Here is a 115,033-nt window from a genome sequence, read left to right as displayed (position 1 = left end):
GACGACATCGTCCTGATGCTCGCCCGCACCTCCGCGCTCGACGCCGCGAGGGTACGGACCTGGCAGCTGCCGAGGGACCCGGCGGCCGTGGCCGGGGCCCGCAGGATGGCGGGCGAACAGCTGGCCGCCTGGGGGCTGGCGGAGGCGGCGTTCCCCACCGAGCTGATCGTCAGCGAGCTGGTCACCAACGCCGTCCGGTACGGCGACGCCCCCATCGAGCTGCGGCTGATCCGCGACTCGACGCTCATCTGCGAGGTGTCCGACGGCAGCGGTACCGCCCCGCATCTGCGCCGGGCCCGTGTCTTCGACGAGGGCGGGCGCGGGCTGCTGCTCGTCGCCCAGGTCTCCGAGCGCTGGGGCAGCCGCCAGACACCCACCGGCAAGACGATCTGGGCCGAACAGCCCCTGCCCGACGAGACCTCCGCGCGCCCCTGACACGCCACGCGACGGCCGGAGGTGGGGAGGTGGGGCTGGACGAGACAGTGATGAGCTCCGCCGCGCCGCGGGTCTCACCTCAGCCTTGCGCAGCCATTGACAATGTTGTGCAAGCTTGCCGACCATGAGTTCACGCCGTTCGGGCTTCGCCGGTGAGCAACGGCGAGCGCCGGCGAACAGCGGTGAAGCCCACCGGGCACCATCGAGGAATCGGAGTGGCAGCGTGGCCCCCACCTTGACCGATGTCGCGAAGCGCGCGAACGTCGCGCTCTCCACGGCCTCCCGGGCGTTCAGCGACCCGCAGCGTCTGGGCCCGGAAACCTTGCGCAAGGTCTTGGAGGCCGCTCAGGAGCTGGGGTACGAACCGCCTCCGCCACGCCCGGCCGAGGCACCGGACGCCGCGACCATCGCCGTGGTCGTCCCCGACATCGCCAACCCCGTCTTCGGCACCTTCGTCAAGGCCGCCCAGGCCCAGGGCTGGCACCGCCGGCAGACGATCGTGCTCGCCGACACCGACTTCGACCCCGATCGCGAGCGGGAGATGATCGCGCAGCTCAGCGCCAGGTCGGCCGGTCTCGTCGTGTGTTCGCCCCGGCTGGACGCCGAGGACGTACTGGCGCTGTGCGGTGACACCCCCGTCGTCCTCGTCAACCGTGAGACGACCACGGCCGACTGCGTCCTCGCCGACGCGAGCGACGGTCTGCGGCAGGCCGCCGAGTACCTCGCCGCGCTGGGCCACCGCCATATCGCGTACGTCCAGGGCTCACAGCACTCCTGGTCCAACAGCCACCGCGTCGACGTCGCCCGGGCTCAGGCCGAACGGGCCGGTCTCAGGCTGGAGGTGCTCGGCTGGCAGTCCGAGACGGTGGCCGGGGGCACCGCCGCCGCCGCGGGCGTGATCGCGTCCGGCGCGAGTGCCGTCATCGCCCACAACGACCTCGTCGCGCTCGGCGTGATCGCCGGAGCGCGCCAGCTGGGCGTGAGCGTCCCGGACGACCTCAGCGTCGTGGGCATCGACGACATGCCGCTCGCGGCCACCGCCCACCCGTCACTGACCAGCATCGCGGTGCCCATGGCGCGCGCCGGGTCGCTCAGCCTGGAACTGCTCGCGCAGTCCGCCGCGGACGAACGCCACCAGCCACGCACGCTCCGGCTGCCCACCCAGCTCGTCGTGCGCGGGTCCACCGGCCAGGTGGCCGACCGCGCCCCCTCCGTCACGCGGGAGCACTCATGACACACCTGTCCGACGCGGGCGGCCTGACCGTCGTCGTCACCGATCCCCATCTCAGGCGGCTGCGCGAGCAGTTCGAGGCCGCCCTGCCGACCGCGACCACCGTCCGCTGGCCCGACCCGGCCGACGCCGGCGCCATGTCGCAGGCGCTCGGCGACGCCGACGTCCTCGTGTCGGGGGCCTGCCCGGCCGCGACCGCCGCCGCGGGCAAGCGGCTGCGGCTCGTGCACGCCCCGGGCGCGGGCACCGACGGCATCGACGTCGGCGCGCTCGCTCCGGGCACCCTCGTGGCCAACACGTTCCACCACGAGGACGCGATCGCCGAGTACACCGTCGCCGCCACCATCCTGCTCAGGCGGGGCTTCCTGCGTCAGGACGCGGCGCTGCGCCAGGGAGTCTGGGAGGCCCCGGCGTACCCCGGCCTCCTCGGCGAGGCCACCGTCGGGTTCGTCGGCTTCGGGCACATCGGCGCCCGCGCCTGGCAGCGCTTCCGGTCCTTCGGGGCGCGCGGTGTGGCCGTCACCCGGCGCGGCGGTGTCGACGCCGTGGCCGAGGGGCTGGCCTGGTCCGGAGCCATGGACGACCTGGGTGCCCTGCTGGAGGCCGCGGACGTGGTCGTCGTCTCCGTACCGCTCACCGAGGAGACCGCCTCACTGATCGGAGCCACGGAGCTGGCGCGGCTGCGGGAGTCGGCGGTCCTGGTCAACGTCGGACGGGGCCGGGTCGTCGACGAGGACGCGCTGTACGCCGCCCTGCGTGACGGCGTCATCGGGGGCGCCGCCCTCGACGTCTGGTACGACTACCCGGCCGACGGGCGTACGGGGCCGCCCAGCCGTCACCCCTTCCACGAGTTGCCCAACACCCTGATGACACCGCACTCGTCGGGGCTCGCCCGGCAGACCTTCGCCCGCCGCACGGAGGACATCACCGCCAACATCCGCCGGCTGGCGGCGGGACAGGGACTGAGCAACGTCGTGGCGGTGGCCCGGTGAACAGGACCGACACCATCGTCGCCGCCGACGTCCTCGTCACCAGCCCCGGACGCAACTTCGTCACCCTCAAGATCACCACCGCCGAGGGGCTGGTCGGCTGGGGCGACGCCACCCTCAACGGCCGCGAGCTGGCCGTCGCCTCCTACCTCCGCGACCACGTCGCCCCTCTGCTCGTCGGGCGTGATCCGGCCCGTGTCGAGGACACCTGGCAGTACCTGTACCGCGGTGCGTACTGGCGGCGCGGCCCGGTGACGATGACCGCCGTCGGCGCCGTCGACCTCGCCCTGTGGGACATCAAGGGCAAGACCACCGGCCAGCCCCTCTACCAGCTCCTCGGCGGCGCCGTCCGCGACCGCGTCCTGACGTACACGCACGCCACGGGCTGGGACCTCGCCCAACTCCTCGACTCCGTCGACGCCCAGCGCGAACGCGGCTTCCTCGCGGTCCGGGCACAGATGGGCGTACCGGGTCTGGACACGGTCTACGGCGTGACCCGGGAGGGCGCGGGCTACGAGCCGGCCGGTCGCGGCGCCGCTCCCGCCGAGGAGGTCTGGGACACGGCCGCCTATCTGCGCCACGCGCCCGGCGTCCTCGCGGCCGTCCGCGACCACGTGGGCCCGGACGCGCACCTCCTGCACGACTCCCACCACCGGCTCACCCCCAACGAGGCCGCCCGTCTCGGCCGCGCCGTGGAGGACGTCGACCTCTTCTGGCTGGAGGACGTCACACCGGCCGAGAACCAGGAGGTACTGCGCCACGTCCGCCGGCACACCACGACACCGCTCGCGATCGGGGAGGTGTTCAACACCGTCTGGGAGTGCCAGTCCCTCATCACCGAGCAGCTGATCGACTACGTACGCACCTGTGTCACACACGCCGGTGGCGTCAGCAATCTGCGGCGGATCGCCGCGCTCGCCGACGTCTGGCAGGTCAAGCTCGGCCCGCACGGGCCCTCCGACGTCTCCCCCGTGGCCCTGGCGGCCTCGACCCACGTCGGCCTCGCCACACCGAACTTCGCCATTCAGGAGTACATGGGCTACGAACCGCTGGTCCACGAGGTGTTCCGGCACGACTGGACCTACGCCGACGGGCATCTGCACCCCGGTGACTCCCCCGGCCTCGGCGTCGAGGTCGACGAGGCCCTGGCCGCGCGGTTCCCCTACGAAGCCGCCTACCTGCCCGTGGCCCGGCGCCGCGACGGCTCGATGACGGACTGGTGAGAGGGCGACCGTGACGCTTCCCCGCCTCAACGCCGCGACCGTTCCCGCGCGTTCGCTGCTGCACCGGCGCGCGGTCCCCGAGACCGGCATCGTGCATCTGGGCCTCGGCAACTTCCACCGCGCGCACCAGGCCGTCTACACCGCGGCCGCGCTGGACCACGCCGACGGTCCCTGGGGGATACTCGGCGTGGCGAGCCGCACGGCGACCGTGGCCGACGCGTTGCGCGCGCAGGACTTCCGGTACTGCGTGGTGGAGATCGCGCCCGAGGGCTCACGGGTCCTCGTGCCCGCCGTGCACACCGGCGCACTCGTCGCCGCCCACCGCCCCGAGGCCGTCGTCGACGCCATCGCCGCACCGGGCACCCGGATCGTCTCGCTCACCGTCACCGAGCACGGCTACACCTTCTCGCCGCGCACGGGACACCTCGACCTCGACCACGAGGACGTAAGGGCCGACCTGCGGGGCGACGGACCGCCGAGGACCGTGATCGGGCAGATCGCCCGCGGTCTGCAGCGGCGCCTGCGCCGGAACGCCACGCCCGTCACCGTTCTCAGCTGCGACAACCTCGCCGGCAACGGAACCCAGACCGCCCGCCTGGTACGCGAGTTCGCGGGGGCCCTGCCGGCCACCGAGGGCGACGAGCTGGCCGGCTGGCTGGACGACGCCGTGGCCTTCCCCAACACCATGGTCGACCGGATCGTCCCGGCCACCACGGACGCCTACCGCACGGCCGTCGCCGACCACCTCGGCGTGCGCGACGAGATACCCGTCCCCGCCGAACCGTTCACCATGTGGGTGCTGGAGGACCGCTTCACCGCCGGCCGGCCCGCCTGGGAGGACGGCGGGGCGCTGTTCACCGACGACGTCGAGCCGTACGAACTGCTCAAACTGCGTCTGCTGAACGGCACCCACTCGCTCATCGCCTACCTCGGCGCGCTGGACGGCCGGGCCATCATCCCCGACGCGATCGCCCGGCCCTTCGTCGCCGACGCGGCACGCCGCGTGCTGCACGACGAGTACCTGCCCAGTCTGACCGTGCCCGACGGCATCGACCTCGACGCGTACGTGGCCCAGCTGTTCGACCGCTGGGGCAACTCCGCGCTGGGCCACCGCACCCAACAGGTCGGCTCGGACGGTTCCGTCAAGCTCCGCCAGCGCGTACCGGAGCCCGCCCTCGGACACCTGCGCGCCGGGCGTGTGCCCCACCATCTGGCCCTCACCGTCGCCGCGTACCTGTGCTGCATGGCACCGCCGACCGGCTTCGACGCGGGGCCGCACGCCGCGGCCATGGCGGACCCGGCGCGGAGCGAACTGCGCGAGACCGCCCGACGCACCACGTCGGTACGGGACTTCGTGGCCGCCGTCATCGACAGCGGCCTGCTGGGAGACCGGCTCGCCGGACACCCCGCCTTCACCGAGCGCGTCGCCGAACTCATCGGCGTCCTCACCCGGCACGGCACGGCGTCGGCAGCCGCCGACGCGGCCGAGGCCGCGGACGCGGAGCGGTTGCCCGCAGCCTGAGACTCCCCCAGCCGACCCATCCCCTTCAAGGAGGCATGGCTGATGGACACTCCCACCGGATCCCTGACGAGTGACACCACCCCACCCGCTCCCGCCGGGCCCGATCCCGCCGACCCCCGCGCGATCCGCCGCGCGGCCTGGGCGGGCCTCGTCGGCACGGCTCTCGAACAGTACGACTTCGTCATCTACGGCACCGCGTCGGCCCTGGTCTTCGGCGACCTGTTCTTCCCCAACTCCTCACCGGCGGTAGCGCTGCTGGCCAGCTTCGCCGCCTACGCCGTGGGCTTCGCGGCCCGCCCGCTCGGCGGGCTGTTCTTCTCGCGCTTCGGCGACCGGCTCGGCCGCAAGTGGATCCTGATCACCACCCTGTTCCTGATGGGCGGGTCGACGTTCGCCATCGGACTGCTCCCGACGTACTCCCAAGTCGGCGTCTTCGCACCGGCGTTGCTCGTCCTGTGCCGCTTCTTCCAGGGTTTCGGAGCCGGCGCCGAGCAGTCCGGCGGAGCCACCCTCCTCACGGAGACGGCCGTGACCGGACGGCGCGGGCGGCTCGCCTCGCTGGTGATGACCGGCGCCGCGCTGGGCACCGTGCTGGGAGCCGTCGCCTGGATCCTCGCCCAGACCCTGTCCGAGGACCAGCTGATGAGCTGGGGCTGGCGGCTGGTCTTCGCCAGCAGCCTGCTGGTCACGGTCGCCGCCGCGGTCATCCGGCGCAAGCTCAGCGAGAGCCCCGTCTTCCAGGACCTCAAGCGCCGGCAGGAGAAGCCCAAGTCCCCGGTGACCGAGGTGTTCCGGCACGGCCGCAAGCCCATGCTGCTGGCGCTGTTCATGAACGTCGGCGTCAGCGCGCAGTCGTACACCTACCAGGTCTTCATGGCCTCGTACCTGGTCTCCACGGTCGGCGTCGACGCCTCCTTCGTGCCCAAGGTCCTGATGATCGGGGCCGCCTGCGGAGGTGTCGGCGCCATCGGGTTCGGCATTCTGTCGGACCGCGTCGGCCGCAAGCCGGTCTACACCGCGATCCTCACGGCCCTGGTGCTGCTTCCCGGCCCCTCCTTCATCGCCCTGAACACGGGGTCGCCGGTGGCCATCACCGTGACCATGGTCATCGGCTTCGTGCTGGCGGGCCAGGGCGCGGTCGGGGTCCAGATGAGCTACTTCCCCGAGATGTTCGGCAGCCGCTACCGCTACGCCGGCGTCACCCTGGGCCGGGAGTTCTCCTCCGTGCTCGGCGGCGGTGTGGCGCCGCTCATCTGCGCCTTTCTGCTCACGTCGTTCTCCGGCTCGTGGATCCCTGTCGCGGGCTACATGACCCTGATGATGATCGTCAGCCTGGCCGCGGCCCTGATGGCGCCGGAGACCCGCGACCGCGACCTGACATCACTCGCCGACGCCACGGCCCCGGCCCCCGCTCCGGCCGTGAACGGGACGAGCGGCTCAGTTGGGCTGCCGCACCGGGAGTAGCACCGCCGACGGGTGTGCGGGGTCGTGGAAGACCTGCTGGTCCGCGGCGCGGAGGGTGGTGGCGGTGGCCCTGGGTTCGCCGGTGCCGGGGTTGCGGGCGTAGCGGGGGAAGGCGCCGCTGGAGACCTGGACCCTGACGCGGTGCCCGCGTCGGAAGACGTGGGCCGTCGGCCACAGCCGTACGTCGGCGCGGGTGATCCGGTCCGCGCCGGTGAGGCTGATCAGGCCGTCGCAGAGGTTGGTCGAGCGCCCCTTCCCGTCCACGTCGCAGAGCCGGACGAAGACGTCGGCGTGGGGCAGGCTGGAGCGGAACCAGATCTCGGCCTCGACCTCTCCGACGACCTCGACGTCCTCCTCCAGTACGGCGGTGGAGTAGGTGAGCACGTCCGCACGGGCCTCCAGAGAGGCATTGTCCACACGGCCGCCGAGGCCGGGAGAGAAGCGGACTCCGCCGACGGCGGGCGTCGGGTCCACCGGGTCGTAGCGGTAGCCGTCGGGCGCCGACTCGGACGGTTCCCCGGGCGACAGGGCGGCAGCGGGATGGAGGTGGAAGCGCTGAGGGGCGTAACCGGCGGGCGGCCAGGACTCGAAGTCCCGCCATGTCTCCTCCCCCGTCACGAACAGGCGCACGGGTGGGCGCTCCGGGGGCTGTTCGCCCCGTGCGTGCGCGAGGCCGAACTCCAGGGTCTGGGTCGCGGCCTCCGCGAAGACGCCCATGGCGGTGTGGGTCCAGGGACCGACCGTCAGGCGCGCCGGGTGCCCCGCCGCGCGCAGCGCCCGGTAGTCACGCAGCTGGCCGGGCAGGAAGAGGTCGTACCAGCCGCCCACCGAGCTGACCGGCACGTTCACCTCCGCCACCCGGGCCCGGTGGTCGACCTCGGTCCAGTGCGCGTCGTCCCTGCCGTGGGCGAGGATGTCCTGGATGTACTGAGAGCGGCGGCCGATGGCGGCGACGTCGGCCTGGTTCAGCGGCAGGGTGAACTGGGCACGGTGTGTCCTCTTCGCCTCGAGTTGCTGACGCAGCTTCGCCGCGCGGCGTTCCTGGCCCGCCACCATGACGCCCCAGCCGAACGGGGTCTCCAGTTCGAACGCGTCCTCGCGGAGGAAGTCCAGCGTGAGCGCCGACTCGGTGACCACCGGGATCATGGCTTTGACCTGCGGGGGCAGCCGGTCGGCGACCGCCCACTGGACGTAGCCGAGGTAGCTGCCCCCGGTGAGGACGACCGTCTCTCCGCACCAGGGCTGCCGCACCAGCCATTCCAGCGTGGCCAGTCCGTCCTCGCGTTCGTGCCGGAGGGGGTCGAAGTCCCCGCCGGATCGGAAGGTGCCGCGGGTGCTCTGGACCACGACCTGGAAGCCGCGTTCGGCCAGGGGCCGGGCCGACAGCGCCACCATGGGGCCCCGGCGACCGTACGGTGTGCGGATGAGGGCGGTGGGCAGGGTGTCACCGCCCTTGCGGGGCGTCCACCGGTCGGCCAGCAGGACCGTTCCGTCGGGCATCGGAACCCGCAGGCCGCGCTGGACGACGACGTCCCTGGTGAGCGGGGGCCGCAGACGCAGAAGCCGCTGAACGAGGCGGCTGCCCGCTCCGGCCCGCTGGGCCGCGGGGGTGCGGCCGCCGTCCGCAGCCGCGGCAGAGGCCCGGTCATCGAGGTCGGTCATGGGTTCGCTCCGGGTGCGCGAGGGTCGGACGGGACTCGGTGGGCGTCGAGCCGACGGCGCGGCAATTCTCTACTAACTTCACCCGGTACGACAAGATATTGTGTAATGCCAGTGGGCTCCGCGCTTCCCGGCCCGAGCCCCCCCGGATACCCTGATACGTCTACGTCGGTGAGGGAAGTGAAGGCCCATGGTGGAAGGTGCGTCGCGTGGGCCCGGCCCGAAGGGCCTCGCCGACCGGGCCGCTGGGGGCGCCCGTCCGGTGGTCAGCCGGCGCCGTGAGGTCGGTGACGTCAGTGCCCGGTCACTGCTGATGACCATGCTCGGTGAGTACGTCCTGCCCGAGGGCGTCCCGGTGTGGACGTCGGCGCTGGTGGACGCGCTGGCGGTGTTCGGGGTCGAGGAGAAGTCGGCCCGCCAGGCGCTCGCCCGGACCGCGGCGGAGGGCTGGCTGGTCTCCGAGCGAGTGGGCCGCCGGGTGCGCTGGGTGCTCACCCCGCCGGGGCGGCGGCTGCTGACGGAGGGCGCGCAGCGCATCTACGACTTCGGCAGCGGCGATCGCGAATGGGACGGCACCTGGCTGGTGGTCCTGGTCTCGGTGCCGGAGGCCACACGGGATCTGCGCCACAAGGTGCGCACCCGGCTCACCTGGGCCGGCTTCGGCTCCCCGGAGCCCGGAGTGTGGATCACACCTCACGTCGACCGCGAGGCGGAGGCACTCGGCGTCCTCAAGGAACTCGGGCTCGCCGACGGCGCGATGTCCTTCACCGCCGCGTACGGCGCGGTGGGCAGTGAGACGGCCATGGTGGCCCGTGCCTGGGACCTCAGCGAGGTGGAGGAGCGCTACGAGGCGTTCATCGACGAGTTCACCGGGCTGCGCCCCGCCGACGCCGACGCCGCCCTGCACGCGCAGACCATGCTGGTGCACGAGTGGCGCCGCTTCCCGTTCCTCGACCCGCGCCTTCCGGCGAAGCTGCTGCCCGCGAACTGGAGTGGCGCCAAGGCCGCCGGCCTCTTCCACGGCAGGCACGCGGAGTGGTCCCAGGTGGCACTGCGGCGCTGGGCGCACCTGGTGGAAGGAGTCGAGTAGGAGGACCGGGGCGCGACTCAGTCCGAACTCGCGGACGACGAGGGCGTCTGTGCCCAGGAGCCGTCGCGGACCATGGCGCGCAGCACGTTGCGGCGGATCTTGCCGGTGGGCGTACGGGGCAGCTCGGGCAGCCCGATCACGCCGCGCGGGCGCTTGAAGGCGGCCAGGCCCTCCCGGCACCACGCCACGAGCGCGTCCGGATCGACCTCGCGACCGGGCCTCGGCACCACGCACGCGACGGGCTTGTCCAGGCCGTCCGCGTCCGGTGCGCCGACCACGGCGACCTCCGCCACGTCCGGGTGGGCGAGGAGACGCTCCTCGACCTCCGCCGGGGCGACCCAGATACCGCCCGCCTTGAGCAGGTCGTTGGTGCGGCCCATGCAGGTGTAGGTGCCGTCGGCGTTGCGGAGGTAGGTGTCGCCGGTGCGCACCCACTCGCCGAGGAAGACCTGGCGGGTCGTCTCGGCGCGGCACCAGTAGCCGGTGGCGGACGAGTCGCCGCGAACATAGAGCTCTCCGGGGGTGCCGTCGCCCTCCACCACGCGGCCCTCGGCATCGCGCAGCTCCACCCCGTACCCGGGGACGGGTTCGCCGGAGGAGCCCGGGTGGACGCGGCCCGGGCGGTTGGAGACGAAGATGTGCAGCATCTCGGTGGAGCCGATGCCGTCGAGCACCTCCACACCGAACCGTCGCAGCATCCCGTCGTACATCCGCGCGGGCAGCGCCTCCCCGGCCGAGACGCCCACGCGCACGGTCGCGAACGCGTCGTCGGGGATGTCGGCGCTCGCGAGCAGTTGCCCGAAGAAGCCGGGTACGCCGAACAGGACGGTGGCCCGGTCGCCTGCCGCCCGCTTGGCGAACAGCGCGGGGGACGGTCTGGCGGGTTCCAGCAGAGCCGTGGCGCCGCACGCCAGCGGGAAGAACATCGAGTTGCCGATGCCGTACGCGAAGAAGAGCTTGGCCACCGACAGGCAGCGGTCCTCGGGGCCGATGCCCAGCACCCGCCGGCCGTAGTTCTCGGCGACGACCTTGATGTCGAGGTGGCGGTGCATGGCCGCCTTGGGCGTGCCCGTGGTGCCCGAGGTGTACAGCCACAGGGCGGGCGAGTCCGGCCAGGTCGGGTAGGGACCGTCGGCCGTACCGCTGCCGGCGTGCAGCAGCCGCTGCCAGGTGTGGCCGCGGACGTGGTCCGGCAGTCCGGTGGAGTCGTCGCCGGTGAGGACGGCGTGCTCGACCTCCGGTGCCCGCGCCAGCGCCGCGCGGACGACCGGGGCGAACTCGGCGGAGCCCAGCACCACCCGGCAGCGGGAGTCGGCCACCAGCTTGCCCAGTTCACCGCCCGTGAGCATGGTCGAGACGGGGACGGCCACCGCGCCGAGGTGGAAGGCGGCGAGGATGCCGGTGAAGAGCTCGATGTCGTCGACCATGCACAGCAGGACCCGCTCCTCCGGCCGTACGCCGAGGGCCCGCAGTCCGGCCGCCACCCGGCGGACCTCGCCGGACAGTTCCTCGTAGGTCAGGGTCCGGGTCGGGGTGACGACGGCCGCGCGTCCGCCACCGCTTGCTCTCACATGCCGGTCGACCAGCCAGTCCGCCGCGTTGAACACCTCAGGCATCCGGCTCACCTCACACCAGTCGGACGTACTCGTAGTCGAACGGTTTGCCGTTGATGCCGTTGACCGGCGGGGCGACCCAGTGCGCGATCTTCCCGCGCTCGTACACAGGCCGCATCAGCGACCGGACGAACGCCAGGTCCTCGGCGGTGGGCAGCCAGTGGTGACGGGAGGCCTCCCAGGTCCGCTCGTCGACGATCGTGCCGTCGGGGGTGATGTGGTGGCCGGCGGCGAGGCCGACGCCGCGGTTGAAGCCGGGGTGCGGCAGCTTCAGCCGGAAGTCGACGCCGTGGTTCTCCAGGATCCGGTTCCAGCGCTTGAGGCCGTTCTCGCAGTCGGAGATGTACTCGTCGCGCAGATCCAGGTTGAGGGCGAGCAGCGTGGGGACCTCGTCCTGTCCCCAGGAGCCGTCCTCGCCCGGCTTGTCCAGGAAGGCACTGTCGTCGGTGAGCCGGTGGTCGTCCTTGCGGCGCTCCTCCTGCCAGCGGCCCTTGAGTCCGGCGGTGTAGTAGTTGCCCGCGTTGGTGGAGGTCTCGCTGCCGAACAGGTCCAGGGAGACCGTGTAGTGGAAGTTGATGTACTTCTGGATGATGTCGAGCGGGATGCCCCCGCAGGCGGCGATGTCCAGGGTGTCGTGCTCGCGGATCAGCTCGGCGCTGCGGGTCACGACCCGGTCGACACCCGTCGTGCCGACCATCATGTGGTGCGCCTCCTCCTTCAGCATGAAGGTGCAGGTCCGCGACAGCGGGTCGAAGGCGCTCTCCTTCAGCGAGCCGAGCTGGTACTTGCCGTCCCGGTCGGTGAAGTACGTGAACATGAAGAAGGCCAGCCAGTCGGCGGTCTCCTCGTTGAACGCGCCCAGGATGCGCGGCGAGTCGGGGCTGCCGGAGTTGCGGTGGAGCAGCGCCTCGGCCTCCTCGCGGCCCTCCCGCCCGAAGTAGGCGTGCAGCAGGTACACCATGGCCCACAGGTGCCGACCCTCCTCCACGTTGACCTGGAAGAGGTTGCGCAGGTCGTACAGGCTCGGCGCGGTCAGCCCCAGCAGGCGCTGCTGCTCGACCGAGGCCGGCTCGGTGTCGCCCTGGACGACGATCAGGCGTTGCAGCTCGGCGCGGTACTCGCCGGGCACCTGCTGCCAGACCGGCTGCCCCTTGTGCTCGCCGAAGGCGATCCGGCGGTCGGGGGTGGGCTCGGCGAGGAAGATGCCCCAGCGGTAGTCGGGCACGTTGACGTGGTCGAAGTGGGCCCAGCCGTCACGCCCGACGGACACGGCGGTGCGCAGGTAGACGCCCCGGTTCTCCAGCTCGGGGCCCATCTCGGACCACCAGTTGAGGAACTTGGGCTGCCAGCCCTCCAGCGCCCGCTGCAGACGGCGGTCGTCACCGAGGGCGACGTTGTTGGGGATCCTGGACTCGTAGTCGATCCTCGTGGGCATCGGGTCACACTCGCTTCCGGTCGTAGACCGCCTTCCGGCCGGTGCCGTAGCGGCGCAACGCGCCTTCCGGGCCGGACGCGTTGGGTCGGGTGAATATCCAGTTCTGCCAGGCGGTGAGCCGGCCGAAGATCTTGGTCTCCAGGGTCTCCGGGCCGACGAACCGGTGGTTGGCCTCCATTCCGGTCAGCGCGTCCGGGCTGAGCGCGGCCCTGCCCTCCAGGACGATGCGGATCTCGTCCTCCCAGTCGATGTCGTCGGGCGCGTCGGTGACGAGGCCGAGCTCGCGGGCCTGGGCGGGGGTCAGGGGCTGTCCGGTCTCGCGGCGCAGCCAGTCGAGGTGGTCGTCCTCCTGGTAGAAGCGGGACTGCAGGCGGGTGAGGCCGTTGCCCATGGGGAAGGGCCCGAAGTTCGCCTCGGAGAGGGTGAGTTGGGCGCGCTGGTCGCTGTCCGGGTCGTCGATCGGCGGGCCGTCCAGCATGTACTGCAGGTCGCAGGCCAGGGCGAGCTCCAGCAGCAGTCCCGCGAAGCAGCCGCCCGGTTCGATCAGCGCGACGAGACTGCGGCTGGTGACGTCGAGGCGCTTCAGGGTGCGCTTGTAGTAGTGCACGATCTCGGACGCGAGCCAGTCACCTTCGGCGGCGGCGCTCAGTACGACCCGCTCGTGAGCCAGGGCGAGGGAGGGGTCGCCCTCCGTGGTGAGCACCCAGGTGCCCAGCTCGGTCTCGTTGGCGCGCAGCCGCAGGATCAGGTCGTCGAGCTCCCGGGTGAGGGCCAGCAGCCAGCCGTCGGCACCCTGCGCGTGGAGCGCGGCGGCGTCGGCGGGGGCGTCCCCGTCGGGTCCTCGTACGGTGATACGGACCAGGCCGAGCGGGCGGTCGTACTCAGCGCGGACGTGGCGGTAGGCGATGCCGTCCTCGGTGACCTCGCGCTCCAGCGGGGTCAGCCGGATCCCCTCGGCGTCCGCCGGGCGTGTGCTGTTCCGGGCGGCTTCCAGGGCACGTTGCCCGACGATCGTCCGGAAGTCCCGGCGCGGTACGACCTCGTCGACGAGTCGCCAGTCCACCGCGGTCTTGCCCCTGACGCCGTCGCTGCGGGTGGCGAACAGGTCGGCCAGGTCCTTGCGCACCCGGCGCTTGTCGGTGACCCGGGTCAGCCCGCCGGTGCCGGGCAGCACGCCCAGCAGCGGGACCTCGGGCAGCGCCACCGACGAGGAGTTGTCGTCGATCAGCAGGATCCGGTCGCAGGCCAGCGCGAGCTCGTAACCGCCGCCCGCGCAGGAGCCGTTGACCGCGGCGATGAAGGTGAGCCCGGAGTGCTCGGAGGCGTCCTCCATGCCGTTGCGTGTCTCGTTGGTGAACTTGCAGAAGTTCACCTTCCACTCGTGCGAAGAGGCCGCCAGCATGCGGATGTTGGCGCCCGCGCAGAACACCTTCTCCTTGGCGCTGGTCACCACCACCGACCGCACCTCGGGGTACTCGAACCGCAGCCGCTGCAACGCGTCGTACAGCTCGATGTCGACGCCCAGGTCGTAGGAGTTGAGCTTCAGATCGTACCCGGGGACCAGGCCGCCCTGCTCGTCGACGTCCATCTCCAGCCACGCGACCGGCCCGTCGGTACGGAGCTTCCAGTGCCGGTACGCGTCCGGACTCCGGTCGAAGGACACCACCACCATGACGAGCGCCTCCTCGCGCTAGCGCAGGTTTCGACAGAAGAATCTTCTACATCAGTTCTCGAAGCCGTCAAGGTTATGTAGAACATCAATCGACGGGGCCGTGGGATCAGCTGGTCGGTTCAGCCGGGGCGATGTCGGGCGCGAGGCCCTGACCAGCCCTTTCACGGAAGCACTTCCGTCTGACAGAAGCCGCCTTGCGCGGCGGCCGCGGCCGCCGGAAGCCTGAGTCCAACCACGGCACGCGGGGCGAGGGCGCCCCGCCGACAGGGACGGGAACCCCATGCCTCACATGACCGCCTTCGCCAGGAACCAGTGGTACAGCTAGCGCACCTTTCTGACCTGCGCTTGTGTGGGGGCGATGAGGCTGTGACCTGCTAGGACGGGTTGCGGAGGCGATCGGAGGCAGTCAGAGGAAACCGCTCTGATTCGACCCCGGTTCGACCCGGGTCGCTCAGAGGCAGTCAGAGGCAACAGCCTCTGCAACTGGCCTCTGGGGGACCAGAGTTGGCCGGTGTGGATCACCAGTGGGCGACTCTGGCGGTGCTCTGGTTCGACCTCGGTCGAGCTGCGATGGGGATGCCTGCCTCCACTCGGGGCCAGGCATACGAAGGCCTCCAGGACGGCCATTCTGGAGACCTTTCTGGCGCCGATGGAGGTCGGTTCCGGACACCACCCGTGGTTTTAGCGGGCCTGGGTGGCGTCCACGTTTTTGCGAGACGACCCCACCATGCCAAACAGCACCCATCGCGCCCTCTCTCAACGAAACTCCACCGAATTCCGCGGCATTCTCGGCCCCGCCCGACTGCCGTCGGCCGCGACCGATCTCATTCTGCTCGGCGACCTCACCGGCCGCTACGCCACCGGCAGTTACACCAGGCTCGCCTCCGACGGCCGGACCGTGGCCCTGCGTCCAGACCGGCAGGGGGCGGCCGAGCACGGGCACCGGATCACCGCGGCCATCGCCTGCCACGTGGCCCGCGCCGGTGGCACCATCGACCAGCTGACCCAACTCCTGCTGCACCCCGAGCACGAAGGCGGCAGGCACGCGAGGAACATCGCCCTGCGCTCCGGGCAGACGCGCGCCCTGGACTACATCCGGCGGGTCTGGGCCAGCGCCACGGACGTGGTCAGCACCACCAGGGCGCTGGACTCCCGGCACGAGGCGTACGAGGTTCTCGCTGCGCTGCGCGACCGCATCGAGACCACGCCCTGGCGCGGGGAGCGGGGACGGACCGCGCTGCGGGTGCTGCGTGCGCATCTGACCTTCGCCGAGATCGCGGGCGGCCCGCTGCATCACGCCAGTGAGCGGCAGACCGCGGAGGAAGCCGGGATCTCCCGCACGGCGCTTCGGGCCGTGTACGAGACCGTCCTCAAGCCGCAGGGCTGGCTGCGTCGGCTGCGGGTCGGCCATGGCCGGGAGGGCTCGACCTGGTACCTCGACTACGGCAGCGCCCCCAGTCACGGCGCTCCTGCTTCGTTGTCTCGTTTCCGGACCACTCAGTTCCCCCCCGACCCGGCACTTGAGGAGTGGTCCACCCCTGAGACGGCCACGACGGCCGACATCGACTCCACCGTCCTCGCCCGACTGATGGGCCACGACGCCTTCGCCCACCACGGCCTCGGCAGCTCTGCCCTCATGCTCATCAGCGCCCTGCACCAACGCCCCCACCAGACGGTCGCCGAGCTCGTCGGTACCTCCTCGGTCTCCCGCGCCACCACCTACCGGACCCTGAAACGCCTCGCCGACCACGGCCTCGCCCAGCACACCGGGGAGACCTGGACCCTCGCGCCACGGGCCCTGGATGGATTCGGTAACACCCTCCCCGACGCCGATACCGGCCTCGCCGCAGCTCTGGCACAGGGCTGGGACAAGGTCGCCGAGCAACACGGCACCGCAGGCGTCGCGGCCCGGCGGAAGGCCCTGCACGCGGTCGAGCGTACGGCCTACCGGGAGGCGCTGGACCGGCTCGCGGAACACCGCACCAAGGCCGTGGTGATCGTCCGCGACGGCCGCCGAGTTCTGGTCCCCGCGCCGCGTCCCGACGAGATCCCGCCGACGTGGCACGCCCCGGACGGGCGCGTCCTCGACCCGGTCACAGGTCGTCCGGCTTCCGACTGGCGGGTCGCCACGGACGGCCGCCTGATCCTCATCACCCCAGCCGACCAGCGCAGCTACGACGAGCTGGCCGCTGCCCATGCCGAAGCCCTCAGCGAATGGAACTCCGCCGCATGAACCAACAACACCCTCCAACCAACCCTGTCCAGAGCCAGCCGGTGACCCCTAAGGCCTTGCGCAAGCAGTACGAGTCCGGTGCCACAGTCGACGAACTCGTCGCCGCCAGCGGCCTGTCGTACGGCACGGTCCTTAACCGGCTGCACGAAGCCGGAACCGTCATGCGCACCTCCTGGCAGACCCGCAGGATGCGCCAGAACCCGCAAGCCCGCCAGCGCCTCGCCGCCCGCCTTCGCACCCTGTACGAGGAGCACGGGGCCACCCTGGCCGAACTCGCCGCAACGGCGGGCGAGACAAGACGTGGTGCCCGGCGTCTGCTGATCGAGGCCGGCGGCAGCGTCCGCACCACGCAGCAGACGCTGCGGATGCGCGCGGCAGCGCGGGCCACCGAGCGGCAGAAGCTCGCGCTGTCCCTGCGCACGCGGTACGAGGCCGGCGCCACGGTCCCGGACCTCGCCCAGGAGTGCAACTACTCGATCGCCACCGTGTATCGGCTCCTGTACCAAGCGGGCACCCGCATGCGGCCCCAGCACAACCACGGCCCGGCCCGCGCCCCGAGGAAGCGGTCATGAGCGCCCCAGCACGAGTCCCCTGCTGGGCCCGGCAGATCACGGGACCGAGGGCGTGCCATCCCGGATCCAGCCCTGCAGCACGAGCCCCTCCTCCGTCCGCGCTCAGCCACCTCCGGGCGTGGGTCTCCTCGCCGACGCTCGCAAGTCAACGCACCTTTCCAGATTCAGGAGATCAAGCACACGTGAGTGAGAACACCCGTACCAAGACCCTGGCCGCGGCTGCGGCCAGCGCCTGGGACGCCTTCGTCATCGTCGTCGGCATGCTCAAGGGCGGCACCGGCAAGACCACCTCGGCCTGGTTCATCGCCCTCTACTACGCCGTCGTCCTCGACCTGCCAACGCTGCTGCTGGACGCGGACGCGACCAGTCAGTCCGCCTACGACTGGTTCAAGGTCGCCCAGGCCGAGGGCTTCGAGATCCCGGCCAACCTGGTCGTCGAGCGGTACCCGTTCGACGACATCGCCGAGTACATCCGTGAGAAGCGATCCGAGTTCGGCGCGATCGTGGTCGACGCCGGTGGCGGCAGCGCGAAGCTGTTCCACGAGGCTGTCACCGAGGCGAACCGGCTCATCGTGCCAGTCGCCCCCACCAAGATCGAGCGCCGCAAGCTCATGGCCACCTTCGACGAAGCCGAGCGCGCCGCCGCCCGCAACGAGCGCGACGTCACCGCCCACGTAGTCCTCGTGAAGGCCGACGACCGCACCAGCCTGCCCCGCAACGCAAAGGACAAGCTACTGGAGCCCGCCCAGGGCGAAGGCATCGGCCCGGACCGCGACGAGCCGTTCCCGCTCGCCGAGACCGTCATCCACTCCTGGGTGCACTACATGGAGGCTTTCGGCGAGATCCCCACCGAGCTGAGCGAGTACGCCGAACTGATGAAGGAGCTCACGGCATGAGCGAGCGTATGAAACCCCCCACCCGCCGCACCGGCCGCACCCTCGGCGGCGGGGCCAAGAAGTCGGCCCCGCCGCCCCCTCCCCCGACCGCCGAACTCACCCCCGAGCAGTACGCCGCCGAACACGCCGCCGCCCAGGGCGAAGGCCGTCCCACTGCCAGCGAGCCGCAGGTACAGCCCGCTCCTTCCGCCGTTCCCGCCGAGGCATCGGCACAGGGCCGGACCGAGGCGGTGCCCCAAGTGGCGCAGACCTCCGCCCAGCCGACTGCCGAGGCGCCGAGCGGCCCCGTGCCGGAGCCGGCTGCCAGTCAGCCGACTCACCCGGCCATCGACGTGCCCGAGGCGGGGACAGAGTCCGCTGGGATGCCGGTGGAGCGGCAAGTGCCGTCTGTAGTCCCAGCCCCCGGGCCTGCGGCACCAGCGGTCCAGGCCACGCAGCCGGCCGAACCTGTTGCGCAGCATGGTCCGCCTCCTGTCACGTCCGCGGCTGCTGGAGCGGCACCGGCCGCCGAAGTGGCCATTCGCCCGGCCGTTCCCCCGGTCGCACGCGGTACCGCGTTCCCGGTGAGGAGCGACGGCCCAGGCTCTCACCAGGAACAGCATGCTCGATCGCAGGACGCTCCCAGCGAGGGGACGCCGCATGCGCACGGTCCCGGCCGCCCCAAGGACGTTCCCGAGATCTCCGTCGTTCTCAACCAGCGCATCATCGCGCGCGAGAGCCTCGACTCGTCGGTTCCCGCTGCGCTGAAGCTGAAGAAGCGCATCAAGCGCTTCGCGCTGGACAATGAACTCGATCACCTGCCCATCGGCGACATCGTCTCGGTCGCGCTGGACGAGTGGCTGACCGCCCGCGGCTTCTGACGCGGCGTTCATATCTCAGGGTGTCCGCGAACGCTTCTCCCGTTCGCGGGCACCCGTTCCCCCGACTATTCCACTAGTCCACTAGGCGGCTAGCTAGTCGACTAGTGGGTCGGACTGGAGTACCCATGCCCGATCTCTCGCGCCACGCCCGTCAGCTGCGTCAACTGGCTGACGCTCTCGACGCACAATCCGACCTGAATGACGACCCGTTGGCGCCTCATCCGGACACGTTGGAGGTCATCAATGGCCGCCATACCAGTCGTGGGCAGATCAACTACGCCGTTCCCGACGCTCTCCAACTCCAGCGGCGCATCCGCCGGTACCACGCGGACCACGGTGTCCAGCACGGCGACATCGTCGCGATAGCCCTCGACGCATTCCTGCGTGCCAAGGGCTACCCTCCCGACCTCACCCCGCCCAAGGCCGAAGAACAGTGATCACGCCCCCGGCCCGCGATGCCCTGCGCTTTGGGCGAGGTCAGTGAAGCCCTCGAATTGTCCAGGTGCCCAGCCTCCGAGTCTCCTCCCGCATGCGCGCACCGGTCGCTGTCAGTGGTCCCTCCTATCCTGAGTTGACCTGGACCAGGCGTGAGGGACGGAGGATCGCTCCATGGGGTGGGACAACAACGCGTGGCCTCGGCCGCGCAGAGCCGGCCAGGCTACGGCGGGCACTCCGGTGTCCTTCTCGGAGCACTGATCGGATGCCGCAGCGCAGCGTCCAGCAGCGGGCTGGGTTCCGGGGCGAGGCATTCGTCGACAAGGCCGTCTCCGACGCCGGCCATGTATGGAACGACACCAAACGTGACTTCGCCATTGACGGTCAGATCGAGTTCGTGGACGCCGATCGGGAAGTCACCGGCGTTGCTGTCCTGGCCCAGGTGAAGGGGACAGAAGTCGGGTTTCGGGGCGCGACCGAGACCGAATTCAAGTTCACGTGCAAGGCCGACCACATCGCCTACTGGCTTCGACTGGGCCGTCCGGTCGTGCTCATCTGCGTGGACCTGCGTGTCCAGCAGGCGTGGTGGAAGCGCGTCGACACCTGGTTCGCCGACCCTGAACGCAAGGCACGGCGTGTCGTTCAGTTCGACAAGGCCGCCGACCGCTTCGGCCTCGATGCCTTCAGCCAGCTGTCGGCCCTGGGCGTGCCCGCCGGAGAGCCGCTGCCACGGCTTGAGGGAAGCGAACAGCTCATCTCGAACCTCCTCACGATTGAGGGCTTCGCACCGTTCATCTATGAGGCGTCCACGCCGTGCGGTGACCGCGCTGATGCCTGGGAGCGGATGCGCTCCAACGGCAACCAGTTCGAGAGCGGCTTCGTCCTGGCCGCCGGACGCATCTACTCACTGTGCCGCCTGGACGAGGGCCCGCTCGCCGTGCTGTGCGACGGACCAGTCACCTCCATCCCCACGCAGAACTGGGCGACCACCGAGGAACCCGACCTGCAACGGCGCTTCGTTTCCCTGCTGAACTTCACCCTGCGCTCCGCACACCATCCCGAGCTGGTCTGGCATCCCACGAAGAAGATCGTCTACATGCAGGCCCCGCCAGACCGATCCAGCCGGAAGATCAAAGGCCGCTACCGGGGCAGCCGCGGGCGCGCCTTCTTCACCCCGTACTTCGGCAAGGACGACACAACCAAGATCAGCTTCTGTCGTCACTACGCTGCCGGCCTGTACTTCCGCCGCTGGAGCGAACAGTGGTTCCTGGAGATCAACCCCACCTACCACTTCACCATCGACGGCCGACGCGACTCGCTGTACGACGCCGAGTACATCCAGAAGATCAAGCGGCTGGAACGCAACAACGCCGTCTACCAGCTCGTACGCGCCTGGGCCCACTCCCTGCAGGGCGACGACACCCTGTTCAGAAGCCGTGATGAGCGCATCCGATTCGGCCAGCTCCTCGAGCTCAACTGCGATGCCGCCATCGACGAAAGCGTCTGGATCCCGCAAGAACCAGCGCCGAAACTCAGCGTGAACGGACTTGCCGAGGGCCTGTGGGAACTGCCGCAATGAAAGCACCAGTGTTGCACGAGCCGGAGCTGGAGTTCCGCGCCGGAAACCGCCACATCGACCCCCGCTACGGCATCAGCGTGTTCGGCCCCGCCGACGCCGACTCCCCCACCGGACCACACCAGATCCCCATCGCCCTGGTCGGCCCCGCCCATGCGGTCGACGGCATCCGAAAATGGCTCCAGCGCTGCCAGAACCACATCGAGGCCAAGGACACCAAACCCGGCCAGGAGAACCTTCACCAGCCGTTCCCCGGCTTCAGCACCGACTCCCCGTTCGGCGCCGAACTCGTCTTCGACGATGCCCTCGTCCGTGAAATCCCCGAACGCCAACTGCGCCGCCTGGCCCGCGCCGACACAGCCTGCGCCACCAAGGACGCAGTCGCTCTCTACGCCGACGCCGCCCGGTCCCTAGCCGAGACCGGACGCTGCCGCGTCGTGATCTGCGCCCGCCCAGAGGAACTCCAGGACCGCGAAGAACACCCGCCGTCGGAGGAGACCACAGCCGAACGCGGAGAGGACCAGGACGAACGAGAAACCGGAGGCGACTTCCACGACCTGCTCAAGGCCACCGCTCTCACGCTGCCGGCACCCCTGCAGCTGATGCGCAAGGAAACCTGGACCGGGATCCCGGCCAGGGCCAACGGGCAAACCGTCCGCCCCCTGCAGGACGAGGCCACCCGGGCCTGGAACCTGCACACCGCCTTGTACTACAAGGCCGGCGGGACCCCGTGGCGCATGCAGCGCCACAGCTCCGACCTGGCCACCTGCTACGTCGGCGTCAGCTTCTACCGCAGCGCGAACGGAAACGAGCTGCACACCGCCGTCGCCCAGGTGTTCAACGAGCGCGGCGACGGCGTCGTCGTCCGCGGCGGCACCGCGCAGATCTCCAAGACCGACCACCAGCCCCACCTGACGCACTCCGACGCCCGGCAACTGCTGCTGGACGCGCTGACCGAGTACCGCACCACCCACGGTCACCAGCCAGCACGCATCGTCGTACACAAGACCTCGAAGTTCACCGCCGGTGAGATCGACGGCTTCCACGAGGCCGCCGACCTGCGCGACATCGACCACGTCGACCTGCTGTGGATCCAGCGACGCGGCGCCCCGCACCTGTACCGCACCGGCCAGCTCCCACCACTGCGCGGCACCAGCGTCCAACTGGACCCGCGTTCCCTGCTCCTGTACACCCGCGGCTCAGTACCGTACTTCCGGACCTACCCCGGCCTGTACGTCCCCCAGCCCCTGCTGATCCGGCCCGCAACACACAGCACAGATCTACTGACCGCCAGCAGCGACATCCTCGCCCTGACCAAGATGAACTGGAACAACGCCCAGCTCGACGAACGCGACCCCCTCACCCTGCGCACCGCGTACCGAGTCGGCTCCATCCTCAAACACGTCCCGGCCGAGGCCCGAATCGCCACCCGCTACGCCTACTACATGTAGAGCTGAGCGACAGCATCGCCCTCAACCACCTGATTCGTATAACGCCTCGGCAGTGGTCTCCTCCTCATCCTTCGCTGAGGTCCTCCGTCCCTCTCTGGCGATCCGGAGCTCGATGGTTCACGTGCCCTCTTGGCGAAAGGGTGTCGGGCGATATGTGTGCCATGTAAAGATCAGTGGTGCGTGCATGAGTCTGGTGAGACCTGGGGGCAAAATGGTGGACACGACCGCTCCGTTCGAGGCATCGGCGTCTGCGGTTGGCTACGTGTACCAGCTCCGCAAAGCCCTTCACTCCTGCGTCGACCAGCACGGCCGCGGGCTGGACTGGTGCATCGCCATCGAAGCCGGCGACGACGTCGAGGAAGTCGTCGAAGGCGGCAGGATCCTGTACCAACTCAAACACCGGGCCGCTGGTGTCACCATGTCGGACTACAGCACGGACCTGTGGAAGACACTGCGGATCTGGGCGCACGGGATCACCAACAGGCAGCTGGACCTGGACGAGACAGACCTGTTCCTCCTGACCACCGCCGACCTGACTGCTGATTCCGCCGGGTACCTCCTGCAGCCTGCCGCCTCTGGCGTCAGGGACGAGACCAAAGCGCTCGACGCGCTGGAGGCAGCTCGGAAAGCTTCCACCAGCAAGGAAAACAAGAAGGCCTACGAAGCCTTCGACCAGCTCTCAGCTGACGAGCGACGGGACATGCTCGCCCGAATACAGGTCATCGGCAATGCACCGGATGTCGACGAGGTGGAGCACCTGCTGTTGGAGCGAGTGGTCTCCGCTGTCGGGCATGCCTACGCCAAGCCATTCCTGCAGCGTCTGGAGGGCTGGTTCTATCAGCGCACGATCCGGCAGCTGCGCACGGATGAGATGGATGCGATCACGGGCAACGAGTTCGACCAGGTCTTCACCGATCTACGCAATCAGTTCCGGCCGGAGAACCTGCCCATCGACGAGGACATCGCCGTCCTGGAACCCGATCCGTCGGACTATGCGAACATGATCTTCGTCCGTCAGTTGGATCTGATCGACATCGGCAGGACCAGGGTCGGCATCGCGGTGCGCGACTACATCCGTGCCTTCACCCAGCGCTCCCGCTGGTCGGACGACAATCTGTTGCTGCCCGGAGAGATCAGCAAGTACGAGCGCAGGCTCATCGAGGAATGGCAGGACCTCTTCGCGGAGATGGAAGACGACCTGGGAGCCGCGGCGACGGAAGCGGAGAAGGTGGCGGCCGCCAAGGAGATCTACCGGTGGGCCACACGAGAGGCTCGACCACGCATCCGCATCGGATGCGACGAGCCGTTCGTCTCCAAGGGTTCCTTCCATATCCTCGCCGATGATCTGCAGGTGGGCTGGCACATCGATTTCATGACACGGCTCATGGCCGTACTGGAGCCGGCGGGAGCAACCCAGGAGTGAATACGTTCACTGAATTCAGCCGGGAAGAACGCGCCCTGTACAACCCGGCGTTCACCGCCCTGGTCACCTGCCGCGCCGTCCAGGGCCACGAGCTTCAATACAGCCGGCCATGCCCGATCGCGGTGGCCGTCCTGTCCGCCGTGATGGCCCTCCAGCCGGCCGTGCGCCGCACGCTGCCGAAAACCCTCAACAGCGGGCTGACCCGGTGGCTGGAGGAGAACAAGGGCGTGAAAGTGACCATGGCGCAGAACGCCACCGCGCTGGCCGCCGTGGTGCGCCCAGGCTTGCTCCTGGCCCTGCAGAGCGAGAGCCTGCACGTCGATGACGAAGGCCAGCTCACCCTGGTGCCGGGACGGCTGGCGAAAACGATCAACGGCGACACGGACGAGGTCCAGGCCATCCAGAAAGCGGCCCACATGCTGGGGCGCTGGCTCCCCAGCACGGGCAGCCTCAGTACCGTCATGACATTGCTAGGAGTCCGGCCGTGACGTTTCAGATCAGCGCTATCTCGATCTACAACGAAGACGGCCGTATCCGCACCGTCCCCTTCAAGACCGGCAAGCTCAACATCATCACCGGCGACTCGCGGCGCGGGAAGAGCGCTCTGCTCAACATCGTCGACTACTGCCTGGCCAGCAAGGACTACGTCATCAAGGGCGCGGCCCTGCGCAACTTCGTCCAGGTCTTCGCCGTCACTCTGGTCAAGGATCAGCAACAGCTGTTCGTCGCACGGCCCGCTCCGGCGGGCAAGGCTGCCACCGCGACCACGATGTGCATCGTCTCCCAAGCCCTTGACGCACCGCCGCCGCAGCGCCCCGAGCTGAACTTCTCCACGCCGCTCGACATCGCCAAGGATGTCCTGTCGGAGTTCGCCGGTATCGACAGGACGGTGCGGATTCCGGCCGTGCGCAGCGCTACCCCGATCCCGCCGTCGGTGCGCCATGCGCTCTTCTTCTGTCTGCAGAAGCAGAACGAGGTCGCCAACCCGGACCTGCTGTTCCACTCGCAGGGCGAGGAGTTCCTGCCAGCGACGATCCGGGCGATGATCCCCTACTTCCTCGGTGCCGTCGATCCCGAACAAGCGCTGCTGGAAAACCGGCTCCGTCTGCTGCGTCAGGAACTCGGGCAGATGGAGATGGCGGTGGCTGCTGCCCGCAGCCTGTCGCCAGCGTCCGGGCAGGCACTGGCCCTGGTGACCGAAGCAGTCGAGGCAGGGCTGCTGGAACCGCTGCCGCGGGAGGAGATGACGGCAGAGCGGGCGTCGGAGCATCTGCGCCGCGCTGTCGCCGAGACCGCCCCCACGCAGACGTCTGATGCCGGAGACGATCCGGTCGCCGCCCTCGTAGAGCAACGCCGGGAACTGCGCGAGCGGCATGGACGGGCCCGCGCTCGCATCGCCAATCTGAAGCGAGCCGCTCGGGAGAACAGTGAATTTCTCGACCAGGCGGCAGAGCAGCACGCCCGCCTGGCCACACTCAGCCTCTTCACCCCTGCCAACGCTGCGGACCAGGAGCCGCGTTGCCCGGTGTGTGACAGTCGTCAGCCGCAGTTGAGCCAGATCGCGGAGGTCATCAAACGCGACCTCGGCCGCCTCGACGCCGACATGACCGTCATCGGCAGCGACACCCCCGAGATCAACGCCCTGGTTGCAGCGGAGGAAGGGGCGCTCCAGGAGATCCGCAGCGCTCTGGGCCGCAATCAGGAGCAGCTCGATACGCTGGCTTCCGGCCAGCGCGCCGTGCAAGGCCAGGCGGACGCCGCGCGACGTGCCGTGCTCGTCCAGGGCCGCATCAGCCTCTTCCTGGAGACAGCCGGACGCCATGTACAAGGGCCCCAAGTCGTAGACCGGCGCGAAGAAATCCGCGCGAAGATCGCAGAGCTTGAGGAGACCATCGGAGCCGGAGCACGAGACGACCGGCTCAACAGCTTCGTCTCCCGGATCAATACGAAGATCAGAGACAAGGCTGTCGCCCTAGACCTCGAACACAAGGAGTCGCCCATCCGCCTGGACCCGCGGGGCCTGACCGTCGTCGCGGACACCTCGCGCGGGCCGGTCCGCCTGGCCGACATGGGCGGCGGAGAGAACTGGCTCGGCTACCACGTCGCCACCCTCCTCAGCATGCACGAGTGGTTCTCGGAACAGCGAAATCCCGTACCCCGCCTCCTTATCCTCGACCAACCGTCCCAGGTCTACTTCCCCGAAGACGCCCCAGACGGCACCGCCTTGGCCGGACCCGACAGAACCGCCCTGCTCAACCTCTACAAGACGATCCAGAACACGATCGAAGCCCTTGACGGCGACTTCCAGGTGATCGTTATGGAGCACGCAGACCTAGACGACGAACCCTTCCGCAGCTCGGTCGAAGCACGCTGGCGACGCAGCAACAGCCAGGCTCTCGTACCCCAAGACTGGATCACCGAAGAGATCGACGACGACTGACAGTTCCGCGCCCACTGCATGCCTTCTTCGATACCATCGCCCTCAAGCAATACGCCTCCGACTGCTACCCAGACTGCCGTCTGGTCAAGGTCCGATCAACTGTCCGCTGCTGTACTGGCGCAGCCGTCGGCGGGCTACCAATGCGCCCTGGTGACGGGCGTGGAAAGGCTCGCACCGCTGCCGGGAGCGGATTCGAAATTGGTCTACCCGGCCGCTTCCTTGCTCCGGTAGCCAGACAGGTAGCCGCCGCCCTCAGAGAAATTTCAGGCGCTGTCACATGGCTGGCGAATCACCTACATGCGGGGTCCTACGGGAGGGGTTGAGCAGAACCTGCTGAGTCGGCCCAGTCCTCGGGAACGGGGGGGGCTGGCAAAAGAGTTTTACAGACCAGTCCGACGCCGCTGGCATCCGGCTATAGCCGGATGTCGCGCGTCCAGGCTTTAGAGCCGCCGGGCGAACTGGTCTTGCATGCGGTGGCGTAGCACCGCCAGACCCAGGTGTTCTTCCAGCGTCGGATTTCGATCTCTGCGCCTTTACACCTCCCGCACTTGGGGGGCCTGGCGAAGGTTTCCGCGTGTTCGTGGGCGAGTAGCTTGCGGGCGAAGTAGCCGCCGCGCATCGTCAGCATAATCTCGCGTGTGTTGCTCTGTGAGAGTGCGTTGAGGCTGCCGAGCATGACGGTGTGCTCGTCGAGCACTGCGATTTTCTGGTGCATGACGTGGATGGGGACAACGGTCTGGGCAACGGTGCGCAGGTCTGCGATGAGCGCCTGACTGGTCTCTCTTCTTTGGAGTTGGTCGGTGTCGTCCCGGATGAACACCGTGATGCGTACGCCGCGGTCGGCCGCTGCTTTGAGTTCAGGGAGCAGGGAGCGGATCCGGTTGGCCACCCATGGTGCCCAGAGCCACAGGGATTGTTTTGCCTGTCGGATCTCGGTGGTGAAGGTGAGGTAGAAGTCGCGTTCGTCGTCGATGTCGGTCACTTCGACGTGCCGGCTGAGGACTTCGGCGAGGGCGATTCCGAACTCCCCGCGATGGGCCGGTGGCGTGTGCGGCGGGGTGATGAGGTGTTTGGCAGGCAGTACCCGGACACCGTGGGTGCCGACCAGGGCGTCGAGTTCCGCCAGGGCTGTTCCCGGCCGGGCCCCGCTGACACGTTGCCCGCTGGCGATGACGTAGAGGCGGGTTCTGACGCGGGTAACGGCGACGTTGAAAAGGCGCACGCCGTTGCGTCTCCACTCGTCTGCGCCGGGCTGGCGGTGGGCGAGAGCCATCCACAGTTCGCGGCTGTCCGCGTTGCCTTCCACGGTGTCGAAGATGACGACGTCGAACTCCCGGCCCTGGAACCTGTGTGCCGTTCCGACTTCGGCCAGCGGACGGCCACTGGAGCCTTCGACATCTCGTAGTGCTTCCAAGGTGGCTTCCGCCTGGACCCCGTAAGGGGTGACGATCCCTGCCTCCTCGCCCTGTTCGCGGTGCAGTTCCACCAGAGCCCGCGCGAGGAGAGAGCCGGCGGGCCACCAGCCTTTCCGGCTGCCGGTCAAGTGGGCTCGGGCCAGCTCGTGCAGGCCGTCGGTGTCGATCAGCACGATCTCGGGATCGCTGTCGGGCCGCTCCGTAAGCGTCTGGGAGCCGCCGCGCAGCATTCCCCTGTAGGCGAGACCGTTGGCCAGTTTCATCACGGCAGGGCCAAAGCGATGCTGTTCGGTCAAGGTGACGCAGGCCGGGTGTGCCTGGGCATCCGCGGGTTCGAAGATGCCGCAGTGCTGAAAGACGTCGGGGAGCAGCCAGCGTTTGATGTCGTCGCGTTCCTGCTCCTTGAGCCCGCTCGGGATGATCGGGCCGAGCTGCATGAAATCGCCGAGCAGGACGGCAGCCCTACTGGCTTTGCCGGTGGCCAGGAGCACCTCGGGCAGAGCGGCTGCGCCAGCCTCATCGACCAGGACCACGTCGTAAGGGCCTTCGAAGACGGCCCGGTTGGAACGGAACCGGGCCAGTGTGGTGGCGACCAGCCTTGCGCTCTTGATGATCTCGCCCTGGGCGTTGCGGGCCAGCCGCTCGTATTCCTCCTGGGTGTTCTGGTACTGCTGCTCCAGCTGCGGCTTACGGGCGCTGTCGGCGGCCACAAGTGGACGGAGGCGTTCGGCCCGGTCGTGCAGGGTGGGCCAGTTCTTCTTCGCGGCCTGTTCGGTCAGCGTCTGGGCCTGCTGCGCTGCGACAGCCGCCGCAGTGGCCTGGTTCTTTTCCCGCTCGGCCGAGGTATGCAGTCTGTGTGCCCGCTGTGTTGCCGCCCGTGCGGCCTCGGCCTCTCTGTCGAGGTGCAGGATCTGTTCCCGGCTGAGCGGGACGGAGTCGGACAGCGCCGTGATTTTGGCATCGAGTGCCGAGATCCGGGCGGCGGCGGTATGGTGCGCGTCCACGGACTGTTGACGCGCTGCCTCCGCCTGCTCTTCGGCGTCAGCCAGTTGCTCCTGGAGTGCGACCAGCTTCTCGCGCGCACGCCAGCGGGCCACCGACCCCTTCGCCTCCCACTGCTTCATCTGATTCCGCAGGGGGCGGCACTCCTCAGCGGCCAGCAACGCATCAGCTGCTCGGTGTTCTGCAGCCTGCCGGACCCTGGCCGACTCGTCGCAGAGCCGGTCCACCTCGCGCCATGCCTCGCGCGAGGGCTCTGCTGCGGCAGCCCGGTCCGACGCCGCCTTCGCCGCCCCCGCAGTTTCGGCCATGCCGCGAGCGGCCTGCGCGTACCGGTCGTCGGCCGCGTCGCTGCGGGCCAGTGCGGAGGCCAGGTCCTGACCGGGCGTGCGCAGCAGTTGCAGTGCAGCGAAGTATCCGGTCGCGTCGAATTCGGCGAGTGCAGCGTCCATGGCGGCAAGTTGACCGGCGCGGTCGCGGATTTCGACCAGCTCGGCCTCCACGGCGCTACGGCGCTGAGTCGTCTGCGCTAATCGGCTTTGGACCATGAGCGGCAGAGACACCGAAGGGTCTTCCGCCACCTCTTTTAGATGCGGCGGGCCCACACGGACGATCTCACCGGGACTGTGGCGCTTCTCCCGCACCACCCCGAGCAGGGCGTTATCCACAGCGATATTGGTCGCAGAGACCAGCAGCACCCGCTCGCCCCGCGCGATCAGGTCACCGATGGCGCGTTTGAGGACCGTGGTCTTACCGGTCCCCGGCGGCCCCCACACCAGATGAACCCCTTCACCTAGGCACGCCCGGTAGGCGTCTGCCTGGGCCGGGTGGAAACCAGGAGGGTCCGGCTCCGCTCCCAGAGCCCCGCCGATGCTGCGGGCCGCCAGGGCCGCGGCCAGCGGGTGTTCGCCCAGTTGGGCGATGCCGTCGCGCAGGGCCTCGATGAGGAAGGTGGGCGGCTGCTTCAGCATCCACAGGTGGGCGTCGGTGATGTCGGCAAACTCGGCCACACGCAAGGTAAGCAGGGACCCGTTCTGCACCGTCTCGGAGACGCTGAAGCCGTCCTTCTCGATGGCCCTGTCATCAGGCCCGGCCAGCCGCAGGCTGTCCAACTGGTCCGGCCCGATGTCAGTGCCGCGCAAGTCCACCGCGTACTGGCCGGGTTCACCGGTCCGGGCCGCCCGCCCGATCCGCTCCCAGCGCGCTGTTCTCCCTGCGCCTCCCTCCAAGGCGATCCATTCGCCGAGTGCCGCCGTGATCTCCTCACGCCACCCCACGTACAGCCCCCCAGCCCTGCCCCGCTTCGGACTGGCAGACCTACCCAGTCACACGATGCAACATACCGGGCTCGGTTGGTGACCAACGGGTGGCTCGGTGCTTGTCAGTACTCGGGCCGAGCATCAGGTGACCTATGTGACGTGAAGCCAGGAAGCGCAGACCTTAATTGTCCGTGAGTTCACAATCGCCCGCCGTGTACTCCACGACGAGTGGGCTTGCCACTACGCACCGGGAAGTGGTGTAGGTGCGAGGGATGAGCCCAGTGACTCGCGCATACCCGGTCATCACAGCGGAGGTGTCGATGCTGTCGTCCGCGTCATCCAGTGCGTGCAGCAGGTCATGCACGGCTTGGCCATGCAGGCGCGCTGCTGCCGGGCGTGAGTTCTGATCGGTCGGCGCCGTGTCACGGTGTCTGATGAGTGCGTCGACGACCTCCCCGGCCCTTGCTATGAAAGCGCTGCCCAAGCTGGAGGCCGAGTTCATCGAGTCCGGTGCGACACCTTCGACCGGCATCGCATTCCAGCCGCGCAGATGCTGAACCGACCCATGCATCAACAGGCGGCAGCGCTCGTCGATGCTCCCTTCAGTGGCTGGCTCCACGAACAGGACGAGATCCTGGTGTGTGTCGCTGAACGTCACGCAGCGCAGCGGCGCTTCGAACTGCACCCACTGGCCAGGTCGTAGCTGGGGCTCCGTGTACCAGTCCGCAAGGAGCGCAACGTGCTTGTGCACCTCACGTAGGTGCCGTAGTTGACTTTGCTCGCCATCCACAGCTGGCGTGTCCATGTCGACGCCGCCTAAAGGCGTGGTCAGGCGAAGCGCACCCATACGCGCGGCACGCCGCGGCTCAGGGACGAACTGCCGCAGTTTGCTGTCCGACAAGTAGACGATCTCGCGCAAGTGACGCCCCGTCCGGTGAGCTGGCGATGACAGGAGCCATCCTGCCAGCGCCCACTGACAGTGGCCGACGCCGCACGATGGCTCTGTATTCCTCCAGCTGACAGCGGCGTGTGCGAGCTGGCCCGATAATGAGCAGGCACGCACCTTACGCCGCGATGTCTGGGGGGACGTCATGGAAGATCGGCTAGAGACGGGTTCGGAACTGCATCGACTCAACGAGCAAGTTGAGGACATAGGTAGAGGCCAGACCCGTCATGAGGGGAGACTGGGAGACTTCGAGGATGAGCTTCTCGGTGTTCGAGCTGACGTCGTTAGGCTCGGCAGCGAGGTCTCGGAAGTGCGTCAGGAGATCGAAGGACTGGAGGATACGGTCTCCGACACTCGTCAGATGCTCGACACATTTATTGAACAGTACGGCCGTGACAGAGAAGTGGCGAAAGCTCAGGCCGAACTGTCCCGCTTGACGATCCAGTGGCATGCGGACTTCGGACAGCGCAAGCAGACCCGTGCCCTGGCGCGCGGGCTGGTTCATACCCTCACTGCCCATGCTGTCTACAGGACTGTGGTCAGCTCAGCTGCGGTGCGTGCCTGTACCGAAGAGCGGATGCTCCTCGAACCGACATACTGGCTGGCTCCGGCTGCGATGGCGGTCGCAGCGAAGTTCCGCGACGAAGGTGAGCGCGGCGAAAGTGCGCAGGCACATGCACGCATGCTGGATGCTGCCAAGGCCGACCTCTTCTTCTCGCTGACGTGCTCGCGCTTCGGAGACGAGACACAAGCGGCTGCATGGATGGACCTGTACCTTCAGTCACTCGACCCTGAGGAACTCGGCCAGGACTTCTTCGTCGTCCTGGATGCCATTGCGAGCAAGGAACTGGGCGATGAGGCGCTCGGCTATGCCCAGCGGGCGATGGCGGGATGGAACCGGAGCATCCTCCAGTTGTCCGGTGAGAAACACGCAATCGCTGACGTGTGTGGTGGTGAGCAGTGGAAGACTCGCCTGGAGAACTTGCGGCGGCGGATGGCCAAGAAGCAATACTCGGCGCTGCGTAGAACGAGCGGAAACCAGTGGGACGGACTTCGCCTTGGGTGGGAACTCGCGACCGTGCCCGACCAGACCCTGGCTTATCTCGTGCACATGTTTCCTGACGGACCCGACGGAGTCGACTGGCCCATCAAGGATGGCCGCTACGTGGATAGGGCCCTGGAACGCCTGATCAACCAGCTAGAACCCGACGAAGCTGACTTGCGGGCGAAGATGCGGCGACTGGAGCAAGTCATCGCGCATGACGGAGACCTTGAAGCCGTCGGACAGGCGCACGAGTCGCCCTTCAGCCCCGATGCCGATCCTGTGACGTTCATGACGCTCCTTGATCAGGCTGTCTTCGAACCGGATGAAGCCCGGCTCGGCCCGCCGGCTCGCCGCATGGCCCTTCGTGCCATTTGGTCAACCCTGGAAAACGCCGCCAACCGGATCGTCGCAGAGTCCCGGCAGCATCTTCCCCAGCGCATCACGCTGAGTATTGCGGACTGGTCCTGCACTGTTTCGACGGACCCGGAGCTGTTTCCAGATCCGGACCCGCTCCTTCGTGACCTTGCCGTGCACATTACGCGGCAGACTCAGGCCCAGTCAGAGGCGGTCGTGCGGAGATGGCCACGCGTCTGCGGCGCGCTAGCGATGGGAGGAGTCAGCGGGTTGTTGGTGGTGCCGTTTGTTGACGAAACGTGGCGAGGGTTTTTTACGCTCCTCGCCATCGGCATGGTCGCGTGGGTTGTATGGGAAATCTGCGGCGTTCCGTTCCGAAGGAAGCAGGTACACGAGCAGGGTGACCGGTTGCGCAACGACTCCGTCGCGACCTTGGCCAAGGCGCTCGCCCAAGGAAAGGACTTCTTCGAGGAATGGCATGAGGCCATGGAAGGACTGTCAGACCTCACCTCTTGGGGAGGGCATCCCAACTCGAACTGACCCCGGATCACACGACCCTACCGAGGGCACAGCAAAGGAACATGAGTGGACACCTCCAAGCTGATCGGCGGCCGTTACAGGCCGAAGGAACGGCTGGGCAGCGGCGCTATGAGTGAGGTATGGACAGCCGAAGACCTCAATCTGGGCAGGACTGTGGCTCTTAAGATCCTCGCGGGGCGACGTATGGCCCAGGCCGGAGCCCGCACAGAGTTTGCTCAGCCGACAGCGCGAGGGGTCAAACGCGAGGGCGTGGCCATGGCGAGGGCCATGCATGCAAACATCGCACACATCTATGACGCCGGTGAACACGACGGCGAGCTCTACATCGCTATGGAGTACGTCAAGGGACAATCACTTGCCGAACACCTGAAAACGGGGCCACCCCTACCCCTTGAACGAACCGTACGGTGGACGCGTCAGATCTGCGAAGGCCTCAGCGCAGCGCACACTGCGCAAGTGATCCACCAGGACATCAAGCCCGGCAACATCATGATCACGCTTCAGGGCGACGTGAAGATCGTGGACTTCGGACTGGCCCTTCTCGCTGACCTCACTCAGTCCCGCACCAGTGCCGGCACCCCGCTCTACATGGCACCAGAGCGGTGGGATGGAGAGCCCGGCAGCCGACGCAGCGACCTGTACTCCACAGGGTGCGTCCTGTACGAGATGCTGACAGGGCGTCCACCCTTCGGCACCTCTGATGACGACCCCATGACCGTGGGCAGGATGCATCAGGATGATGCGCCGGCACCTCCGAGTGCCCACCGTCCCGGCGTGCCCGCTCAGCTGGACTCCATCGTCCAGACACTGCTGGCCAAGGACCCGGCGCAGCGCCCGCAGAGCGCAGAAGCGGTTGCCCACGCTGTGAGTAAAACGCAGCGTGTGCTGGATATTGCAGCCGCGAACGACGAGATCAGACGAGCAGACCCGCCTGATACGCGCGACCGCGATGCTGGCTTCTCCGAGCGTATCCGCGATCTGGACCGCTACATCTTTGATCTGGAGCTCCGGTATGGAACGAGCGCACCGTTGGTGATCGAAGCACGCGGAGAGCACGCCGAACTCACAGGCCGGTCAGGCGATACCCGAGGAGCAGCCGCCCTGTACGACCGGCTCGGCCATGACTGTCAAAACTTCTTCGGACCTTACGACGTGCGGGCACTCAACGCGTTCGAGGGCGTCGCACGGTGGATTGCGAGATCGAGCGCACGCTACGAGCCCTAAAGATCGTGTACAGCCCGCTCAGGGGTCAGCGGTTTGTCTTCGTCACGCTCACCGGTCGGATGGCCAGGACAGTGCCGTCCTGGTGGATGCTGACTGGGCCACCCCAGTTGCTGTCCCAGCCGGTGCGGGGCAGTGACGACCTGCGGGTGTGTGTTTGCGTGCGCCACTGCGATACCTGAGGCCTCTGGGTGTCGCCTCTTCCCGCCAGGTACTCGAAGAGGTCTTTCTGGACGCCGGAGAAGGCCTCCACGTGAGTTCCGTTGAGACGGAAGATGTGGTCTGTTCCGGCGAACTCGTCACCAAGCAGAGTGTGGGCGATGTCCTGCACGCTGCCGGCGGAGGGGTGCTCAAATGTCTTGAAGAACTCGCTGCCCTGCCGCTTCGTGAGCAGTCGCGCGGTGGCGCGCCCTGATCCAGCGAATGCCATCAGGCCCGCAGCGTCAGTGTGGGCCAGAGTCTCCTGGAACCAGGCGAAGTGCTCTGCTCGGACCTGGCAGCCGGGCAGAGGGTCGAGTGTCTGGTCTTCCCCGGTGGGGCGCTCGATGCCGGGGAAGTGATTCTTCTGTTGCGGGGGTTGGTCCAGGTCCATGTCCGCGGCATCCGCTCCCGTTGGGAGATCGAGACGTGAACCATCGCCCGGCGCATGCAGGGCATGGACGGTGGCCGGCCCATCCAGAGGGAGCTCGGTGCTGAACAACAACCCAGGTGTCTGGTTCCACGCCCCGACGTGCAGGCCGTCGACGTGTGCCGCGCACGAGGCTAACTGGTCGTGCGAAACACCGGCTCCGCTGTGGTTGCCCTTGCACGCGATCGGGATGATCACAGACGGCAGGGACGGCTTCCATACTTCCGCCAGGAAGTGAGGCCGATAGCGGTAGCCGACACTTGCGCTCTTGTCGTCCTTCGTAACTCTTTCGGCGGCGGTAAGTGCCCAGCCGGCCCGCAGTGCTGTGTCGGAATGAACGACGGACACGCTGTAGCCGGGAAAACGGTTGCGCAGGATGTGCTCTGTCAGCACGAGAGCGAACGCCTGACCCAGTTCCTCGGACTGCAGTGTTTTGTAGTGCCTAGCGATCTGCCGCCCCTCCGAGGACAGCCACAGCAACGATCCCTTCCCTGCCTGCAGCGCCTGGATGTACTTCAGGCTGCCCCAGTGCTCAGCGAGTCCGCGTGCCGCACCGCGCCGAGTGAGCACCATGCCTCGCGCGAGACGGTGCAGCAGCCCGATGTACGGCAACCGAACTGAGCTCTGCAACTCGGCCTCAGGCAGGGCTTGAAGCCCTTGCTTGCGCCGTAGTAGGGGCGGCATTTCCTTGTGCGCCTTGCCTTCGTTCTCGGCCTCCTCGGCCTTCCGCTCATGTTCTTTTTGCTTTTTGCTGTCTTCGCTGTGAGCAGCAACATCGACGCTGCCGGCCAGGGCGCTCTTGGAGTCGGTGGCTACCGTGACCGGCTGTAACAGCCGCTTCAGTACCTCGGTTGCACTCGGCGTGCTCTCCATGGCGCCCCCTCCGCTGACACGGTTCCCATACACCAGGGTGTCCGGGGGGACCCTGGGCTGCCCATACGGCAACCGAACAATGGCCTGAATTATCCGACACCAGCATCTTTTATAGAGCCGAGTGCGTCACCGGTCGGGAACCCCTTCGTCTAGCACGGATGGCCGCGAAGCTGAACGCGGATACCGTGACGCTTTCGATCGCGAACGGAGGATGAGCGTAGGTTTCCCAGGTCTCGGAGAACTCGGCGTGCCGGGAGAGCACCTGCACGGTTTCGGATCGTGCTTGCTGCAAGCCCAGTGCCTAGCGGAGCTCGTTGAGGGCGTCCTCGATCAGGCGGAACCTCACGCGCTCTTGTTCAAGTCGCACGTTGGGGCCGAACTCGCCGTCCACGAGGCTGTCGTAGACATCGACCTCGTCCGGAGTGAGCGTGCCGAGAGGCTGGTGGGTGGGGGCGTCTTCCTTCACCCGCTGGCTGCGGTGCTCCAGGAGAATTCCCCGGTTCATCAGGATGGACTGCGTGTGCGGGAAGGTCCGACGCAGCCGGTCGAGGATGGTGAACCCGTGAGTGTCCAGGTCGCCCCAGTACACAAGGCGTATGCCGTGCAGCCAGTTCAGGGCGGACAGTTGGGTGACGGCGTAGCCGCCGCCGTGGATCACGATGCTGTGGGGCTGGTCGGGGAAGGCGAGGTAGGTGGTTTCGTTCTCGATGACGTACACGGTCGTGATGCCGGGCGGCGGCTCGGTGAACTCATCTGCGCGGACCGTGAGTTCGCTGAAGCCCCCAGCGACTCGCCGCCGAGCAGCCACTACAACCCGGGCCGCTACATCATGCTCAAGCCCGAGCAGACATCTTCGCGGTATCTGGGTACACGTATCGGCATGATCTCAGACGTAGAGTGGACGACCTTCTTCCCTGCGGCTCTGTTGCTTGCCGCTACGCCGGGGGCAAATCAGTTACTTTCCTTGCGTAATGGTTTGTGGTACGGATGGGTTTCTGCTGTCAGTGCCTCGTTGGGGCGCTTTATCGCGTTCGCGTTGATGGTGGGAGCGGTCGCGGCGGGTTTGGGGACGGTCCTCGCGGCCTCCGAGCTGGCCTTCAATGTGATCAAGTGGTGCGGTGTTGTCTACCTGGTGTGGTTGGGGCTGAGGACTGTGTTCATGGCGGTACGCCGCCAGCCGGAGCAGAGGGCTGCCGGGCGCCCGGCTGGCGACGGCGACGGACGCCAGCACGACGGCCCGTCAGCGTGGCATCTGGCGCGGCAGGAATTCGTGGTGGCGGCTTCGAACCCGAAGGCCCTCATTTTGTTCACCGTGTTTTTGCCGCAGTTCCTGACCCGCGACGCCGGGGGTGCAGCTATTCCTTTGCTGGCCCTCGGCGCCGCTTATATTGGTGTCGAGTTCTGTTGCGCTTTCGGTTATGCGGCGCTGGGAAGCCGTCTGAAGAGCATGGGGATCACCCGGCGGGCTCGGCGGCTACTGGATGCGCTGACGGGGCTGGCGATGCTGGGCCTGGCTGGCTGGCTGGCGACCGAGCAGCACTGAAACGGGTTCCGTCAGTGGTTGCCGAGCGGGAGGATCGGGATGCTTTCCCGGCGGCAGTAGGTGGCAGGGCGGCGGACGGCCTGGCGCAGGGAGCGCCAGTTGCCGATGGTGCGCAGCAGCCCGTCGTCGTGCGCGCTGTGCCAGAAGCGGTTCTCGTCCTGGTTGCCGAGGACGGGGCAGAACAGGGATACGGCCAAGGTGATGCGGTGACCGCGGGTGACGGGAGTGACCGCGTGATACACACGGCTTCCCCGGGTGAACATGGTGTCTCCGACGTGCTGGAACGGAGCAGTGTGCACGTCAGGGTGGGCCGATCCCTTGGCGGTGATCTCCTCGCGGCGGGCGTCGAACTGCCGAGGGTGGCCTTTGTAGTAGATGTAGTCACCGCCTTCGTGTTCCTCGTGATCGGTGAGTGTCATGGTGAACACGTAGTTCATGCCGTCGAGGTGCCACTTCGCGACGGTGGGAGCCTGTGAGGGGGCGGGCGGCCCGTAGTAGTTGATCTGCACTCCGGCGTCGCGTATGGGGTGGGGGATCAAGGGGACTCCGACCAGGCGTGAGGCGGCGTTGAGGAACGCGGGGTCGCGGACCATGGCGTGGACGAACGGGGAGATCGTCTCCACGCCGCGCAGTCGGTGGGAGACGACGTAGCCGCTCACCTGACCGAGACCTGTGCTCCCGACGGCCCCAACGTGATCACGGACGTGGCCACCACCCCGGCCACCACCCACGACAGCCAGGTCCTGCCCGGCATCCACACCCGCCTCTCCCGCCGCGGACTCCTGCCCGCCGAGCACCTGGTCGACGCTGGCTACACCTCCCTGCCTCACCTGGAACAAGCCACCCGTGAACACCAGGTCACCGTCTCCGGGCCACTGCGGAGCAACCCCACCCGCCAGCACCGCCGGAACGAGGGCTTTGCCCAGGACGACTTCCACATCGACTACGACCGCCAGCAGGTCACCTGCCCTCAGGGCCAGGTCAGCCAGGGCTGGCACGGCCCCTACCCGACTTCCTCACCTACCGCGGCCCCGCTGATCGTGGCCAGGTTCACCAAGAGCCAGTGCCGTCCCTGTCCCGTCCGTTCCCTCTGCACGACCACCGTCGACAGTGCCCGCACCGTGGGTTTTCCCCCACGAGAACTCCGCGACCTGCAACTCCGCGTCCGCACCGAGCAACAGACGCCCGAGTGGAAAACCCGCTACGCGGTCCGCTCCGGAGTGGAGGGCACCGTCAACGAGTTCGCCCACGGACACGGCATACGGCGCTGCCGCTACCGAGGACAGGGAAAGGCCCACATCCAGCACGTCCTGACGGCCATCGCTGTCAACATCGAGCGCCTCAGCGGACTGCCGCCAGCTGAGGAAGCCCCCACGCCCCGCCGACCGACTGCCTTCCAGAACTACCTCGACCAGCGCGGGATACCCCCGCCGAAGTCCTGGCGAACCCTGGGCAGCTGACCTCGGCAACTCCAAGATCCCGACAGAGTCAAGCTAAGGCGGCCCTTGATGGAGCCGAGCCCGATCCGCGAGGGCCATGGGGATGCGCTGGCAGTCAACCAACAGCACCGACCAGGCCAGCCCCTGCCGTTCCACACCGGCACCTGCGACTTCGGCTTCGCCGCATCCGAGAGCGCCGACTGCACCTCCGCATCCCGCGGTTCTTCGGTTACCTCCGCCTTCCGGCGGTGGCGCCGTCGTCCGGAGATGGGCCTCACCGCCGATGACCGGCGGTGAGACGTTCAAAGAGCGCGGGCGAACAGGTCCAGCAGAGCCGTCCAGTGGCGCTCCGTCGCCTCGGCGTCGTACATCGCCGTGTCGGCCTGGGTGAAGCCGTGGTGGGCGCCGACGTATACCTCGGTGCGGTGGCGGACGCCCGCGGCGGTGAGGGCCTTGTTCAGGCGGTCGATCTGCTCGGTGGGATTGGTCGAGTCCTGGTCGGCGTGGCCGAAATAGAGCTCGGCGGTGATGCGGTCGGCGAGCAGGTGGGGGCTGTCCGGCGCGTCGGTCGCGAGGTGTGCGCCGTGGTAGCCGGCCACCGCTGCGATCCGGTCCGGGTGGGTACCGGCGGTGCGCAGGGCCAGTCCGGCGCCCATGCAGTATCCGGTCACGCCGGCCGGGCCGTTGGTGGTCAGCGGGGAAGCGTGCAGCCAGTCGAGGTAGGCGTCGGCGTCGCGCATGGCCGCCTGAGGGGTGAGTGACTGCATGGCCGGGCGGATGCTCTGGATGATTTCGGGGCGCTCTGCCGGGTTGATGAACTCGGGCAGCTCCACCACGGGCGCCCGCCCCGCGCGGTACATGACATTGGGTACGAGGACCGTGTAGCCGGCCGAGGCCAGACGGTCCGCCATCTTCCTCAGGTGCGGACGCAGCCCGAAGGCGTCCATGTAGAACAGGACACCGGGGTGCGGAACATTGTCATCCGGGTGGGCCAGGTAGGCATCGGCGGTCCCGTTCGGGGTCGGGATGTCGACGGACGATCCGTGCACAGTGCTCATGTGGTGCCTTTCTCCGGTTGGGCGAGTTTGGTACGGGGGGATGCGCAGAGCGGGCGCCAGTGCGACTACTGGTCATGGGTCGGCGTCGCGGCAGACGTGTCCTGGCCCGAGCTCTCGCCGACCGCGGCGGCTGACGGACACGGCACCCACAGCGGCGCGGGACCAGGGCGTCTTACATCGCACTTGGGGGATGTCTCACCGAGTGGGGCAGCCGAGCCAGTAGCCGAAGCCCCGACGGGTGTGGATCAGCGCGGGTTGCTCCTGGTCCACCTTGTGCCTCAGGCGGGAGACGAGTTTTTCGATGGCCGGGTTCGCCCGGTACTCACCCCAGACATGCCGGCTGATCTGTTCCTTCGACAACACGCGCTCAGCGTTGGCCAGCAGGTGACCCAGCAGCCGGTACTCAGCGGGGGTGAGGTCGAGTTGCCTGGGCCCGCGCCGGGCCTGACACGTGGCGTCGTCGAGGACGAGGTCGCCGTAGCAAGGCATCCCTTCCGGCTGTGGGCTGCGGGCGCGCAGGAGGACCTGGGCCCTGGCCAGGACTTCGGCGATCCGGACAGGTTTGGTGACGTAGTCCTCCCCGACCCAGCCGAGTTCGGGTACGAGGCAGCGAAGGGAGTCGCAGGTGGTCAGGAAGAGCAACGGGGGGCGGTCGGCGGGCGCGGTGCGGCGGTTGCGCGCGAGGCTGGCCAGGTCCGGCAACGCGGCGTCCCAGAGCACCAGGTCGAAACTGTGCCGAGCGATCCCGGCCATCCCCTCGGTACCGGTGCCCGCTGTTCCGACTCGGTAGCCCGCCAACTCCAGGGCGGTGGCGAGAAGGTCTGTCACTCCGGGATCGTTGTCGACGACCAGGACGTGCCTCCCGTCACCACGAGGCGATGGCGTCTCCGCAGTGAGGATGTTCCTACTGATGGTGTTCCTGTACATGGCAAGACCATTCGGGTAGGGCTTACGTTTCACGGCTGAACGGCGGGCCAGGGGCTCGTCCCCTCGCCCGGCAACCTGGCGGAACCGACGACCCCGCGTCGCCGGAAGAGCCCGGGCGAGGAAGGTCGCAGCTTCACCGTCAGACGGCCGGCCTGATGTGGATGTCGGTCTCGGCGTGAGCGACGAAGTCGTCGACAAGGCGGTGGAACAGTGTGGCGAGCTGCGCGAGGTCCTCGGGCGACCAGTCCGCCAGAGCTGTCTGCATGCCCCGGCGGCGCACGTCCTGCATGCGTTCGACCGCCACCAGGCCGGTCTCCGTGAGCTGAACGCGCTGGGCCCGCCGGTCGTCCGGATCGGGGACGCGAGTCACGTAGCCGGCCCCCTCCAGCTGCCGCAGTTGCCGGGTGACGTGGGATGCCTCCACGGACAACCGGGCGGCCAGCACTCCGGGGCGCAGCGGGTCGCTCTCGGCGATGTGCCGCAGAATCGCCGCCGCAGCGCGGTCCAGAGACAGCCCGGCCTCGGTCATCAGGCGTTCGTGCTGCCGGGCCCGGCCGGCCAGATAGGCGATGCGGGTGAGCGCTCGCTCGATCTCGATCAGATCCGTCGAGGCGGGGCCTGCCGTGGGGCGGGGGGTGGGGGGCATGCGAATACCGTAGGGCTACTTGCCTAACTTAAGCAAGGGGAAAAGTTGCTTGACTTATGCAAAACACTCTGCTTGCCTCAGTCAAGCAAATCTCGCGACGGCGGCGGCACCATATGTCGCGCTGCCCATTCGCGCCCCCGGCCACCGGCCGGGGGCGCGCAGATCGGACCGCTTTTGGGCGGAAGCGGCCCTGCAGCGCCGAGCCCCAAGGAGACGAGGGACGGCGCGGTCCGGGCCCCGGCGGCTGGCCCTGCCCCTCCGTCTGCCGCCCGGTCCGAGGACACCGACACCTTCCACGCCACAAGCCCTACACAGGCAATACCTCCAGAAAGAGAGTCGCTCCATGGCCACGATGAAGTCCCTCCAGACCGGCGGGCAGAACAAGATCGACGTGGTGGACGTCGAGCGTCCCGTCCCGGGGCCCAGGGACGCCCTGCTCAGAATCCGTGCCTGCGGCATCTGCGGCACGGACACCACCTTCCTGCACATGGGCGGCATGCCCGCCCGCGGTCACGCCGGCGGAGAGATGATCTCCATCTCCCTCGGCCACGAACCAGCGGGCGAAATCGTCGAGGTCGGTGCCGAAGTGACCGGTCTTAAGGCCGGTGACCGCGTCGTCGTCAACCCGCAGGCCGCGCCCTCCGGCATCATCGGCTGCGGGGGGAAGCACGGGGGCATGGCCGAGTACCTGCTCATCGAGGACTGCGTCGTCGGCAGGAGCGTCGCTGTCTTCCCCGACACCGTGCCCTTCGACGTCGCCGCGCTGAACGAGCCCATGGCCGTCGCTCGCCACTGCGTCAACCGCTCCGAGGCCAAGCCGGGCGACAAGGTCGTCGTCTTCGGAGCCGGGCCCATCGGCCTGGGCGCCGCCATCTGGCTCAAGCTGCGTGGCGTCGAGCACGTGGTCGTCGCGGACGTGCTCCCCGAACGGCTTGAGACCGCGCTGGCCGTCGGCGCGGACGCCGTCATCAACTCCGCCACCGACGACGTCACCGCCAGGCTGACCGAGTTGCACGGGCATGCGGCCAACGCCCTCGGCCAGCCCCGCCCCGGCACCGACATCTACATCGACGCCGCCGGTGCCGCCGCCGTCTTCAGCACGGTCATCGACAACGCCAAGTGGGGCGCCAAGCTGGTCATGGTCGCCGTACAGAAGAAGGGCGCCGACATCGACCTGGGCGGCATGCTCCGCAGCGAGCTCACCCTCGTCGCGTCTCAGGGCTACCCCACCGAGATCTTCGAGGTCACCCCCGAAATCGTTGAGCACCACGAGCGGTTCGCCAAGCTCATCAGCCACCGCATCCCCTTCGCGGAGGCCGGCCGCGCCTTTGACCTCGCCCTGACCCCCGGAGCGGCCGAGAAGGTTGTCGTCACCTTCGACGACCGGCCGTAAACGCCCAGCAAAGGCCGGGGTTCGCGCCGCCCGAGCAAGTCCGGCGGCGCGGACCCCGGCGGCTCGCCACCCCGGGTGGGAGTGCTGCCCTGGCCGCCGTCGTCACGGCACGCGCCGTTCGACAGGATCCGGCCGCTCGACGCCGGTCCATCAGCGGCAAGTCGAACTGGACCCACCCCGGTCCCATCGCCAGAGAACCCATCCCATGACCAACAGACTGCGGCAGCACCTGCGCCGCCATCCTCTTATCGTCGACGGGGCACTCGCCGCCTCGGTCTTCGCTTGCTCGTTTCCCGGGGCCGTGGTCACGCTGCCGGGCCATGAGCTGGGGGTCCGGTGGTGGCCCGGTGTGCTGCTGGCGGGTGCCTCCTGCATCGCGCTGCTGTGGCGTCGCCGCTGTCCCCGTTCCACGGTCGTTCTGACCACGCTCTGCGCGATGGCCATGGCCGGTCTCGGCTATCTCCTCACCGTTCTGCTGCTGGGACCGCTCATGGTGGCGCTGCACTCGCTGGCCACCGGTACCGACCGGAAGACCGCCAACGCCTTCGCCTTCACCGGCATCGCACTGCTCGTGACCGATTCACTGGTCGCGGGCCCTGCCGACGAGCCGCTGGTCCTGAAGTCGATCGGTCCTGTCGCCTGGCTGCTGCTGCCCACGGCGCTCGGCACCTCGAGCCGGCTGCGTACGGCGTACCTCCAGGCCGTGCAGGCCCGCGCCGAGCACGCGGAACGCACCCGGGAACAGGAAGCGCGGCACCGCGTCACCGAGGAACGCATGCGCATCGCCCGGGACCTGCACGACGTCGTCGCCCACCATCTGGTCCTGGCGGGCATCCAGGCAGCCGCCGTGGCCCGATTTCTGCGCACCCAGCCCGACGACGCCGAGCGACTCGTCACCGAGCTCACCGGCACCACCTCATCCGCGCTGCGCGAACTCAGGACCACCGTCGGCCTGTTGCGCGCCGCCGACGACGCGGGCGGATCTGTTCAACCCACCCCCGGACTCTCGCAACTCGCCGACCTGACCGACTCGTTCAGGGCGACCGGCCTCGCGGTCACCATCACCACCGAGGGAGAGCCGCGACAGCTCTCCCCCGGTGCGGATCTCACGGCGTACCGCATCGTGCAGGAGGCGCTCACCAATGTCACCAAGCACGCCGCCACGCACTCGGCAGAGATCCGGCTCACCTACTCCCCCGACCGGCTGAGTATCACCATCACCAATGACGCAGGTACCGCGCCACCCTCTGCATCGGTCCCGCACAGCGGTTACGGGCTCATCGGCATGCGCGAGCGCGCCCTGTCCGCCGGCGGCCTCCTCCGCGCGGGCCACCGGCACCAGGGCGGCTTCGAAGTCGCCGCCGAACTGCCTGTGCGCGCCCACGTGCTCGACCCGGACGCGACGATGACTGGGGCGACATGACCGTCCACACAAGAAAGGCCTCCCTCCGTTGCCTCCCGGCCTGCTCGGCATCCGTCAGGGGAAGCAACAGAGGGGACCTGAATCCACTCAGCCGATCTTGAGCTGATCCGTGCCGTGCCCGATGTGCGCGCAGACGAGGCCGGCGGCCGACACCTCGGCGTACTCGGCGGTGTGGTAGCGGAAGACGCTACCGACGTCCGGGCCCTTCTTGGCCTCGACCGTCCAGCGCAGCTCGTGGAAGAAGAACCAGTCGTCGAAGTGCTTGGTGACGACCTCGATGCCGCGGACGGAGTAGTGGGCGTAGAAGTCCTGGAGATGAGTCCTCAGGTCGTCCTTGGTGTGCAGTTCGACCAGGGTTCCGGTTTGGGCCACGTAGTCGCGGACGCCTGTCTGGATCTCGGGGTGGGCCTTCTCGACGATCGTGTCGACGTCGCCCTTACGGTATGCGTCGAGCAGCGTCCCGTGCAGCTCCCCCACCGCGAACCGCGCGGCGAGCGCCCCGTTGGCCGGGTCACCCGGCATGCTGTCCTGCTGCGTCCGGCCCCAGAACAGCTCACCGGTGATGCCCTCGGAACCCATGGTCGGGAAGATCACGACGACTGGGCGCTCGCTCTCCGCACCGGTCTGCTTCTCGCGGCCTCGCCCGATGCCGCTGACGAAGGTGTACCAGGAGGTGTTGATCTCCGCGACGGGGCGGATCGCCACCACGGCGGCAAACCGGTGCATGCTGCGGTAGCTGTGCTCGATGGCCTCGTAGGTAGTGACGATGCGCTGGGTGGGGAGTTCGTGCCCCTCTTCCATTTGGGGCACGACGGTGTACGCGTAAGGGCCGCTCGGCGCCAGCGTCGCCAGGATGTCATCGACGACGTCGACGTACTCGGCATGGACGTGCTTCCACGCGGTTGACGCGCTCTGGATCTGCAGATCCGACGTGGTGAGCAGGTCCTCGACCTTGGCCCGGTCTTTCATGGGTTTCCTCCTTGTACCGCCAACACCGGCCCCCAACCAGGGGACCAGCACATGCAAGCGAGCCGGGCTGACTTATACCTGTCGGATCACCGACAAAAGGCAGACGTGACGCGGATCACGCGAGCGAGGTCCCACTGTAGCTTGCTTTAGTCAAGCAATAGCATTAACTTGCGTAAGTCAAGCAATCCATGTCCTTCCCGCGGAGGCCCTTCCATGTCCGACACCCTTGCCCGCCCTGCCGAGGCCGGGCCTTCCGCCCCGCCGAGGCCGAACGCCGTGGTGGCGGTTCTGGCCTTCTCAGGCATCGTGGTCTCGCTGATGCAGACGCTGGTCATCCCGATCGTCCCCGAACTGCCGAAGTACCTGAACACCTCGGCGTCGAACACCGCCTGGGCGGTCACCGCCACCCTGCTGGCCGCAGCCGTCGCCACCCCGGTCGTCGGCCGCCTCGGTGACATGTTCGGCAAGCGCCGCATGCTCCTGGCCAGCATCGTGCTGCTGATGTCCGGCTCGGTCGTCTGCGCCCTGAGCGACTCGCTCGTCCCGATGATCGTCGGCCGTACCCTGCAGGGACTGGCGGCGGCCGTCATCCCGCTCGGCATCAGCATCCTGCGTGACGTGCTGCCCGCCGAGCGGCTCGCCGGATCCACCGCCCTCATGAGCGCCTCGCTCGGCGTCGGCGGCGCGCTCGGCCTGCCCTCGGCCGCGTTCATCGCCGACAACTACGACTGGCACGTGTTGTTCTGGACCTCCGCCACCCTCGGGGCCGTCGCCCTCGTGCTCGTCCTGCTGGTCGTGCCCGAGTCGAAGGCCAGCACCGGCGGCAGCTTCGACCTGCTCGGCGCCGCCGGCCTGTCCGTCGCGCTGGTGTCCCTGCTGCTGGCCATCTCCAAGGGCGCCGACTGGGGGTGGACCAGCGGCACCACCCTCGGCCTGTTCGCCGCCGCCGTCGTGGTCTTCCTGCTGTGGGGATGGTACGAGCTGCGCACCGCCCAGCCGCTGGTGGACCTGCGTACCACCGCACGCCGTCAGGTGCTGTTCACCAACCTCGCCTCGGTCGCGCTCGGTTTCTCGATGTTCGCCATGTCGCTCGTCCTGCCGCAGGTCCTCCAGTTGCCCGAGCAGACCGGCTACGGCCTGGGCAGGTCCATGCTGGACGTCGGCCTGATCCTGGCACCGCAGGGCCTGGTGATGATGGCCATGTCCGCCGTGTCCGCGGGCATCACCAAGGCGAAGGGTCCCAGGATCACCCTGATGATCGGCGCGGTCATCGTGGCCGCCGGATACAGCCTGAGCATCGTGCTGATGTCCGAGGTCTGGCAGATCACGCTGGTCGCCTGCATCATCGGCGGCGGCGTCGGCTTCGCCTACGGCGCCATGCCCGCCCTAATCATGGGCGCCGTGCCCGCCTCCGAGACGGCCGCCGCCAACAGCCTCAACACCCTGATGCGCTCCATGGGTACGTCGTTCGCCAGCGCCCTCGCCGGCGTCATTCTGGCCCAGATGACCACCGACTTCGGCGGCTACCCCCTGCCCTCCGAGAACGGCTTCAAGACGGTCATGGCCATCGGCGCGGGGGCGGCCCTCCTCTCCTTCTTCCTCGCCTCCTTCCTCCCGCGTCACCGGGCCGCCGCCGTGCCGGCCGAGGTGACCGAGGGCCCGGCCGAACCGGCGGAGGCCTCCGGGGCTCGGTCCTAGCACACGCCAGCACCAGGCAAGTACGCGGCCCGAGCCCCGCCGCGTACAGCCGTACCGTCTGGAGCGGGGAGTGATCCGTCCGCACCGCCCATGCGCGATGAGCGAGCAGAGAGACGCGGGCCGTTTGGCAACTCGGCCTCGCCGCTCCGCTCGTATGTGACGCTTGTTTCGAGGTCTCCCTGAACTGGGGAGCTCCGCAGGTTTGGGTGAGTGCGACCTCGCGGTCGCCCGGCGGAACCGTCACCGGAACGCCCGAGATCGACCGGGGCGGTCACCGATGTCTCACAGGTCAACCCCCTTGTGATCGAGGGCAGCGACATCCGCACGGCCGGCCGGCCGTGTCAGGACCATTGCCTGGCCGTATCGGCCTCCGTTACTGTGACGCCGATTCACCGACCGATCGGTACAACCTCCAGGCCCGCATGGGACCGGGCCATTGCTCAGCATCCGGAGGGTCACATGAGTGCACTGATGAACACTTCCGGCGGCGGCGTACTCGCCGCGGACGATCAGGCACGCGTCGGATTCCCGGCGCGCGAGGTCGACCTGGTGGTGATCGGGGCGAGCGCGACTGGTGTCTACCAGCTCCGTCGTGCCCGCGAAGCGGGATTTTCCGTATCACTGCTCGAGACGGACACCGTAGTCGACGGAGCCTGGCGTTCGGGCCGCACATTCGACGAGGGACCACCTGAACAGCTCGACAACAGGTACCAGCTCGAGCAGATGGATCGCTTCGGCCTGCGCCGTCACCTCCGGTTCGGAGCCAGCGCCGGCTCCGTCGTCTATCACGAGTCGTCCGGGACCTGGCTGGTGACGACGGCCGAGTCAGTCGACTACCGAGCCCGTTTCGTCGTCGTCGCCCCGGACGTGGTCCCTTGGCATGCCGAGACGACTGCCGACGACACCGCTTCCGGCTGTGACGCGGTGGAGGCACCCGGGGGCAGCAAGGACGGTGAGGCAGGGCCGGTTCTCGAAAACCATCTGCGTACGCACACGCTGAAGCGCCTCGGAGTGCGCGGCCGTGAGGGTTTGGCACTGGCGGGCTACTGGGCCGACGGCCCGCGTACCTACCTCGGCGTCATGACCGCGGGATTTCCGAACTTCTTCTTCCCCGGCGGTCCGCACAGCACCCGCGGCCACCGTCCGCGCCGCGCGGCCGACCAGGTGGATTTCGTGACCGGCGCTCTCGTGCACGCGCGCGAGCACGGGTGCGAGGTCATCGAGGTGGGACTCTCCGCGGAGGAGGAGTGGACGAACCTGATGAACCGCACCGCCACCCCGCTGTTCCTCGGTCACCATGTGTTCGAGGCCACGGCTACCGGCGAGCCGGCGCCGGCCCTGAGCGCCCGGTCACGCCAGAGAAGCCCGATCGGCGCGATCCTGGACGACGAGTACGCGGGGTTCGTCTTCTCCAAGGCCGAGAGCGCGGTGTGACCGAAAGGATCACGTTCGTTTGGCGGGCCGTTCACTCACACGGCCCGGCAAACAGTGGACGGACATGTCCACTCGGGAGGCTCCGGCGGACGCAGGCACCAAGGCGTCGGCTGGATGCCGACGTCTTTCGGCAGAACACCGACCGCGGTGAGCCGCTCCAGGCAGGGGAAAGCGAGATCGCCGAACCAAGGCCTCCTGCTGCGGCATCCGTTGCCCGTGCACGGGTCGACGAGCACCGTGAGCCCGTCGACCGGGGCAGTCAACTGTCCGCTGTTCCTCCTCAATTCCGGTCCTCGGGACGCGAGCGAACCCCCGAAGGCGGCGTCCCGAGCACGCCGCAGCTCGCGCGGACGCGCTGCCTGGGCAAGGAACAAGGTCAGTACGCGATCGCCACGTGGAGGGCCGAGTCGCGATCACCCGCCATCTCGATGGCCTCGACGATGCGGTCGAGTTCGTAGGTATGGGTGATGATCGAGGCGAGGTCGAACGTGCCTCTCTCCATGATCTTCATGACATCGACGACATCCGCCGGCCGATAGCCGCCCGGCCCGATGATCTCCTGCTCCCCGTAGGCGAGCCGCACCAGATTCACGGCCACGGGCTTCGGGTGAACGGCCACAGCACCGATCCTGGTGCCGGGCTTCGCCATGGACTGGATCGTGCCGAGCAGTTCGTCGGCTCCTGCCGCCTCGACGTAGATGTCGACATCGGGGAAGGTGCCGAGCAGCGTGGTCACCTCGCCGAAGACCTCTGCCGCTCGCTTCTGCACGTCCTGCTGGCCGGAGTTGCAGATCTCGAAGCCGAGACCCGCCGCCTTCTCCAGCCGGAGGTCGGACAGGTCGACCACCATCACCTGCACGACTCCCAAGCTCTTCAGCGCCACCGCGGCACCGATGCCGATCGTGCCGGCTCCGAAGACGACGGCCTTGTCACCCTGCTGCGGACGGCAGCGGCGCACGGCGCGGTGCGCGACCGTGAACGGCTCGATCAGCCCGGCAACAGGCGTGGGGATGCGGTCGTCCACCTTGAAGACCTGTTCGCCCACGCGGCAGTTGGGCACATGGATGTACTCCGAGAATCCACCGATGCAACCGGCCCGGCGGGGATCACCCTTGACCAGCAGGGGGTACGGATAGACCCGGTCACCGACCGCCAGCCCGGTCACCTCCGACCCCACCTCGGCGACCTCGGAGACCACCTCGTGCCCGAACTGCTCACCCCGCAGGATCTGATGAGCTCCGGGCCCGTGCCGGTAGACCGACACGTCCGATCCGCAGATACCCGCGTGCAGGTTGCGCAACAGGACGTCCTGGGGACCGCAGGCGGGCGTCTCAAGCTCGGTGACGATCACGTCGAACGGTCCGTTGTATATGGCGGACTTCATGGTGGGTCCTCTCCCCTAGTACGTGAAGACCGGGTGCTCCCGGCGTGGGCGCCGAGGAGGCGGCTGCCTCGTAGGGACACACCGCTCGCGGAAAGCTACAGCGACGCACGCACGGCACAACCGTGGTTTCCCACTGTGCGGACGATTTCCTCGGCGGGCTTCTCCCAGGTGAGGCCCGGAACGGGACAGGGGTCGCTCAGCCGCCCCGCAACGTGCCCGCCAGTCCTCCGTCGACCAGAACGTCCGTGCCCGAGATGAACGACGCGCGGTCCGAGGCCAGGAACTCCACCGCATCCGCGATCTCCAGCATGGTGCCCTCCCGCGCCAGCGGCGTCCTGGCATAGAGCTCGTGTTTGACAGGACTGTTCGAGAACTCCACCGCGCCCATGGGCGTGGCGATGAGTCCGGGGGACAGGGAAACGATGCGTGCGCTTTTCTGCCCCCACGCCCACGCCTCGCGTCGGCACAGGGACAGCAGTCCGTACTTGGAGAGGGAGTAGGCCGTCGCACCGGTGCGGTCCTCCGGTTCAAGCTCCGCCGCGAGGCGCTCAGCGGTCCGGGCGTCCTCCGGCTCGCGCAGCAGGGCTTCGACAGACGGGCTCGGGGAGTAGGTGTGGGCGGCGAGGGATGCGATCAGGATCGCTGCCGAGCCGGGCGTCGCGATCGGCAGCAGTGCGCGCGTGACGAGCGCGGGGCCGGTGAGATTGACCCGGATGATCCGCTCGAAGTCGGCGGCGTGCGGCGACAGCCCCGCCACATGCGCGAGGATTCTGAAACCGCCCCGTCCGCCCACTTCCCGTGCCAGTGCCTCTACGGTGTCCGGCCGCGTGATGTCGCAGTACGCGGCGTCGGCGTCCCCTCCCTCCTCGCGCAGCAGACGTGCGACGGCGTCCGCCCTCGCACGGTCGACATCGACGACCAGCACACGGTGGCGCTGTCCGAGACGGCGCGCCACCGCTGTGCCCAGGCCTCCCGCGCCGATGACCACGGCGAGCTGCCAGTCCGGCCGCCTGCTGGTGCCCAGGTCATGCACAAGAGGTCTCCCGTGTCTTCCGTGCCGAAGCGAGCAGGCCGGTCGCGGGCCAAGCGGCCCTTCCACGCACGCACATCGTGGCCGCGCTCACGGGTGCGCCTCCCCCACTGCCGACGGCACGCCCGGTGAGTCCTGTGCGCGGGCCCCGGCACCGCCTTTCCCGATCAGCAGAGCCAGCACGAGTCCGACAGCACTGGAACCACCGACCAGGAGGAACACACTCAGGTACGCGCCTTCGGTCGCGAACTGCGTACCGGGAGCCACCGAAAGGCTCAGCAGGAGGGTGGCGACCGACGAACCGACGCCTGAGAAGGCGGTCCGGGCGACGGCGTGCACGCCGGTGGCTTCGCTGGTGTTCTCCGCCGGCACGCCCTCGACGACCAGGTTGGGAATCGAGGTAAGCATGAACACGAGCGCGATGTTCAGCACGGCGATCGCAAAGATCATCTGCGGCACGGTGCCGTGGAACAGTGTGAGGGCCACCGCGGACAGGACCCCGAAGACCGTTCCGACGAGCAGCGAGCGACGGCCGCCGAAACGGTGCGAGAGACGTCCGCTGACGGGAGAGAGCAGAAAGCCGAGGCTCGTGGCACAGAAGGTCGCGATGCCCGCGGCCGTGGCGCTCATGCCCAGGCCGACCGGGGCGCTGACGGGCGCCTGCATCAACAGCTGGATCGCCAGACCGGTCGCGCCGAACACCCCTGCGGAGAGAAGGGCGTTCGCGAGCAGAGCCAGACCCTGCTTGCGGTCCAGGAAGAAACGCACATTGATCAGGGGACTGACGGTGCGCAGCTCCCACCAGGTCCAGACGGCGAACAGCGTCAGTCCCGTGACGATCGAACCCACGGTCCGTGCGTCCGCCCAGGACCATCGTGGAGCGTTGGTGATGCCGAGCAGGACGAGGGCGATCGCCGGGGCGAACAGGACGGCCCCGGGCCAGTCCACTCGCGCCGTGCGGTCGGTGAAGGCCGATCGAGGCAGCGCGAGGGCGCAGACGGCTGCGATGAGGGCGACAACCGCGGCGAAGACGAAGATGTAGTGCCAGCTGAGTGTGTCGATGATGACTCCGGAGACGACCGTGCCGGCGGCCCCGGCCAGCATCGCCGCGCTCGCGACCATCGACACCCCGATGGCGATACGGTCCTTCGGCAGGGTCTCCCGGATGATCCCGTAGCACAGCGGAAGGATGCCCCCCGCTACACCTTGGATCGCGCGCCCGGTGATCACACCGGTGAGAGAACTGGCCGAGACACTCACGATCGATCCGACCGCCGAGAACAGCAGCAGGACGATCAGCAGCGTGCGGCGGCCGTGGATGTCACCGAGGCGACCGCACACCGCTCCGGACGTCGCCGCGACCAGGGCGAACGCCGTGAGTGTCCAACTGGTCTCGACTGCAGTGGCGTTGAAGGTCGTCATCATCTTCGGCAGGGCATTGAACATCATCGTCGATTCGAACGCGCTGACGATGTCGGCGAGGATCAGTACCGCGATGATGAGCGGGACGGGCCGTTGCGGGCGAACCGTCCTGACAAGCTCGTTGGGCGACGACATCACAGTCCTCTCACTCGGCTGTACCGGCCTGAAGGGCCGGCCGGGCGCGGCACGCCCTCAGCTGCGCCTCTGCCACAAGCCGCGCTCGGCGCCAGGTGTCTTCCTCGTAGGCCCCGGCCTGCGACCCGGTGCCCAGTGGCGCCCAGTGTGGGCGTCGTCTTCTACCCCCGGACCCGTGAAGACCGCTGAGCGGAACGCGATCTGAGAGGACCACGTCCGGCCAGGGCTGCCGCGAACCATCGTTGTCCCGATCTCTGGTCGGCTCAGTTCCGGGGCATTGCCCGTGGCCAGTCTCGTGACGTACGGTCCCATCAGATAGCTAATTGAACCTATCTAAATTGATCATCTGTAAGTGCGCGGCGATCCACGGTCGCCCAGACCCACGCACTGCCCGGTCGACCGGGTGAGCCGCGGTCACGGCCGTGTCTCCCGTACGCGGTGTCACGCGATGCCTCCCTCCGGGAGGCGAGGGAAGGACGTAGCACATGCAGCAGCCCCATGGCCCTGAGAGGTGAGCGGCGCGGACGGCCGGCCCACCGCTGCGGGGCGGACTTCCGCCGACCTGCGCCGACTGGGCTTGGAGACGATGTTCTCCGTCGTGTCCTCCTCTTCCCCGCCCGACGGAGTCGACCTGCGCGACGGCGCGCTCGGCGAGAACCTCGTGGAGCTCGGACTGGTCAGCGTCTGGGCCGGGTTGTGGGCGCGCGAGGGGCTCGGGCGACGCGAACGCAGTCTGGTCACCCTGGGCGTCCTCATCGCCCTGGGCACCGAGGACGAGCTCGCCAGTCACGTCCGGATCGCGCAGCGCAACGGGCTGACGGAGAGCGAGATCGCCGAGGTCATCTACCACGCCTCGGGCTACGCCGGTTTCCCCCGTGCGATGGCCGCGCGCAAGGCTGCGCGGGCGGCTCTCGACCGGCTGCCGGAACAGCGGGACGCGAAGGAGACGCGATGAGTCTGGCCGGAAGGAACGCGGTCGTCACGGGAGGTGGTCGCGGTCTGGGCCGCGCGATCGCGGCCGTACTCGCCGCGCAAGGTGCGGCGGTGGCCGTGTGGGACCTGAACGCCGCCGGCGCGCAGGAGACCGTCGCCGCGATCCAGGAGGCGGGCGGCAGGGCGGTAGCCGTCATCGGTGACGCGGCCGATACGCAGGTCGTGGCGGACTCGGCGGCACATACGCATGCCGAACTCGGCCCGGTCACCGTCCTGGTCAACAACGCCGGCATCACCAACTACGCACCGTTCACCGATCTGTCCAAGGGCTCCTGGGACCGGATGCTCCAGGTGAACCTGACAGGCCCGTTCCTGGTGACGAGGGCCTTCGTGCCGGACATGCTCGAAGCGGGCTGGGGACGCATCGTGAACATCTCCTCCTCGTCCGCGCAGACCGGCGCTCCGGCCATGGCCCACTACGCCGCGTCGAAGGGCGGGGTCATCGGCTTCACCAAGGCGCTCGCGATCGAGTACGCCGACAAGGGAATCACGGTGAACAACGTCCCGCCGGGAGTCGTCGACACACCGCTGCTGCGCGAGCAGTTCGATCCGGACGAGCTCGCTCCGAACATGCCGATGAAGCGCGCCGGTCGGCCCGAGGACATCGCTCACGCGGTCGCGTACCTGGCCTCGGACGAGGCGTCGTACGTGACCGGACAAACGCTCAGTGTCAACGGCGGCCGCTACCTGGTGTGAGCGAGTCCGCGAACAACGACCGAAGTGCTGGAGGAAGGGCGTCCACCATGACCGGCTTCGCATCAGGCACCGCAGCTCCCGAGGACCTGCCCGGGTTCCCGGCGCCCAGGTCCAGCGCGTGTCCCTTCGCACCGCCGCCCGGCCTGCTCGCCCTGCATGACACGGGCAAGCCAGTGATCCGGGTACGCACCTGGGACGGCAGCACTCCCTGGCTGGTCCTCAGTCACGCCGCCCAGCGCAGCCTCCTCACCGACCCGAGGCTGAGCGCCGGGATCGGCAAGGAGGGCTACCCGCACACCACGGAGGCGATGAAGGCGCACGCCGCCGAGATGCAGCCGTCGATCAACAACACCGACGGCGCCGAGCATGCGCGCTGGCGGCGGACGCTGACCAGCGGCTTCACCCGCCACCGCATGGAGAAACTGCGCCCAGCCATTCAGCAGATCACCGACGACCTCATCGACAGGATGCTGGCAGGCCCGAACCCCACTGAACTCAACGAGACGCTGTCTCTCCCGCTCCCGTCGCTGATGATCTGCGAACTGCTCGGAGTGCCCTACGGGGACCACGAGTTCTTCCAGGAGCACGCCAGTGTCACCAACGCGGTGAACAAGTCGCCCGAGGAGGCCGCCGCCACGACGGCCGCCCTCCGCCGGTACATCGCGGACCTCATCGAGAAGAAGATGGACGACCCCGCCGAGGACGTCCTGTCCGACCTGGGCGCCCGGATCAGGGAAGGCGACCTCTCCATGGAGGAGGCCGCGCCGCTCGGGCACATCCTGCTCGTCGCCGGCCACGACACCAGCGCCAACATGATCACGCTGGGTACCGCCCTCCTGCTGGAGAACCCCGACCAGCTCGCGACCCTCAGGGAACGCAGTGACGACGCGAAATACGTCGCGAACGCCGTCGAGGAACTGCTGCGCTACCTGACCCTTCCGCACCTGCTGGCCCGGCGGGCCGTGGTCGAGGACTTCGAGTTCGAAGGCGAGACGATCCGCGCCGGCGAGGGGGTCATCGCGAGCCTGCCCGCGGCCAACTGGGACGAGGAGGCCTTCCCTGAACCCGGCAGGCTCGACCTCGCCCGCCGGGCATCACACCACCTGGCCTTCGGCTGGGGCCCGCACCAGTGCGTCGGCCAGCAGTTGGCCCGTGTCGAGTTGCAGGTGGTCTTCAGCACCTTGTTCCGGCGGATCCCGACCCTCCGGCTGACCGCCCCTCTGGAGGACCTGCGCTTCAAGGAGGACTCCCAGGCCTACGGCCTCTACGAGTTGCCCGTCGCCTGGTGATGGCCTCCACGTTCCGAGAACCATGTGAGAGAGAGGGAGCAGAGGCATGTCCGACGGAGGCTTTCGTGTGACGCGGCTGTACCACCCGAGTCACCACGTGACCGATCTTGAGGAGAGCGAGGCCTGGTTTCAGCGGGTGTTCGGCCGTCCCAGCAGGCCGATGGCGGAGATGACCCGCAACGCCCCGGCGAGCGAGGGGTATCCGACGGACTACTCGACGTTCACGCCGATCAGCGACGTCCTCTTCGACATGATCGACCCCAAGCGCTATGTGCTGAACGGCGTGCAGCGGTACGCCACGGTCGACAAGCCGCACCTGAAGGGCTTCGGCTGGTATGTCGAGGGGATCGCCGACGCCTATCGCGCACTGCGTCGGGCCGACATCGCCATGGTGGGCCAGCTCGACGAACCCGCCGAGGGTGACGACCCGCCCACGGCTCCCGGCTCACCGATGCCGATCTTCTTCACGGTGCCGGAGAGCGCGGGCCTGCGCTACGAGTTCCTGCCGCAGATCCCCTTCCCGCTCGACCACCGCCTGGCTCCGGGCTGGGAGGTTCCGCCTGTGTCCGACGACGATCCGCTCGGCATCGAGCGCTGCTCGCACCACACCGTCCTGACCGATCGGCCCGAGCGGGGCCTGCGTGTGCTCGTCGAGGCCCTGGGCGGCACCGTCATCCACGAGGGCCGTGACGAGGTGCTCGGCGCGAGCGCCACCTATGTCCGGCTCGCCGACGCGGTGTTCGAGTACGCGGTCCCCGACGCGGGCACCCCCGCCCACGCCGACTGGACCGCCGGCACGCCCAACGACACCTACCACTCGATCACCTGGAAGGTCGCCGACCTCGACCGGGTCGCCGGGCATCTGGAGGCACAGGGCGTGAAGGTGCGCACGCGGACCGACGAGGTCCTCGTGACGGACCCGGAGACCAGCCTGGGCGTCCCCTGGGGCTTCACCACGGCGCTGACGCCCGGGGACACCAGGGGTGCGCGGTGACGCTCGGCGCCACGGACCGCGCTACGGACGGCATTGACGTCGAAGTGCTGGTCGTGGGCGCGGGCGTGACCGGAATCCACCAGCTGTACCGGGCCAGGCAAGCGGGCTTCGCGTCCCTGCTGCTGGAGGCCGGCCAGGGCGTCGGCGGGGTGTGGTACTGGAACCGGTACCCGGGTGCGCGGCTCGACTCGGAGAGCTACACCTACGGCTACCTGTTCTCCAAGGAACTCTTCGAAGGCTGGGAGTGGCAGGAACGCTTCGCCGGACAGCCCGAGAACGAACGCTACTTCAACTACGCGGTCGACCGGCTCGGCCTGCGCGACCACATCCGGTTCGGGGCACGCGTGACCTCGGCGGTGTACGACGAGGACACGGCCACCTGGCTGGTACGCGCCTCGGACGGCACCCGGGTACGCGCCCGCTTCGTGGTCGCGGCCACGGGCGTACTGTCCGTACCGGTCTTCCCGAGCGTGCCGGGCCGCGAGGACTTCGAGGGCGTGGCGCACCACACCGGGCTGTGGCCGAGTGAGCCGGTCGACTTCCGGGGCAAACGGGTCGCGGTCGTCGGTACGGGCTCCAGCGGTGTGCAGGTGGTCCCGGCGATAGCCGGCGAGGCCACCTCCCTGACGGTCTATCAGCGCACGGCGAACTGGTGCACCCCGCTGCGCAACGAGCCCATCACCGGGGAGCAGCAGGCCGAGCTGAAGGCCGGGTTCCCGCGCCTGCGCGAGCTCCTGCACGCATCCGCGAGCGGGTTCCTGCACGAGCGCCATGGGCGCAACGCCTTCGAGGACCCCGAGGCGGAGCGCCGGTCGTTCTACGAAGAGATGTGGAACAGCCCCGGATTCGCCAAGGTGATCAGCAACTACGCCGACATGATGACGGACAAGGCCGCCAACAGCGACTGGTGCGCGTTCATGGCCGACAAGATCCGGTCCATCGTGCGGGATCCGGCGACCGCCGAGCGGCTCGTCCCGCGCGACCACGGCTGGGCCGAGAAACGCCCTCCGTTCGTGACCGGCTACTACGAGACGTTCAACGACCCGAAGGTCTCGCTGGTCGACCTCCGTGAGACGCCGATGGTGCGGGTGACGCAGAAGGGCATCGAAACCACCGGCGGGCTACGGGAGTTCGACGTCATCGTCTGGGCGTCGGGCTTCGACTTCGGCACCGGCGCGCTGACCCGGATGGGGGTGCGCGGGCGCGGCGGGCTCGCCCTCGAGGAGTACTGGTCCGACGGGCCACGCACCTACCTGGGGGTGATGAGTCACGGCTTCCCGAACTTTTTCTTCCCGGGCGGCCCGCACGGCGCGGCCGGGAACAACCCGAGGTACGCCGAGGACCAGGTCGACTTCGTCACCGACGCGCTCATCCACATGCGTGACCACGGCAGCCGGGTGATGGAGGTGCCCGCCGACACGGAGGACAGCTGGAACCGGATGGTCGCGGAACTGGCCGTCCACTCCTCGTTCGGCGAGCACAGCTACTTCTACGGAGCCAACGTCTCCGGCAAGCCCCGCAGCTTCCTGCTCAACCCCGGCGGCCGGCCGAAGCTGCGCGAGGTGATCAGCGAGGTGCTGGACACGCAGTACGCGCGCTTCCTCACGCCGGCCCCGCCCGTCGAGGGGACACAGTGATGCAGAAGTACAGATTCGACGACCGGGTCGCGGTCGTCACCGGCGCCGGACGCGGGATCGGCCGGGCCTACGCCCTGCTGCTCGGTGAACTCGGTGCCAAGGTCGTGGTGAACGACCTGGGCGGCTCGATGGAGGGGGTCGGCACCGACGACGGTCCGGCCCGGGCCGTGGCCGACCGGATCAACGACACCGGCGGCACCGCGATCGCCGACACCAGTGACGTGTCCACCGCCGACGGCGGCAGGCGGCCGATTGAGCGGGCCCTGGAGGCGTTCGGCCGGATCGACGTCGTCATCAACAACGCGGGCAACGTCCGGTTCGCCGGGCTCCCCGACGCCGACGTGGAGAACATCGACAGCCACCTCGCTGTACACGTCCGCGGCGCCTTCCATACCTCTCGGGCAGCCTGGCCCCACATGCTGGAGCAGAGCTACGGCCGCATCGTGCACACCGGCTCGATCGGCATGTTCGGACTCCCCGACAACCTCGGCTACGCCACCGCCAAGGCCGCGCTCATCGGCATGGCACGCAGCATGACGGCCTCGGCCGGGGACCACGACATCAAGGTCAACGTGATCGCCCCGAACGCCATGACCAGGATGGGCGGCGGCCCCTCGGAGGGCATGGACCAGCTGCGGGAACAGGGGCACGGCACCGGGGACGTGATGGATCCGGCGCTGGTGGCGCCCATGGTGGCCTATCTCGCCCACCAGGTGTGCGACGTCAGCGGTGAGGTCTTCCTCGCGGGCGCGGGACGGTTCGCGCACCTCTTCGTCGGAGTCACGGACGGCTATCTGCCGCCCGATCCCACGGCGGTGACCGTCGAGGACGTCGTCGAGAACCTGGCCCGGATCACGGACCACTCCGGCTACTACGTGCCCACCAGTCTCATGGAGTGCGTGAGCCACTACATGGCTCACCGATGAGGAGGAACAGTGAGTGAGGACAAGGTCTGGCCCCAGCACGAGCTCGGCAGGAAGCTGAGCAACTGGGGCCGCTGGGGCGACGACGACGAGATAGGCACCCTGAACTTCGTCACGGCCCAAAAGCGCGTCGAGGCGGCGCAACTGGTGCGCACCGGCAAGTCGTTCGACCTCGGCATGGCGTTCGACAAGGACGGGCCCTTCAAGGGCGGCGGCTTCCGCAACAACCCCCTTCACGTGATGACGCTGCTGCCGTCGGACACCGCGCACTCGAAGGACGGCCTGATCTCGGCCGACGACATGATCATCACTGGTCTGCAGGCGGCCACCCAGTGGGACGGTCTGGCCCACGCGGGCTACGGCGGCCACTTCTACAACAACGTGCCCGCCGCCGCCGTCAACAACTTCCTCGGCGCCACCCGCAACTCCTTCCACAAGGCCGTCGACCGGCTGATCTCCCGCGGAGTCCTGCTGGACATCGCCCGGCTGAAGGGCGTCGACCGGCTGGAGGACTCCTACGAGATCACGGAGGCCGATCTGCTGGCCGCGGAGGAACGCCAAGGCGTACGCGTCACCTCCGGTGACATCGTCCTGCTGCGCACCGGGTCCTACCAGTGGTTCCTGGAGGGCGACCGGGAACGCTTCCTGGGCAACGCGCCCGGCCCGGGCCTCGACACCTGCCGCTGGCTGTACGAGCGCGAGGTCGCCGCACTGGCGGTCGACAACCACTCCGGCGAGGTCTGGCCCAGCACGGTCGAGGGCGCGTCGATCCCCTTCCACCAGGTCGTGATCCGCGACATGGGGCTCACCCTCGGCGAGATGTTCAACTTCGAGGAGCTGGCCGCGGACTGCGAGGAGGACGGAGTGTGGGAGAGCCTGTTCGTCGCACCGGGGCTGAAGGTCACCGGCTCGGTGGGCTCCCCCATCACCCCGATCGCACTGAAGTAGGCGCCGGGATGACGACTTTCGCAGACGTGCACGCCGGCGTGGTGGCGGCGATCTCGGCGCAGGCTCAGGCGCAGGACGACGGGCGCACCGAGGACATGGTCGCCTGGTACCTGCCGGACGCCGTGATGGAGATACCCGGGGTCGCGACGCTCGAAGGCGTCGACGCCATCCGGGAGGCGTTCTCCAAGCCGGGGTGGCGGCCCGATCCGGACCGGCCGCAACGCCACGTCATCACCAACACCGTGGTGACGGAGTGGGACGGCCGGCGGGCGAGGGCGACCAGCGACGTGATGATGATCAAGAACGACGGATCGGCCTGGTCCATCGCCGTGGTCGCCCGGTACCACGACGAGTTCGAGGAGTCGGCGGGGCGCTGGCTGCTGCGCCGCCGACGCGACGAGTACCTGGCCTTCCAGCCCTGAGGGACACCGGTGGAAGGCGTCCGCGGCCCGGTGGGAGAGCGGTTCCCGCCGGGCCGCGGACGTGCGTCGCTCACCCAGCCGGACTGCCGCGTGAGCAGGCGTGGTACGGATTCAGAGCTGTACGACGACTGTCTTCGTCGCGGTGTACGCGTCCAGCGCCTCCGCGCCCTTCTCACGGCCGTACCCCGACTTACGGAATCCGCCGAAGGGGAGTTCGACGCCGCCGCCCGCGCCGTAGGTGTTCACGTAGACCTGACCGGCCTCCACCTCGGCGGCCACCCGGTGCGCCCTGCTCAGGTCGCTGGTCCACACCGCGCCGAGCAGCGCGTAATCGGTGCCGTTGGCGAGAGCGACCGCCTCCTCCTCGGTGGAGAAGCGCATGGTGGTGAGCACCGGGCCGAACACCTCCTCCTGGGCGAGCGGTGACGCCGGGTCGACGCCGTCGATCAGGGTGGGGGTGAAGTACGCGCCCTCGGTGATTCCGTCCGGCTCGGCGACCGTGCCGCCGTACAGGATCTCGCCGGTGCCCGCCGACTCGACGTAGCCGCGTACCCGGTCCTGCTGTTTGCGGGAGACGAGCGGACCGAGGTCGGGATCGTCGAGGCCGCGGCCGATCGACACGTTCGCGAAGTGGCCCACGACGCGCTCCACCAGTTCGGCGTGCACGCTCTCGTGGACCAGCACGCGCGAGCCCGCGGAGCAGGTCTGCCCGGCGTTCTGGAGGATGGCGCTCGCGACCACCCGCGCGGCCTTCTCCACGTCCGCGTCGGCGAACACCAAGTGAGCGGACTTGCCCCCGAGTTCAAGGGTCACAGGGGTCACCCGCTCGGCTCCGGCGGCGGCGACTAGAGCACCCACGCGGGTCGAGCCCACGAACCCCAGGTGGTCGACGCCCGAGTGGTACGCCAGTGCGGCACCGGCCTCGGTACCCAGCCCGGTCACCACGTTGATCACCCCCTGTGGCAGTCCGGCCTCGATGGCGAGCCGGGCCACGGTCACGGCCGAGCGGGGCGTCTCGTCGGCCGGCTTGACCACCGTGCAGTTGCCCGTCGCCACAGCCGGGGCGACCTGCCGCGCGAGCAGTTGCAGCGGGTAGTTCCAGGCGAGGAGGTGGCCGGTGACGCCGTACGGTTCGCGCCGCGTGTACACGTGGAGGTCCTGGCGCAGCGGGATGCTGAGGCCGTAGTAGGAGTCGATGGCGTGGCCGTAGAAGCGGAAGTAACGGGCGCACACACGGGCGTCGCCCAGCGCTTGGGAGAGTGGCTTGCCGGTGTCCTCGCTGTCGAGCCGGGCGAGTGCGTCGGCCTGCTCGACGATCAGGTCGGCGAGGCGGCACAGCAGTCCGGCGCGCTGCTCCGGTGTCGTCGTACGCCACGTCCGGTGCGCGGCGCGGGCGGCGGCGACCGCCTGGTCGACCTGCTCCCGGCCCGCCCTCGACACCTCGCCGAGCGAGAGTCCCGTGGAGGGATCGATGTTGTCGTAGGTCTCGTTCGCCGCGACCGGGCTCCCGTCGATGAAGGACTCGGTCACCTGCCGGGGCTGACCTGCGGCTTCGCCTGGCTCACTCATGCGGTGCCTCCTGCTGCCGTGCGCCTTTACCGCCCCGTCCGGCACGCTCCGGGTGGTGCCGGATCGGTGATCAGATCACGCCTTGCTCGCGCAGTTCATGGCGGCGTTCGGCGTCCAGGCCCAGCAAACCGCCGTAGATCTCGTCGTTGTGCTCGCCGAGGGCCGGGCCCAGGTGGTCGATGCGGCCCGGGGTCGCGGAGAACCGGGGAACCGGTGCCTGTACCCGCAGTGAGCCGAGTTCCGCGTCCAGGATCCGCGGGAAGACGTTTCGCGCCAGCAACTGCGGGTCGCCGACGAGCTGTTCGGCGTCGTAGACCGGGGCCGCGGCGACGTCGGCCTCCTCGAAGATGGTCATCGCCTCCTCCAGGGTGCGCTCCCGGATCCATCCGGCCATGATCGCGTCGATCTCGCCGGCGTTCTTCAGTCGCTGCTGGGCCTCGGCGAACCGGGGATCGGTGGTCAGCTCCGGCCGTCCCACAGCCTGCAGGGCCCGCTTCGCGATCGTAGGCGCGCTGCCGGACATGGCCAGCCAGTGGCCGTCCTTGGTCAGGTACACGTTGCGCGGTGCGCTGATGTCCCAGCGGTTGCCCATCCGGCCCGGGATCGTGCCCAGTTGGTCGTAGGTGAGTACGGACTGCTCCAGCAGGCGTGCCAGCGGTTCGATCAGGTTGATGTCGATGAGCTGGCCGTCGGCGCCGTGGACGTCACGGTGGTAGAGCGCCATTATCACCGCGTAGGTCGCCGTCAGCCCCGCGACCCCGTCGGCAAGCATGAAGGACGGCAGGGTCGGCGGCCCGTCGGGACTTCCGGTGAGATGGGCGAATCCGCTCATCGCCTCGCCGAGCGTGCCGAAGCCGGGGTGGTCGGACTTCGGGCCGCCCGCCCCGAATCCGGTGACGTGCACCATGACCAGCCCAGGGTTGCCTGCCGCGAGGTTCGGGTAGTCCAGCTCCCACTTCCGCAAGGTCGACGGCCGAAGGTTCAGCACGATCACGTCCGCCTGCCCGCACAGCTCATGCAGCAGGTCCCGTCCCCTCTGATGCCGCAGGTTCAGGGTGACGCTCTTCTTGTTGCGGCCGACGCTCTTCCACATCAGCCCGACGCCGTCCTTCTGCGATCCCCACTGCCGCAGCGGGTCCCCGCCGTCGGGCTGCTCGACCTTGATCACATCGGCGCCGTGCTCGCCGAGCCAGGTCGCGATCAGCGGGCCCGCGGCAAGGGTGGCGGCGTCGATGACGCGGAGACCGGCCAGTGGTCCGTCGCCCATGAGTGCCCCTGGGAAGCTTATAGATAAATCATCTATACAATTGAGAGGAGATCGTGACGCTACCACAGCACCTTTCACAGCGGCAAGACATGGCGCGGCGCGGCCGAGGAGCCCACCCCGGCCGCCTTGACAGCGCACCCTTTCCCGTGAATCCATCAGGTGCTATTTGGTAGATGAGTTCACTCTTTCTGTCACGTCACGAGAGGCTCCGATGCCAACACCCCGCAGTGACCAGTTGACCCTGGTCGCCTTCCTCCAGGCCTCCAACGTGTCGGTGTACTCCGGCTCCTGGCGCTATCCCAGCGCGGCTTCCGACTTCCTGGACGTGCGCTACTACCAGCGGATCGCCCGGGTCCTGGAGGAGGGCACCTTCGACCTCCTGTTCTTCGACGACCGGCTGGCGATGCCGTCCATCCACGGTGACTCCCCCGCCGACGCCGTCCGCTACGGCGCCCGGCCCGTGAAGCTCGACCTGAGCACGGTCCTGGGCGCGGTCGCGGGTGCCACCGAGCACATCGGACTCGGCGCGACCTACTCCACGACGTACTACCAGCCGTTCCACGTGGCCCGGGTCTTCGCCACACTCGATCACCTCAGCGGTGGGCGGGCGGCCTGGAACGTGGTCACCTCGGTGAACGACGCCGAGGCGCAGAACTTCGGGGTGAAAGAGCACCTCGGCCACGGCACCCGCTACGACCGGGCCGAGGAGTTCATCGACGTCGTCAGCAAGCTCTGGGACTCGTGGGAGGACGAAGCCATCGTCGCCGACCGCGTGAACGGCGTCTTCGCCGACCCCGAACGGGTCCACGAAGTCGCCCATCAAGGCGAGTACTTCGACGTGCGCGGGCCGCTGACCGTGCCGCGCACCCCACAGGGCCGTCCGGTGATCATCCAGGCCGGCCAGTCGGACCGGGGCCGTCAGTTCGCGGCCAAGTGGGCGGACCTGATCTTCACCGGCGATCCGAGCCAGGCACTGGCGCGCGAGCACTACCAGCAGCAGATGGAACTGATCACGGAGGCAGGACGGGACGCCGACTCCGTGCGCCTGCTGCCCATGGTCTACACGATCGCCGGTGAGACGGAGGCCATCGCCCGGGAAAAGGAGTCGGTCTTCCTGCACCATCTCGTGCACCCCATGGCGTCCCTGACGCTGCTGTCCGAGGTGACCAACCACGACTTCTCCGGGCACTCCCTCGACGACGTCGTGACTGACGAGCTCGTCGACTCGGTCTCCGGCATCCGCGGACTCGTGCAAGGGGTCCGCAAGCATCTGGGGGACCGTTCGCTCACCCTGCGCACGCTGGCCAACCACCGCGCCACCCTGCTCCAGGGACCGCGGTTCGTCGGTACGGGCCCGCAGATCGCCGAGCAGATGGAGCACTGGTTCCACTCCCGCTCCTGCGACGGCTTCGTCATCGCGGCCACCCACTTCCCCGGCGCCTTCGAGGACTTCGTCCGGCTGGTCGTCCCCGAGCTCCGCGCTCGCGGCTTGGCCCGCACCGAGTACACCGGCAAGACGCTGCGCGAGAACCTGGGCCTCGAGAGGCCGGCGAACGTGTTCGCCCGCGATCCGCAGTCATCGGCCGTCTGAGGCCTCAACCCCCGAAGTCAGGAGAAGCGATGTCGACCCCGCCGTTGCGCCGGTCCGAGCTGGCCACGCCCGCCACCAACGAGCGCATGTTCGCCAAGGCCGCCGCCTCGGACGCCGACCTGGTCTTCCTCGACCTGGAGGACGCCGTGGCCCCCGCCCTGCGCGAGGAGGCCCGCGGCAAGGCGGTGCGGGCCCTCAACGAGTACGACTGGGGCACCACGGCCCGCGCGGTGCGCATCAACGCGATCCACACCAAGTGGGCGTACGGCGACATCATCGAGGTGGTCGAAGGGGCCCGGGAGAACCTGGACACCCTCATCGTCCCCAAGGCCACGGCAGCGCGGGACGTGTGGTGGGTCGACGTACTGCTCACCCAGATCGAGGAGAGGATCGGCCTCGGGAAGCGGATCCGCCTGGAGGTCCTGATCGAAGACGTCGCCGGTGTCGCCCACGCAGAGGAGATCGCCACCGCCAGCGACCGGCTGGACGCCGTGATCTTCGGCGCCGGGGATCTGTCGGTGTCCCAGGGCGCCCGTGTCGACACCAACTTCCGACCGCGCGAGCCGTATCCCGGTGACTTCTGGTACTACGCGCGGATGCGGGTCCTCACCGCCGCGCGGATCGCGGGAATCGCCGCCATAGACGCTCCCTACCCGGACTTCCGGGACCCGGAGGGCTACGAGCAGGACGCCCGCGCCGCGGCCAGCCTCGGGTTCAACGGGAAGTGGGCGATCCACCCCTCGCAGATCGAGATCGGCAACCGGGTCTTCCGGCCGTCGGACGCCGAGATCGAGCGTGCCCGGCGCAACCTCGCCGCCTATCGCACCGCGGAGGCCGACGGCCTCGGTGCCACGAGTGTCGACGGCCAGTTGGTGGACGCCGCTCATGTGAAGCTGGCAGAGCAGATCCTCGCGCACCAGTCCGTGGCGGCCGACTGACCGGACCAGGGGCCGCCGCCCTTCCCGCACGCCACGGGCGGCGGCCCCCGCGGGACGGTGTGCCCCCGCGCGGCCAGGCCGTCCGGCAGCTCCTGGACGCGCACCCGCAGGGTTCACCCAGCCCTCGGGGTGCCGCCCGTCCGTCCCCGTCGGCTCACCCGGAGAGGGTGGGGTCCGGTGCGCTCTCCGCGTCCGATGCGCTGTCCGCCACGAGCGGGAAGTGACACGCGACGTACTGGTCCTCTCGGACCCGGCGCATCTGCGGCTCGCTGACGGCGCACTGCTCCGTGGCCAGCGGGCACCGCGTCCGGAAGCGGCAGCCCGTCGGGGGCGCAAGCGGCGACGGGATGTCGCCCTCCAGCGCCGGCCCGCTGAACCCGTGCTCGGTGTCGAGCAACGGGACCGAGTCGAGCAGAGCCCGCGTGTACGGGTGGGCCGGGCGGTCGTAGACCAGGTCGGCGTCGCCGAACTCGCACACCTTGCCCAGGTACATGACCATCACATCGTCGCTGACCGCCCGGACCACGCCCAGGTCGTGGGCGATGAACACCACGGTCAGCTCGTACGCGGCCTTGAGCTCCTCGATCAGGTTGAGTGTCTTCGCCTGGACCGAGACGTCGAGGGCCGACACGGGCTCGTCGCAGATCAGCAGCTTGGGGTCCAGTGCCAGGGCCCGGGCGATGGCCACGCGCTGCGCCTGCCCGCCGGAGAGCCGGCGGGGCAGCACGTCGGCGAACCGCTCCTGGTCGAGGCCGACCTGTGCGAGGACGGCGGCCGACCGCGCGGCACGCTCCGGCGGAGGCATGCCGCCGATGGCCAGCCCCTCCTCGACGATGTCCTTGACGGCGCGGCGCGGGTTCAGGGAGGCCACCGGGTCCTGGAAGACCATCTGCATCTCACGCCGCAGGGTACGCAGCCGGGCCGGGCCGGCCTGGTCGATCCGCTCGCCCCTGAACTCGATCGTGCCCCCGGTCGGCTGGTTCAGCCGCAGCACGGCGCGTCCGGTCGTGGACTTGCCGCATCCCGACTCGCCCACGATCCCGAGTGTCTCACCCGGCAGGACGTCGAAGCTGATGCCGGACACCGCCTGGACGACGCCGGCGTCTGTGGCGTAGTCGACGACCAGGTCCCTGACCGTCAACAGAGCCGCACCACCGCGCAGATGGGCGTCTCCGCTACCCGCCATGGGACTCACCTCCGGACAGTGGAGCGGCCGGGAAGGAGACGGGGACGCAGCAGGCGACCCCGTGGTCGTCGCCCACCGAGGTCATGGCCGGTCCCGGGACGCCGCACTCGGTCCGGGCCGCCGTGCACCGAGGACCGAACCGGCAGCCCGGCGGTGGGTCGACGGGATCCGGCAGTGTCCCGGAGATGAGACGCAGCGGGGTGTGCCGTGGGTGGTCGATCGTGGGAACCGCCCCCAGCAGGGCGTGGGTGTACCGGTGCCGCGGTGCCGCGAACACCGTGCGTGTCGCCCCGACCTCGGCGAGCCTGCCGGCGTACATCACCGCCGTGCGGTCCGTGCGCCCGGCCACCACGGCCAGGTCGTGGCTGATCAGCATCAGTGCCGTCCCCCGGTCCCGCTGGATACGGCGCAGCAGGTCGAGGATCTGACGCTGGACGGTCATGTCCAGCGCCGTCGTCGGCTCGTCGGCGATGAGCAGCTCCGGTTCGCACGCCAGAGCCGTCGCGATCATCACCCGCTGACGCATGCCTCCGGACAACTCGTGCGGATAGTTCCGCATTCGCCGTTCCGGATCGGGGACGCCCACCTCCTTGAGGAGAGCGACCGCCCGGGACCTCGCTTCCGCGCGCCCGACGCCCAGATGTCGCCGCATCCCCTCGGTGAGCTGCCGCTCCACCCGCACGACCGGGTTGAGCGATCGTCCCGGGTCCTGAAGCACCATGGCGATCTGGGCCCCCCAGATCTTCCTGAGCTCCTTGTTGGGCAGGGCCAGCATGTCCCGTCCTCGGAAGAGGATCTGACCGGAGCATCCGGAGCGCCGCGGAAGCATTCCCATGATCGCTTTCGCCATCACGGACTTCCCGGACCCCGACTCCCCCACGATGCCCAGTGACTGCCCGTGGCCGATCGTCAGGGAGACGTCGTCGACCGCCCGGACGACTCCGCGCGGCGCCCCGATATGGGCCCGCAGACCGCGCACTTCGAGGATCGGATCGTTCATCGTGCTCTGCATGGCCTGTCGCGACCTTTCATCCGGACGGCAGCGCAGTCGGCAGGAAGAGCCGGTACGGGAATCGTCTAGTGCTTGATCCAGAGTTCCTCGGGCCATAGGGAGCCGAAGCCGTACTGCTGGAGGCCTCCGACGTCGTTGGCCGAGATGACGCCGGCGGCGGTCCGGTTGACCCAGAGCACGGGGTGGAGTGACGCCAGGCGCTTCTGGACCTCCTCGTAGGCCGCCTTGCGCTTGTCGACGCTGGTCTCCGTGCGTCCCTCGTTGAGGGCGGCGTCGAGCTGCTTGTCGGAGATGCCGCTCATGTTGGTCGGGGAGGTGCTCTCGAACGCGGTCGAGAGCCTCGGTTCGGGGTCGATGAAGGAGGCGGAGCTCGTGGTGACGTCGAAGTCATGCGAGGTCTGCAGGGCCAGGAACTCGGCGAACTCCACGAGCTTGATCTTCACGGTGACGTTCTTGAACTTGCTCAGCTGGGCCTGCACCGCCTCGGCCACTGCTTTGCTCTCGGTGGACGAGGTGTTGGTGATCGTGAACGAGACGGGCTTGCCGTCCGCGGCGACCTCGTCGAAGAGCTTCTGCGCGGTGGCCGGTTCCGGCTTGCTCACCGGGATGTCGGCGTGGAAGGGGGAAGATTTGTCGAACAGAGTGTCGACCGTTCGAGCGGCACCGTTGTAGACCGACGCGTCGACCGCGTTGAAGTCGACCGCCGCCGCCACCGCGGCACGCGCCCGAGGATCGTTGAACGGTGCCCGTCGCGTGTTCAGTGCCAGGTAGGTACCACCGCTGAGTGGCATGGTGTTCGTCGGAAGCCCGGCGTCCTCCGCCTTCTTGAGGTTCTGCCAGTTCGACTCGACGGCGAGGTCGGCGCCACCGCTGGTCACCGTGTTGAGTCGCTGGTTCGCGTCGACGGCGGCCCGCAGGGTGAGAGTGTCCAGGTACGGCTTGGGAGCGTCCCAGTAGCCGGGGTTCTTCGCCAGCACCATGGCGTCCTGGCGCCGCCATTCCTTCAGGGTGTAGGGGCCGGCACCGACCGGACGCGCGTCGAACGCCTTGGCTCCCTTGGCGAGCGCGGTCGGCGAGGCGATCCAGTTCAGCGAGGTGGTGACGATCGACTCCGCGAAGTGGGACTCCGGTTCCCGCATCTTGACCTGGAGGGTCGTCGCGTCCAGTGCCTTGGTGGAGGCGACCCGCGACGCGTCGGCGAGGTACGGGGAGCCGGTCTTGGGGTCGCGCATACGGTCCCAGTTGTATTTGACGGCCGCGGCGTCGAGCGCGGTGCCGTCGGTGAACTTGAGCCCGTCGCGCAGCTTCAGCTCGTAGGTCCTGCCTCGGTCGGTGGTGGCGAAGGACGTGGCCATCGAGTACTGGGTCTTGCCGGACTCGGGGTCGTCGGTGAGCAGGGTTCCGTAGAGGGCGTTGCCAACGATCGCGCCGCTCGCGAAGTTGTTGCCGTTCAGGGCCGGGTCGAGCGTGCGCCACTCGCTGAGGGTGAGCACCTTCCCGGCACCGCCGGGGACCGGCTTGCCCGACGCCCCACCCGAGCCCTTCGGGCTCTGCCCGTCGCCTCCACCTCCGCAGGCGGCGAGCAGGAGCCCTGCCAGGGACGTGGCGACCACTGTCGTGGTGAAGCCTCTCGTTCGGATCATCATGGACCTCTCGTCAGGGGCGGGTCAGGGATGGATCGGCTCGACGGATACGAGGGATGAGCTGCGGACGCGCGTCACTCGCCAAGCCCTCGGTCGAATCGGTGGCGCAGGTGGTCCCCGGCCTGGTTCAGGGCGAACACCGTCAGGAAGATGAACGCGGTGGGCACGAAGACCATGTGCGGGTAGTCGCCGATCGCGTCCTTGCCGTCGGCGATCATTCCGCCCCAGCTCGGCGTGGGCGGCGGAATGCCCATGCCGAGGAAGCTCAGCGAACCCTCTGCCACGATCAGCGCCGCCATCACGACCGGCAGGTAGGCGCCCAGAGAGGGCAACAGGTTGGGCAGGATCTCGCGCCCCAGGACCCGCCGGTCGCTCGCGCCCATGTTGCGCGCGGCGGTGATGAACTCCCGCGAGGCCCAGGACAGTGTGTTAGCCCTGGCCAGGCGGATGAAGGTGGGGACGACAAGCAGCGTCAGGCCGATCAGGATGGTCGACACGCTGGGAGTGAGGACCGAGGAGAGTGCCAGGAGCAGGATCAGCGGCGGAAACGCCAGCATGGCGTCGGCCAGCAGCTGTATCAGCGCGTCGACCTTGCCGCGGAAGTATCCCGCGAGCATCCCGAGGCCCGCACCGACGGCCGCCCCGAGCAACCCCGCGCCGGCCCCGACCAGGAGGGAGACCCGCGCGCCGTAGACGCACCGCGACAGCAGCGAACGACCCAGCTGATCGGTGCCCAGGGACAGGTCCAGCGAGCCCGGTTGGGGCGTCTGCCGCGGTGCACCGATGGGCGTGCCGTACGGCGCCAGCGGAAGCACGTCGGCGAGGGCGGCGGCGAGAACGACGACAGCGAGCCAGGTGTAGGCGATGTAGACGAGGATCGACCGTCTGCGCCGCGTCGGCGCGACCGACGGCTCCTCCGTCCGATCGTCCTCGGTTCCGGAGCCGGGCTCTTGTGCCGCCGTGTACTCGGCGGTCCGTTCGGGGCTCGTCATGCTGCGGTCACCTTCCTCACCCGCGGATCCAGCCAGTGGTAGCTGAGGTCGACCAGCGTGTTGACGACCACGTACGCCACGACGACGAAGACCACGATCCCCTGCACCGATACGAGGTCGCGGGAGATGATCGAACTGACGATGAGCTGGCCGAGTCCCGGCAGCGAGAACAGGGTCTCCACCACGACCGTGCCCCCGATCAGCCGGCCGAGGTTGATGCCTGCGAGCGTGATGAGCGAGAACGACGACGGCCGCAGGGCGTGCCGGAACATGACGTAACTCCGGCTCAGACCCTTTGCGTGCGCCGCGCCGATGAAGTCCTCGCGCAGTGTGGAGATCAGATCCGCCCGCAGCGCCCGGTGGAAGGAGGCGATCTCGGTCAGCGAGATGGCCACTGCGGGGAGCAGGGCGCTGCGCAGGTTCGCGCCCAGCCCGTCGTCGCCGACGCGGGACCACCCGCTCACCGGGAACCAGCCCAGTTGGAGCGAGAAGAAGTAGATGAGCAGCGGACCGGCGATGAAGGCCGGGACCGACAGCAGCACCGACGAGAAGGCGGTGGTCGCCCGGTCCGTGACCGTCCCCTCCCGGGCTGCCGAGAGCACGGCCAGCAGCACGGCGGCGCCCAGGGAGATCGCCAGGGCGAGGCCCGCCAGTTCCAACGTCACGGGCAGACGGGCCAGGACGGCGTGGACCACCGATTCGTTGGTCACCGGCGAGGTCCCGAGGTCACCCGTGACCGCGTCACCCAGCCAGTCGGTGTACTGCCTCCACAGAGGCCGGTCCATGCCCAGCTGGGCGTTCAGCCGGGCGATCGACTCCGGTGTCGGGTTCTCTCCCAGGATGACGGACGCGACCGAACCGGGCGCCAGGCTGAGCAGCGCCACCGACCCCATGGTCACCAACAAGAGGACGGTGAGGCTGCGCAGAAGGCGTCTCGCGGCGTTGAGCACCATGCGTCTCTCTTTTCTTGCAAGGGCACAGGTGTCTTGTAGGGCACAGGTCTCGAAGGGCCAGGTGTCATGAGGCACCGGTGTCTTGAACGGCACGGGTGGCTTCGTGGCGCGTTGTCAGCCCAGCATGGTGACGGCCCGCAGGCGGTGGGCGCGGGGTGTCCGCTCAACGGAACGGATTGTGCGAGGACTCTTCGTGCGGCGGAGATCGCGATGTGCGATACATGCAATAGGCCGTTCGGTCCAAAACGGAAGCTGAGAACACGACGTAGCCACACCGGGAGTGAGAGTCCGATGCCGTGGCCACCGGGTCACGGCCGGACTACGAGATCAGACGCCAGAAGGTCATCGACACAGCGGCCAGACTGTTCGCGCGCAAGGGCTACGCCGCGACCTCCGTCAACGACCCGAGCCAGGCGGCCGGTCTCGCCAAGGGCGCCCTGTACTACTCCGTCGGGTTTAAGGAGAACCTGCTCATCGAGATTCAGGGCCGGTCATGTCACCGCTCCTCGCCCGGGCCCAGCAGATCGCCGTGGCCACAGAACGCCTCGCCAGCGTCCTCTCGGCCAGAGTCGGCCAGGTCGAGGTGGAAGAACCGGTACATGCTCCGCGGCGCAGCATGCCCCTGACGCAGCGGGTCGGAGGGATGACGTGACGCGGATGAACCGTGGCGCGAGCCTCAGCGCCGGGTCGTACGCCAGGTCCGGCCTCCGGACGTCGGCGCTTTCCGCCCTCAGACCGACGGACGATCCGATTGATGCCGGTTGGCGGGCGCCCCGAGAACGGAGCCCGGGGGCGCGGTCGATCGCGCCCCCGGGAAGGTCAGACGGCCGTGGTAGGTGTCACGCGGGCTCGGAGGTGTAGGCGAGGGCACCGAGGATGCCCAGGTGGTTCTGACCGCCCGGGTTGGACTGGCCCGGGGTCAGCGTGGCGATCGGCCACTGGCAGTCGAGGTCCATGTAGAGCGTGATGACCTGGCCGGAACCCGCATTGTTCGCTGCCGCGCGCACTGTGGCGACGTCCGGGATGTCCGTGCAGGTGGACGTGTTGGCCTCCAGAGCGCCGGAGCGACCCCCGAAGTCCTGTGCCTCGTAGGCGGTTCCGACGATGCTCTGCGTGCCGAGCTCGTCAGCGCCGGCCGGGGCGGCGACCGCGAGAGCGAGCGCGGCCGTCGTGACCGAGAGAACGGAGGCGTGCTTGATCGTCTTTAACACGGCTTTCCTTTCGTGGGGTGAATGAGGGGAGTACTTTACCTTTCAATATCTGACGCGACAAACGGCACGGGCGGTGATCCGGCCATCAACTCCCCTTGCATTTACGCCTGTTGCTTTAGAGTCAACCGAAATCGGATGGTGCATCGGATTACAGCGCGATACGAGGACGACCGACCCTGATGCCGGGCAGATCGCGATGCCGCCCCATGACGAGATGTCCGTGAAGAACCGGTCAGGCCGCAAGAGGTGGAGCAGCCTGGCGAACGACCGGATTCCGCTCCCGACCCGCCAGTGGGCGGAGGACCTCGAGACACCCGAGCAGGGCGGCAGGCATCGCCGGCACAGGCGCTGACCGGCAGGCAGATGATGGCCACCGAGCTGCACGTCGTGCAGCCCGACCTCGGCCTGACGCTCTTGGAGCTCCTGGAGAACAGGGAGGCGTTCACCGCTCAGGTGGTCGGCGACCGAGCGCTGGTCCAGCTCGCGCACATCCTCACGGCACAAGCCTAGGGCGAGGAACACCCGGCCCGGGAGTGGGCGGCCAGGCGGTACGCGACTTTGCGCGGGGTACTGGCGGACATCGTGCGGCGCTCCATCGAGCCCGGCGAGCTACGTTCGGGTCTGGACCCCAATGCCTTCGCCGCACTCGTTCTGGCTGTCGGCGAGGGAGCGGAGAACCAGTGGCTGCTGAGCCCGGGGGCCGTGGACTCAGTGGCGGTCACCCGCCAGCTGCGGTTGCTGTGCGATGCAGCCCGCCCCCGACCCCACGCCACCGGCCGCCGCGCGCCGGACGAGCCAGGCGAGCCAGGCGAGTCATGAGGAACTCGCCTGGCTCTACGGCTGCTCGCCTTGCCCCGAAACGGGGGCGGGGCCTCCATGCGCCGGAAGGGCGGTCCGCTGCGGGCGCGTTCGAGACCCATTGCCGAGGTGGTGAGCCAGCGTCGGCGGACAGGCGGTGATCCTGACACCGGGAGGCTGACTCCTGTGCCGGCCCGCTCATCCTCGGAGGGCGAGGAGATCTCCGCCTCGCCGGGCATACCGTGGCTAAAGACCGCATCAAAACGAAGCGGTGATCCACATCTCAGCGAGCGATTACTTGAAACCTCAGATACTGTCTCGTCAGGCATGGTCGTCCGCATCAGGCATTCCGATCCACGCACCGGGCTCCGTGTAGGGCGTCCTCCATGTCTCCACGATTGCGTGCAGGAGGCACCGATGAGCACTCTATCCTTCAAGGTCCTCGACCTGGACTTTCCCGCAGGCAGCAAGAACAAGACCGCCACCCTCGTCACCGGTGAGAGTGAGTCGCTGCTGGTGGACGCCGGCTTCACCCGTGCCGACGGCCACCGCCTGGCCGCCGCCGTCCTCGACTCGGGCAAGACGCTGACCACCGTTTTCGTGAGCCACGCGGACCCCGACTTCTACTTCGGGGCCGAGGTGATCGCCGACGCGTTCCCCGAGGCGCGGTTCGTCGCCACTCCGATCGTCATCGAGCACATCGCGCACTCCTACGAGGGCAAGCTCAAGGCCTGGGAAGCCCTGGGCCCCAACCTGCCCACCCGCTTGGTCACCATCGAGCCGCTGACCGATGACCTCACCCTGGAGGGCCACCGCTTCGAGCTCAGGGGCGGCCCGGCGGCGCTGCCCGATCGCCACTACCTGTGGCAGGCCGAGCACCGCGCCCTGCTCGGGGGCGTACTGCTCTTCCAGCGGGAGCACGTGTGGGTCGCCGACACCCCCACCGCCGAGGACCGTTCCGCCTGGATCATGCTGCTGGACGAGATGGCGGCGCTTCAGCCGGAACTGGTCGTGCCCGGCCACCGCCTCCCCGGCACCCCGGCCGACGCCTCCGCCATCACCGCCACCCGTGACTACCTGGTCGCCTTCGAGGAGGAGCTGGGCAAGGCCGCCGACGGTGCCGCGCTCACCGAGGCGCTGGTGGCCCGCTACCCGGACAACGGCATGCTGATCGCTGCCCAGATCGGCGCGAAGGTCGCCAAGGGCGAGATGAAGTGGGGCTGATCATGAGCGAGTTCACCACCTCCACCGCCCCCGCGGACGTCGTACGGCGCCAGTACCTGGCCTCCGCGGCCGGTGACCTGGAGGCCCTGCGTGCCACCCTCGCCCCCGACGTGGAGTGGACGGAGATGGCCGGCTTCCCGCTCGCCGGCACCTACCGCACCCCCACTGGAGTGACCTCGAACGTCATGGAGCAACTGGGCAAGGAGTGGGACGACTGGACCGCCCACGACGACACCTACGTCGTCGACGGCGAGAACGTCGTCGTCCTCGCCCGCTACACCGCCACCCACAAGGCCACCGGCAAGCCGATCGCCGTCCGGGTCGCCCACCACTTCGTCGTCCGCGGCGGACTGATCGTCCGCTTCGAGCAGTTCGTCGACACCGCGCTCGTGCGCGACGCCATGACCGCCTGATCCGTCCCGTACCCCCGAATGCCAGGAGATCCCATGTCCGCAGCCGACAACAAGGCGCTCGTCCTCGCCTTCTACGAGCAGGCGTTCAACGAATACCAGCCGGAGCAGGCCGCAACCGCGCACCTCGGTGAGAGCTACATCCAGCACAATCCGGAGGCACAGGACGGCCCCGACGCCTTCGTCGGCTACGTCCACTGGCTGCGCGGTCAGTTCCCGGAACTCCGCCTGGACATCAAGCGGGCCATCGCCGAGGGGGACCTCGTGGTCACCCACAGCAACCTGCACCTCAAGCCCGGTGACCGTGGCATGGCCGTCGCGGACTTCTGGCGGGTCGTGGACGGCAGGATCGTCGAACACTGGGACGTGATCCAGGAAGTGCCCGAGAACAGTGCCAACGACAACACCATGTTCTGACTTCCACGGTGGCGCGTCGGTCAGGTGACTCGCCGCACTCTCGCGCGGCACGACCGACCGCCGCCGGGCCACTGTCCGTGGAGGACGCGTTGGCTGACGCAAGAACCGCCCCGGCGATGCCACCCCCTCCTCACACTGGTTAGTGATCGACCTCCACCTCGCCGCTGTCGGCGCGGTGGGGTACTCGCGTTCCTGCTGATCCGCAGTTCGTGGGCCCGCGCCCGCCGCGCTCACAAGGGGCCGGACGGCATCCGCTTCATGAACACCTGCCCGGACGACACCCGGCACACCGCCGACCTTCAAGACCCCGCCTGTCATCTGACGCTGGAGGGTGTCGAATCGGCGGTCGTCCCGATCATGGACGCGCCCCCGACCCACGGTTCCGCGCCCCGGGGACTTCCTGAAACGGATGCCGCTGTCCTGCCGCGACCCGCGTCCGAGGACATTCCGTTGCGCCGCTGTTCCAGCGGCTTCCCGCCTACGAGTCCAGAGTCACGCGACACAACCACGCTTGACGGTTGCTTCATACAACAGCAGGATGGTGTCATGGCAGCACGGGACGAGCCCCTCGACACGATCCACGAGGCGATCATTCTGTTCTCCCGTAATGCCAGAGTGCGGGCGAACAATATGTACGACGAGCTGTCTTTCGTCGCCTACACGATGCTGTCGTACGTGGGCACCTTTCCCCAGCCGACCGCCTCCGACCTGGCGGAGCGGTACGGGCTGGAGAAATCGACCGTCAGCCGTCAGCTGTCCCGGCTGGAGGAAGACGGCCTGTTGCACCGGGTGGCGCATCCGTCGCGGTCCCGCACCAAGTTGCTGCAGCTCACCGATACCGGTCGCGCTCGCCTCGCCCGCGTCAGGCAGTACCAGCGCAAGGGCCTCGATGAGCGGCTCGGACGGTGGCCGGACGAAGACGTCGAGACGTTCAGCCGCCTGCTGTGGCGGTTCGTCACGGAACTCGACTGACGTCCGGGCAGTACCCGCCCCGCGGGCAGCGCCAGACCATCAGCAGCGGTTGACACACGAGGACGGACGGAGACCGGCATGCGACTCGGCGTGGACGTGCACATCCACCGGCTCCCTTCATGCCGAGGCCGGGCAGGGCTCGCCCCGGCGCCGGGGCGGCGGTGAGGTCTGTGCTGTACGCCGAGCAGCTTCGCCCCGGGGCCGTGTTCGACCTGGGCACCGCGAAGATCTCCAAGGAGGAGATCCTCGAGTTCGGCCGTCGCTTCGATCCGCTGCCCCTGCACACGGACGAGGACGCGGCGGCCGCCGGCCGCTTCGGTGGCCTCATCGCCAGCGGCTTCCACACCATGGCCGTCCTGCAACGCCTCACGGTGGACGCGGTGTTCTCACGCGCCGCCCTCATCGCCGGCCGGGAGATCAGCTCCGTGCACATGCGGGCGCCGGTCCGTCCCGGGGACGTACTGCACGGCTCGATGAAAATCGCGGAGGTGCGTCCCCGCGACGATGGCACCGCCATCGTCCACAGCCGAGGCACCCTGACGAACGACACCGGAACCGTCGTCCTGGAGATCCAGGGAGCGACTCTCTGGGAACACCGTCCTCCACCGGCCGGACGTGCGAGCGGCGGCTGAAGACAGCCGCCGCGGCGGCTCCTGCGGTGGCCGGCTCGGGCAACCCTTCACGCAGGGGAGCCGAGGTGAGGAGCCGACGAAGCGTCAGCCGGCGAGCGTGGCGATCTCGTCGGGTTCGAGCCACGTCGCGTGGACACCGAACGGAACACGCTGGGGCAGGTGCAGACGGGCGAGTTCCTGCATGTCCTTGGCGTCTATGACGATGAGTTCCGCGCGGTGGTCGTCCATGAGCAGGTCGACCAGGTACCCGTCGTCCTCACTCGTGGCGGACGGCTTGCGCACGAACAGAGCCTCGCCGCCGTACATGTCGCCGTAGTCGAGATAGGCGACTTCCTTCTCGTCGATCAGGTCGTACTTGAGGACGCCCTTGCCCATGTACCCGTCGCCGTGCTCATCGAGCAGGTAGCAGTAGCGGCTTGGCCTGCCGACGTAGCCCAGGTTGAGGCTGGGCCGCTCGTAGCCGTGGTCGATCAGCAGCCGGTCGTCGGTCGTCTCACCACTGTCCAGGTTCAGCACCCAGGTCCTGACCTGGGCCGGCGGCTCCTCCGGAGTGTGGATCGGCACGCTCGACGGGTAGGACGGGAAGGCCGGGGAGTAAAGCACTATCTCGGTGGACCCGTCGCCGGCCGTGCGCTCCCAGGCGTTGATGACGTGCCAGACCATGCCGATCTGCTCGGTGGTGAACCAGCGCACCCCGGTGTCAGGCCCGAATTCCCTGGGGATGACGCCCCAACGCATCCGGTAGTCCCGGTCGTAACGAAAGACACTGCCTTCCGGGCCGGCCAGGCCCTTGGCGTCGCGGCGGACGGAACTGTCGGGGAAGACCATGTAGTGCTCTGTGAGAAAGAAGTCGTGCAGCCACCCCATCTCTCCCCCCGTCTCCTCCGTCTGCTGGTGCACGGCCGCCTGCGCCGCAAGCTCGCCCTTGCTGATCAGACCCGCGATGATCTGTCCGGACGGCTCGACGCTGATGTTGTAGACGTCACCGTTGTCGGGGTTGACGCGCGGGTGCGCCGAGAACGGACCCTCCCACTCTCCCGACCACGTCTCGTGGTTGCCGGAACCGTCCAGGACGAGCCGGCCGTCCTCGACGCGGGCATCGAGGACGAACGCGTAGCCCGTCTCCTGAAGGCAGTACAGCCGTCCGTGGTGGTACCGGATGGAGGTCGAACCCGGAGTCCTCTCGTAGTTGTCCAGGTTCGGGATCAGTCCGCGTCGGATCTTCTCCTCGGTGAGGAGGATCCGATCGAGGCCCGACTTGCCGGAGGTCATGTCGGAGAAGTCCGGGTAGATCTCCCGGCCCGCCGCGCGCTCGGCCTCGAAGCGGGGCGTGCGGACATACGTGTTGGAGTAGGTCGCCGCGCCTCCGGTGATCTGGATCTGGTGGATCATTCCGGCTCCGGAGAAGGCGTGGAGCCGGACATGACTGTCGTCGAACTGGACGTTGGTGCCGTTGCGCAGGTAGACACCCTCCAGGTCGACAGGCAGCTCTCCGCTGACACGAACGGGGGCGTGGGTGAGCTCCTGGCGCACGGGCCGGTAGCCGGGAACGTTGTAGACGGAGTCCCGGTTGTAGTTCACCAGGTCGAGCGCGGCATCGATACGACGCTCTTCCTCGTCGATCTCAGCGGCGGACAGAGCGGAGTAGTCAGTACTCACGAGAGCACTCCTTTCTCAGGGCATGCGTGCGGGCGCGGCCCCGTGCAGGATCAAACTGGGTAGGGGCAGTGGCTGACCGTGCGGCCAGCCGATCTCAGTGACGAGACGCCAGAAAAAGCGGCTGAACGCCGTGACGCCGTCGTCGGACCACTCGCCGAGTCGCTCCTCCAGCCGCTTGTGCTGGAAACCCCTGATCTCCGACAAGCGGTGATCTCCGACAAGGGGGGCGCGGCCGGTGTCGGTGGGCTGGAGCAACTCGGTCCCGGGCTGCGCCGGGTCGGGGATTCGGTGCAGCGAGCCGCTGCCCTCCCCGTCTTTCCCTCACAGCTTGGAGTTGCGGGAGAACAAGGTGCCGCCTGATGCCTCATGTCGAGAGGCATCGCCTTGCGTTGCGATGGCACATATCATGGAGTTGTATTAAGCAACTGTCAAGGTTGTACGACGCAACTCATTGAGTCGGTGTCAGGGCCATGGGGCATTCACGATCACCGGGCGCCTCACGCCGCATCAGGTAAGGGCCCCCACCGAGGAGATCCCAGATGAGCTCGAACGAGCTGACGTACCATCTGCCGCTGCCCGTCGACGGGCCGCTGGACCCGCCGCCCGCCTGGGAGGAACTGCGCCGGCAGTGCCCGGTCGCCCATGTGACACTGCCCAGCGGCGACACGGCGACCTATCTGACCCGCTACACGACGAGATCAAGAAAGTGCTGAACGATGCGCGCTTCGACCGGCCGACCTCCGACGACGCCGCCCGGCTCGGCACCGACGGTGTGAGCGGAGCAGCCGGCGAAGGTTCGTCCCAGGGCGGCTACGAGGTGAGCACCCCTGCGAGAGGACAGGCCCACCGGGATTGGCGAAGACTGGGTCGGCAAGTACTTCACAGCCAAGCGCATGGCTGCACTGCGCCCCGGCATGGAGCAGATGGCGGAGCGTTTCATCGACGAGATGATTGAGCGCGGCGGCCCCGTGGACATCAAGGCCGCACTGGGTTTCCCGCTGCCGGTCTACGTGATCTGCAACCTGCTCGGTGCCCGGGCCGAGGACCGAGACCTCTTCTCCCACTGGTCGGACGCGTTCCTGAACGTCGACCGCTTCACCGAGGAGGAGCTGCGGACCGCACGTCGCGAGTTCACCGCCTAAATGTCCCGAGTGATCGAGGACAAGCGGGCCGAGCCGGGCGACGACGTGATCAGCATGCTGATCGAGGAAAGCCGAGCGGAGGGTGAGGGGCTGTCCAACGACGTGCTGCTGGCCTCGGCGTTGGCGCTGTTGGTCGCCGGGCACGAGACCACCGTGAACATGATCGGCAAGATGGTCGCCATGCTGCTGGCCGGCCGCACGCGGTGGGAGAGCCTGCTGGCCGACCCCTCGCTGGCGCGCAGCGCGGTCGAGGAAGTGCTGCGCTGCGACACCAACCTCTCCGGCTTCGGTATCCAGCGCTTCATCACTGAGGGCATCGATGTCGACGGTGAGCGGCTGCCCCGCGGCACCACCGTGCTGTGCGCCATCTCCGCCGGCAACCGCGACGAGAAGGTCCTCGCCGCCTCGGAGCGGATGGACCTCACCCGCAGCCCGAACCCGCATCTGACCTTCGGCGCGGGCGCCCACTCCTGTCTGGGCCAGGCCCTGGCCCGTACCGAACTGCTGGTCGTCCTGGAGGTGTTGCTGCGCATGCTGCCGACCCTCCGTCTGGCGGTGCCCGTCGACGAGCTGCGGAGCGTGGACGGGCTGATCGTCAGTGGCTTGGAAGGGGTCATCGTGAGCTGGTGACCCGCCACGAGGGCATCCTCGTGCCGCACGAGACAGCGACGACCGACGACGAACACCCCAGAGGAGAGGCAGAGGCCGTGAAGGTCACCATCGACGAGGACAAGTGCTGCGGTGCCGGGCAGTGCGTACTGATCGCCCCCGAGGTCTTCGACCAGCGGGACGACGATGGCATCGTCATCCTGCTGGACCCGGAACCCGCCCAGGACCAGCACCCCGTCGTCCGGGAAGCGGCGGCGGTCTGCCCCGCCGCAGCCATCACGCTCCATGACGACAATGTATGACCGGTAACGGAGCCTTCGATGGCCGAGGACGCACATCGTTTCCAGCCGTCGAAGGCTCCGCCCGTCTCGGTCAAGGCGTGCTCTGGTGCACGACGCCGCTCGGCACGATCGCGGCGACGGTTTGACGAGCGACCGAGCATGGCTGGTGGGCCAAAGCCGTTCCCCGTCGAGTGAGGCGAGGGCGCCGTCGGCTCCGAAGGTGATCACGACGAGCCGTGTTCCGACGGCACGCCAGGTATCGCACGCGCATTCGGGTGGTATCCGGCAGCAGCAGCTCCAGGCCGTCCTCGCTGAGCCGCGGGAAACGCCCCTCAGTACTTGATGACGACGTTCAGCGCGCTGTTGACGTCATGCGCGGTCTCGATCGCCCTGACGATGTCGGCCTGCTGGAATTCGTGAGTGATGATGGATTCGATGTCGAACGTCCCGGACTCCATGATCTGCATGACGGTGTGGACGTCTTCGGGCTGGTAGCCGCCCGAGCCGATGACGCTGTGCTGTGAGTACGCCAGCTTCGCCAGGTCGATGGGGCGCGGGGTCTGGTGGACGCCGACCACGACCATCCGGCTGAACACCTTGCCCATCGACAGGTAGGTGTCGACCGGCGCGCCGGCCCCGGTTGCCTCGATGAAGATGTCGATGTCGGCGGTGGAACCCGAGATCGTGCGCGCCGGCCCGAAGACCTCGGCGGACTTGGCCGCCAGGTCCTGTGTGCCGGAGTTGCAGGTTTCGAATCCCAGCTCGGCCGCCTTCCGCAGGCGGAAGTCGGACAGGTCGGCCAGCATGACCGTGGCGCAGCCGAAGTGCTTGAGCGCGATGGCGGCGGCGATGCCGATCGTGCCGGCGCCGAAGACGAGCGCGTTCTCGCCCTTCTTCGGGCCCGCGCGGCGGGCGGCGTGGGTGGCGACGGTGAACGGTTCGATGAGGCCGGCGGTCTTCGTGGTGATCTTGTCACTGACCGGGTGGACCTGCTTACCGACCTCGCAGTCGGGAACCAGGATGTACTCGGAGAAGCCGCCCAGGGTGCCCGCCCGGGAGGAGTCTCCCGCGGCGAGCACCGGATAGGGGTAGACCCGGTCGCCGACCTCGAGGCCGGTGACGTTCTTGCCCTTGGCCGCCACCTCGGAGACCATCTCGTGCCCGAACTCACTGCCCGGCGTGATCCGGTGGGCTCGGGGTCCGTGGTGGTAGGCGGAGACGTCGGATCCGCACACGCTCGCGTACAGGTTCTTCAGCAGGACGTCGTTGTCTCCGCATGCCGGGGTCTCCAGCTCGACGATCGTCACGTCCTTCGGGCCGTTGTAGACGGCTGCCTTCATGGTGTTCTTCTCCGGGGTTGTTGATTCGGGTGCTTGACCGGTGCTCGTTGCCGGCTACTGGGCGGCGTGGGCGTGGCGGGCCCGGTTCTCCCTGCGGTACTTGACGATCAGGCCGATGCCCGCCTTGACCGAGACCAGGCCCATGCCGATGACGGCGCCGAGGGCTTGGGTGCCGTCGGCGACAAAGGGGATGACGGCGGTGGCGACCAGGTTGAACAGGAACAGAAACCACAGCACGGGCTTGGAGGTGATGAACGCCTTCACGGAAATCCTTCGGGACGATGAGCGGTTGACTGCCGGATACAACGATTCCGTGAGGCGCTCGCCGCCGCGAGGGAGACCACTCCCGAATCGATGGTGTAGCAGGCTCCACCATCGGCGGTTTCCTCGGCGGGCTCGGGGCCTCACCGGACGGCCGGTCCGAGGGGTGGCCGCCCGCGGATGGGCACGTTCAGATGCTCCCGAACCCCCTCAGCTCTACCGCGTCATCGACCAGAACGGGGCAGCCTCTGCAGAGCGGTATGTGAATCCGCTGCGCCCAGGTTGGAGCGCCGTCCAACGCTAGGAACAGGCCGACAAAAGACGGAGGCGCGGAAACACAGCGCCTCGGTCTGCCCAGCACACGGACGGACACATCCAAGCCGTGTACGCCCTTGGCGGTGACGAGGCGTTCACCCTGGCCGAGCCGGCCGCGTAGGTGTCCGAGACCACCGTCCGGGCCATCGTCCGCAACGACCTGCCCGCCGACGAGTACACCCGGCGCCTGTCCGGGGCGGGCGAGCCGGAACCCCTCGCCCAGGTGCTCGCCGACTGCGACCTCGGCCTGGCCCGCGGCGCACTGCCCGCCGACACCGGCGACCTCGCCGCCCCCGTCGAGGCCATCGCCGCCGCGATCAGGTCGGCAACGCCTGCCATCGTGACGGCCTCCGGCGCCGTGAGTGACGGCGGCGCGACCGAGACCGGCCTCGTTACACCGGGCCGACTTCCTGGAGCCGGGCTGTGTGGTGGCTTGTGTCCGGGGGCGCGGTCGATACTTGGCGGTGCGGGAGAGCATGGCCCCGCGGTGGACGAGATCCGGTGTCGGTTGCCGGGTGGGACAACGATCAGTCGTCCAGGCAAGCCTGGATCATGCGATCGAGACGACGTCTGACATTCATGTCCTCTTCGGAACCGGAGCTCTCGTCTCGCTGCTCTCCAACGAGAGCTCCGGTTCCGAAGAGGCCGAATCCCATGATCAGTGACTCGAGCAGGCGGATCTTGATCTCGATGTCGGCGTCACCTTCGAGGAGGCGGCGAAGGGGCTCGCGGACCCGTTTCTCCAGCTCGCGGCGGAACAGGACCCCGTCGTCCAGGTCGATGGACCGTACCAGTGCCAGCGCGGGATTCCTCGCGTCGGCGTCCTTCCAGAAGTCCACGATCCCTTCGGCGAGGGTCTCACGCCTGTCCGTCTCTCCCCACTCTCTCCATTCGAAGCCTGTGCGGACCTGGGCCGCCACTAGTTCGAACAGTGCGCGTTTGGAGACGAAGTACCGGTTGACCAGGGCCGGCGTGACACCGGCGTCGTCAGCGATGTCCTGCAGGGTCACATGGGCAAAGCCGCGCTCTGCGAAACGCCGTGACGCCGCGCGCAGAATGTCGTCGCGCGTCGCCGCGGAGTCTTTGACGCGTTGGGTGTCGCGCCCCTTCGAACGAGTCGCACGCGTTGCCCGCTTCCTGTCTGGTGCACCGGCCTCGCCCATGTCGACGAGTCTGCCACATTGGTGATCGCCGTCCGGATGAGAGCGGACGCCGATGATCTGACCGTCCAACATGTCCCTCGCTCTCGTCGGCCTTGTTGCGGACATGCCTTAAGCGGAGGAGGAGAGGGCTCGCTGCGCAAGCCCGCGGGACAGCGCACGCAGGTCGGTGGACGGATCGGCGAGCACCTCGGCGGAGACCGGCGCACCCGAGTCGACGAGGGCCCTTGCCGCCCGCACCGCCTTCGCCTCGTCGAGTCCGGCCACGGCTACGACGCGGTCCTCACGGAGCCAGAAGGCGAGGAAACGTTCGGGCGTCGCCTGCTCCCGTAGAACCACGCGGTCTTGCGGTCGGGCTCTGCCGAACATCTGAAGGGACTTGCCGTACTGGTCGGTCCAGAAGTACGGGACCGCCGTGTTGACGGTCGGCCTACCCGCCATGGAGGCACCCACGGCGGCTCCGTGGCGCATGGCCACGTCCCAGTGTTCGATCCGGCCGCGGGTTCCGACACCGGGATGGATCTGGCTCGCCACGTCACCGGCCGACCACAGCCAGGGGTGATCGGTCCGTCCGTGTCCGTCGACCACGACCCCGTCCCTGCAGGTGGCGCCCGCTTCGCGTGCGACCTGGTCGTTGGCGACCACGCCGATGCCCACGATCACGGTGGCGGCCGGGAGGCGCCGGCCTCCGGTGAAGACGACCTCCTGCACGGCCTGGGAGCCGAGGAAGCGTCGCACGCTCTGGTGTGTGACGACGCGGACGCCGTGCTCCTGGTGCAACCGGGTCATCAGTCGGGCGACCGAGGGGCCCAACGGGCCGTGGAGCGGAAGTTCTCCGGCTTCGACAACCGTCACCTCGGCGCCCATGGTCCGCGCCACCGCGGCGGCCTCCAGACCGATGAAGCCGCCGCCGACCACCACCAGCGGGCCGCCCCGTTCGAGGCTCGCGAAGACATGGCGGGCGTCGTCCGCCGTGCGCAGAGTGTGTACGTTGGCGAGTCCTTCGCCCGGGACGCCCAGGCGGCGGCAGGAGGCACCCGTGGTGAGCAGTACCCGGTCGGCGGGCAGGTCGGCCCCACTGTCGAGCACAACCCGGTGCCGGTCGTCGTCCAGGCGCCTGACCCGGGCGCCGAGGGCGAGATCGATGTCGTGCTCGGCGTAGTAGCCGTCCGGGAAGATGGGGCGCACGGCCTTCTCCGGATCCGCCACCTTGGAGAGCGCCGGCCGCTCGTAGGGAAGCAGCCGCTGGGCGTCGACCAGGGTGATGGTGCCGTCGAAGCCGTTCTCGCGCATGGCCGCGGCGGCCGACACCCCGGCGATGCTCGCGCCGACGATCACGTGGTGAATTTTGGGCATGGCTGTCCTCAGCATGAAGAAGGCGGTCCGGGGGTGGGCAGGCGGGAAGGCGGTCGCGGTCGGCTCACGACTCCGTCGGCCTGCGCGGAATGCCGAAGCTGCTGACGTCGATGACCGTGCCGGTCACGGTCGAGGACTCGTCGCGTGCGGCGAGGAGCACATACGCCCCCACGTAGTCCTCGGGACGGACGTCGAGATGCAGGGCGGTGGTGCTCTTGACGTACTCCCTGATCGGGATGGTGCTCTCGATGGACGTGGCGTCCAGGCCCATCGAGGCCGGCCCCCTCAGGTCCGTGGCCATGCCACCGGGGGCGACCGCGTTGACGCGGACCTCCGGGGCCAGCTCGTAGGCGAGTTGCCGGACCAGGCCCACTCCGGCGTGCTTGGACGCCACGTACAGGGGTCCGCCGCCGACCGGGTAGAAGGCGGCATTGGACAGGGTGCAGATGACGGATCCGCGGGACGTCGTCAGTGCCGGCAACGCCGCCTTCGCGCCGAGCACCAGTGCTTTCACGTTCACCGCGAAGAGCTCGTCGAAGCCGGCCTGGAGGTCGTCCGGATCGCTGTCGGCCAGCGACCGGCCGAAGTCCCACAGGCCCGCGTTGGCCACGAAGCTGTCGAGTCTTCCCTGCCGGGCGACGGCGGTCTCGCAGGCTCGGACGTTGTCCGCGTAGGAGGTGACGTCGCCAGTCACCGTGGTCACCAGGTCCCCGAGGTCCGCGGCGAGTTTCGCGAGCTTGGCCGCCGAGCGGTCCAAGGCTACGACGTGCGCGCCTTCGGCGGTGAACCGTTCGACGATGGCGCGTCCGAGGCCGGAACCGGCCCCGGTGACGACCGCGCAGATGCCGTCGAGCCGTCCCATGGTCATGCCTCCTTGACGAGGTAGTCGGCCGGCAGGGCCACGAAGACGACGCCGTCCACACAGGAGACGGGGTGCGTGGCCACGGGGCGGTAGGCCGGAGGCGAGAGGGCCTTGCCGGTGCGGAGGTCGAACTTGGCCATGTGCAGCGAGCATTCGACGGCGCACCCCTCGACCCAGCCGTCCGCGAGGGAGAACGTCTCGTGCGTGCAGGTGTCGTCGATGCAGAAGACCTCGCCCTCTGCGGCGAAAACGGAGGTGACGGGCACGGTGGCGAGCTTGAGACCTTCGTCCTCGGGCAGTTCGGCCACCGCGCACGCGCGAGTCCACTTCCGGTCCGGCAGTTCGGTCAGGGTGGGGGGAAGTGCGTTCTGGTACATGGCGCTCACAGGAAGATGCTGAGGCTGGGGGCGAGGAGAGTGGTCTGCTCCAGGACGATCTTGCGCGAGGCGATCCGGTACGGGTAGCCGGTGGCCGTGACGTCGGCGGGGCGCAGGACGTCGAAGCGTTCGCCGACGAACCAGTCCTGGTGGCGTTCGAGGCGGCTGCGGTAGACGTAGAAGTTGGCCGTGACGTCCAGTTCGTCGGAGTCCGCCCGGCGGGTGACGCGGACGTTGGTGATGAGCCGGCGGGTCCGGGACGGGGGTTCCTCGGACCAGGAGATGCCGGAGGTGTAGCGGCGGACGCGACCGCGAAGGTAGTACAGGGTGTCGTCGATGAGGGCGCTCTCGTCCTCGTCGGCGATCTCGCGGTGCCGCTCACGGTTGGTACGGGTCATCCGGGTGGGCGCCCAGTAGTGGACGTCCTCCGTGAACAGCTCGATCCAGTCGGTGTAGCGCTGCTGGTCGAGCAGTTCCGCCTCGGCATAGAGGAACTGCTCCACGTCGTGCTGCGTCTGCACGTCAATGGTGCGGAACGACGAGGTGGCGGGTTCAACGCGGTCGATGGTCGTCATCGCTGTCACACCTTGTCCGCGAGGGACCCGGAGGCCTCGCCTGCTCGGTCGGACTCCTGGATCTGCGCCCAGGACTTGCCGGTCACCAGGTCGTGCCAGCGGCGGTAGAAACCTCGGGCGGCGGTCTCGGCGTAGACGTCGTTCGACAGGCCCGGATAACCCTCGGCATCGCGCTCCTCGAAACCGAGGCCCATGCCGGTGTGAAAGCGGTTCTGCCGGGCCTTGAAGCCGCGCAGCACCTTCTGGACCTCGGTCCAGTTCTCGCCGTCGTCCGTCTCGAAGGAGCCCGCGGGGCCGAAGGTGACCTCCGAGAACCGCTTCATGTTCAATTTCACGCTCGGCGGCGCGTCCTTGGGGCGGTAGGCCCAGGCCCACACCTCGATCGAGCCGGGGCCGCGCGGGTGCCAGACCCGCATGATCTGCAGGCTGCTGTCGGTGAGCCAGGAGAAGTTGGGGAAGATCGTGTTGTGGTTGTGCACCTTGAGCACACGCTCCTCGCCCAGGCGGCGGACGATCTCCTCCTCCCTGCTCTGCAGCCACTCGTAGGTCTCCATGCGGTGCTCGTTCATCGGGGGTTCGGTGAGGAACGGGAAGGAGAAGCCGCCCGAGCCGTGCCCGTTGCCGGCGAACTGCCGTCCGGGCAGCTCCGGATCCTGGAAGGGGTTGTAGCCGTCCGGGTCCTCGACCAGGGCCAGCTGCGCCGAGGCGTGGGAGACGGGTGCGTGGTACATGTCGCTGGCGAACTGCTCGGCCGCGAACTTCCAGTTGCAGTCGATGACCCACTTGGTGGTGCCGGGGACCAGCTCCAGTCCGCCGTCGAACCGGTCGACGCAGGCGTCGAAGAACCACGCCATGTCGCCGAGGTACTCCTCGAACTCCGGCGTCTCCTCGGACCAGGTGCCGAAGTAGAAGCCCTTGTGGTTCGCGATACGGGGGACCTTGAGGGCGCCCCACTTCGACTTGTCGATCTGATTGTGGTAAGCCCGGTCCTCCAGTGGAACGTTGATCAGGTTACCCTCGAGGTCGTAGGCCCACCCGTGGTAGGTGCAGGTGAAGTTCTTGCTGGTGCCCGCGTCCGAGCGGCAGATCCGCATGCCGCGGTGACGGCACTGGTTGAGGAACGCCTTCACGGATCCGTCCCGCTGCCGGACGACGAGCACCGGGTCCTCTGCCATGTAGGTCTGGATGAAGCTGCCCGGCTTGGGCAGTTGGGATTCGTGGGCGAGGAAGAGCCAGCTGCGCCCGAAGACGTACTCCAGTTCGCGCTCGTACAGTTCCGGATCCGTGTAGATCCGCGGGTTGTTCCAGCCTCGGTCGGGGTCGACGAGGTTGTCGAAATCGATCATGGTGTCCCGTTCCCGTGACGATAATGACTCGTGCAAACCACAGCGTGCAGGTGCGTGGGAAGCTTTCCGACCGGTTCGTTCTGTGGTGCGGAACGCCTCTGCGATGGCTGTCAGTCAGTCGAGCGCGTTCTGTTCCGGTTGCTTCCGGGCTGGACCGAGGCACGGGCCACGGAACCTCACTGACACGGAATCGGTCAGACAGGCCCTGGCCCCTCCCCTGGTCGCTCGCTCGCCTGTTCGGCGGCTGGCTTAGTCTGATCGCCATGCGCGAGTCCCTGCGGCAGGCGTGGCGGGCCACCGTCCACCTCGCCATGGCCACGGCCCTGGCCTTCGGCACGATCCTCTTCATCACCGTGCTCCTGATCACCGCCGTCGCGACGGCGGCGGGAGTCGGTGCCTGGCTGCTACCCGAGACCGTGCTGCTGATCCGCCGGATCGCCGGTGCCAAACGGGCCATGGTGAGCGCGTGGACGGGGGAACCGGTCCCGGAGGCATACCAGCCGATCAGCGGCACACTGCGCGAGCGGCTGCGCATAGCCGTCCTGGATCCCGGCACCCTCGCCGACCTGCGCTGGATGGCCGCCCACTACCTGTACGGCGGCCTTCTCGTCGTCGCGCTGCCGCTGTGGCCCGTGGGACTGCTGGTGGATGGCGTACGGAGCGGGCCGCTGCGCCGCGAGCCGGTCGTGCTGCCGCTGGTCGTGCGGCTCGCCGACCTGGAGGCCCGCTGGTCCGCCGCCCTGCTCAAGCCCTCCCCGAAGGCCCGGCTCGCCGAACGGGTCGAGGAACTGACCCAGACCCGGGCCGGCGCCATCGCCGCGCACGAAGCCGAGCTGCGCCGCATCGAGCGGGACCTGCACGACGGCACACAGGCCCGTCTGGTGTCCCTGTCCATGCGCATCGGGCTCGCCAAGCGCGCCTACGACACGGACCCCGAGGCCGCGCGACGGCTCTTGACGGACGCGCAGGAGCAGGCCGAGCACGCGCTGACCGAACTGCGGCTCGTCGTCCGAGGTATTCACCCGCCGATCCTCACCGATCGCGGCCTGGCGGGCGCGGTGCGGGCCCTGGCGGCCAGCTGGGGGTCCCCCCGCTCACTGGAGTCCCCCCGCTCGAGCGAAGCCGAGGGAGAGCGAGAAGCCGAGGGTGGTGGAGCCCTGGAGGTGACGGTCCGCGTGGAGGATCTGGAGCGCGACGGCCCGCGCGCCCCTGCGGCGGTGGAGGCCGCCGCGTACTTCGTGGTGGCCGAGGCGCTGACCAACGCCGCCAAGCACAGCGGCTCCCCGCGCGCGGACGTCCACCTCGCCCGCGTCCCCAAGGGGGTGCGGGTCACCGTACGCGACGAGGGCCGCGGCGGTGCCGAGGAGACCGACGGCACCGGGCTGCTCGGGATGCGGCGCCGCGTCGCCGCGCTGGACGGCACGGTGCGGGTGACCAGCCCCGTCGGGGGACCGACCATGATCGAAGTGGAGCTCCCGTGCGTATGGTGACCGGGACGAACGGAAGAGACAGGGAGCGGCCGTGCGCGTCGTGATCGCCGAGGACAACGCCCTGCTGAGGGAGGGACTCGTCCTGCTGCTGACGTCGTCCGGGCACGAGGTCGCGGCCGTGGTCGGCACCGGGCCCGAGATCCTCCCCGCCCTCCTCGAACACCGCCCGGACGTCGCCGTCCTCGACGTGCGGATGCCGCCCGGCTTCCGCGACGAGGGACTGCGCGCCGCGCTGGAGGTCCGCAAGGAGATCCCCGAGCTGCCGGTGCTGGTGCTCTCGCAGTACGTCGAGGAGTCGTACGCCGCGGAACTGCTGGGCGGCGGAGCGAGTGGCGTGGGCTATCTGCTCAAGGACCGCGTGGGCCGGGTCGACGAGTTCCTGGACGCCCTGGACCGGGTCGCCTCCGGCGGCACGGCCCTGGACCCCGAGGTGGTGACCGAACTCCTCACCCGCCGCGGTGAGTCCCCTCTAGCCGCGCTGACCCCGCGCGAGCTGGAGGTCCTGAAACTGATGGCCGAGGGCCACGACAACACCACCATCGCCACGACGCTCGTCGTCACGGAACGATCCGTCAGCAAGCACATCGGCAACGTCTTCCTCAAGCTCGGGCTGCCCCCGAGCGACAGCGGCCACCGCAGGGTGTTGGCGGTGCTGGCGTACCTCAACAACACATAGGGCGCCGCGGGTTGCCGTATCGCCTGGCGCCGTAGCGGGGAGTGACTGGGACTCGCATGTTTTAAGTCCATTGCTTGACCTGGCTGAGGCGAGTGGGATTGCCAGGCCTCGTGGAGTTCTGCGGGGCGGCACACTCGCCTTGGAGGGTGAGCGCGATGTCGACGATCAGGTCCTCCTGTCCGCCGACCAGCCGGCGGCGACCGCACTCCATGAGGATCTCCCTGACCTCGACGCCGTACTGCCGGGAGGCGTGTTCGGCGTGGCGGAGGAAGGACGAGTAGACCCCGGCGTACCCGAGTGTCAGGGTCTCGCGGTCGACGCGGACCGGCCGGTCCTGGAGCGGTCGGACGAGGTCGTCGGCGGCATCCTGGAGCTTGAACAGGTCGCAGCCGTGCCGGAAGCCGGAGAGGTCCGCCACCGCGACGAACGCCTCGATGGGGCAGTTCCCGGCGCCGGCACCGTGCCCGGCCAGCGAGGCGTCGACGCGGCGCACTCCGTTCTCCACGGCGGTGACGGAGTTGGCGACGGCCAGGGAGAGGTTCTCGTGGGCATGGATGCCGATCTCGGTGTCCGGGTCGAGCACGTCGCGATAGGCACGCACTCTCGCCTCGACGTCCTTCATGGTGAGCCGGCCGCCGGAGTCGGTGACGTAGACGCAGGTGGCGCCGTAGGACTCCATCAGCTTGGCCTGGCGGGCGAGTTCGTCCGGCTCGGCCATGTGGGAGAGCATCAAAAAGCCCGCGACATCCATGCCGATGTCCCTGGCCGAGGCGATGTGCTGGGCGGCGATGTCGGCCTCGGTGCAGTGCGTGGCCACCCGGACCGAGCGCACGCCCAGGTCCCAGGCCCGCTTCAGCTCGTGGACCGTGCCGACCCCGGGCAGCAGCAGCGTGGTGAGCCTGGCCCGCCGCACAGCGGAGGCCGCCGCCTCGATCCACTCCCAGTCGGTGTGCGAGCCGGGGCCGAAGGTGAGCGAACCGCCGGCCAGCCCGTCGCCGTGGGCGACCTCGATGGCGTCGACACCGGCCTCGTCGAGCGCGGTGACGATCTCCCGGACACGCCGGGGAGTGATGCGGTGGCGCATCGCGTGCATGCCGTCCCGCAGGGTGACGTCCTGGACGAAGACCGGGATGCTCATCGGACCTGCCTTTCCGCGGCGATCCGCTCGGCGACCCTCAGCGCCGCTGACGTCATGATGTCGAGGTTGCCCGCGTAGGCGGGCAGGTAGTGTCCGGCGCCCTCGACCTCGAGGAACACCGAGACCTGATGGGTGGGGCGTTCGACGCCTGTGTCCAGCAGGGTCTGAAGCGGCTGGTCGTCGGGAACCGCGGTGATCTGCACCTCCTGCTTGAGCCGGTATCCCGGAACGTAGGCGGCCACCTCGGCCACCATCTTCTCGACGGAGTCACGGATCGCTCGGTGCTGTCCCGCATCCGGCGCGGTGACCAGGCACAGGACCGTGTCACGCATGAGGAGCGGCGGCTCGGCCGGGTTCAGGACGATGATCGCCTTGCCGCGCCGGGCGCCACCGACCCGCGTGATGGCCGCCGAGGTGGTCTCGGTGAACTCGTCGATGTTGGCTCGGGTGCCGGGGCCGGCAGATCTGGAGGCGATGGACGCGACGATCTCCGCGTACGGCGTGGGGACGACCCGGGAGACGGCGGCCACGACGGGAATCGTCGCTTGCCCTCCGCAGGTCACCATGTTCACGTCGGGGGCGTCGAGGTGCTCGCCGAGGTTGACCGCCGGGATCACGTAGGGGCCGATCGCGGCGGGCGTCAGGTCGATCAGCCGCTTGCCGTAGGGTGCGAGCCGCTCGGCGTTTTGCAGGTGCGCCTGCGCCGACGTGGCGTCGAAGACGACGCCGATGTCGGCGAACTCCGGCAGACGGATGAGTCCGTCGACGCCTTCGGCCGTAGTGGCGAACCCCAACCGTGCCGCCCGGGCAAGGCCGTCGGACTCCGGGTCGATCCCCACCAGGACGCCCATCTCAAGATGCTGGGCGTTCCGCATCACCTTGATCATCAGGTCGGTACCGATGTTGCCCGACCCGATGATCGCGACCTTTGTGCTGTTCACGATTCTCCCTCACCGAAGGTCACCGTCACCGCGCCGAGGGGGGAGATCTTCGCGGTGACCTTGTTGCCGGCCACCACCGGGTGCATGGGGCCGAGGGCGCCCGAGAGGATCACCTGCCCGGCCCGCAGCGGGTCGCCGAGTTCCCGTGCCTGTCGGGCCAGCCACACGACGGCGTTCAGGGGGTCTCCCAGACACGCGGCTCCGGTGCCGGTCGACACCTCCGTACCGTCGACCGTCATGCTCATCACGACGTCTTGGGGCGTGAACTCGTCCAGGCTCCTGCGCCGCGGCCCCAGGACGAAGGCACCGCAGGACGCGTTGTCCGCCACCGTGTCCACGAGGCTGATGTCCCAGTTCTCGATGCGGCTGCCGCAGACTTCCAGGGCGGGCACCGCGTAGGCGATCGCGCCGCGTACCTGGTCGGTGTCGAGGGGGCCTTCGGTCAGGTCGTCGGCGAGGGCGAAGGCGATCTCCGCCTCGACTCGCGGTTGCTGGACGGTCCGGATGGGGATGGTGTCGCCGCCGAGGTAGGACATGTCCTGGAACAGGATCCCGACATCGGGCCGGTCGACGCCGAGTTGCTGTTGTACGGCGGCCGAGGTCAGGCCGATCTTCCGGCCGACGACGACTCCGCCGCGCAGGATCCGCTCCCAGGTGATCTGCTGCTGGACCGCATACGCGGCGCGCAGGTCATTGGTACCGAGGAGGTCTCGCACCGGGGCGCACGGCACTCCGTCGGCGGCTGCCCGGAGGAGACGCCGAGCGGCTTCCTTCACCTGGGCGTCGGCGGTGGTGGTGGTCTCTTTCATGCCCCGATGCTCCGCGTCGGACAGGTTCTGAGACAGAGCGGAGTTCCGCGGGGCGGCACACTCGCCGGAGGAAGGAGCCGCCCTCAGCGGGAGGTGAAGCCTCAGGCAGCGGCGCGCGACAGGTCACGCGACAGGGCCAGCAGTTGCGGGGCGTACCGCTTCAGCTGCCGGGAACGGAAGGAGGAGACGGAGACCGCAGCCACGGCCGTGCCGGTCGAGGCGTCGAGGATCGGCACGGCGATGCACTGCAGCCCCTCCTGGAGTTCGCCGTCGTCGTACGCGAGACCCTCGTCGCGGACGCGCGTCAGTTCCCGCTCGAGTTGGGCATCGGTGTGGAGCGTGCGTGAGGTGAACCGGCGCAGCGGCGCCCCTGCCAGGAGCTGCACCTGCGCGTGCGCGGTGTACGCGAGCATCGCCTTGCCCAGCGCGGTCGCGTGCGCGGGCCGGCGCACCCCGACCGCGGTGGACGCGCATCCGGCATCGTGTCCGAACAACTTCTCCAGATAAAGGACGTCCGTACCGCTCAAGGTCGCCAGATGGACGGTGTCCCGGCCACCGGCGTAGAGATCCGTCAGATACGGCATCGCCCGATGCCGTAGACCGGTCGAGCGGATGGCGGGGGACCCTGCCCGGTTGCCCACCTCGAAGAGGCGCTCGGTCAGACAGTATCGACTGCCGATCTTCCGGACGAATCCGGCCTCCACCATGATCGACAGAAGGCGGTGTGCGGTCGATTTGGGAACGCCCACCGCCGCCGCCAGTTCCGTCACGCCCAGAACACCCTTCGGCCCTCTGAACGCGTCGAGCAGGACCAGCACCTTGGCGGCCGAGGTGTCCGCCGGGCCGTTCCGCTCCGCCGATCTCCGGTGCGGAGGGGTGGGGCCTGTGGGGATGGAGGGCATGCGGATCATGCTGCTCATGGGGATCACCACTCTTCGGACCGAGCATGTAAATGACCATTTACATGCCTGTCATCTAGTCACGCCGACGAGTGGGTGTCAAGCGGTGAGACATGGACCAGAGGCAGGGACAGCGATGCGGCCTCGGCCTGCCAACGCCGCCGACGAATGAGGAAATCCGCCGCTCGTTCAACGGGACGGAACCGCGCGCTTCCCCCGAACGCACCCCATGACAGAGCCTCGGCCCACATACGCACAGGTCATGAGGAGACGTCGATGCCACAGGACGTGACGGCCGAGGGAACAAGCCGGTCGGTCCGGACCAGGGACTGGAAGATCCACTACAACGAGGCGGGTGAGGGCCATCCTCTCGTGATGCTGCACGGCAGCGGTCCGGGTGCCACCGGCTGGAGCAACTTCGGTCCGAACCTGAAGGCGCTCGCCGACGGATTCCGCGTGATCGCGCCCGACATGCCCGGCTGGGGAGAGTCGGACGCGGTCAAGCCCGCCGAGCGGGACCACGTCGGAGCGGCGCTGCAACTCCTCGACACCCTCGGCATCGACAAGGCCGCCTTCATCGGCAACTCGATGGGCGGACTGACCTCGATCAAGCTCGCCGCCCAGCACCCGGACCGCGTCTCCCACCTGATCACCATGGGCGCCGGTGCGCCCGGACCGTCGCTGCTCACACCCGGCGGAGGCGTCACCGAAGGGCTGAAGACTCTGCTGGGGGCGTATCTCGACCCGTCACCGGAAGGCTTCCGCGCGCTCATCGACATCATGACCTACGACTCGGCCCACACCGGCGACGAATTGGTCCGGCAGCGTTCCGAGGCGGCGCGCAAACACCCCGACCACCTGGCCAACTTCATCTCTGATTTCCCGACCGGCATGGCCTGGAGCACCGTCGAGGAAGTGGCGGGCATCAGCACGCCCACTTTGCTCCTCCATGGGCGCGACGACCGGGTGATGCCCGCCGAAGCGTCCTTGCGGCTGCTCTCCCTGATCCCGGACTCCCGGCTGGTCCTGATCAACCGGTGCGGCCACTGGCTGCAACTCGAACACGCCGACGAGTTCAACAGGCTCGTGGCCGACTTCGTCTCCTCCCACTGATCCCGGCCAACAGCCGGGCATCACACATCCCCACACAGTAAGGAACACAAAGTGGCTGAGGTCACCAGTCTCGGATACGTGGTCGTCGACGCGACCGATCTCGACGCGTGGAAGGCGTACGCCTGCGACCTGCTCGGTCTCCAGGCGGTCGTGGACACGCCCGACAGGCTCCTGCTGCGGCTCGACGAGAAGGCGTACCGCCTGGACGTCCGCCGCGCGGACACCGACGCCGTCGCCGCGATCGGCTGGGAGGTGAAGGGGCAGAGCGAACTGGAGGAACTCGCGGCGGCCCTGGAGAGCAACGGGTACTCCGTCAAGCGTGCCGACGCCGAGGCCGCGAGCCGTCGACAGGTCAGCGGGCTGGTCGAGTTCGACGACCCGGAGGGACAGCGGCTCGAACTCTTCTGGGGCCTCGGCGAGTCCACCGAACGCTTCGTCTCGCCCACGGGTGCCCGGTTCGTCACCGGCACGGGCGGCGCGGGCCACATCTTCCAGTTCGTGCACGACGACGACGCCTACGGCCGACTGTACTTCGGCGTCCTCGGCTTCAAGCTGAGCGACTACATCGACTTTGGTCCCGGCATGGCCGGCACCTTCACGCACTGCAACGAGCGGCACCATTCGTTCGCCTGGGCCCCCGCCCCGCAGATGCCGCCCGGCGTGGGCCACCTGATGTTCGAGGTGGACGACCTCGACCTCGTCGGACGGGCCTGGAGCAAGGCCAAGCAGGGTGCGGCACCGATCATCATGCAGTTCGGCAAACACACCAACGACGAGATGCTGTCGTTCTACTCGATGACGCCCTCGGGCTTCCAGGTCGAGTACGGCTACGGCGGCAAGCTCATCGACGACGCCACCTGGACACCGGCCCGCTACGACGCGACCAGCTACTGGGGCCACGAGTTCACCGAGCACCGGGACCCCAACGAGCCCGACGTGTGAGCCACGCCCACCAGCCGACGGAGCTCCGGCGCCTGCCGGGGCTCCCGGTGGACCTCCGTAGCGTCACCGACCGCGGCGTTCGACACCGACGCCGGAGAAAGGGCTGCACCGGCATGAACCTCGCGCCCGAGGGGCTGAGCCCACTCCTGACCCCCGCCGTGCGCGTCGACGTCGAGGGCAGGACGCGATGACGGCGACCGACAACGGGTCCACGACCGACACCACGACACCCGGTGAGACCGCTCGGGAGCGGAGATCCTTCGAACTGCGGCTCCTGTCGCTGGTGACGCTGAGCATTTTCATCGTCGTGGCGAGCACCAGTGTCCTCACCATCGCGCTGCCGACCATGGCCCGGCATTTCGGGGCCTCGGCGTTCGAGTCGACGTGGCTGCTGCTCATGCCTTCCCTCGTCCAGACCTGCCTTCTGATCCTGTTCGGCCGAATCGCCGACCTGGTGGGGCTGCGCTGGATGTTCCTGGCCGGTCTCGGGATCTTCACCGTGTCGGCGCTGCTGTCCGGCCTGGCCACCTCCGTGGTCATGCTGATCGTGCTGAGCGCGGTCCAGGCGGTCGGAGCCGCCATGGTGCTGTGCAACACGGGGGCGATCGTGGGCGCGGTGTTCCCGGGGCAGCGACTCGGGTGGGCCATGGGGGTCTATCTCGCCGGCGTCTCCGTGGCGCAGATGATCGCGCCCTCGGTCGGTGGTCTGGTCACCGGGACCTTTGGCTGGCAATGGCTGTACTGGGGCCAAGTGCCCTTCGCGCTCGGGTGCATCGTGCTGGGGGCCAAGTACCTGGGGTCACTGCCCCGCAGCTCCGAACGCAAGCGCTCCCTCGACGTCTGGGGAGGGTTCACGCTGTCGGTGATGTCCGGCTTTCTGCTCTACGGTGTCTCCTCGGTACAGAGCTCGGGCCTGCGCAGCTGGCAAGTGGCGGTCGGCCTGGCGGTGTTCGCCGCGCTGATACCCGTACTGATCTTCGTCGAGTCCCGGGCCCAGGACCCCATTCTCCAGGCCCGACTGTTCAGACGCGGCTCGTTCCTGCTCGCCAATCTCAGCAATCTCCTCAGCGTACTGCCGAGGTTCGAGACCGTCCTGATCGCGGGCCTCTACTACCAGACCGTCCTCGGTGACTCGGCCGTGGCGGCGGGAATGAAGGTGCTCCCCCTTCCGGTGGGGATCACCGTCGGATCGCTCGTGGCGGACCGTATCGCCTCGCGCACGGGCATGCGCACCACAGCGATACAGGCGAGCGTCACCATGGCCGCCGGACTCGGCCTGCTCGCCCTGTCGTTCTCGTACGGACGGCCCTACGGGTGGCACCTGCTGGCGTTGCTTGCCATCGGTCTCGGCGCCGGTGTCTTCTCGACGGTCAACTCCACATTGATCATTCGTGAGGCCCCGCCGGGAGAGATCGGAACCGTCAACGGAATCCGGTTGACGATCATGAATGTCGGAGGGGCGGTCGCCCTCGCCGGGGGTCTCAGCATCGCGACGAGTTCCTTGCCGGTCACTGCCCGGTCCGCCTTCTACGAGGCCAAGGTGCCCCCGGACACGGGCATCGGCGTGTTGACCCACGGCTTCAATCTGCTGTTCGTCGTCATGATCGCGGTGGCGTTGGCCAGCGGCCTGATCCTGCTGGCGAAACCGGCGTCCGGCTGGGCTTCGGGCGACGACCCGCCGCTTCGGAAAGCGGCACGAAGTCGAGGCTGAGGGCCCGACGAATGCTCCGCGGGACGGGCGAGTTGCCCGCCGCGGACCCTGGGTGATCCGTCGCTCCCCACCGAGCGGTACCGGCGTCACCGGCGGATCCGGACACCGGGTCGGACTCCGCACCCGTACCGACAACCCCCTCGCTGTGCGGGACGAAGCACTCGCTCCGCACAGCGAGCAGGCAAGAAGATGGGAGACGACGATGCCGCAGCGACAAAGGAGACGCGCAGCGTCGGTGCAGTCACAGCCCGACCAGGTCCGCAGCCGCTGGACCGCCGTGGGGGCCTTCACTCTCATGGCGGCCGCGACACAAGTGGCCTGGCTCGGCTACGCGCCCGTCACGGGTGTCGCCGCCGACCACTTCGGGGTCTCGGAGTCCGCGGTCGGGTGGCTGGCCAACATGTTCCCGCTCTGGTTCGTCGTCCTGGCGATCCCGGCCGGGCGCATCCTCGACCGCCGCTTCAAGGCGGGCTTGGCGACCGGTGCGCTGCTCACCGCGGTCGGAGCAGCACTGAGACTGGTCGGCGACGCGTACGGATGGGCGCTCGTGGGGCAGAGCATCATCGCGATCGGCCAGCCTCTGGTGCTCAACGCGATCCCCGCCGTCGCCCGGAACTATCTCGCCGAGAAGGACCGCGCGCGCGGCATCGCCATCTCGTCGGCGGGGATGTTCAGCGGCATGGTCGCCGCCTTCGCGCTCGGCGCCGTCCTGCCCGGTGCCGGACAGTTCACCACCCTGGTCGGCATCGGTTCCGCTCTCTCCTGTGCCGCGGCCTTCGCTCTGCTGGTGGTGCTGAGGCACCCGGTGCGCACCTCCTCGCAGCCGACCGGGCGACGTGTCACGGTGCGCGCCACACTGGGCGACCCCTTCGTCCGGCGGATGTGCTTCATCGTCTTCTTCCCTTTCGGAACCTTCAACGCGATCATGACGTTCGCCGAGACGCTGCTGGAACCGGCGGGTGTGCACGCGGACATGGCGAGCATCATGCTGGTCATCGGAGTCGTCGCCGGCGTCGTCGGTTCCGCGTTCGTCCCGGTGGTCGCGGCACGTCATCACCGGGAACGGCAGACCATAGCCGTCGGGCTCGTCGTCGCCGCACTGTGCTGCCTGCTGCTGACGGTCGCGCCGTCGGTACCCACGGGCTTCGCGGGTCTGGCGATCCTCGGGTTCACGCTCCTGCCCTCCCTCCCGATCATCCTGGAAATGCTGGAACGGCGTACCGGAGACTCCGAGGGCACCGCCGCGGGCCTGGTCCTGCTCGCCGGAAACCTCGGCGCTCTCGTGGTCACCGGCGTCGTGGGGCTCCTGGTCCACGAGCCGGCCATCGCGTTCCTGGTCTGCGCCGGCGGCGCGATTCCCGCCGCACTGCTGCTTCGCGGCCTCAGCATCCCCGTGGCGGTCGAAACCCAGGCAGTTCAACCCATCTGATCGTGTCCGCCCCCAGTGCCGCTATGCCCAGACACCCGCACCCCCGGGAGCACCGCATGTACTTCAACTTCGCCACCACCTTGTGTGACGCCGCGCGGCTGCGGCCCGGCAAGCCCTTCGTCGTGACGAAGGACGAAACCCACACGTTCGCGGACCTGGAGCGCCGAGCCGGTCGCGCCGCGGCCGTGCTCGCCGCCCGCGGGGTCGCCGAGGGCAGCCGCGTCGGACTGCGACTGCCGAACGTCGTCGACTTCGTGCCGTACTACTTCGGCCTGCTGGCCCTCGGAGCCACAGTCCTGCCGATGAACCCGGCGGCAACCGCCCGCGAAGTCGGGTACGTCGTGGGCGATGCAGGCGTCGACGCCATCATCACGTTGCCGGCGGATCCGCTCGAGCCGGAGCCACCGGCCCCGCTCTGGCCGCTGAACGAACTCGTCGCCGCGGAGGAGTCGCATCCCGAGGTCCTCGCGCCGGTCGACAACGCGCACGACGCGACGGCGGTAGTCCTCTACACCAGCGGCTCGACCGGAGCTCCCAAGGGCGTCGAGCTGTCCCACCTCAACCTGCTCCTCAACCCGCTGCTGGGCAGCGCGACCGCGCCGAGCGACGAGAACGACGTCCTGTACGCCGTGCTGCCCTTCTACCACGTCTTCGGGCTGTCCGAGCTGCTCGACGGGGCCGTCCTGCGCCGCCAGACCCTCGTCCTGCGGGAACGGTTCTCGGTCACCGACCTGCTCGACGCGATCGAGCGGCACCGCATCACGTACTTGTACGGCGTTCCCACGATGTACCACGCCCTGGTCAACGCGGACCTCGACGGGCGGGACCTCACCAGCGTCACCACCGCGACCAGCGGTGGCGCACCGATGGCCCCCGAGCAGGTGCGGCTCATCCGCAAAGCGTTGCCGAACGCCGACTACGTCGAAGGGTACGGCCTCACGGAGACCGGCGGCGGCGGAACGGTCAACGGCAGCGCCTTCGAGTTCCGGCACGGCTCCGTCGGCCGCGCCGTCGTCGGCGCGGACCTCCGCATCGTGGATTCCGACGGCCAGGAGCTGCCGTCAGGGCCGGACCATATCGGAGAGGTGCTGTTCGGCGGACCGCTCGTCATGAAGGGATACCTCGGCCGGCCCGAGGAGACCGGTGAGGCGGTCCGTGACGGGTGGCTGCGTACGGGGGACCTCGGCTGGATGGACGAGGACGGCTACCTCTACATCGTCGGGCGCAGCAAGGAGCTCATCATCCGCGGTGGTCTGAACGTCTACCCCAACGAAATAGAGGCAGTGCTCCTTGAACACCCGGCGGTCTCCCTCGCCGCCGTCGTCGGCCGGCCGGACGATCACTACGGCGAGGAGGTGGTCGCCTTCGTGGTACCCCAGGACGGCGAGACCTCCTTCCCGGCAGCGGACCTCATCGACTACGCCGGCACGCGCCTGGCGCCCTACAAGATCCCGCGGCAGCTCCTGGTCAAGGACACCTTGCCGGTGGGTCCCACCGGCAAGATCGACAAGCGTGCGCTCGCCGCCGAGCTGCGTGAGAAGTGAGGACACGGCGATGGTGAGACTGCGACTGGCACCTGACGACGCGCGGTTCCGTGACGAGTTCCGCACCTTCCTGCGGGCCGGGATTCCACAGGAGATCCGTGACAAGGTGGCCGCCCACGAGGAGTTGACGCGTGACGACTACGTCACCTCCCAACGCGTCCTCAACGCGGCGGGCCTGGCGGTGCCGGACTGGCCCGTCGAGTGGGGAGGCCACGACTGGACGCCGTTGCGAACCCACATCTGGCACGAGGAGCTCGCGGAGGCGGCCGTCCCCCGGCCGCTCGAGTTCAACACCTCGATGGTCGGCCCGGTGATCGCCGCCTTCGGCAGCCAGGAGCAGAAGGAACGGTTCCTGCCGCCCACGGCGAACCTCGACATCTGGTGGTCGCAAGGGTTCTCCGAGCCCGAAGCCGGATCGGACCTGGCTTCCCTTCGGACCACCGCGGTCCTGGACGGGCACCACTGGGTGGTCAACGGCCAGAAGACCTGGACGACTCTCGCCCAGTACGGGGACTGGATCTTCACGCTCGTACGGACGGATCCCGCGGCCCCGAAACGTCAACTGGGCATCAGCTTCCTGCTCATCGACATGAGCAGCCCCGGGGTGACGGTCCGTCCGATCGAGCTCGTGGACGGCACCTTCGAGGTCAACGAGGTCTTCTTCGACGACGTGCGTGTCCCGGCGGACAACCTCGTCGGCGAGGTCAACAAGGGCTGGACGTACGCCAAGTTCCTGCTGGGCAACGAGCGGACGGGACTGAGTGGGGTCGGCGAGACCAAGCGCATGCTCGCCACGGCGAAGCAGCGCGCCCATGCCCTGGGCCTGCTCGACGACGCCTCCTACGTGCACCGGTTCACCGACCTGGAGAACGAGCTCCTCGCGCTGGAGCTGACCGCGCTGCGTGTGGCGGGCGGCGCCGCCCACGAGGCTGCCGACCCTGCGTCGTCGGTGCTCAAACTGCACGGCACCCGCCTGTCCCAGGCTGTCACCGAGCTGGTCGTCGACATGGCGGGGCCGGCCGCGCTCGCCTCCGGCGCGGACGACGGATCGGATCTTCCGCGGTGGGCGCGACGGAGCGTCCCGCACTACCTCAACGAGCGCAAGACCTCCATCTACGGCGGATCCAACGAAATACAGCGCACCATCATCGCCACCACGATTCTCGGACTCTGAGGGCAGTCATGGACTTCACACACGACGACGAGCAGAACGCGCTGCGCGACAGCGTTCGCAGACTGCTGTCGGCGCAGTACCCCCACATCGGGATCCGCCGGGAGGTCGTGGCCCGCGATCCCGGCTTCGACGAGAAGGTCTGGCAGCAGCTGGCCGACATCGGGGCGCTCGCGCTGCCCTTCCCCGAGGAGTTCGGCGGAGTCGGCGCCGGCCCCGTCGAGGTGTCCGTCGTCGCCGAGGAGATCGGCCGGGTGCTCGCGCCCGAGCCCTTCGTCGAGGCCGTGGTCCTCGCCGGCGGGCTCGTCGACGAGGCGGGCACCGACGAGCAGCGCCGCAGCCTCCTGGCGTCGCTGTCGGCCGGCGAGCGCCTCCTGGCCTTCGCCCACCACGAGCCCGGAACCCGGTGGCGCGCCCGCGCCCAGTCCGTCACCGCCGCCACCGGCCCCGGCGGATGGCGACTCGCGGGCCTCAAAGAGCCCGTCGTCCAGGGTGAACGGGCCGACGTCCTGGTCGTGTCCGCGACCGTCGACGACCGCACGGCGCTGTTCCTCGTCACGCCGGACGCCGACAATCTGACCCGCGTGCCCTACCGGACCCCGGACGGCGGCCGCGCCGCCGCCGTCCGCTTCGACGCCACACCCGCCACCGCGCTCGGCGACCCCGGGGTCGACCACACCACGACGATCGAACGGGTCCAGGACCGCGCCCGCATCGCCTACGGGCACGAGGCACTGGGGGCGACGCGACGGGCCCTGGACACGACCGTGGAATACCTTCGCACCCGCGTCCAGTTCGGCAGACCGCTCAGTGCCTTCCAGGCCCTCACCCACCGCGCCGCGGAGATGTACGTCGCCCTCGAACTGGCGCGCTCCACCGTCAGTTGGGCAACCGTCGTCCGCGACGCCGAGCATCGGGGCGACGGGGCCGTCGACGTAGCGACCGCCGCTTCGCACGCCTGGCTGCAGGTCTCCCGCGCGAGCCGGCTCATCAGCCAGGAGGCCGTCCAACTGCACGGCGGGATCGGTGTCACCGCCGAGCACGGCATCGGCCACCGCCTGAGCCGGCTCACGGCGATCGAGCGCCTGGCCGGGGACGGCGCGTTCCACCGCTCCCGGCTGGCCCGTACCCTGCTCGACCACGCGAGCCTGGGGCCGGCCCAGTGAACGGAGAGTCGGACCTCGTCGACGCGCTCACCCCGGGCACCGCGGAAGCCCGCACCGTGGACGACGTGTTCGTCGCCACCGCGCACCACATGCCCGGCGGCCGGGTCTTCGGCGGTCAGGTCCTCGCCCAGGCACTGCTCGCCGCGTCCCGGACGACCGAGCCGCTCCGGAAGGCGCACTCCCTGCACGGCTACTTCCTGCGCGCGGGCGACCTGCGCAAACCGATCACCTACGGGGTGGACCGCGTGCGCGACGGCCGCTCGTTCTCGACCCGCCGCGTCCAGGCGTATCAGGACGGGCTGTCGATCTTCACCATGATCGCCTCGTTCCAGCAGCCGTCGAGGGGAGTGGAACACCAGGCGACGGCACCGAAGGGCCTACCGGATCCGGAAGACCTGCCCTCCCAGGCACCACCCGGCGCCGAGCCCTCCGGCAAGTGCGGCAGCCGCACGCTCCAGGACTACCTGGACGTCCGGCTCGTCCCGGCAGAGGCCCTCGACACCCTCGGGGACCACGGCGGACCGGCCCGCGCGATCTGGATCCGGGCCCGGCGGAAACTGCCGGACGACCCGATGGTGCACCGCGCGGTCCTCGCCTACCTGAGCGACGCCTACATCTCCGAGCCGATCCTCACCGCCCACGGCCTCGTCTGGGGCGGCAAGGGCACGACGATGGCCAGCCTGGACCACGCGCTGTGGTGGTACCGCGAGGGCCGGGCCGACGAATGGCTGCTCACCGTCCAGGAGTCACCCACAGCGGGAAGCAGCCGAGGCCTGGTGACCGGCCGCATCCACAGCCGCGACGGCACCCTGCTCGCCGCGACCGCCCAGGAGCTCATGGTGCGCACCCCTGAACCACCGACGGAAACCACCGACGGGAAGAGGCTGGAGGGACGATGAGGGTCTTTCAGGACATCGAGGAGCTGGGCAAGGCGGTGGGCACCCGGCTCGGCCACTCCGCCTGGCACACGGTCACCCAGCAACAGATCGACGCGTTCGCGGAAGCGACCGGCGACCGTCAGTGGATCCACGTCGACCCCGAGCGAGCGGCGCGGGGCCCGTTCGGCAGCACCATCGCGCACGGATACCTGACCCTGTCGTTGGTGCCGATGCTGGAGGGACAGGTCTACGAGATCAAGGACCTCACGATGGGTGTCAACTACGGTGCCGACAAGGTCCGTTTCCCTTCGCCGGTGCCGGTCGGCTCCCGTGTGCGGGCCGGCGTCGAACTGGTCTCGCTGGTGGCCGGTGGCAGCGGATACCTGCTCACCACCAGGGTCACGATCGAGCGTGAGGGCGCAGACAAGCCGACGTGGGTGGTGGAGGCGGTCAGCCTGCTGGTGCCGTAATGGCCACCACCCTGCAAGAGGCCCTCGCATTGACCTGGTCGACCGTCCCGTGGCGGGCCGGTCTTCCGTATGCCGTCCCGTCGACGGTGTCGTCGCGCACGTTCGTGCGCCCATCCATGAGGAGAGTTGTGTCCGTACACTTCACCCCCCGCCCCGCCGTGCTCGTCATCGGCGGCACCGGCAAGACCGGCCGACGAGTCGCCGAGCGCCTTGCCTCCCTCGGCCATTCCGTCCGCATCGGATCGCGCAGCAGTGAGCCCTCATTCGTCTGGGAGGACACGGGCAGCTGGAAGGCGGCGCTCGACGGCGTCGACGCGGTCTACCTCACGCACCCCGACATCACGGTGCCCGGTTCCGGCGAGCAGATCGCCGCCTTCTCCCGGGCGGCGGTGGACTCCGGCGTGCGGCGCCTGGTGCTGCTGTCCGCCCGTGGCGACGCGACCCTCCACACCATCGAGGAGGGCGTCAGGAATTCCGGCGCCGACTGGACAGTCGTCCGCCCGGGCTGGTTCAACCAGAACTTCAGTGAGGGCTTCTTCCTCGACGCGGTCCTGGCCGGCGAGATCGTACTGCCGGTCGGCGACGTCGCCGAGGCGTTCGTCGACATCGACGACATCGCCGACGTGGTGGTCGCCGCACTGACCGACGACCGGCACATCGGCAAGACCTACGAACTCTCCGGACCTCGCCTGCTCACCTTCGCGGATGTGGCCGAGGAACTGTCCAGGGCCACCGGGCGCGAGATCACCTACATCCCGCTCACCCCGGAGCAGTTCCGCGCGTCGCTGCGAGAGAACGGCCTCCCGGAGGATCTCGCGGACGGATACGCCCAGAACCTGGACGGCCGGAACGCCTATCTGGTCCACGGCGTCGAGGAGGCACTCGGGCGAACCCCCAGGGACTTCTCCGACTACGCCCGCGAGGCCACGGCCACCGGCGTCTGGAACCCCTGACGCTCGCTGTCCGTCTGCTGACGCCATCAGGGGTTCTTTGCCGGAAGGGGGTTCCGCCGCGGGCAGGTTCGGAAGTGTCGGGCGTCGTGGACTACGGCGACGGCGCCACGACCGTCGGCCGGACCCCTTCTGTCCATCGGCGTCCCCTCGGACAGAAGCCACTCGAATAGAAGCTGGGCAAAGTTCCTGGGCCGTAGCGGACGGCCGCACTCTCGAAGCCGCCGGTGCGCCGGTCCGCGGCTGGTCGACCTGCCGAGGCAGCGCTCGACCAGGCGCGTTCCGAGTACTGCTCGGCGTCGAGGGTGCGCGGCCGTGCGGCGGCCGATCAACGACGCACTCGGCCCATTGACGCAACGATCGTCGTGCGATGAGGCTGTTGGGGCACCGTGCAGGGGGTCCCGGTCGGCATCATCCGATGTGCTGCCCCGGGGTGGTCTTTGCCGGCAGCAGCCAGGAAGAGGGCGAGCGGTGTTCCGCGGCCGGTCCGGTCGCCGTGAGAGGCCCGACCAGCCCGTGGAACAGCGCTCGCGCCGAGGGTCTTCAGGTCCCGAGTCCGGGGTCGCCGCAGGTTTACCAGGCGACGGGCAGCTCGTAGATGCCGTAGGCCTGGGAGTCCTCCTTGAACTTCAGCTCCGATACGTCGGCCGCCAGCCGCAGCGTCGGGATCCGGCGGAACAGCGTGCTGAACACGACGTGGAGCTCGATACGGGCCAGCTGCTGACCGATGCACTGGTGCGGGCCCCAGCTGAACGCCATGTGGTGCGAGGCCTTGCGCGCGAGGTCGAGCTTCTCCGGATCAGGGAAGGCCTCCGGGTCCCAGTTGGCCGCAGGCAGAGCCGCGATGACGCCCTCCCCCGCGCGAATGACCTCGCCGTCGATCTCGATGTCCTCGACCACTGCCCGGCGGGCGAGCAGGTGCGGGATGGTCAGATAGCGCAGCAGCTCCTCGGTGGCGCCCGCCACATACTTCGGGTCGTCGCTGTGCTCCCGCAGCGCGGCGAGCTGGTCGGGGTTCTCAAGCAGCAGCGCGGTACCCAGGGTGATCATGTTCGCGCTGGTGTCGTGGCCGGCGACGAGCAGGATGTGTCCGAGCGGAGCGGCCTCCGACATGGAGAGATCGCCCGCCTTGACCCGCTCGGCGAGATCCGACAGGACGTCCTCACCGGGGGCGTCCATCTTCTTCTCGATGAGACCGGAGATGTACGCGCGCAGCACCCTCGTGGTCTCGGCGGCCTCTTCGGCAGTCTTGAACCGCGCGTTGGTGACTCCGGCGTGCTCCTGGAAGAACTCGTGATCCTCGTACGGAACTCCGAGCAGCGCGCAGATCATCAGCGACGGCAGCGGCAGCGACAGCGCCTCGTTCAGCTCGGTCGGGTTCGGGCCCGCCAGCATCTTGTCGATCAGGTCGTCGGTGATCTGCTGGATCTCCGGGCGGAGCTTCTCCATCCGGTGACGGGTGAAGGAGCTCGTCAGCATCCGGCGCCAGCGCTGGTGTTCGGCGCCGTCGGTGTTGTTGATCGACGGCTGCATCTCGGACGCGTGCGCCTTCATCGACGCCGTGGTGTGCGGATACCCGGGCGCACCGATGTTGGCGCTCAGCCGCGGGTCGGCCAGCAGTTGTCGCTGCGCGGCGTGGGTCGTGGCCACCCATGGCGTGCTGCCGTCCCAGGTCTCGACCCTGCGCACCGCCTTGCCCGAGCCGTGCAGCCCGAGCAAGCCCGGCGGCGGCGCGAACGGACACTCCGCCGCCCGGGGCGACGGGTACTTCGGGACTTCCTCGGTCACGTCGGCACCGGTCAGTTTGTCGGCCACGTCCGCACTCCTCTTCCTTGACTTCGCCGTCGGCCACGGCATCGGCAGAACTGCCCGCGCCCCACTCGGTCACTGGTCGACGGCGGCTGCAGCAGCACCTCGCCGGGAGATCGCGCGGCTCCCGGATGGCGGCACTGCGGTGTGTACGCCATGAATCTTACGTCGACCGATCGGTACAATCAATGTGCCGGGATGCCGGCCGTCCGTCGTGCGAGATGTCAGGGACCAATTCGATCCCGAGGGCTGCCCTCAGGGCGCGAAGGCCGCTCCCCTGCGGGGATGGTCTCCGGGGCCTGCTGACGCGCAGCGGGAGTCAGCCCCTCTTCTCACTGACGGCGTCGAGGACGGCGCGGTAGGCGAAGGCGAGGCTGCTGCCGATCGGTGTGCCCGCACCCGGGTACACATGGCCCGACATGGCCGCGGCCGTGTTTCCCGCCGCGTAGAGCCCCGGGATGGCGCTCCCGTCCGGCCGCAGCACGCGCGCGTGCTCGTCGGTCTTCAGGCCTCCCTTGGTCCCGATGTCGGACAGGACGATCGTCGCCGCGTAGAACGGCGGGGTGTCGATCGGCAGCAGCAGCGGGTTGGCGAACTCCGGGGAGGGCTTGGCCATGTAGTTCATCACGGGCCCGGCGGGGAAGCCCACGATGTGGTGGTACGTCTGGTCCCAAGGTGTCTCGCCACGGTGGAACCGCTCGTCCACACCGGTGGCGGAGTAGCTGTTGAACTCCTCGACCGATTCGCGCAAGGTCTCGTACGGCACCTCGATCAGCTCCGCCAGCTCCTCGATGCTGTCCGCCTTCTTCAGCGCGCCGGACTCGAACCACGCCGGGTTCGGCGGCTGGTCGGGGGGTCCACCGAAGCTGTCGCGGTTGACATGACGCTGGTCGAACACCCAGTGGCTCGGGATGTGGGGGACACCGCTGGTCGAGTGCAACCGGACGAGTTCGTGGCCCGCCTGGTCGTAGGGGCTGGTCTCGTTCACGAAGCGCTCGCCCGCCGCGTTGACCCAGATGCCGCCGCGGGTCCCGGCGTGGAACACCGGCAGCCCGTCCGGCTGGATGAGGCCCGGCACGAACCATGCCTCGTCGAGGAGGTCGGTGGCGGCGCCGACCGCGATGCCGGCCTGGAGGGCGTCACCGGTGTTGCCGGGAGCGCCGTTCGACCACGTGCCGTCGAGGGGCACCGCGTGGTGCTTCTTGCGGAGTTCCCCGTTGCGCTCGAAGCCCCCGGCCGCGAGGAGTACCGCACGCTCCGCCCGGAAGCTGATCTGTTCGCCCTCGCTCGTCGCCGTGACACCGACGACCCGGCCGTCCTCCACGACCAGGCTCTCCAGCCGGGTGTTGACGCGGAGCGAACCGTTCCCGGTTTCCAGGAAGGCAACCAGCGCCCGGCCGACGAGGGCCTGGCCGCCGTTGAGGACCGTGTCGCGCTCCGCGCCCAGGCGCTCGACGGGGATCGTGTCCCGTATCAGCTGGGCATGTTCGCCGAGATCCACCGCGGGGACGTCCGGCGGGAAGATCGTCCGCCCCGCGGGCGAGGAGCCCGGAGCCGCCGCGTAGTAGTCGGGTACGGGAGCGAAGACGAACGACTGGAACCAGGGGTTCTGCTCCAACTCGTCGATCAGTCTGCGGCCGGCGTCCAGGTAGGCGCCCTGCAGGCGCTCCCTGGTCTCGTCCGCCACCACACCGCGCAGATAGGTTGTGGCGTCTTCGATTCCCTCTTCGACGCCGGCCCGCTTGATGGGTGCCGATCCAGGGAACCACAGCCCCGCGCCGGAGTAGGCGGTCGTACCGCCCACCCGGTCGGTCTTCTCGATCACGAGCGTGCGCAGCCCGCGCGACGCCGCGACGTAGGCCCCGACGAGCCCGCCTCCTCCCGATCCCACGACGACGATGTCGTAGGTCTCCCCACTGGCCATCACTGTCCTCCTCGTGTGCTTCTCAGGTTTGCCCCGGGCGCACGCCGAAGGCGGCTCCTGAAGCTTCGGCGGCCATCCCCTGCCACCGCACCCGGCTCACGGGCGCGTGCACGCGCCTCGGCCGGAACGCGACGTCTTGCGGCTCTCGTGTCGCGTGGCGGATCTCGATCGGCGGGAAGGCGGCGAGACGGCCCGCCGCTGCGCGAAGCGACCCACACCGAGCGGTCGGCCGCCCCTGCTCCTCGCCTCCGGGACCAGCGCAGGGAGAGTGTCCGGGCGGCCCCATGAAGAGTGTCGTCGCATCCTCAGGTGCCCGGTTGGCCGGATTCCGGTGACCGGAACGGAATGTGCGGACTCCGGCGGAGTCAGCGGTTGGTCCGGCCGAGGTCCACCGGCAGCTGGATCCCGCTGACGTGACGTGCCTCGTCCGAGGCGATCCAGGCCACGGCCGCCGCGATGTCCTCGGCCTGGCTCACGGCGTCTGGAAGGATGCCTTCGTAGAAGGCGGCGAGTGCCGGATCCTTCTTGAGGATCGGGCGAAGCCCCGGCACGAGTTTGGTGTTGATGCCGTGCGGGTGCACGGAGTTCACGCGGATCCGGTAGGGCCCCAGTTCATTGGCCAGGGACTTGGCCAGTCCGGTGACACCGTGCTTGGCCGCCACGTAGTCCGCCAGCAACGGCAGGCCGCGCAGGCCTGCGACCGAGCTGGTGAAAACGATCGCCCCGCCGGTCGCCCGCTCGATCATGAGTGGCACGGCAGCCTTCATGGTGTGGAAGGCACCGGTCAGGTTGACGTCCAGGGTCGCCTTCCAGTGCTCCGGTTCGATCTCCCAGGCGCGGGCGAAGGTGGTCATGCCGGCATTGGCCGCCACAACGTCCAGACGCCCGAGCTCGCGGACACTCTCCTCCAGAGCCGCCCGTACGGCGGGGTAGTCGCGTATGTCGGCCTTGTGGGTCAGGATGCGTCGCCCGAGTTCCTCGACGAGGCGGGCCGTCTCGGCGAGGTCCTCGACCGTCGCTCCCGGGTATTCCGTGGTGGGCAGGTCCTCGCAGAGGTCCAGGGCGATGATGTCCGCGCCCTCCGCGGCGAAGCGCACCGCCTCGGCCCGTCCCAGCCCGCGGGCCGCCCCGGTGACGAAGGCGACCTTGCCTTGAAAGCGTTGGGCGTTCGGCACGCCCGGCACAGGAGCCTCGGGAATGGGACTGGTCAACGTGGACCCCTCTCGTCCTCGTCCGGCTCGGTCACGTCGGTGTGCGGGGCCGGCCTCGGCGCGGGAGTGAGGTTCAACTCGGCGAACTCACCTCGTTGCCGCCATTCCTCCAGCATGCTGAAGTACGCCGTGGAGGTGCCCGGGTAGTTCACGTTCTTCCGAGGACGATCCTCGGGGTTCCCCTCGTTGTTCCAGCGTCCCGGGGTGCAGTCCTTCAAGAAACCGCCTCCACCAAGGAGCGCCAGGCCGGAGCCCTCCACGACATGCTCGACGTACGCCTCCTCGCCCTGCCTGGTGACGTCCGCGATCACATGCCGTCGCTCGAACTCGGCGATGAGGAAGGCGATGTGCTGCGCGGTCTCCTCAAGCGTGTGGCAGAAGTTCACCGCTGCGGTGCCCTGGGTGTAATTCGGCGGCAGAAGGAAGAAGTTGGGGAAGCCGCTCGACATCACGCCGTGGAAGGTCTCGGGACCGTCCTTCCACTTCCCGGAGAGGGTGAGTCCGTCGCGGCCGGCCACGTCGAATCCCACCCGGTCGACGTAGGCGGAGTCCTGGTCGAAGCCGGTTGCCAGGATGAGGCAGTCGAGCGGGTACTCGACCCCACCGACCACGACTCCCCGCGGGGTGATGCGCCGGACCCCCTCCCCTTGAGTGTCGACCAGCTGGACATTCGGCCGGTTGAAGGCCGGCAGGTACTCGTCGTGGAAACAGGGACGCTTGCACTGATAGCGGTAGTACGGCTTCAGCGCCTCGGCCGTCGCGGGGTCCCGCACGACCTTGTCGATCCTGGCCCGGATGTTCTCCATGTGCTGGAGATCGGTCAGTTCCCGCTTCTCCGCGAGCCCCTGGGGAGTCAGGTCGCCGTATCCGTCGCTGCTGAGCATCGCATGGTAGAAGACGGTCCATCCGTCCCCCACCAGATCCTCGGTGATCTTCTCACCGTTGGTGACGGCGGTGAAGTTCGCCCGCCGCCGCTTCTGCCAGCCCGGCTCGAGGGTTTGTGCCCACTTCTGGTCCGTCTCCCTGTTGTCGCGAACGGCGACCGTGGAGGGGGTGCGCTGGAACACGAGAAGTTGCCGGGCCGCCTCGGCCAGCGGGGCCACGATCTGGATCGCGGTGGCGCCGGTGCCGATGACGCCGACCCTCTTGTCGCCGAGCTTGCTGAGGGGGCGGGAGGCATCACCGCCGGTGTAGTCGTAGTCCCATCGCGAGGTGTGGAACAACTTGCCCTCGAAGGAGTCGATGCCCTCGATCGCCGGCAGCTTCAGCGAGGTGAAGGAGCCGTGGGCCACCACCACGTACCGGGTCTGGAACTCGTCGCCACGGTCGGTGCGCACCCTCCACCTGGCGCTCCCCTCCTCCCACGTCACCCCCGTCACCGAAGTGTGGAAGAGCGCGTGGTCGTAGAGCCTGAAGTGTCTGGCCAGTCGCTGAGTGTGGGCGAGGATCTCCGGGCCGTAGGAGTAGCGGTGCCGGGGCATGTAGCCCAGTTCCTCCAGCATCGGCAGGTACACGTACGACTCGACGTCGCACATCACGCCCGGGTACCGGTTCCAGTACCACACGCCGCCGACGTCTCCGGCCTTCTCGACGATGCGGATGCGCTCGAGTCCGGCCTTGCGCAGGTGCGCGGCGGCGAGCAGGCCGCCGAACCCGCCTCCCACCACCATCACGTCGACCGTGTCATACAGCGGCTCGCGAGGCACGACGTCCATGAAGGGGTCCTCGACCAGTTCCTCGTGTCCTGCGAGGTCAAGGATCTCCCGGCGCGAGGGATCGAGGCGCTTGTCCCGCTCGGCCCGGTACTTGGCGCGCGCCCTGTCGAGATCTGCTGGTGCAGCCGAGGTGTGCGTCATCCCTGTTTTCTCCGTCCTGGAGAGAGTCACAGCAACACGATTTCCGTGCGCTGCGGCACGAGGTCGGGCTCTTGCGCTCGGTGCGGCTGCCGCGGCCCGGCCGTTCTGCGGTGTGCGGTCGGCAACCTTCCGACCGACGGGTCAACCATAGGCGAACAGCTAAATCATGTGAAGGTATGGGAGCCGCTCAATCAGGTAACTCAATGCTATGATTCAAGCCCCAGCTGAGCTGCGCGCGGCACTTCCGAGAGGATCGGCCCACATGACTGAGTTCGGCATGCCCTGGCCGGGGGCCGATGTCGGCCTGGAGGCGGAGGCCGCGGGTGCCGCCGCCTTCTGCACAGGCGAGTTCGTCGACCACGACGCCTATGTCACGGTCGCCGGAATGGCCGTGTCGACCCACAGAGCCCTCGTCGGCCCGGCGATCGCCTACGGGTTCTCCCGCACCCCGTTCGCCCACGCGACGGCGATCCGCACCCTGTGGAACCAGGCGCCCGGACGCGTTTTCGCGGGCCTGGGCTCGGGGGCGTTCGCCATCAACCGGGACTGGTGCGGTGTGGCGGCAGACCGCCCCGTGGAGCGTATGTCCGAGCTGGTGGGTGCGATTCGAGCCTGGCTGCACGCTGAGAACGGGCAACGCGTCCGCTTCGACGGGGAGTTCTACCACGTCGACGCGACCGTCAAAGCGCCGGTCCTGGGGCGCATCGACGTACCTGTGCTGCTGGCCGGGTTCCAGCGCAGGATGGCGAGGGCCGCCGGCCGCACGGCCGACGGGATCATCGGCCATGGACTCTTCACGGACGAGTGGTGGGACAACATCGTGCGTCCGGCGGTCGAGGCCGGCGCGCGCGAGGGCGAACGGGTGGAGCGACCCCTGGAGCACGGCTGGCTGCTGACGGCCATCAACGACGACGATCCCGAGCGTGCCGTCACCGACATGCGCCGGATGATCGCCTTCTACCTGACCGTGCGCACCTACGACGCGTTCGCCGAGCACCACGGCTGGACCTCCCAGGTCCAGAAGATCAGGGAGGCGTTCGGGGACGGCCGGATCGACGACATGGCGCGGGCCGTGACGGACGACATGGTCGAAAGCGTCGCTCTGTGCGGAAGCACCGCCGACGCGGCGGCCGCGCTCCGACGGCGCCGTGGATCGATCGCCCGCGACGTCGCCTACTTCGCACCTCCGTCGTTCATGGTCAGCGAGCGCCGTCGGCAGGCCTACGCCCGCTCCAGCCTGGCGCTGCTGCCCACGCTCAAAACCGCCGAAGCATCCTGACGGGGCCGGGTACGGACACCACGCCTTCCCTTGCGGAGCCCGCACGCACACCCAGACAGAGGAGACCGGTCATGCCGCACACCCAGGACGTCGTCAACGAGGTAATCGCACTGCTGGAACCGATGGTCGCTCCCGACGGCGGTTCCATCCGGCTCGCGGAGTTCGCTCCCGAGCAGTCCCGTCTGACCGTCGACTACTCCCGTGGCCACAACGACGCCTGCGCCACGTGCGTGCTCGACGGGGAGTCACTCAAGGCGTTCATCGAGGAAGGACTCCAGACCCGCGGCATCGAACTCGCCGAAGTCACCGTGCGTGAACCCGACTCGGTCGGCTGAGGTCCGCTCCCCCAGTCACCGGCACAGCGGCTCAGGGCGGTCGTCCGGGACGACCGCCCTGAGCCGCTTGATGCGGCCTGTCACACAGCCAGGGTCTGCATCACCAGGGCGATGTCCAGAACCGTGATCACCACGGTGGCACCGATCGCCAGAGCCGTGGTGATCCGCCGGTTGACCCACCGGCCCATGAGATCGGCCCGCCGGGTCAGCAGGACGAGCGGGACCAGGACGAAGGGAATGCCCACCGAGAGCACGACCTGGCTCAGCACCAGGGCTTCGGTGGCGTCCATCCCGCTCCCCAGGACCGCCAGAGCCGGCACGACCGCGACCAAGCGTCGTACGTACAGCGGAATCCGCCGCCGCAGAAAGCCCTGCATGATGATTTCGCCGGCGTAGACGCCGACGCTGGAGGAGGCCAGCCCCGAGGCCAGCAGCGCGATCGCGAACAGCGTCGCCGTGGACACGCCGGCTGTGACCATCAGTTGGGCGTGCGCCCCCTCGAGTGACGCCTCCATGCCCGTACCGTGCAGGGTGCCGGCGGCGGCGAGCAGCATGGCGGCGTTGATCAGCCCGGCGAACCCCATGGCCAGCAACACGTCGGTGCGCTGGGCACGCAGCAGCCTCGGTCGACTCAGGCCGTGCCCCGGCGCGAAGCGCTCCTTGGTGAGGGCCGAGTGCAGGTACACGGCGTGCGGCATGACGGTCGCCCCCACCACTCCGGCCGCCAGCATCAGGCTCGACGTCCCGTCGAGGCGCGGAACCAGACCAGCCGCCGCGTCGCGCACGTCGATGTCCGCGGCGAGGGTCTGGTAGAAGAAGACCCCGGCCACCACGGCCACCGTGGCCGCGATCACCCCCTCGAACCTGCGCTGGCCGGCTGTGCGGACCGCGAGGATGACGAACGAGGCCGCGGCCACCAACAGGCCGCCGGAGAGCAGCGGAGCGCCGAAGAGCAGGTGCAACGCGATCGCGCCGCCCACCAGTTCGGCGAGATCGGTCATGATCACGACGAGCTCGGCCTGGAGCCACAGTCCCAGCACGACGGGACGCCGGTAGGTCTCCCGGCACATCTCCGGCAGACTCCGCCCGGTCGCGACGCCCAGCTTGGCCGTGAGGTACTGAAGGAGCATGGCGACGACGTTCGCCAGCACCACGACCCACAGCAGCATGTAGCCGAAGGTGGCGCCGCTTTGGAAGTTGGTCGCGAAGTTGCCCGGGTCGATGTAGGCCACCGAGGCGACGAAGGCCGGGCCGACGAGAGTCACCAGACGCCGTCGGGCGCTCGTGGCGGG

101 protein-coding genes and 3 pseudogenes (2 of these 104 running past the window's edge) are annotated in these 115,033 nt (G+C 68.7%); 60 read left to right on the top strand and 44 right to left on the bottom strand.

The window, feature by feature from the left end:
• The 6 genes from AB0959_RS14960 to AB0959_RS14935 form a co-directional block, all read left to right on the top strand.
• A protein-coding gene (locus AB0959_RS14960) for a SpoIIE family protein phosphatase (RefSeq protein WP_366826817.1) crosses the window boundary here: on the top strand, positions 1–435 show its end. 2,010 nt of this gene lie to the left of the window's left edge; 435 of the gene's 2,445 nt are visible here — the last part of the coding sequence; its start codon lies beyond the left edge, outside the window; it ends in the stop codon at positions 433–435.
• A gap of 223 nt (positions 436–658) precedes the next feature.
• On the top strand, positions 659–1,669 hold the full coding sequence (locus AB0959_RS14955) for a LacI family DNA-binding transcriptional regulator (protein WP_366826816.1): 1,011 nt from the start codon (positions 659–661) through the stop codon (positions 1,667–1,669).
• Entirely contained in the window at positions 1,666–2,658 is a 993-nt protein-coding gene (locus AB0959_RS14950) for a 2-hydroxyacid dehydrogenase (protein WP_366826815.1), read from the top strand. The genes AB0959_RS14955 and AB0959_RS14950 overlap by 4 nt, the downstream gene beginning before the upstream one ends.
• Positions 2,655–3,878 (top strand): D-mannonate dehydratase ManD, encoded by a 1,224-nt coding sequence (manD, locus tag AB0959_RS14945; protein ID WP_366826814.1) that lies wholly within the window; start codon positions 2,655–2,657, stop codon positions 3,876–3,878. Before AB0959_RS14950 ends, manD begins: the two co-directional genes overlap by 4 nt.
• Positions 3,879–3,888: 10 nt before the next feature.
• Positions 3,889–5,400, top strand: coding sequence for a mannitol dehydrogenase family protein (locus AB0959_RS14940; RefSeq protein ID WP_366826813.1), 1,512 nt, complete (start codon positions 3,889–3,891; stop codon positions 5,398–5,400).
• Positions 5,401–5,442: 42 nt separating this feature from the next.
• Positions 5,443–6,864: an MFS transporter gene (locus tag AB0959_RS14935; RefSeq protein WP_366826812.1), complete on the top strand. Its 1,422-nt coding sequence runs from the start codon at positions 5,443–5,445 to the stop codon at positions 6,862–6,864.
• Here AB0959_RS14935 and AB0959_RS14930 read toward each other — a convergent pair.
• Complete coding sequence (locus tag AB0959_RS14930) at positions 6,838–8,526, bottom strand: CocE/NonD family hydrolase (protein ID WP_366826811.1); 1,689 nt, start codon at positions 8,524–8,526, stop codon at positions 6,838–6,840. The two genes, AB0959_RS14935 and AB0959_RS14930, sit on opposite strands and share 27 nt — an antisense overlap.
• 187 nt (positions 8,527–8,713) lie before the next feature.
• Here AB0959_RS14930 and AB0959_RS14925 point away from each other — a divergent pair, with 187 nt between their 5' ends.
• On the top strand, positions 8,714–9,613 hold the full coding sequence (locus tag AB0959_RS14925; protein WP_366826810.1) for a PaaX family transcriptional regulator C-terminal domain-containing protein: 900 nt from the start codon (positions 8,714–8,716) through the stop codon (positions 9,611–9,613).
• A gap of 17 nt (positions 9,614–9,630) precedes the next feature.
• Here the strand turns inward: AB0959_RS14925 and AB0959_RS14920 are convergent, their stop codons facing one another.
• From AB0959_RS14920 to boxC, 3 genes are read right to left on the bottom strand one after another with little or no spacing between them, the layout of a single operon-like run.
• Positions 9,631–11,229 (bottom strand): benzoate-CoA ligase family protein, encoded by a 1,599-nt coding sequence (locus tag AB0959_RS14920; RefSeq protein ID WP_366826809.1) that lies wholly within the window; start codon positions 11,227–11,229, stop codon positions 9,631–9,633.
• 10 nt (positions 11,230–11,239) lie between these two features.
• Entirely contained in the window at positions 11,240–12,661 is a 1,422-nt protein-coding gene (boxB, locus tag AB0959_RS14915; protein WP_366826808.1) for a benzoyl-CoA 2,3-epoxidase subunit BoxB, read from the bottom strand.
• Between the two features lie 4 nt (positions 12,662–12,665).
• Positions 12,666–14,333, bottom strand: a complete 1,668-nt coding sequence (boxC, locus tag AB0959_RS14910) for a 2,3-epoxybenzoyl-CoA dihydrolase (protein WP_366826807.1) — start codon at positions 14,331–14,333, stop codon at positions 12,666–12,668.
• A 727-nt stretch (positions 14,334–15,060) separates the two neighbouring features.
• Between boxC and AB0959_RS14905 the strand changes: the two genes are divergently transcribed.
• The 10 genes from AB0959_RS14905 to AB0959_RS14860 all read left to right on the top strand — a co-directional run bounded on the left by AB0959_RS14905 (position 15,061) and on the right by AB0959_RS14860 (position 26,219).
• On the top strand, positions 15,061–16,566 hold the full coding sequence (locus tag AB0959_RS14905) for a transcriptional regulator (protein WP_366826806.1): 1,506 nt from the start codon (positions 15,061–15,063) through the stop codon (positions 16,564–16,566).
• Positions 16,548–17,138 carry a helix-turn-helix domain containing protein gene (locus tag AB0959_RS14900; protein WP_366826805.1) on the top strand — a complete coding sequence of 197 codons (591 nt, stop codon included), beginning with the start codon at positions 16,548–16,550 and terminating at the stop codon, positions 17,136–17,138. The genes AB0959_RS14905 and AB0959_RS14900 overlap by 19 nt, the downstream gene beginning before the upstream one ends.
• 182 nt (positions 17,139–17,320) lie before the next feature.
• Entirely contained in the window at positions 17,321–18,034 is a 714-nt protein-coding gene (locus AB0959_RS14895) for a ParA family protein (protein WP_366826804.1), read from the top strand.
• Complete coding sequence (locus tag AB0959_RS14890; protein WP_366826803.1) at positions 18,031–18,894, top strand: hypothetical protein; 864 nt, start codon at positions 18,031–18,033, stop codon at positions 18,892–18,894. Before AB0959_RS14895 ends, AB0959_RS14890 begins: the two co-directional genes overlap by 4 nt.
• Before the next feature lie 125 nt (positions 18,895–19,019).
• Positions 19,020–19,331, top strand: coding sequence for a hypothetical protein (locus tag AB0959_RS14885; RefSeq protein WP_366826802.1), 312 nt, complete (start codon positions 19,020–19,022; stop codon positions 19,329–19,331).
• A 263-nt stretch (positions 19,332–19,594) separates the two neighbouring features.
• Positions 19,595–20,908, top strand: a complete 1,314-nt coding sequence (locus AB0959_RS14880; RefSeq protein WP_366826801.1) for a DUF4365 domain-containing protein — start codon at positions 19,595–19,597, stop codon at positions 20,906–20,908.
• Positions 20,905–22,356: a hypothetical protein gene (locus tag AB0959_RS14875; RefSeq protein WP_366826800.1), complete on the top strand. Its 1,452-nt coding sequence runs from the start codon at positions 20,905–20,907 to the stop codon at positions 22,354–22,356. Before AB0959_RS14880 ends, AB0959_RS14875 begins: the two co-directional genes overlap by 4 nt.
• Before the next feature lie 211 nt (positions 22,357–22,567).
• Positions 22,568–23,779: an ABC-three component system protein gene (locus AB0959_RS14870; protein WP_366826799.1), complete on the top strand. Its 1,212-nt coding sequence runs from the start codon at positions 22,568–22,570 to the stop codon at positions 23,777–23,779.
• On the top strand, positions 23,776–24,267 hold the full coding sequence (locus tag AB0959_RS14865; RefSeq protein ID WP_366826798.1) for a three component ABC system middle component: 492 nt from the start codon (positions 23,776–23,778) through the stop codon (positions 24,265–24,267). The genes AB0959_RS14870 and AB0959_RS14865 overlap by 4 nt, the downstream gene beginning before the upstream one ends.
• Positions 24,264–26,219, top strand: coding sequence for a DUF3732 domain-containing protein (locus tag AB0959_RS14860; RefSeq protein WP_366826797.1), 1,956 nt, complete (start codon positions 24,264–24,266; stop codon positions 26,217–26,219). The genes AB0959_RS14865 and AB0959_RS14860 overlap by 4 nt, the downstream gene beginning before the upstream one ends.
• Before the next feature lie 412 nt (positions 26,220–26,631).
• Here the strand turns inward: AB0959_RS14860 and AB0959_RS14855 are convergent, their stop codons facing one another.
• Positions 26,632–29,910, bottom strand: coding sequence for an AAA domain-containing protein (locus AB0959_RS14855; protein WP_366826796.1), 3,279 nt, complete (start codon positions 29,908–29,910; stop codon positions 26,632–26,634).
• Positions 29,911–30,073: 163 nt separating this feature from the next.
• Positions 30,074–30,811: an SAVMC3_10250 family protein gene (locus tag AB0959_RS14850; RefSeq protein ID WP_366826795.1), complete on the bottom strand. Its 738-nt coding sequence runs from the start codon at positions 30,809–30,811 to the stop codon at positions 30,074–30,076.
• Between the two features lie 337 nt (positions 30,812–31,148).
• Here AB0959_RS14850 and AB0959_RS14845 point away from each other — a divergent pair, with 337 nt between their 5' ends.
• Positions 31,149–32,777, top strand: coding sequence for a hypothetical protein (locus tag AB0959_RS14845; RefSeq protein ID WP_366826794.1), 1,629 nt, complete (start codon positions 31,149–31,151; stop codon positions 32,775–32,777).
• Between the two features lie 45 nt (positions 32,778–32,822).
• Positions 32,823–34,001, top strand: a complete 1,179-nt coding sequence (locus AB0959_RS14840; RefSeq protein WP_366826793.1) for a serine/threonine-protein kinase — start codon at positions 32,823–32,825, stop codon at positions 33,999–34,001.
• Between the two features lie 25 nt (positions 34,002–34,026).
• Here the strand turns inward: AB0959_RS14840 and AB0959_RS14835 are convergent, their stop codons facing one another.
• Both AB0959_RS14835 and AB0959_RS14830 read right to left on the bottom strand, forming a co-directional pair.
• On the bottom strand, positions 34,027–35,499 hold the full coding sequence (locus tag AB0959_RS14835; RefSeq protein WP_366826792.1) for a hypothetical protein: 1,473 nt from the start codon (positions 35,497–35,499) through the stop codon (positions 34,027–34,029).
• Positions 35,500–35,800: 301 nt separating this feature from the next.
• Entirely contained in the window at positions 35,801–36,346 is a 546-nt protein-coding gene (locus AB0959_RS14830) for a DUF2220 domain-containing protein (protein ID WP_366826870.1), read from the bottom strand.
• Between AB0959_RS14830 and AB0959_RS14825 the strand changes: the two genes are divergently transcribed.
• Complete coding sequence (locus tag AB0959_RS14825) at positions 36,329–37,042, top strand: LysE family translocator (RefSeq protein ID WP_366826791.1); 714 nt, start codon at positions 36,329–36,331, stop codon at positions 37,040–37,042. The genes AB0959_RS14830 and AB0959_RS14825 overlap by 18 nt on opposite strands.
• 11 nt (positions 37,043–37,053) lie before the next feature.
• Here AB0959_RS14825 and AB0959_RS14820 read toward each other — a convergent pair whose 3' ends face one another.
• A complete protein-coding gene (locus AB0959_RS14820; protein WP_366826790.1) occupies positions 37,054–37,701 on the bottom strand; it encodes a hypothetical protein in 648 nt (215 codons plus the stop codon).
• Between the two features lie 33 nt (positions 37,702–37,734).
• On the opposite strand from AB0959_RS14820, the gene AB0959_RS14815 reads away from it, so the two are divergent.
• A complete protein-coding gene (locus AB0959_RS14815; protein WP_366826789.1) occupies positions 37,735–38,502 on the top strand; it encodes a transposase in 768 nt (255 codons plus the stop codon).
• Positions 38,503–38,783: 281 nt separating this feature from the next.
• On the opposite strand, the gene AB0959_RS14810 is transcribed toward AB0959_RS14815, so the two are convergent.
• From AB0959_RS14810 to AB0959_RS14800, 3 genes are all read right to left on the bottom strand, one after another.
• A complete protein-coding gene (locus tag AB0959_RS14810) occupies positions 38,784–39,539 on the bottom strand; it encodes a dienelactone hydrolase family protein (RefSeq protein WP_366826788.1) in 756 nt (251 codons plus the stop codon).
• Positions 39,540–39,734: 195 nt separating this feature from the next.
• The gene (locus tag AB0959_RS14805; protein WP_366826787.1) at positions 39,735–40,466 is read right to left on the bottom strand and encodes a response regulator transcription factor; all 732 of its coding nucleotides are present in this window, start codon (positions 40,464–40,466) and stop codon (positions 39,735–39,737) included.
• A gap of 139 nt (positions 40,467–40,605) precedes the next feature.
• Positions 40,606–41,112, bottom strand: a complete 507-nt coding sequence (locus tag AB0959_RS14800) for a MarR family transcriptional regulator (RefSeq protein WP_366826786.1) — start codon at positions 41,110–41,112, stop codon at positions 40,606–40,608.
• Between the two features lie 343 nt (positions 41,113–41,455).
• Between AB0959_RS14800 and AB0959_RS14795 the strand changes: the two genes are divergently transcribed.
• On the top strand, positions 41,456–42,505 hold the full coding sequence (locus AB0959_RS14795) for a zinc-binding dehydrogenase (protein ID WP_366826785.1): 1,050 nt from the start codon (positions 41,456–41,458) through the stop codon (positions 42,503–42,505).
• 205 nt (positions 42,506–42,710) lie between these two features.
• A complete protein-coding gene (locus AB0959_RS14790) occupies positions 42,711–43,928 on the top strand; it encodes a sensor histidine kinase (RefSeq protein WP_366826784.1) in 1,218 nt (405 codons plus the stop codon).
• Positions 43,929–44,015: 87 nt separating this feature from the next.
• Here AB0959_RS14790 and AB0959_RS14785 read toward each other — a convergent pair whose 3' ends face one another.
• Positions 44,016–44,897: a hypothetical protein gene (locus AB0959_RS14785; RefSeq protein WP_366826783.1), complete on the bottom strand. Its 882-nt coding sequence runs from the start codon at positions 44,895–44,897 to the stop codon at positions 44,016–44,018.
• A 213-nt stretch (positions 44,898–45,110) separates the two neighbouring features.
• Here AB0959_RS14785 and AB0959_RS14780 point away from each other — a divergent pair, with 213 nt between their 5' ends.
• Both AB0959_RS14780 and AB0959_RS14775 read left to right on the top strand, forming a co-directional pair.
• On the top strand, positions 45,111–46,595 hold the full coding sequence (locus tag AB0959_RS14780) for an MFS transporter (protein ID WP_366826782.1): 1,485 nt from the start codon (positions 45,111–45,113) through the stop codon (positions 46,593–46,595).
• Between the two features lie 300 nt (positions 46,596–46,895).
• Positions 46,896–48,029 carry a hypothetical protein gene (locus AB0959_RS14775; protein WP_366826781.1) on the top strand — a complete coding sequence of 378 codons (1,134 nt, stop codon included), beginning with the start codon at positions 46,896–46,898 and terminating at the stop codon, positions 48,027–48,029.
• A 376-nt stretch (positions 48,030–48,405) separates the two neighbouring features.
• On the opposite strand, the gene AB0959_RS14770 is transcribed toward AB0959_RS14775, so the two are convergent.
• From AB0959_RS14770 to AB0959_RS14760, 3 genes are all read right to left on the bottom strand, one after another.
• A complete protein-coding gene (locus AB0959_RS14770; RefSeq protein WP_366826780.1) occupies positions 48,406–49,413 on the bottom strand; it encodes an alcohol dehydrogenase catalytic domain-containing protein in 1,008 nt (335 codons plus the stop codon).
• A 196-nt stretch (positions 49,414–49,609) separates the two neighbouring features.
• Entirely contained in the window at positions 49,610–50,446 is an 837-nt protein-coding gene (locus AB0959_RS14765) for an SDR family oxidoreductase (protein ID WP_366826779.1), read from the bottom strand.
• A gap of 87 nt (positions 50,447–50,533) precedes the next feature.
• Positions 50,534–52,000, bottom strand: coding sequence for an MFS transporter (locus AB0959_RS14760; protein ID WP_366826778.1), 1,467 nt, complete (start codon positions 51,998–52,000; stop codon positions 50,534–50,536).
• 598 nt (positions 52,001–52,598) lie between these two features.
• On the opposite strand from AB0959_RS14760, the gene AB0959_RS14755 reads away from it, so the two are divergent.
• From AB0959_RS14755 to AB0959_RS14720, 8 genes are read left to right on the top strand one after another with little or no spacing between them, the layout of a single operon-like run.
• The gene (locus AB0959_RS14755; RefSeq protein WP_366826777.1) at positions 52,599–52,955 is read left to right on the top strand and encodes a carboxymuconolactone decarboxylase family protein; all 357 of its coding nucleotides are present in this window, start codon (positions 52,599–52,601) and stop codon (positions 52,953–52,955) included.
• A complete protein-coding gene (locus AB0959_RS14750; protein ID WP_366826776.1) occupies positions 52,952–53,689 on the top strand; it encodes an SDR family NAD(P)-dependent oxidoreductase in 738 nt (245 codons plus the stop codon). Before AB0959_RS14755 ends, AB0959_RS14750 begins: the two co-directional genes overlap by 4 nt.
• Before the next feature lie 47 nt (positions 53,690–53,736).
• The gene (locus AB0959_RS14745) at positions 53,737–54,978 is read left to right on the top strand and encodes a cytochrome P450 (protein WP_366826775.1); all 1,242 of its coding nucleotides are present in this window, start codon (positions 53,737–53,739) and stop codon (positions 54,976–54,978) included.
• 46 nt (positions 54,979–55,024) lie between these two features.
• The gene (locus tag AB0959_RS14740) at positions 55,025–55,972 is read left to right on the top strand and encodes a hypothetical protein (protein ID WP_366826774.1); all 948 of its coding nucleotides are present in this window, start codon (positions 55,025–55,027) and stop codon (positions 55,970–55,972) included.
• On the top strand, positions 55,969–57,609 hold the full coding sequence (locus tag AB0959_RS14735) for an NAD(P)/FAD-dependent oxidoreductase (protein ID WP_366826773.1): 1,641 nt from the start codon (positions 55,969–55,971) through the stop codon (positions 57,607–57,609). Before AB0959_RS14740 ends, AB0959_RS14735 begins: the two co-directional genes overlap by 4 nt.
• Entirely contained in the window at positions 57,609–58,535 is a 927-nt protein-coding gene (locus AB0959_RS14730; protein ID WP_366826772.1) for an SDR family NAD(P)-dependent oxidoreductase, read from the top strand. Before AB0959_RS14735 ends, AB0959_RS14730 begins: the two co-directional genes overlap by 1 nt.
• 9 nt (positions 58,536–58,544) lie before the next feature.
• Positions 58,545–59,480 (top strand): cyclase family protein, encoded by a 936-nt coding sequence (locus AB0959_RS14725; RefSeq protein WP_366826771.1) that lies wholly within the window; start codon positions 58,545–58,547, stop codon positions 59,478–59,480.
• A gap of 8 nt (positions 59,481–59,488) precedes the next feature.
• Positions 59,489–59,902, top strand: coding sequence for a nuclear transport factor 2 family protein (locus AB0959_RS14720; protein WP_366826770.1), 414 nt, complete (start codon positions 59,489–59,491; stop codon positions 59,900–59,902).
• Between the two features lie 111 nt (positions 59,903–60,013).
• On the opposite strand, the gene AB0959_RS14715 is transcribed toward AB0959_RS14720, so the two are convergent.
• Together AB0959_RS14715 and AB0959_RS14710 are read right to left on the bottom strand one after the other, a co-directional pair.
• Positions 60,014–61,471, bottom strand: a complete 1,458-nt coding sequence (locus tag AB0959_RS14715) for an aldehyde dehydrogenase family protein (protein ID WP_366826769.1) — start codon at positions 61,469–61,471, stop codon at positions 60,014–60,016.
• Positions 61,472–61,541: 70 nt separating this feature from the next.
• Positions 61,542–62,738 carry a CoA transferase gene (locus tag AB0959_RS14710; RefSeq protein ID WP_366826768.1) on the bottom strand — a complete coding sequence of 399 codons (1,197 nt, stop codon included), beginning with the start codon at positions 62,736–62,738 and terminating at the stop codon, positions 61,542–61,544.
• Between the two features lie 211 nt (positions 62,739–62,949).
• Here AB0959_RS14710 and AB0959_RS14705 point away from each other — a divergent pair, with 211 nt between their 5' ends.
• Together AB0959_RS14705 and AB0959_RS14700 are read left to right on the top strand one after the other, a co-directional pair.
• A complete protein-coding gene (locus AB0959_RS14705; RefSeq protein WP_366826767.1) occupies positions 62,950–64,329 on the top strand; it encodes an LLM class flavin-dependent oxidoreductase in 1,380 nt (459 codons plus the stop codon).
• A 29-nt stretch (positions 64,330–64,358) separates the two neighbouring features.
• Positions 64,359–65,267, top strand: a complete 909-nt coding sequence (locus AB0959_RS14700) for a CoA ester lyase (RefSeq protein WP_366826766.1) — start codon at positions 64,359–64,361, stop codon at positions 65,265–65,267.
• Positions 65,268–65,421: 154 nt separating this feature from the next.
• Here AB0959_RS14700 and AB0959_RS14695 read toward each other — a convergent pair whose 3' ends face one another.
• From AB0959_RS14695 to AB0959_RS14675, 5 genes are all read right to left on the bottom strand, one after another.
• Positions 65,422–66,453, bottom strand: coding sequence for an ABC transporter ATP-binding protein (locus AB0959_RS14695; protein WP_366826765.1), 1,032 nt, complete (start codon positions 66,451–66,453; stop codon positions 65,422–65,424).
• Positions 66,443–67,465 carry an ABC transporter ATP-binding protein gene (locus tag AB0959_RS14690; RefSeq protein ID WP_366826764.1) on the bottom strand — a complete coding sequence of 341 codons (1,023 nt, stop codon included), beginning with the start codon at positions 67,463–67,465 and terminating at the stop codon, positions 66,443–66,445. Before AB0959_RS14690 ends, AB0959_RS14695 begins: the two co-directional genes overlap by 11 nt.
• 65 nt (positions 67,466–67,530) lie before the next feature.
• On the bottom strand, positions 67,531–69,111 hold the full coding sequence (locus AB0959_RS14685) for an ABC transporter substrate-binding protein (protein WP_366826763.1): 1,581 nt from the start codon (positions 69,109–69,111) through the stop codon (positions 67,531–67,533).
• 71 nt (positions 69,112–69,182) lie between these two features.
• Positions 69,183–70,100, bottom strand: coding sequence for an ABC transporter permease (locus AB0959_RS14680; protein WP_366826762.1), 918 nt, complete (start codon positions 70,098–70,100; stop codon positions 69,183–69,185).
• On the bottom strand, positions 70,097–71,053 hold the full coding sequence (locus tag AB0959_RS14675) for an ABC transporter permease (protein ID WP_366826761.1): 957 nt from the start codon (positions 71,051–71,053) through the stop codon (positions 70,097–70,099). Before AB0959_RS14675 ends, AB0959_RS14680 begins: the two co-directional genes overlap by 4 nt.
• A 296-nt stretch (positions 71,054–71,349) precedes the next feature.
• On the opposite strand from AB0959_RS14675, the gene AB0959_RS14670 reads away from it, so the two are divergent.
• The gene (locus AB0959_RS14670) at positions 71,350–71,679 is read left to right on the top strand and encodes a helix-turn-helix domain-containing protein (protein WP_366826760.1); all 330 of its coding nucleotides are present in this window, start codon (positions 71,350–71,352) and stop codon (positions 71,677–71,679) included.
• Between the two features lie 213 nt (positions 71,680–71,892).
• On the opposite strand, the gene AB0959_RS14665 is transcribed toward AB0959_RS14670, so the two are convergent.
• On the bottom strand, positions 71,893–72,264 hold the full coding sequence (locus tag AB0959_RS14665) for a hypothetical protein (RefSeq protein ID WP_366826759.1): 372 nt from the start codon (positions 72,262–72,264) through the stop codon (positions 71,893–71,895).
• Between the two features lie 363 nt (positions 72,265–72,627).
• On the opposite strand from AB0959_RS14665, the gene AB0959_RS14660 reads away from it, so the two are divergent.
• From AB0959_RS14660 to AB0959_RS14630, 7 genes and pseudogenes are all read left to right on the top strand, one after another.
• Entirely contained in the window at positions 72,628–72,774 is a 147-nt protein-coding gene (locus AB0959_RS14660) for a hypothetical protein (RefSeq protein ID WP_366826758.1), read from the top strand.
• A 30-nt stretch (positions 72,775–72,804) separates the two neighbouring features.
• Positions 72,805–73,083 (top strand): annotated as a pseudogene (locus AB0959_RS14655) (TetR family transcriptional regulator C-terminal domain-containing protein); the annotation flags it as partial.
• A 396-nt stretch (positions 73,084–73,479) separates the two neighbouring features.
• The gene (locus AB0959_RS14650) at positions 73,480–74,286 is read left to right on the top strand and encodes an MBL fold metallo-hydrolase (protein WP_366826757.1); all 807 of its coding nucleotides are present in this window, start codon (positions 73,480–73,482) and stop codon (positions 74,284–74,286) included.
• 2 nt (positions 74,287–74,288) lie between these two features.
• Positions 74,289–74,699 (top strand): nuclear transport factor 2 family protein, encoded by a 411-nt coding sequence (locus tag AB0959_RS14645; protein ID WP_366826756.1) that lies wholly within the window; start codon positions 74,289–74,291, stop codon positions 74,697–74,699.
• Positions 74,700–74,732: 33 nt separating this feature from the next.
• A complete protein-coding gene (locus AB0959_RS14640; protein WP_366826755.1) occupies positions 74,733–75,113 on the top strand; it encodes a nuclear transport factor 2 family protein in 381 nt (126 codons plus the stop codon).
• Between the two features lie 258 nt (positions 75,114–75,371).
• A complete protein-coding gene (locus tag AB0959_RS14635) occupies positions 75,372–76,085 on the top strand; it encodes a MarR family winged helix-turn-helix transcriptional regulator (RefSeq protein WP_366826754.1) in 714 nt (237 codons plus the stop codon).
• A 161-nt stretch (positions 76,086–76,246) separates the two neighbouring features.
• Positions 76,247–76,717 carry a MaoC/PaaZ C-terminal domain-containing protein gene (locus AB0959_RS14630; protein ID WP_366826753.1) on the top strand — a complete coding sequence of 157 codons (471 nt, stop codon included), beginning with the start codon at positions 76,247–76,249 and terminating at the stop codon, positions 76,715–76,717.
• Between the two features lie 84 nt (positions 76,718–76,801).
• Here the strand turns inward: AB0959_RS14630 and AB0959_RS14625 are convergent, their stop codons facing one another.
• Positions 76,802–78,376, bottom strand: a complete 1,575-nt coding sequence (locus AB0959_RS14625) for a carotenoid oxygenase family protein (protein ID WP_366826752.1) — start codon at positions 78,374–78,376, stop codon at positions 76,802–76,804.
• 15 nt (positions 78,377–78,391) lie between these two features.
• The gene (locus AB0959_RS14620; protein WP_366826751.1) at positions 78,392–78,580 is read right to left on the bottom strand and encodes a hypothetical protein; all 189 of its coding nucleotides are present in this window, start codon (positions 78,578–78,580) and stop codon (positions 78,392–78,394) included.
• Positions 78,581–78,915: 335 nt separating this feature from the next.
• Between AB0959_RS14620 and AB0959_RS14615 the strand changes: the two are divergent.
• Positions 78,916–80,148: pseudogene (locus tag AB0959_RS14615) on the top strand (cytochrome P450).
• Positions 80,149–80,225: 77 nt separating this feature from the next.
• Entirely contained in the window at positions 80,226–80,429 is a 204-nt protein-coding gene (locus AB0959_RS14610; protein ID WP_366826869.1) for a ferredoxin, read from the top strand.
• A gap of 153 nt (positions 80,430–80,582) precedes the next feature.
• Here the strand turns inward: AB0959_RS14610 and AB0959_RS14605 are convergent.
• The 3 genes and pseudogenes from AB0959_RS14605 to AB0959_RS14595 form a co-directional block, all read right to left on the bottom strand.
• Positions 80,583–80,727, bottom strand: a pseudogene (locus tag AB0959_RS14605) (carbohydrate kinase); the annotation flags it as partial.
• A gap of 13 nt (positions 80,728–80,740) precedes the next feature.
• Positions 80,741–81,748 (bottom strand): zinc-binding dehydrogenase, encoded by a 1,008-nt coding sequence (locus tag AB0959_RS14600; RefSeq protein WP_366826750.1) that lies wholly within the window; start codon positions 81,746–81,748, stop codon positions 80,741–80,743.
• Between the two features lie 54 nt (positions 81,749–81,802).
• Complete coding sequence (locus tag AB0959_RS14595; protein ID WP_366826749.1) at positions 81,803–82,012, bottom strand: hypothetical protein; 210 nt, start codon at positions 82,010–82,012, stop codon at positions 81,803–81,805.
• Positions 82,013–82,445: 433 nt separating this feature from the next.
• Between AB0959_RS14595 and AB0959_RS14590 the strand changes: the two genes are divergently transcribed.
• Entirely contained in the window at positions 82,446–82,898 is a 453-nt protein-coding gene (locus AB0959_RS14590) for a hypothetical protein (protein WP_366826748.1), read from the top strand.
• On the opposite strand, the gene AB0959_RS14585 is transcribed toward AB0959_RS14590, so the two are convergent.
• The 6 genes from AB0959_RS14585 to AB0959_RS14560 form a co-directional block, all read right to left on the bottom strand.
• Positions 82,852–83,559, bottom strand: coding sequence for a TetR family transcriptional regulator (locus AB0959_RS14585; protein ID WP_366826747.1), 708 nt, complete (start codon positions 83,557–83,559; stop codon positions 82,852–82,854). The two genes, AB0959_RS14590 and AB0959_RS14585, sit on opposite strands and share 47 nt — an antisense overlap.
• Before the next feature lie 36 nt (positions 83,560–83,595).
• Positions 83,596–84,840, bottom strand: coding sequence for an FAD-dependent oxidoreductase (locus AB0959_RS14580; protein ID WP_366826746.1), 1,245 nt, complete (start codon positions 84,838–84,840; stop codon positions 83,596–83,598).
• Positions 84,841–84,904: 64 nt separating this feature from the next.
• Positions 84,905–85,708 (bottom strand): 3-(cis-5,6-dihydroxycyclohexa-1,3-dien-1-yl)propanoate dehydrogenase, encoded by an 804-nt coding sequence (gene hcaB / locus AB0959_RS14575; RefSeq protein ID WP_366826745.1) that lies wholly within the window; start codon positions 85,706–85,708, stop codon positions 84,905–84,907.
• A complete protein-coding gene (locus tag AB0959_RS14570; protein ID WP_366826868.1) occupies positions 85,705–86,079 on the bottom strand; it encodes a bifunctional 3-phenylpropionate/cinnamic acid dioxygenase ferredoxin subunit in 375 nt (124 codons plus the stop codon). Before AB0959_RS14570 ends, hcaB begins: the two co-directional genes overlap by 4 nt.
• A 5-nt stretch (positions 86,080–86,084) precedes the next feature.
• A complete protein-coding gene (locus AB0959_RS14565; RefSeq protein WP_366826744.1) occupies positions 86,085–86,654 on the bottom strand; it encodes an aromatic-ring-hydroxylating dioxygenase subunit beta in 570 nt (189 codons plus the stop codon).
• Between the two features lie 5 nt (positions 86,655–86,659).
• Entirely contained in the window at positions 86,660–88,000 is a 1,341-nt protein-coding gene (locus tag AB0959_RS14560) for an aromatic ring-hydroxylating dioxygenase subunit alpha (protein WP_366826743.1), read from the bottom strand.
• Between the two features lie 263 nt (positions 88,001–88,263).
• Here AB0959_RS14560 and AB0959_RS14555 point away from each other — a divergent pair, with 263 nt between their 5' ends.
• A complete protein-coding gene (locus AB0959_RS14555; RefSeq protein ID WP_366826742.1) occupies positions 88,264–89,490 on the top strand; it encodes a histidine kinase in 1,227 nt (408 codons plus the stop codon).
• A gap of 31 nt (positions 89,491–89,521) precedes the next feature.
• Positions 89,522–90,166 carry a response regulator transcription factor gene (locus AB0959_RS14550; protein ID WP_366826741.1) on the top strand — a complete coding sequence of 215 codons (645 nt, stop codon included), beginning with the start codon at positions 89,522–89,524 and terminating at the stop codon, positions 90,164–90,166.
• Positions 90,167–90,227: 61 nt separating this feature from the next.
• Here AB0959_RS14550 and dmpG read toward each other — a convergent pair whose 3' ends face one another.
• The 4 genes from dmpG to AB0959_RS14530 form a co-directional block, all read right to left on the bottom strand.
• Positions 90,228–91,304, bottom strand: a complete 1,077-nt coding sequence (dmpG, locus tag AB0959_RS14545; RefSeq protein ID WP_366826740.1) for a 4-hydroxy-2-oxovalerate aldolase — start codon at positions 91,302–91,304, stop codon at positions 90,228–90,230.
• Positions 91,301–92,245, bottom strand: a complete 945-nt coding sequence (locus AB0959_RS14540; protein ID WP_366826739.1) for an acetaldehyde dehydrogenase (acetylating) — start codon at positions 92,243–92,245, stop codon at positions 91,301–91,303. The genes dmpG and AB0959_RS14540 overlap by 4 nt, the downstream gene beginning before the upstream one ends.
• A complete protein-coding gene (locus tag AB0959_RS14535; protein WP_366826738.1) occupies positions 92,242–93,054 on the bottom strand; it encodes a fumarylacetoacetate hydrolase family protein in 813 nt (270 codons plus the stop codon). The genes AB0959_RS14540 and AB0959_RS14535 overlap by 4 nt, the downstream gene beginning before the upstream one ends.
• 101 nt (positions 93,055–93,155) lie before the next feature.
• Complete coding sequence (locus AB0959_RS14530) at positions 93,156–93,974, bottom strand: IclR family transcriptional regulator (RefSeq protein WP_366826737.1); 819 nt, start codon at positions 93,972–93,974, stop codon at positions 93,156–93,158.
• 255 nt (positions 93,975–94,229) lie between these two features.
• Between AB0959_RS14530 and AB0959_RS14525 the strand changes: the two genes are divergently transcribed.
• The 10 genes from AB0959_RS14525 (at position 94,230) to AB0959_RS14480 (ending at position 105,330) form a co-directional block, all read left to right on the top strand.
• Positions 94,230–95,066 carry an alpha/beta hydrolase gene (locus AB0959_RS14525; protein ID WP_366826736.1) on the top strand — a complete coding sequence of 279 codons (837 nt, stop codon included), beginning with the start codon at positions 94,230–94,232 and terminating at the stop codon, positions 95,064–95,066.
• 51 nt (positions 95,067–95,117) lie between these two features.
• A complete protein-coding gene (locus AB0959_RS14520) occupies positions 95,118–96,008 on the top strand; it encodes a VOC family protein (RefSeq protein ID WP_366826735.1) in 891 nt (296 codons plus the stop codon).
• Positions 96,009–96,195: 187 nt separating this feature from the next.
• Positions 96,196–97,719, top strand: coding sequence for an MFS transporter (locus AB0959_RS14515; RefSeq protein WP_366826734.1), 1,524 nt, complete (start codon positions 96,196–96,198; stop codon positions 97,717–97,719).
• A 235-nt stretch (positions 97,720–97,954) separates the two neighbouring features.
• Positions 97,955–99,148 carry an MFS transporter gene (locus AB0959_RS14510; protein WP_366826733.1) on the top strand — a complete coding sequence of 398 codons (1,194 nt, stop codon included), beginning with the start codon at positions 97,955–97,957 and terminating at the stop codon, positions 99,146–99,148.
• Positions 99,149–99,171: 23 nt separating this feature from the next.
• Positions 99,172–100,692: an AMP-binding protein gene (locus AB0959_RS14505; RefSeq protein WP_366826732.1), complete on the top strand. Its 1,521-nt coding sequence runs from the start codon at positions 99,172–99,174 to the stop codon at positions 100,690–100,692.
• A 10-nt stretch (positions 100,693–100,702) separates the two neighbouring features.
• Complete coding sequence (locus tag AB0959_RS14500; protein WP_366826731.1) at positions 100,703–101,866, top strand: acyl-CoA dehydrogenase family protein; 1,164 nt, start codon at positions 100,703–100,705, stop codon at positions 101,864–101,866.
• An 8-nt stretch (positions 101,867–101,874) separates the two neighbouring features.
• Positions 101,875–103,029 carry an acyl-CoA dehydrogenase family protein gene (locus AB0959_RS14495; protein WP_366826730.1) on the top strand — a complete coding sequence of 385 codons (1,155 nt, stop codon included), beginning with the start codon at positions 101,875–101,877 and terminating at the stop codon, positions 103,027–103,029.
• Complete coding sequence (locus AB0959_RS14490; RefSeq protein WP_366826729.1) at positions 103,026–103,928, top strand: acyl-CoA thioesterase II; 903 nt, start codon at positions 103,026–103,028, stop codon at positions 103,926–103,928. The genes AB0959_RS14495 and AB0959_RS14490 overlap by 4 nt, the downstream gene beginning before the upstream one ends.
• Positions 103,925–104,377 (top strand): MaoC family dehydratase, encoded by a 453-nt coding sequence (locus tag AB0959_RS14485; protein ID WP_366826728.1) that lies wholly within the window; start codon positions 103,925–103,927, stop codon positions 104,375–104,377. Before AB0959_RS14490 ends, AB0959_RS14485 begins: the two co-directional genes overlap by 4 nt.
• Before the next feature lie 128 nt (positions 104,378–104,505).
• Positions 104,506–105,330: an NAD(P)H-binding protein gene (locus tag AB0959_RS14480; protein ID WP_366826727.1), complete on the top strand. Its 825-nt coding sequence runs from the start codon at positions 104,506–104,508 to the stop codon at positions 105,328–105,330.
• 570 nt (positions 105,331–105,900) lie between these two features.
• Here AB0959_RS14480 and AB0959_RS14475 read toward each other — a convergent pair.
• From AB0959_RS14475 to AB0959_RS14460, 4 genes are all read right to left on the bottom strand, one after another.
• On the bottom strand, positions 105,901–107,142 hold the full coding sequence (locus AB0959_RS14475) for a cytochrome P450 (protein WP_366826726.1): 1,242 nt from the start codon (positions 107,140–107,142) through the stop codon (positions 105,901–105,903).
• Positions 107,143–107,455: 313 nt separating this feature from the next.
• Positions 107,456–109,060: an FAD-dependent oxidoreductase gene (locus tag AB0959_RS14470; protein WP_366826725.1), complete on the bottom strand. Its 1,605-nt coding sequence runs from the start codon at positions 109,058–109,060 to the stop codon at positions 107,456–107,458.
• A gap of 365 nt (positions 109,061–109,425) precedes the next feature.
• A complete protein-coding gene (locus AB0959_RS14465) occupies positions 109,426–110,271 on the bottom strand; it encodes a mycofactocin-coupled SDR family oxidoreductase (RefSeq protein ID WP_366826724.1) in 846 nt (281 codons plus the stop codon).
• Positions 110,268–112,127: an NAD(P)/FAD-dependent oxidoreductase gene (locus AB0959_RS14460; protein WP_366826723.1), complete on the bottom strand. Its 1,860-nt coding sequence runs from the start codon at positions 112,125–112,127 to the stop codon at positions 110,268–110,270. The genes AB0959_RS14465 and AB0959_RS14460 overlap by 4 nt, the downstream gene beginning before the upstream one ends.
• A 262-nt stretch (positions 112,128–112,389) precedes the next feature.
• On the opposite strand from AB0959_RS14460, the gene AB0959_RS14455 reads away from it, so the two are divergent.
• Together AB0959_RS14455 and AB0959_RS14450 are read left to right on the top strand one after the other, a co-directional pair.
• The gene (locus tag AB0959_RS14455) at positions 112,390–113,406 is read left to right on the top strand and encodes an LLM class flavin-dependent oxidoreductase (protein ID WP_366826722.1); all 1,017 of its coding nucleotides are present in this window, start codon (positions 112,390–112,392) and stop codon (positions 113,404–113,406) included.
• 71 nt (positions 113,407–113,477) lie between these two features.
• Complete coding sequence (locus AB0959_RS14450) at positions 113,478–113,741, top strand: NifU family protein (RefSeq protein ID WP_366826721.1); 264 nt, start codon at positions 113,478–113,480, stop codon at positions 113,739–113,741.
• A gap of 80 nt (positions 113,742–113,821) precedes the next feature.
• Here the strand turns inward: AB0959_RS14450 and AB0959_RS14445 are convergent, their stop codons facing one another.
• A protein-coding gene (locus AB0959_RS14445) for an Nramp family divalent metal transporter (protein ID WP_366826720.1) crosses the window boundary here: on the bottom strand, positions 113,822–115,033 show its 3' portion. It continues 42 nt past the right edge of the window; the window shows 1,212 of its 1,254 coding nt (coding positions 43–1,254); its start codon lies beyond the right edge, outside the window — the gene reads right to left on this strand; the stop codon is at positions 113,822–113,824.

Origin of the sequence: Streptomyces sp. NPDC046862 (assembly GCF_040704615.1) — a bacterium.
Lineage (GTDB): Bacteria > Actinomycetota > Actinomycetes > Streptomycetales > Streptomycetaceae > Streptomyces.
The sequence above is the reverse complement of the archived record's forward strand: the minus strand, read 5'-3'. Positions and strand labels throughout refer to the sequence as shown.

What these genes read in the sequence shown, in the direction of transcription:
- AB0959_RS14535 (WP_366826738.1), bottom strand. Translation starts at nt 93,054, where the DNA reads ATGAAAGAGACCACCACCACCGCCGACGCCCAGGTGAAGGAAGCCGCT.
- AB0959_RS14515 (WP_366826734.1), top strand. Translation starts at nt 96,196, where the DNA reads ATGACGGCGACCGACAACGGGTCCACGACCGACACCACGACACCCGGT.
- AB0959_RS14700 (WP_366826766.1), top strand. Translation starts at nt 64,359, where the DNA reads ATGTCGACCCCGCCGTTGCGCCGGTCCGAGCTGGCCACGCCCGCCACC.
- AB0959_RS14950 (WP_366826815.1), top strand. Translation starts at nt 1,666, where the DNA reads ATGACACACCTGTCCGACGCGGGCGGCCTGACCGTCGTCGTCACCGAT.
- AB0959_RS14760 (WP_366826778.1), bottom strand. Translation starts at nt 52,000, where the DNA reads ATGTCGTCGCCCAACGAGCTTGTCAGGACGGTTCGCCCGCAACGGCCC.
- AB0959_RS14890 (WP_366826803.1), top strand. Translation starts at nt 18,031, where the DNA reads ATGAGCGAGCGTATGAAACCCCCCACCCGCCGCACCGGCCGCACCCTC.
- AB0959_RS14900 (WP_366826805.1), top strand. Translation starts at nt 16,548, where the DNA reads ATGGAACTCCGCCGCATGAACCAACAACACCCTCCAACCAACCCTGTC.
- AB0959_RS14680 (WP_366826762.1), bottom strand. Translation starts at nt 70,100, where the DNA reads ATGACGAGCCCCGAACGGACCGCCGAGTACACGGCGGCACAAGAGCCC.
- AB0959_RS14870 (WP_366826799.1), top strand. Translation starts at nt 22,568, where the DNA reads ATGGTGGACACGACCGCTCCGTTCGAGGCATCGGCGTCTGCGGTTGGC.
- AB0959_RS14730 (WP_366826772.1), top strand. Translation starts at nt 57,609, where the DNA reads ATGCAGAAGTACAGATTCGACGACCGGGTCGCGGTCGTCACCGGCGCC.
- AB0959_RS14780 (WP_366826782.1), top strand. Translation starts at nt 45,111, where the DNA reads ATGTCCGACACCCTTGCCCGCCCTGCCGAGGCCGGGCCTTCCGCCCCG.
- AB0959_RS14640 (WP_366826755.1), top strand. Translation starts at nt 74,733, where the DNA reads ATGTCCGCAGCCGACAACAAGGCGCTCGTCCTCGCCTTCTACGAGCAG.
- AB0959_RS14650 (WP_366826757.1), top strand. Translation starts at nt 73,480, where the DNA reads ATGAGCACTCTATCCTTCAAGGTCCTCGACCTGGACTTTCCCGCAGGC.
- AB0959_RS14660 (WP_366826758.1), top strand. Translation starts at nt 72,628, where the DNA reads ATGATGGCCACCGAGCTGCACGTCGTGCAGCCCGACCTCGGCCTGACG.
- AB0959_RS14485 (WP_366826728.1), top strand. Translation starts at nt 103,925, where the DNA reads ATGAGGGTCTTTCAGGACATCGAGGAGCTGGGCAAGGCGGTGGGCACC.
- AB0959_RS14685 (WP_366826763.1), bottom strand. Translation starts at nt 69,111, where the DNA reads ATGATGATCCGAACGAGAGGCTTCACCACGACAGTGGTCGCCACGTCC.
- AB0959_RS14875 (WP_366826800.1), top strand. Translation starts at nt 20,905, where the DNA reads ATGAAAGCACCAGTGTTGCACGAGCCGGAGCTGGAGTTCCGCGCCGGA.
- dmpG (WP_366826740.1), bottom strand. Translation starts at nt 91,304, where the DNA reads ATGAGCATCCCGGTCTTCGTCCAGGACGTCACCCTGCGGGACGGCATG.
- AB0959_RS14645 (WP_366826756.1), top strand. Translation starts at nt 74,289, where the DNA reads ATGAGCGAGTTCACCACCTCCACCGCCCCCGCGGACGTCGTACGGCGC.
- AB0959_RS14560 (WP_366826743.1), bottom strand. Translation starts at nt 88,000, where the DNA reads ATGATCGATTTCGACAACCTCGTCGACCCCGACCGAGGCTGGAACAAC.
- AB0959_RS14695 (WP_366826765.1), bottom strand. Translation starts at nt 66,453, where the DNA reads ATGGCGGGTAGCGGAGACGCCCATCTGCGCGGTGGTGCGGCTCTGTTG.
- AB0959_RS14525 (WP_366826736.1), top strand. Translation starts at nt 94,230, where the DNA reads ATGCCACAGGACGTGACGGCCGAGGGAACAAGCCGGTCGGTCCGGACC.
- AB0959_RS14905 (WP_366826806.1), top strand. Translation starts at nt 15,061, where the DNA reads ATGCCAAACAGCACCCATCGCGCCCTCTCTCAACGAAACTCCACCGAA.
- AB0959_RS14585 (WP_366826747.1), bottom strand. Translation starts at nt 83,559, where the DNA reads ATGTTGGACGGTCAGATCATCGGCGTCCGCTCTCATCCGGACGGCGAT.
- AB0959_RS14470 (WP_366826725.1), bottom strand. Translation starts at nt 109,060, where the DNA reads ATGGCCAGTGGGGAGACCTACGACATCGTCGTCGTGGGATCGGGAGGA.
- AB0959_RS14930 (WP_366826811.1), bottom strand. Translation starts at nt 8,526, where the DNA reads ATGACCGACCTCGATGACCGGGCCTCTGCCGCGGCTGCGGACGGCGGC.
- AB0959_RS14530 (WP_366826737.1), bottom strand. Translation starts at nt 93,974, where the DNA reads ATGAGCAGCATGATCCGCATGCCCTCCATCCCCACAGGCCCCACCCCT.
- AB0959_RS14495 (WP_366826730.1), top strand. Translation starts at nt 101,875, where the DNA reads ATGGACTTCACACACGACGACGAGCAGAACGCGCTGCGCGACAGCGTT.
- AB0959_RS14505 (WP_366826732.1), top strand. Translation starts at nt 99,172, where the DNA reads ATGCCCAGACACCCGCACCCCCGGGAGCACCGCATGTACTTCAACTTC.
- AB0959_RS14880 (WP_366826801.1), top strand. Translation starts at nt 19,595, where the DNA reads ATGCCGCAGCGCAGCGTCCAGCAGCGGGCTGGGTTCCGGGGCGAGGCA.
- boxB (WP_366826808.1), bottom strand. Translation starts at nt 12,661, where the DNA reads ATGCCCACGAGGATCGACTACGAGTCCAGGATCCCCAACAACGTCGCC.
- AB0959_RS14825 (WP_366826791.1), top strand. Translation starts at nt 36,329, where the DNA reads ATGCTCAAGCCCGAGCAGACATCTTCGCGGTATCTGGGTACACGTATC.
- AB0959_RS14455 (WP_366826722.1), top strand. Translation starts at nt 112,390, where the DNA reads ATGACTGAGTTCGGCATGCCCTGGCCGGGGGCCGATGTCGGCCTGGAG.
- AB0959_RS14600 (WP_366826750.1), bottom strand. Translation starts at nt 81,748, where the DNA reads ATGAAGGCAGCCGTCTACAACGGCCCGAAGGACGTGACGATCGTCGAG.
- AB0959_RS14740 (WP_366826774.1), top strand. Translation starts at nt 55,025, where the DNA reads ATGTCCGACGGAGGCTTTCGTGTGACGCGGCTGTACCACCCGAGTCAC.
- AB0959_RS14785 (WP_366826783.1), bottom strand. Translation starts at nt 44,897, where the DNA reads ATGAAAGACCGGGCCAAGGTCGAGGACCTGCTCACCACGTCGGATCTG.
- AB0959_RS14690 (WP_366826764.1), bottom strand. Translation starts at nt 67,465, where the DNA reads ATGCAGAGCACGATGAACGATCCGATCCTCGAAGTGCGCGGTCTGCGG.
- AB0959_RS14935 (WP_366826812.1), top strand. Translation starts at nt 5,443, where the DNA reads ATGGACACTCCCACCGGATCCCTGACGAGTGACACCACCCCACCCGCT.
- AB0959_RS14835 (WP_366826792.1), bottom strand. Translation starts at nt 35,499, where the DNA reads ATGGAGAGCACGCCGAGTGCAACCGAGGTACTGAAGCGGCTGTTACAG.
- AB0959_RS14800 (WP_366826786.1), bottom strand. Translation starts at nt 41,112, where the DNA reads ATGCCCCCCACCCCCCGCCCCACGGCAGGCCCCGCCTCGACGGATCTG.
- AB0959_RS14750 (WP_366826776.1), top strand. Translation starts at nt 52,952, where the DNA reads ATGAGTCTGGCCGGAAGGAACGCGGTCGTCACGGGAGGTGGTCGCGGT.
- AB0959_RS14770 (WP_366826780.1), bottom strand. Translation starts at nt 49,413, where the DNA reads ATGAAGTCCGCCATATACAACGGACCGTTCGACGTGATCGTCACCGAG.
- AB0959_RS14580 (WP_366826746.1), bottom strand. Translation starts at nt 84,840, where the DNA reads ATGCCCAAAATTCACCACGTGATCGTCGGCGCGAGCATCGCCGGGGTG.
- AB0959_RS14450 (WP_366826721.1), top strand. Translation starts at nt 113,478, where the DNA reads ATGCCGCACACCCAGGACGTCGTCAACGAGGTAATCGCACTGCTGGAA.
- AB0959_RS14795 (WP_366826785.1), top strand. Translation starts at nt 41,456, where the DNA reads ATGGCCACGATGAAGTCCCTCCAGACCGGCGGGCAGAACAAGATCGAC.
- AB0959_RS14715 (WP_366826769.1), bottom strand. Translation starts at nt 61,471, where the DNA reads ATGAGTGAGCCAGGCGAAGCCGCAGGTCAGCCCCGGCAGGTGACCGAG.
- AB0959_RS14885 (WP_366826802.1), top strand. Translation starts at nt 19,020, where the DNA reads ATGCCCGATCTCTCGCGCCACGCCCGTCAGCTGCGTCAACTGGCTGAC.
- AB0959_RS14710 (WP_366826768.1), bottom strand. Translation starts at nt 62,738, where the DNA reads ATGGGCGACGGACCACTGGCCGGTCTCCGCGTCATCGACGCCGCCACC.
- AB0959_RS14805 (WP_366826787.1), bottom strand. Translation starts at nt 40,466, where the DNA reads ATGTACAGGAACACCATCAGTAGGAACATCCTCACTGCGGAGACGCCA.
- hcaB (WP_366826745.1), bottom strand. Translation starts at nt 85,708, where the DNA reads ATGACCATGGGACGGCTCGACGGCATCTGCGCGGTCGTCACCGGGGCC.
- AB0959_RS14705 (WP_366826767.1), top strand. Translation starts at nt 62,950, where the DNA reads ATGCCAACACCCCGCAGTGACCAGTTGACCCTGGTCGCCTTCCTCCAG.
- boxC (WP_366826807.1), bottom strand. Translation starts at nt 14,333, where the DNA reads ATGGTGGTGGTGTCCTTCGACCGGAGTCCGGACGCGTACCGGCACTGG.
- AB0959_RS14720 (WP_366826770.1), top strand. Translation starts at nt 59,489, where the DNA reads ATGACGACTTTCGCAGACGTGCACGCCGGCGTGGTGGCGGCGATCTCG.
- AB0959_RS14745 (WP_366826775.1), top strand. Translation starts at nt 53,737, where the DNA reads ATGACCGGCTTCGCATCAGGCACCGCAGCTCCCGAGGACCTGCCCGGG.
- AB0959_RS14810 (WP_366826788.1), bottom strand. Translation starts at nt 39,539, where the DNA reads ATGAGCACTGTGCACGGATCGTCCGTCGACATCCCGACCCCGAACGGG.
- AB0959_RS14500 (WP_366826731.1), top strand. Translation starts at nt 100,703, where the DNA reads ATGGTGAGACTGCGACTGGCACCTGACGACGCGCGGTTCCGTGACGAG.
- AB0959_RS14570 (WP_366826868.1), bottom strand. Translation starts at nt 86,079, where the DNA reads ATGTACCAGAACGCACTTCCCCCCACCCTGACCGAACTGCCGGACCGG.
- AB0959_RS14925 (WP_366826810.1), top strand. Translation starts at nt 8,714, where the DNA reads ATGGTGGAAGGTGCGTCGCGTGGGCCCGGCCCGAAGGGCCTCGCCGAC.
- AB0959_RS14635 (WP_366826754.1), top strand. Translation starts at nt 75,372, where the DNA reads ATGAACACCTGCCCGGACGACACCCGGCACACCGCCGACCTTCAAGAC.
- AB0959_RS14675 (WP_366826761.1), bottom strand. Translation starts at nt 71,053, where the DNA reads ATGGTGCTCAACGCCGCGAGACGCCTTCTGCGCAGCCTCACCGTCCTC.
- AB0959_RS14790 (WP_366826784.1), top strand. Translation starts at nt 42,711, where the DNA reads ATGACCAACAGACTGCGGCAGCACCTGCGCCGCCATCCTCTTATCGTC.
- AB0959_RS14565 (WP_366826744.1), bottom strand. Translation starts at nt 86,654, where the DNA reads ATGACGACCATCGACCGCGTTGAACCCGCCACCTCGTCGTTCCGCACC.
- AB0959_RS14555 (WP_366826742.1), top strand. Translation starts at nt 88,264, where the DNA reads ATGCGCGAGTCCCTGCGGCAGGCGTGGCGGGCCACCGTCCACCTCGCC.
- AB0959_RS14920 (WP_366826809.1), bottom strand. Translation starts at nt 11,229, where the DNA reads ATGCCTGAGGTGTTCAACGCGGCGGACTGGCTGGTCGACCGGCATGTG.
- AB0959_RS14460 (WP_366826723.1), bottom strand. Translation starts at nt 112,127, where the DNA reads ATGACGCACACCTCGGCTGCACCAGCAGATCTCGACAGGGCGCGCGCC.